Genomic DNA, 85,501 nt, shown 5'->3' on the forward strand with positions numbered 1-85,501 from the left:
ACGCCTGCCCAACACCACCAACCCGACCCCGATCAAGACCCCACCACCACCGCCCGACCCATCGGTGGATTCGGGTTTATCGACATCGTCGCGTGCCGCATCACGCGGCTCGAATCGAACGGGCGGTCGGCGAGTTGGGCGACGCCCGGCCGGGTAGGCGCGATCGCCGCCTTCGGCGATGGACGAGTCGCTGTCGCCCTCGAGTCCAGTTTCCGCATCTTCGACCCGGCGGTCGGCGAGTTCGGGCCGGCGACACACGTCGACCTCGGCGAGGGATCGGTCATCTGCGAAGGCAAGGTCGACCGTCAAGGGCGCTTCGTTGTCATGACGTCCGATTCCGCCTTCACCGATCCGATCGGTGAGATCCTCCGGTGGGAGCCCGATGGCTCGATCGCGCGTCTCGCGACAGGGTATGTGTTGGGCAATTCGCTGTGTTGGAGCGTCGATGGCACCACGATGTACGCCGCGGACAGCATCGCGCGAGTGATCCACTCCTACGCGTACGACCCTCAGCCGAGTTCCGGGCTCGGCAGGTGCAACGAGTTTGCCGCGTTCGCGGGAAGCGACCCCTTCCCCGACGGCGCCGTCATCGACAGCGAAGGGCACATGCTCGTCGTCATGCATCGTTCCCCGCACATCGCCCGGATCAATCCGGAGGGTGTCATCGTCGACCGGATAACGATGCCGACGCCGAACATCACAAGCCTGACGTTCGGCGGACCGGATCTGGACGTGCTCTACGTGACCTCGCTCGACCCCACCGAAGTTCCGGTTCCTCCGGATGCGGCGGCGCTCGCAGCCGAGAGAGGGCTGTTGTATCGGGTCACGGGAACCGGACTGCGAGGAGTTCCCGACTCGCCGGTTCGCGTCGAGCCCGCTTAGGCCGCTATGCGGTCGTGCTGCGCGGAATTCCCGACCAACTTTCGAGGGGATCCAACGGTTCACCGAGCTCATACCCACCACCGAAGAGATCGCAGCCGGATTCTGTCAGGCGAGGCACGGCCCCGACCCAGCCCCCGTCATGGGCGGGGATGTCGAGGGTCGCGATGGCGAGTTGTTCTTCTCCCGTGCCGACTGTCAACACGGTCCGTCCATCGAGCTCTCGGAGGGCGGGGGCAACGATCGCTACCCGAAGCATCCCCCCGTGCGCCCGAAACGCGACGCCTCCTGCGAACCGCGGCAACGCTTCCGGGCCACTCTCCGCGAACGGGAACGCGAAGTACCTGTCAGCGACGAGATCCGCTCCACCCGTGAGGCTGTAGCGTCCGCCGGCGTTCCCGACGACGTAGCGGACGAACGAGTCCTTGATTCGCCAGCGCAGACCGAGGCCGTTAGGTTCCCCCGCCTCACCGCCCCGTTCGGGCTCGACGGTCACGCCGCTGTCCACCTCGTTTGCAGGGCACGCCGGATGGGCAGCATCGCGAGCGGCAGGAAGGAATGCTCCTGCTCCTCGACGACCCGCAGAGAGGGAATTCTCGAGAAGAGCACCCGCAGCCCGGTGGCTCCCTGGACTCGGGCGAGGGGCGCGCCCAGACAGGTGTGGCGTCCCTTGGTGAACGAGTAGTTGGTCTTGTCTTCTCGGTGGATGTCGAAGGCCATTCCGTCGGTCACCGCACCGGGGTCCGTGTTCGCGCTCGCAAGAGCCACCCACACCGTGTCGCCCTTCGGGATGACCACGCCGCCGATCTCGTTGTCGTCCGCCGCGAGCCGCGCCGCGAACGGTGCCGACGGACGGCGCCGGATGGTCTCCTCGAACACATCTCCCCACAGGGACGGATCCGCGATCGCCTCGTTCAGCTGATCTTCGTGCGCACTGAGGAACATGACGGCGTTGGCCATCGCCTGAGCGGTTGTGTCGGTACCCGCCGCGGCGAGCTCATTGAGGTGCAGCGCGATCTGTGCGGGCGTGAGCAGATACTCACCCTTCGCATCCTTCGCGGTGGCCATGACAGTCACGACATCAATTCCCTGGGCTCGCCGCCGGCGTTCCTCCACGATCTCCCGTAGCCGCAGGTTCGACTCCGCGTATCGCCCCCAGACCTCGCTCCGCCGCGGCTCTTCCATCGGCTCGACGCCACTCGCCAGGACGACGAACTGGTCGTCGCGAATGGTCTGCATGAACTCCGTCATGTCGTCAGGGAAATCGAGCAACGCCATCAGAGTCTGCGTCGTCAGAGCCAGGCAGAACTCGTTCATCAGTTCCACCTCTCCGAGGTCCGCGAACTTGTCGACGAGAGCATTGGCTCGAGCTTCGATTTCGGGCTGCAAGGCATCCATGGCGGGCTTCAGGAAGGCCGCCTGCGCGGCGCGACGGTGAAGCGAGTGCTTCGGCGGGTTCATCGTCACCATCAGCTCGCTTATGAGGGAATCATCGATGACGGCGCGAGCGACTTCAGGCACCTCGATCCGCAGATGCTCGCTCTCATCGAGCGGTCCGCTCGGCCACTTCTGCCAGTCGGTGAGCACCGCGTCGACGTCGTCGCGCCGGGTCACCACCCACACCCCGAGTCCTTCGTGCCAAAACACCGGCGCCTCGCGTCGCGCCGTTTCGTACATCGAGGCCGGGTCGGCAAAGCCGTGCGGGCTTACCGGATCGAACTCTGCGGGGGCCAGCGGGAAGTGGGTTTGGGGGGTCATCGTCGTCCCTTTCGTGTGTGCATTCAGATGGCGGCAGAAGCCGCGAGTGTCGAGAGCTTCTGGAATCGGAGGAGGTTCGCCGACTCTTCCATGACCCCCGCCGTCAAACAGACGAACGTGGTCTGGCTCGCGGGGTCCACCCAGTACAGAGTGGAGCCGGCACCGTAGTTGCCATGGGTGCGCGGAGAGGTAAACGGACTGAAGAATCCGGGGGCGAGGCCGGACCCCGACAGACTGAAGCCCAGGCCGAAGTTCGCCTTCGGTACATCCCAGCCCAGTGCACGAGCCATAGCCGCGTACAAATCGTTCTCGGAATCGCCGGTCTGCACCGTCGTGGCGACGTCGAGAACGGCTGCCGAGACGAGGCGCCTTCCGTCGTCGGTCACGCCACCGCGACGCAGGAACTCAGCGAAGCGGTGTACGTCGCCCGCGGTGGCCAACCCGCCCACCCACGGGAGTTCGGAGCCTTCCGAGATCACATCGTTCATGACCTCGACGTCGTGCCGGTTGAGCCAGCCGACGTCGGGGATGTAGGCACGAAGGGGCACGAGTCGGTCGGCCATAGCCTTCGGGGCCCCGATGAACGTGGACTTCATACCGATCGGCGCGAACAGGTATTCATCGACGACCGCTGAGTAGCTGGTGGCTCCGCGGACCCGACGAACCATCTCTCCCAGAAGTGCGTGATTCACCGTGGGCGAGTAGTTGACCACGGTGCCCGGCTCTGTGACCACATCGAGCTGCGAGATCGCGCTGATGACCTCATCGAGGTTGCCGAGGCGCTCGTAGGGAACGGGCGTGGGCGTTGCGGGCAGGCCTGCGCGGTGAGTGAGGAGATGGCCGACGTTGATTTTGTCTTTGCGCGCGGTGCGGAAGCGATCCGGCCCGAGGAACTCGGGAATCACATCGATCACCTTGGTCGACAGCGCCAGCGCCCCGTCGCTGATCGCCTGCAAGGTGAGCACGTTGGTGAACGTCTTCGTCAAGCTGAGGAGGCGATAGATGTCGTCCGCGGCGGCCGGCCGCTCGCTCGCGCGCTCCGCGTATCCGATGGCGGCGTCGAGGCCGATCCGCCCGTTGCGGGCGACGATGATGTGGGCGCCGTCGTATCGCTCCGCCTCGATATCGCGTTCGATCGTATCGACGATGCGTTCCAGGGCGTGAGCGTCGAGAGCGGGGTGTTCTGTGTCGAGAGTAACCATCTGCTGAGCTTTCGTCGTCGTGGGAAGAGGTTCGTCTGGTATCCGGTCAACACCCGTCACATGTACACACCTCCGGAGGGGGACAGGATCTGGCCGGTGTAGTACCCGCTGTCCTCGGTTGCGAGAAAGAGCATCGTGCGGGCGATCTCGTCCGGCGCGGCGGCTCGCTTGATCGGCTGCATCTCGACCAGTTCTTTGACGAGGTCGGGACCCGCCGAGTTGAACATGGGCGTGTCGACCGAACCCGGCGCAACCGTGTTCACGCGGATGTTCCACGGCGCCAGGGCGGTTGCGGCCGCACGGGTCATGCCGAGGATCCCCGACTTCGACGCGGGATAGGCAAGTGGCATGGCTGCGCTGATCAGCGCGGCGACACTCGCGATGTTGATGACCGAGCCGCCGCCCGCCTTCTTGAGGAGCGGGATGGCGGAGCGAAGGGTGTAGAACTGCGAACTCAGGTTGATCCTCAGCACACGGTCCCATTCATCGTCCGTTATCCACGTGATGAAGTCGGGGGCCTGGCCCTCGAATGCGGAGGGGGGCGGGCTTGCACCCACGATTCCCGCCGCGTTGAGAAGGACGTCGAGCTTCCCCTGCTCCGAATCGATCTGTGCGAACGCCCCGCGCACGGCATCGGGGTCTCCGACGTCGAGCGTGATCGGCGTGACGTTGTCGTTTCCTGCCCAGACGTCCGCAATCTTCGATGAGATATCGGACGCATAGACATGCGCGCCCTCGGCCGCAAAAAGGCGCGTGGTCGCAGCCCCGATTCCTGATGCCGCTCCGCTGGTGAAGACAACCTTGCCTGTGAGGCGCCCGGTAGTGGCCACTGTTGGTTCCTTATCTTTAGTGAGATGACGACGGTCTTGATGGCTAGAGCCGGAGGACAAGCCGGTCCCCCTGCGCGCGAGAACAGCAGACGAACATGACCTGGTTGGCCTTCTGCTCCGCCTCGGAAAGGATGGAGTCGCGGTGGTCCACCAATCCGTCGATGACTTCGGTTTCGCAGCTCCCGCAGGTGCCCTCGGCACACGAAGACAGCACAGGTACGCCCGCCTCCGTCACCACGTCGAGAATCGTGCGGCCGGCGGGAACGACGAGGGTCATTCCGCTTTCGGCGAGTTCGACCTCGAACGGGTGATCGCCACCGGCGTCGGCGGCGGCGGCCTTCGGGACGAACCGTTCGACTCGGACATCGATCCCGGACGCGGTCCCCTGGGACTCGGCTTCCCTCATCATTTCCTCCGGACCGCAACAGTAGACAGCCACCCGCGAGTCGAGTTGGGAGATCAGATCTCCGACGGATGGCCGGCCGGACGCTTCGACGAACCACCGTCGCACGTGATCGGGATGGCGCGCTTCGATCTCGGCACTGTACGGCAGTCGCTTCTCGTTTCGGCCAATGTGGACGAGCTGCCACGGCTTACCCGTCGCGGCGACCGACTCGATCATCGGGACGATGGGAGTGATACCGATGCCACCGGCGATGAAGAGGTACTCGGGCGCGTCCTCCAGAAGGAAGTGGTTACGAAGTCCCGCTACGCGGATCTGATCGCCAGGCTTCAGATCGTGAATCCAGCGCGACCCCCCGCGACCGCCCGACTCGAGGAGCACGGCGACCCGCCAGACGCCACGGTCGGTGTGCGATCCACTCAGGGAGTATTGGCGCACCATGTCGCCGGCGAGAACGTCGATATGACTTCCCGGCAGCCACTCGGGAAGATCGGCGCCCGACGGGTCGCGAAGCTCTAGTTCTACGACGTCGTCCGCCACCTGGTTGGTTGCAGCGACCGTCAGCGTGAGAAACGTCTCGGGTTCTCGTATCGACATTGACAATTCCGTCCGGCTGCGTCGCAAGTTGGTGGGACGAACGTAACTCGTATCGGTGAAAAAAGCAAACGAAATAGTTCGTTTGATAGCTTGCGAGCCTATGCTGGCCTTATGAGATCCACCGGAGAAGAGGTGCGCGAGCGAATCATCTCCGCGGCGCGAACCGAGTTCGCCGCGCACGGGATCGCAGGTGCAAGGATTGACCGGATCGCGACGAACGCACACGCGAGCAAGGAGCGCCTCTACGCCCATTTCGGGGACAAGCTGGCACTCTTCAGATTCGTTCTGGATACCGATTCGGAGTCCTTCTTCGCCCCGATCACCGCTACCCCAGAGGACTTGCCGGGCTTCGTGGGAACGATGTTCGACCGCAGCCAAGATCACGTCGAGCACCTCCGAATGTTCGGTTGGGCACGCATGGCCGGCGAACCTTTTCGCACGGCGCACGCGATCGAGACAGTGGACCGCTTGCGGAATGTCGCGGAGGAAGCCCAACGGATCGGAGCCGTGGACACGCAGTGGGATCCCGAGGAAGTCGTCTCGCTCATGTTCACACTTGCCTTCGCATGGTTGCAGACGCCTGAGCTCAGGACCGGCGTCTACGGACGCAGACACTCCTCACACGAGCGCATGATCGCGGTGGAGGCAGCGCGACGGTTACTAGAACCGCGGGGCCGATCAGGCACCTGATCGAGGCCAACCGAGAACCGAGCGGGCCGTGCCCCCCAGGAGCGCCGCCTTCTCGCTCGTCGTGAACTCGTCGTCGTCGAGGATCGTCCCGAGCGTCTCGTACCAAGACACGCGCGAGGCGTCGACCGTCCAGTCAGATGCCCACATGACCCGATTGACGCCGAACGTCTCGACGACGCGATGGAGCACGTTCTGCACGTCCGGGAACGGGTAGAGAGCCTCAGAGAGGAGGGGGCCGTGGGCCCACTTCAGGCTGATGTTGGAGAACGAGGCCAGCTCGAGCAACTGGGGCAGCTGCTCGAAGCGGTCCGGCCGAGGCGACTCCCACGAAACAGGAAGCTCCATGCCCGTGTGATCGATGATGAGGATCAACTCGGGGTACCGAGCCGCGATCGCATGCGCGACCGAGAAGTCACCGGGTACGCAGTAGCCATTGATCTGGAGGAAAACCGGAACGCGATGCTGTTCTGCCAAGGAGAAGTATCGCTCGTAGCGCGGGCTCTTCACATCTTCCGCGAACCGCGCGCCCGCAGCTCTGGTCACGCCGAGAAGGTCGGGGTGATTCGGCAGCTCGAACGGATGGATGGGCACGAACGGGATGAGCCGCACCCCCACCAGCCCCGGTCGCGCGGCGAGCTCGGCGAAGAGAACGTCCAGTTCCGGATCATCGGGGTCGGCTCGCGTGATGTAGGCGAAGCGCTCCGGATGTTCGGCAACGGCGGCTTCGGAATAGGGCGCCGTCGACCGCAACGCTCCTCCGGGCAGTTCGCGCCCCGGGAGAACGCGTTCTCGGTGATCGAAGCCCGTGAACTCGTCGATGACGACCGCGCCGATTCCCATCGCGTCCATCGTCGCGATGGCCGTCTCGATCGGGAAGGCGTTCATGTGCACTTGGGTGTCGAGGATTTCGAAGGGATGCGTAGTCATCTGCTGCCTTTCGGATCGTGCGACGCTCAGGCCGCGGTGAGGTACTGGTCGAGAATCTTCGTGGGGTCGCTCCGGAACTCCTCCGCGTCGCCGCGCAGCGTGATGCGTCCGCGGGAGAGAACCGACGCGGAGTCGACGCTCTGGAGGGCGATGGGGACGTGTTGCTCCACCAGGAGGACCGCCGCCCCCTGGTCCGCGGCCGCGCGCAGCGCGACCATCAGGCGGCGGACGATGAGGGGCGCAAGCCCCAGGGACAACTCGTCCGCGAGGATGATGCTCGGCTCGGATGCCAAGATGCGCGCCAGAGAGAGCATCTGCTGCTGCCCACCCGACAGCTGTCCGGCCGGTCTGTCGACGTGGTCGGTCAGCTCGGGGAAGTACTCGAGAGCAGCTCCCACGGATCCCCGACCGAGCTTGAGATTCTCTCGCACCGTTAGGGGCGGGAAAATGCCGCGGTCGTCGGTCAGAAGTGCCAGGCGTTGGCGGCGCGCGGACAGGTACAGGGACCCCGGGTGGCTCTTGCCGGCCAGAAGAATCTTCCCCGACTGAACGCGGACGACCCCTGCCACCGTCAGCAAGGTCGTGGTCTTACCCGAGCCGTTGGCGCCGAACAGGGCGTGCATGCTTCCGCTGTCCACGTGCAGATCGATGTCGTGAATGACCGGCTGCCCATGATAGCCCGCGGAAACGGATTCCAGAGAAATCAAGGGATCACTCATTGACGTACTCCTTCGTCTTGCGGCAACGCTCTCGTCGCGTCATCGCCCGTCTCTATCGGGTCGCCCGCGTGGTCGTCCGTCCCGAGGTAAGCGGCGATGACCGCGGGCGATCGACGCACCTCTTCTGGCGTGCCTCGCGCGATCACCGTGCCGAAATCGAGGGCAACGACCTCGTCGGAGACTTCCATGACCAGTTCCACATCGTGCTCGATGAGGAACACGGCAATTCCCCAGTCGTCTGCGATGCGTCGGATGATCGCGCTCAGCTCGCGCCTCTCGTGCGCGCCAAGCCCGGCTGCCGGCTCATCGAGCAGCAGCACCCGCGGGCGCGTCGCAACGGCGCGTGCGATGGCCAGGAGCCGTCGTTCGCCGTAGGACAGATCGTTGGGGCGGTCCTGCAGCCTGCCGGCCAGGCCGAACTGAACGACGGCGGCGGCAGCGGCGCCTCCCAAACCGACACGGGTCGGAACGACCCCTGCGAGAAGGGTCCGCCACCACACCGCGCGGTCGGAGGCGACGAGCAGGTTGTCGTAGACCGTGAGGTCCTCGAACAGTTCGAGCGATTGGAATGAGCGCACGACACCGTGTTGCGCTCGAGCGGCCGCGCTCCGGGAACTGATATCCACGCCATCCAGGAGGATTCGCCCGTCACGCGGTCGGTTGAAGCCCGTGATCGATTCCAACAACGTCGTCTTGCCCGCGCCGTTCGGACCGATGACACCGAGCACCTGACCGCCTGAGACGTTCAGATCGACCGAGCGGAGGATCACATTCCCCCCGAAGGCCACGGTCAGATTCTCGACGCTGAGCGATACGGGCGCCGCTCTGTGCGTGGCGATCGCCTGCTCGTCGATTCGCGGGGCGGATGCGCGGCGGCGGGCTTCCCGACGTGCGGCGCCCGGTAGGCGACGGAGGAGGGCATTGAACTGTGCCGCCTGGATCGCCGCGATCCCGGCGGGGGCGGTGATGATCGTGAGCAGCATCAGAAGCCCCGCGATCAGGTTGAGCCACGCGCCCTGAGACAGGAACTGGAGGAGTTGGTTAAGGACCGACCCCGGTTCCATCGCTGAACCCGCGACGGCACCACCTACCCAGCCGATACCACCGACCGTGATCTGCGCGATGGCATTTATCGAGTAGGAGGGATCGAACCGCCCACCCGGGTTGCCCAGAACGATGTTGTAGTTCATGAAGGCAATCAGCACGCCTCCGACACCGGCGATCACCGATGACACCACGAACGCGTACAGCTTGGTGCTCGGCACCGAGACGCCCAGCGATGACGCCGCAGATTCGTTTCCACGGACGGCGACCATGCGTCTTCCCGCTCCGGAGCGACGCAGGTTCAGCACCAGTATCGAGACCACGGTCAACACGATGAGCGCGAAGATCGCGTAACGCCGGGGGAAGAAGATCGCACTGATGTCGAGCCCGAGGAGAGTCGGATTGCCGACGGCGAGGCCGGTCAGACCGTTGGAGATGGCCGAGTTGTTGAGCACCATCGATTGAAAAGCCACCGCCAACCCCAGCGTGATGACCCCGAGAGCGGTTCCCCGGGTGCGAATCGCGGGGAGGCCGACGACGATACCGACCGGAATAGTTGCAAGGATCCCGACGATGGCGGCGGGCACGAAGGACCACCCAAGGTGGAAGACGAGGAGCCCGGACACGAGGGCGGCGACGCCCGCGAGCGCGAACGAGGCGAGGTTCAACTGCCCCGCATAGCCCGTCACCACAACGAGCGATACCAGGACGGTCGCGGTGACAACGCAGACCGTGACCGCTGTCACCCAGGAGTTGGGCAGCACCCAGGCGACCAAACAGATGCTTGCCGCGAGGAACACGCCGATGATCACCCAGGGCACCCGTCCGCTGGCGATTCGTGGCAGGGGTTCCGCGATCTCGCCTCGCGCAGGCATTGAACTTCCGCGCAACGTCAGCACCAGGGCGATGATGAGGAAGGGCACGGCGTCCTGCGCTCCGGGCAGATCGACGGTGATGCTCATGATGCCCTGAAGGACACCGATCACGATGCCACCCAACAGGGTCAGGCCGTACGACTGCATGCGACCGAGGAGCGCAACGGAGAGGACAGGCACGACCAGGACGATGGCAAGAGTGGGCGACAGGGAAGTCACCGGGGCGAGCAGAAGGCCGCCCAAGGCTGCCAGTCCGCCCGCGATGAGCCAGTTCACGAGAGCCACGGTGCCCGGCGATTGCGTACCCAGAGCGGCGAGGGAGCGGGGACTCACGGAGAGCGCGGTGGATGCGAGACCGATACGAGTCCTCTTGTAGAAGAGGTAGACCCCGGCGGTGACGACGACCGCGATCACAATGGTCAGGATGCGGTCCCAACCGATGTTGAGTCCGGCGATTTGCACTGTCGACGTCGGCAGCCATGCCGGAACGATGACCGGGTTGAAGCCGTACCGGATGTTCAATGCCGACTGCAGCACCAAGAGAACACCGATCGTGGCGATCGCCTTCGTCAGCGTGCTGGCCGCGTGGAGGGGCCGCATGATCAGCAGATCGACCAGGCCACCCAGCACGATCCCCGTGACGATCGCCAGCACGAGTGCCAGTGGCTGAGGGAGAAAAGCAAGATAGTCGTGGTACGCGTAAGCCGCGGTTACTCCGATGGCGGCCTGCGAGAAATTGACCACACGCGACGCGCGATTGACGACCGTGATCCCCAGCGCGAGCACGGCGAGGACCGAACCGGCGGCGGCACCGAGGAATACGAAACGGAGCAGGTCGAGCACGACCCACCGCCTTCCTGTTGTAAAGGGACGAGCGGGGTTGCGCGGGCCGATGCCGGTCCGCGCAACCCCGACGTGTTAGAACCCGAGCTTTCCGTTCACGTCGATCGGTTCGCCGTCCTGGACGAACTTTCCGTCTTCCGCCTTGTAGACCACGTAAACACTCCCGGCCACGCGTGGCAGAGCGGGGAAGAACCCGAGATCCTCGGCGAAGTTCACCGGCGGAGCCAGGCCCGTTTCGATGGTTGTCGAGGGATCGTTGAGGACTTCGATGATGCTTTCGCCCGTGACGTCGCCCGTGACGTCGGATGCCGCTTGCGCGAACGCGATCACACTCGCGTACGCGTTAAGGGCGGTGTCATCGATCGTCACGTTCGGATCGATCTCCTTCATCTCGGAGGCAGCGAGGACAGAATCCTCTTGTCCCGTCGAGGGGGCGAAGAAGGTCGAGGGCACTCTGATCCCGTCGGCGAGGGAACCGAGCTGAGCCAGCGTGGACTCCGGGAAGGCGATCGTCGACAGCGGCATGCCCACATAATCGGGATCGATCTGCTTGATCGCGGTGATGAGCGCAACGGTGTCGGGCGGTCCGCCGGCGTAAATCACGCAGTCACCCGCGTCGACGATCTGCTGAGCCACCGCACTGAAGTTCGTCTCGTTCGCGGGGTAGAGGAGCAGCTCCCCCGGAATATCCAGGTTGTCGGCAATCGGCTTGGTGTAGGCATCCCACCCGGCCTGCGCCTGCGGGTTCTCGGGCGCCGTGAACACCACGGACTCACAGCCCTGTTCCTTGAGCAGATAGATGGCAGCGCCAGAGGGCGTGCCGGCGCTCATGAGGGAGAACGAGACGTCACTCGTGCCTTCAAGATTGCTGATGGCGGTATTGAAGAGGTAAGGAATCTGAGCCGCCTCCAGCTGAGGGACGATCAGGTCACCGAAAAGGGTGAAGCTGCCAACGACCGCAGCCACCGAGTTTTCGACTGCTTGCTGCCCGCAGGCTGTTGCTCCGTTCGGGCTCATCTTGTCATCGCACGTGATGAGTTCGAGCTGCGTGCCGTTGACACCCCCCTCTGCGTTCACGTGGTCGACAGCCGCTTGGGCAGCTGTACCGATCTGGGAGAGTGCATACGGCGGCTGGCTCAGAGTCCCGAACGCCATGATCTTGATCGAGTCGCCGCCAGCGCTTGTGCCCCCGCTGCCCCCACCGCTCTCGCCGGCACAACCGGCGAGCAACACGGCGCCTGCCGCCGCGGTGACGACCGCGATAGCGATACGCCTGGCCATAGTCGTCTTCACAAAGCCTCCTTGCTTTGATTCATCGGATGATCGGGAATCCGGCGATCCGTACGAACTGATCCGTTCGTCCCTGAAGCGTAGGACGTTCCTGCCGCCGGCAGAGCTGGCGTCCCGCTCACCGGGACACCGCTTTCGTCGCGCGGAACGCGGCTCGTTCCTCCTGTGGCTTCACAGAACGAGCCGACAGCGGACGGCTCTCGAGTCCGTGAGCTAGTGGAGCGTACCGTCCCGCCTGGTGGGACGTCATGTCCGCGCGGGCGAGGAATTGTGGAGAAGATGCGTCGAGACGAATTGTTGAAAGGCGTAGCTATGCAGACCACGAGCACCGAGCCGGCGATGGTGGTGATCGCCGCACCGGACGTGCAAGATGTGCTGGTACGCGCGCTCATCCGTGGCGGCGCCACGCCCGCCGAGAGCCGAATCCAGGCCGAGGTGCTGCTCGAGGGCGAGCTTCGAGGCCACGCTTCGCACGGGATTCGTCGTCTACCGGTGCTCCTGGGGCGCCTCAAGAGCGGGGCCGCAACGTCCGGACTGGAGCCGGGGTTCCGGTGGCACAGCGACTCAGCGCTGCGCGTCGATGGACGGCGTGGACTCGGTCCCGTCGTCGCAGCGAAAGCCTTAGACGCGCTGCTCGCCCGAGCGCCTCACACAGGCGTTGCCTTTGCGAGCATCCACAATGCCGGTCATGTGGGAATGCTGGCACCCTACCTGGAACGGATAGCCGGGAACGGGTGCGCGGGAATCGCGCTTACCGTAAGTGAGGCCTTGGTACATCCGTGGGGCGGGGCGACAGCGATGGTGGGCACCAACCCGATCGGGATCGGCGTGCCGACATTGGGGCCTCCCCTCATCGTCGACATGTCGACCGCTCAAGTCTCCGCCGGAAAGATCCTCGACTTCGCGGCTCGCGGCGAGGACATCCCGCTCGGCTGGGCAGTAGACGAGACAGGCGGCTCCACCACGGATCCGGTCGCCGCCGCGCGCGGGGCCCTGTCCCCGTTCGGTGGCCCCAAAGGCTATGCCCTCGGGCTGGGGATGGAGGCTTTCGTGGGATTGCTCGCCGGGAGCGCATTCGGACAGGATGTGCGGGGAACGCTGGATACGGAGCATGCGCCCACGAAGGGTGACATCTTCATCGTCCTATCCGTCGAAGCGCTCGATGCGCAAGGCGGATTGGCTCCTCTCACCGAGTATCTCGACGGCGTACGGGCGAGTGCGTCGGCCGGACACATACATGTGCCCGGCGACCGTGCCCGTGCGGAACGAGCACGTCGAAGCGCGGAAGGGATTCCGCTGGATGCCACGGTTTGGCGACAAGCGGTCGCCCTGAGTGAGGGGATCGCCGAATGATTGGTGTGCTGAGAGCACCCGCCGCGGTCTACTACGGCCAGGGCGCGCGCGCATCCATCGGCACTGCTGCCGCCTCGCTGGGTCGACGCGCCCTCGTCGTCGTCGACCCGTTCTTGGCCAAGACTCCTGAGTTCCGTGAGGCACTCAGCGGCCTCGATGGCGCGGGCGTTGCCGTCCAGATCTTCTCGGGCGTCGTTCCTGAGTTGCCGACGGACAGCGTCACCGCCGCCGCGGAATCGGCTCGTGGCTTCGCGCCCGATGTCGTCGTCGCCTACGGCGGCGGATCTGCCCTGGATCTGGGCAAGTTGATCGCTCTGCTGCTTTCGTGCGACGGTCCCCTATCGGACTACTACGGTGAGAACCGGGTCCCGCATCCGGTTCTTCCGATCGTCGCCGTCCCGACGACAGCCGGCACCGGATCGGAAGCGACACCGGTTGCCGTGGTTTCCGACCCCGACCGGGAACTGAAGGTCGGCGTCTCTGACCCCGCGCTGATCCCGCGGGTCGCGATCGTCGACCCAGACCTCACGATCGGGGCACCCCCGAGCGTGACCGCGTACTCCGGTATCGACGCCATCGTTCACTGCGCGGAGTCGTACACGGCCGGAAAACGCCGACCCGACTGGGAGACGAGACTCCCCGTCTTCGTCGGACGCAATCGCATGAGTTCTCTGCTCGCTTTGGAGGGACTCGCCGCCATGGGCGACGCACTCCCCCTCGCTGTCGCGGATGGCTCGAACGTCGAGGCGAGAGGGCGGATGGCCTGGGGAAGCTTGCTGGGAGGTATGGCGTTCGGATCGGGGGGCACCCACCTCTCGCACGCGCTGCAGTATCCGATCGGCGCGCTAACACACACCCCCCACGGGATGGGAACCGGCATGATGCTGCCCTACGTCCTGCAGGCCTGCATCGAAACCACGACGGATCGCCTCGCTCAGATTGCGGGGGCGCTAGGAGTCGCTACAGATCGATCCGAGCGAGACGACGCACAGGCGGCCATCGACCGATTGGATGAGATCGGTATCGCCATCGGACTACCCCGGACCCTCGCTGAGATCGGCCTCACCCGCCAGCAGATCCCTCGTGTGGCCGAACTGGCGGCGGGCGTCACCCGTCTGGTCGCCTTGGCAGACCACGAGGTCACCCCGGCGTTCCTGGAGCGCATCCTCGATGCGGCCTTCGTGGGGGATCGCTCTCGGCTTACTGACACCTCAACGAACGGATGACCGTGACGTACCTGAACAAACTGTTCATCGATGGCGAGTGGCGCGATGGCAACGACGGCCGAACGTTTCCTGTGTTTAACCCGGCGGATGGGTCGACCGTGGCGGAGTTCGCCGTGGCGAGCGAGGCGGATTGCACCGAAGCCGTCGAAGCTGCCGACCGGGCCTTCGCAGCGTGGGCGGCAACTTCACCGCGCGAGCGAAGCGACATTCTCCGACGTACGTTCGACATCCTCTCGAACGAGAAGGAGAAATTCGCCGAGATCATGGTCCGTGAGAACGGCAAGTCATGGCCTGACGCGATCGCCGAAGCGAACTATGCGACGGAGTTCTTCCGGTGGTTCTCCGAAGAAGCGGTTCGCATCCCTGGCGACTTCCGCCTTTCACCCGGCGGAGACAAGCGGATCGTCGTGACGCGTCAACCCATGGGGGTGTCGCTCCTGATCACGCCGTGGAACTTCCCGGCGGCCATGGCAACGCGAAAGCTCGCTCCCGCACTGGCGGCTGGTTGCACCACCGTCCTCAAACCCGCGCGCGAGACGCCGCTCACTGCCGCGTACATCGTCGACGCGTTGAGCCGCGCCGGAGTGCCCCGGGGCGTTGTCAACCTCGTGACGCCCGTTCCGACGGGCCCCGCGGTCGCAAAGATGATGCAGCATCCCGCCGTGCGGAAGATGTCCTTCACCGGATCGACCGAAGTCGGACGGGTCCTGCTCCACGAAGCCGCAGACACCGTCGTATCGACCTCGATGGAGCTCGGCGGAAATGCGCCGTTCCTGGTTCTTCCCGGGGCGAACATCGACGAGGCCGTTGCGGGCGCCATGGTCGCCAAGATGCGCAACGGCGGTTCGGCCTGCACCGCGGCCAACCGGTTCTATGTGCACTCGAGCGTGCACGACGAGTTCGTGGCGAAGCTCGCAGCAGAGCTGGGACGCGTGCAATGGGGCTCGGGCCTTAACCGCGCGAATACGCTCGGATCCCTCGTTTCCCTCGAGGAGCGGGACAAAGTCGCGGCCCTCGTCACGACAGCGGTCGACGAGGGGGCGACCGTGATCCTCGGCGGTAAAGCGACCACCGCGGGCGCGTTCTACCCCCCGACCATGGTCACGGGTGTGCAGCACGGCGACACGATCAACCAAACCGAGATCTTCGGCCCGGTGACGGCGGTTGTCAAGGTGGACAGCATTGATGAGATGGTCGATATGGCGAACGACACGATCTACGGGCTGATCGGCTACGTGTTCGGCGAGGAAGCGCTCGCCCTGCGGGTGGCGATGCGGATCGACGCCGGCATGGTCGGCGTTAACCGCGGCGTGCTTTCGGACCCCGCGGCACCGTTCGGAGGCACGAAACAATCGGGACTCGGGCGCGAAGGCTCGAGCGAGGGCATCTTGGAGTACCTGGAGGAGAAGTACATCGGGCTCGCCCCGTAAACGAGGAAGCCCGGGCAACGGGGACGCGGCGTCGCGAAAGGGTCGGCGCGTCCCTTAGCGCCGGGATCGTGAGCGAGGTCGAAGTGCTCCCGAAACCGCCATGGCCGTTGTCTGGACCGCCGGCGCGAAGCGCTGCGCCTCATCGAGCGCTGTCGCTCCGGTGACGGAGATTGCGCCGATCGCGGTGTTGGCAGCGTTCAGGATCGGGGCCGCGACGCAGAACAGCCCCAATTGAGACTCTTCGACGTCGTACGCGACACGACGCTCCCGGACGCGCGTCAGTTCCGACCGGAGGACAGCAGGATCGGTCAGCGTCTTCTGCGTCAGGGCATGCAGATCCCGGTTCAGCACGGAATCGGCGACATCGGGTGGAGAGAAGGCGAGGATCGCCTTTCCCAGGGCGGTGGCATGCGCGGCAAGGCGGCCTCCCAGGCGAGAGTGGGGAACTCGCAGCGACCGCGATGTGATCTTCTCCAGGTAGAGAATTTCGCTGCCATCACGCACGGCGACATTCACCGTCAGGCGCGTCACCTCGTGCAAGTGATGTGCATATGGGATCGCCGCCTCGCGCAGTGTCACTGATGTCGGGGCGCGCATACCCAGCTCGAACAACTTGACCCCCAGGCGGAATCCGCCCGATGGTGTGCGCTCGAGGGCTCCCCACTCAACCAGATCACCCGTCAGCCGATGAGCCGTGGACCGCGCTATTCCCGTACGTCTTGACAGCTCACGGATGCTCAATTCGGGCGTGTTGGCCTTGAACGCGTCCAACAGCTCGAGCGCCTTGCGCACGGCGGACGCCGCGGGCTCGACTGCCGCTGCTTGCGTGTCCTCGCCTGCCCGCGCGTGTCCGACGAGTTCGCTCATGAGAATCTTCGGTCCCGCCTTCACCGTGGCAGCAGCTCCCGAGGCTGACAGCAGTGACGGTCGTTCGTTGTCGGCTAGAAGGGTGGTTCAAGTATAGTTTTCGGCCAGCGTTTCGATCAGAGCGGCGGCCGTCTGACGGCCGGTGAAGAGGCAACCGCCGAGGAAGGTGCCCTCGAGGGCGCTGTAGCCGTGCACACCACCACCGCCGAATCCGGCAGCTTCCCCGACCGCGTACAGCCCGTCGATTTCCGAGCCTCCGACGGTCAGCACGCGCCCACGCAGATCCGTCTCCAGCCCGCCAAGACTCTTGCGCGTTATCGTGCGGAGCCGGATCGCGATCAGCGGACCCGCTGATGGATCGAGGAACGCGTGTGCCGCCGCGACACGTATGAAGGATCCTTGAGCGTCACCGCCGCCCTCCCGCCCTGTGATCGCTGTGATGCCGGCTTCCACCTCGCGGTCGTGCTCAAGGATCGCGTTCCGGACACGGTCGGGTTCGACGTCGGCCGAGAGTTCGGCCATGCTCGTGACGAGATCATCCAGGTTGTCTGCCACGACGAAGTCCTCGCCGTGGTCCATGAAGGCCTGGATAGCAGCGGGGATACCCACCCGCTCGGGTACCGCGGCGGTCTTCGCGCGCAGGTGGGGGTTCTGGTCCTGCCCCGCAAGCGTCAGTTCGGTCTCCGCGATGATCCGCGAGACGACGAACCAGCTCGTGTCCTGGCCGTTGGCTCGGGTGGCGATGAGTCCCCCGAGCGCATCACTTCCCGGCTTGATGGATTCGGGCAGCCGGTCCCCTCGTCCATCCAGCCACACGGCAGATGGACCGGGAAGGATTCGGACACCCTGCGAGTCCCACTGCGGCGTGTGATGGCGAAGCCCCTCGGCGTACGTCCACATCCGGTCGAGATTTATGAGGTGCGCCCCGGCGCCTTCGGCAATCTCGACCATCCGGCCGTCCACGTGTTCGGGCACGCCGCGCAGGAGGGTGGCCGGGGCCGGCCCGACGCGATCCGTGGGCCAGCGACGCCGCACCATCTCGAGGTTTCCGCCTACCCCGCCGGCCGCGATCACGACGACCGGTGCGTGCTCGCTGAACGTGCCGATGACCTCCCGACTCGTACGAGCACCGCGGGGAGCATCGTCATCCGACAGGATGCTTCCGGCGACGCCGACGACCGCGCCGCTCTCGTCTCGGAGGAGTTCGTCGACACGGTGCCGGAACCGAAGATCGACAAGTCCGGCCTCCTGCCCCTCGATCACCTTCCGTTGAAAGGGTTCGAGAAGTCCCGGGCCCATCCCCCAGACGATGTGGCAACGCGGAACCGAGTTACCCATGTCGATGCCCTCACGCCGCGCTTCGGGCCAACCGATGATCGGCGCGAGTTCGATGCCGTAATCCGCAAGCCAATCGCGCATCTCGACGGCGGCAAATTTCACGTAGGAGTTCGCCCACTGCTCACCGTACTCGTCCTCTGCTCGGTCGAAGCGAGCCGTGGACATCCAGTCGTTGCGAGCGAGTTCGAGGCTGTCATGGATTCCCAGCGCACGTTGTTCGGGAGTGTCGACGATGAACAGGCCGCCGAGCGACCAGAACGCCTGCCCGCCGAAAGTCGCCGCCGGCTCCTGATCGACGATGAGGACGCGCTTGCCCGCCCGAACAAGCTCCGCGGCGGTCACCAAGCCGGATAACCCCGAACCGATGACGATGACATCTCGCTTACTCATCGCCGTGCCTCCGCTACCGGGCGACGGGCCCCATACTCGTTTCGACGACGCGGTAGCGGGTGTTTGGTCGTTACGAATCTCATCTGAGGCCTTTCAGGACGACGTCGTCGGGCAATGAGTCGCGCGATATTGCGCGGTGGCCACCGTATATCGACCGCGGCGACCTCGAGCGCGCACGTCCCGCTGTGTGGGACGCGATTCCGGAACTACCTCGGGCTGTGGTCATCGCAAAACGCCGCTCGGGCAAGGTCCACGACGGCTTCGGTCGCGGGGCCGGGACTCGATTGAGCGGACCACAGGAGCACGACCGGATGTGTCTGCGGGTTGCCCGCGAGCGGCACGACTGCCAATGGACGGTTCTCGTAGCTGTGATCTCCCCAGGGACGAACGGCTTGCAAGCTGTACCCCAGACCCTGCGCAACCATGCTTCGGACGAGCTCGAAGTTCGGCGTCCGGTACCGAATGATGGGCCGGATACCGGCCGCGAGCAACATGCTCAGGGAGTTCTCCAGGGCGGGGCTGCTGTCCAGGAGCACGAGAGGCTCGTCCGCCAGTTCCTGGATGTCCACCCGTTCACGCCCGGACAATCGGTGCTCGGCCGGCAACAGCACGTGAATCTCTTGATCGAACAACTCGACCGACCGGAAATCTGTCGGTACCCGCGACCCAGAGAAGGCCAGGTCCAGTTCACCCGCCCGCACCATTCGGAACAGTGCCTCCGCACCCTCTTGCCGGATATCGATCGATATGCCCGGGTGGTCCTGTTCGACCGCCTGCAGCAGCTGCGCGATGACCCGCGGGGCCAGAGCGGCCGAGGCGCCCACCCTGACCACTCCGTGAAGCCGAGACGGAGAATGGAGGACGCGCGGCAATTCCTCGATCTGTCGAAGCAGCGGAGCCAGGACAGGAACGAGAGCGCGGCCTGCCGCTGACAGGGACGTTCCTCTTGCCTGCTGACGAACGAGCAGCTTCGTGCCGAGGGCTCGTTCCAGCGCGGTCAAAGAGGAAGACAGGGTCGAGTCCGACACGTGCAGCGCAATAGCTGCTGCAGAGACCGTGCCATGTTCCGCGGTGGACATGAAGTATTGCAACTGACGCAGGGTGTAGCGAACCTCAGCCATTTTCGTCTCTTCCGAAGAATAATAATGAATATGTGTGATTGAACAAAATTAACCCCTGTGCCTACCGTGGGGGAAAGTCAATCCAAGAAGAGGTGATCATGGGCGTCGATGTCGCTGCCCCGAGGTGGTCGGAGACGAAGCAGCGCGCCGGTTCAGCATCCTGAGATGGAATGGTGACGAGCTCACGTGCGTGGAGTCCATCAATTCACGCGGGTACCATCTGGCGGCGCGACGCCTCCTCGCCGCAGGTCATTCACCCCGTCCCAGCGACGTGAGAGCCGAGGGTTTCGATCTTCGGCGGATCGCGTCGGAAATCCCTCGGCCGCCCGCTTCGGGCGCGCCCATTCACTGATCAATGAATCGAGAATGAACATGGAGATCACTTACACCCGCCCCGCGCTGCCGCAGACGGTCGTGCAATCCCTCATCGAAGCTCTGGGCGCCGATGCCGTGTTGACCCAGTCCGAAGAGGTCGACACGTACCGCGATCCCTATTGGCTGCCGGGCGACGACACGTACATCGCCTCCGCAGTCGTGGAGCCGACGTCCACCGAGCAGGTCCAGGCCGTCATGCGTATTGCGAACAGCGCACGGGTGCCCGTGTGGCCGGTTTCGCAGGGACGAAACAATGGCTACGGCGGACCCTCACCTCGGGTCGCGGGCTCGATCCAGGTAAGCCTCCGCAAAATGAACAAGGTGCTCGAGATCAACGAAGACCTCGCCTACGCCGTCGTAGAGCCCGGCGTGCGGTGGATCGATCTGCACGCCGCGCTCGAAGCCGGCAACCACAACCTTGCCGTTTCGGTGCCCGACATCGGATGGGGAAGCGTCATCGGCAACGCGCTGGACAACGGCATCACGTACATGCCGAACGGGACGGACTTTGCGACGCTGACGGGATTCGAGATCGTTCTTGCGGACGGCGAGATCCTGCGGACCGGTATGGGCGCGCAGCCGGGCAACAAGGCATGGCACGTGTACAAGCGCAGTCTCGGTCCGGCTCTCGACGCGCTTTTCACGCAGTCGAACTTCGGCATCGTCGTCCGGGCGGGCGTGATGCTGCAGCGCAAGCCCGAGGCATTCCGCACGATGATCCTCGCGCTCGACAAGGACTCGGATCTCGAGGCCGGAATGGTCGCATTGCGCGAACTCATGCTCGACGGCACCCTCCGAGGCGTCCCCTGCATGTACCCCGCTCCGCGCAGCGGCGCGATGCTGGACGACGCCGAGGTTCCGCAACCGCGGCCGTGGACGGAAGAAGAGATCGAGCAATACGGTCGCGAAACGGGTCTGGGACGATGGGGGGTCCGCGTGGGCCTCTGGGAGGACGCGGAGATCATGGAGTACAAGACCCGGAAGATCGCCGAGCGGTGGACGCAGATCCCGGGCGCCCGCATCGTTCGTGCGGGTCGGGTCTACACCCCCGAAGAATACGGCGAGATCACGCTGACGGCCGAGAAGAACTTCGCGGGGATCCCGTCCATGTTCCTGGTCGAGAAGACACCACCGGGCATCGGCCACATCGGGTTCTCCCCCGTCGTCGCCAACGATCCCGACGAACTGCGCAAGGTGATCGACGCCGTACGCCACCACCTCGGAGAAGCCGGAATCCTCCACTCTGGAGGCGTCTATTTCACCAGCGCACGATCGTGTGTCGTCGTCACGGGCATCCAATTCGACACCCGAAACGAGGAAGCCGTGCGAAATGCATTCGATGTCACCAAGCGGCTCATCGTGGAAGTCGGCAAACTAGGCTACGGCGAGTACCGAGCGCACCTCGACATCATGGAACTCGCGAGCGACCAGTACTCGTTCAATGACCACATCTACCGTCGCTTCGCCGAGAAGATCAAGGACGCCGTAGACCCCAACGGCATCATCGCTCCCGGTCGACACGGCGTCTGGCCTGGCGGCCAACGTCCCCTAGAGCGGAACGGCGTCGCGTGATAAGCGACATCACGGGCCGTATCGCCGTCGTGACCGGCGGGGCGAGCGGCATCGGTCTCGCCCTCGCCGAGTCATTCATCGCCCAGGGAATGTCGGTCGTCCTCGCGGACATCGAACGGGCGCGCCTCGAGTCCGAGGTCACGCGCCTGTCGGACGACGGCGCCGACGTACGTGGCCTAGTGACGGATGTCAGCGACGCGGCGAGCGTGCAGCGCTTGGCCGACTTCGCCGTGGCGGAATTCGGTGCCGTTCACCTTCTCTGCAACAACGCCGGCGTCGAGAGCGGAGCCGCGTTCTTGGACATCCCGCTCGAAACGTGGCGGTGGGTCATGGACGTGAATTTCTTCGGGGTGCTCCACGGAATGCGGTCGTTCTTGCCGATCCTGGAAGATCAAGAGCAGGCACACATCGTCAACACGGCTTCGCTGTCCGCGCTCGCCGCGGGAGCGCCCACCTTCGGTCCCTATGTTTCTTCCAAGTTCGCCATTCTGGGAGTGTCGGAGAACCTGCATGCCGAGCTTGCTGCTCGCCAGTCACCTGTGGGCGTCTCCGTCCTGGCGCCGGGTCCCGTGAAGACCCAGATGTCGCTGTCCGAGCGAAACAAGCCCTCGGATGTCCCGTCGAGCGCGGGTAACGCGCAGCGCGCAGAGCTGATGGCGAAACTCAACGCGATGGTCGACGAGGTGGGCCTCGAGCCGTCTGCTGTCGCCGACATGGTGCTTGACGCGGTCCGCACTGATCGGTTCTTCATCCTGCCGCATCCCGACAAGGCCTTCGAAGCCGTGCGTAAGCGGCTGAGATGGATGGAAACAAATGAATCACCGGGCGTCCGCCACGCCGGCGACTGAGGAGTGAGGAACAACCGATGAAATTCGTTCGCACCAAGACTGAAGACGGACCGCGCTGGGCAATCGTCGAGGCGGACCGACTCGAAATCTTGAGCGGTGACCCCCTGCACGGCGACTGGTCTCGAGCGGGCGGGAGCGTGCCGTACGACGAGTCGGACCTGCTGCTCCCCCTGACCGGAACGACGAAGATCGCTGCGATCGGCAAGAATTATGCCGACCACGTTCGCGAAATGGCCACGGAGGTCCCGCCCGACATGCAGATCTTCCTCAAGCCGACCACCTGCCTCATCGGTCCCGGTGAAGCGATCATTCGACCCGCGATCAGCGAACGTGTCGACTTCGAAGGTGAGATAGCAGTCGTCATCGGGCGTCGAGCAAAAGACGTCCCGGCCGCGAAGGCGGCGGACTACATCTTCGGCTATACCGTCGCGAACGATGTGACCGCGCGGGACATCCAGATCGCTGACGTGCAGTGGACGCGGGGAAAGAGTTACGACACTTTCTGCCCGATCGGGCCGGTCATCGAAACCGAGTTCGACCCTGAGCACAGCCGCATCGAAACCCGTGTCAATGGCGAGCTTCGCCAGAGTTCTCCGACGTCGGCGTTGCTCAACAAGATTCCCTCGATCATCGAGTTCGTCTCGAGCGCGTTCACGCTCCTCCCAGGAGACGTCGTACTCACGGGCACACCCGCCGGCGTCGGTCCGTTGTCGGCGAGCGATCAGGTGAGCGTCGAGGTCGAGGGTATCGGCGTCCTCCGCAATCCCGTGAGATGAGCTCGACGATGCGCCGGGTGCAGTTCGATCGCTTCGGCGGACCGGAAGTGCTGCACCTCGGCTCCGTCCCTGAACCCCATGCGCGTCCCAACCAGCTGCGCATCCGGGTCCAGTTCGCCGGGTTGAATCCGGTGGACGCGAAGGTCTTCATGAATGCGCCGACGGCTCGCCCCTACGCCATCGAGTTCCCATCGGGCAACGGCATCGATTTCGCCGGGTATGTGGACGAGGTGGGGGCCGACGTCGAGGAATTCAGCGTCGGCGAGGTGGTGTTTGGCGCTCGACAGTTCGCAGCCCAAGCCGACGAGATCCTCGTCGAACCCGGCGATATCGTCCGGTGCCCGGCCGATCTCGACGTCAGGGTGGCGGGAGCCCTGAGCATCGCAGGAAGAACAGCGTGGGCAAGCGTGCACCGTGTCCGCCCGACCCCCGCGGACACGGTGCTGGTCAGCGCGGCGGCGGGCGGAGTCGGAGTACTCGCGGCCCAGCTCGCGCGGCGAACGGGGGCGCGCGTCATCGGAACGGCCAGTCGTGCCAACCATGCCTTTCTTCGCAGCCTCGACATCGAACCCGTCGACTATCACGGAGATCTCGTCGCACGCGTCCGCGACCTCGCGCCGCAGGGAATCACCGCCGCGCTGGACAATTCGGGACGCGCGACAGTAGATGCCGCTCTGGCGCTGGGTGCCCCACCGTCGCGAATCAACTCCATAGCCGACTACGCGGCTGCGAGCGACTACGGGACTTCCAGGGCCGGCGGCGCAGACGCCCCTGCTCACGCACTCGCGGAAGTCGCTGATCTGCTCGCGTCAGGCCGCGTCGTGCTGCCAGTCGACAGTGTTCTTCCGCTGGAGAGGGTTCGGGAGGCCTACGACCACCTCTTGACGGGGCACGTGCGCGGGAAGGTCGTGCTCGACCTGCGCTGACCGGCACGCGGCCGACCCCACGCTGGTGTGGGTCGTTCGTATCCGGTCATTCGTGTTCGCGCGACGATGGCTCGCCCGAGTGACCGGAGACAGCGCCCGCAAGCATTGAATCCGATCACTCGAACCGGCGCAAATCACGACTTGGGCTGGTCCGCCGGGAAGATGTGCGCGCCACCCCTGTCGAGGGTCACCGTCACCGTCTCGCCACGCGAGAGCAAGCGTCCGCTGTCTCTGGCACGCAGCTTGTGCCCAGCCACGTCGAGGACGTAGTCGACGTGCGATCCGAGAAAGAGCGTCGTCTCGATCGTGGCATCCCACGTATTGGCGCCGCTTGCTGGATCCGTGCTCAACCTCAGCTGCTCCGGCCGCCACAGCACCACCACCTCATCACCGACGACAGGCGTCCAACTCGTCGCGCGGGCGATCACCGTTCCCAGGGGTGTGCTGATCGACGTCGTTCCGTCACCGTGAACCGTTGCCACCTTGCCCTCGAGTTCGTCCGAGGTTCCGACGAAGTGCGCCACATAGCGCGATGCCGGGTTGCGGTAGACCTCCTGCGGACTTGCCAGCTGCTCGATGCGTCCCTCGCGAAGCACCGCGATGCGATCGCCGAGCCCCATCGCCTCGCCTTGATCGTGGGTCACGTAGACGGCACTGAATCCCAGGCGCGTTTGCATGGACAACAGCTCCAGCCGCAGCTGTTCCCGAACCTTGGCATCGACGTTGGACAGTGGCTCGTCGAAGAGCACAAGGTCGCTTTCGCGCACGAGTGCCCGCGCGAGCGCCACGCGCTGCTGCTGCCCGCCGCTGATCTGTCCCGGATACTGCTTGGCGAGGTGGCCGATGTCGGTCAGTTTCAGAATCCGATCGACTTTCGCGCTGATCTCCGTCTTGCTAGGGCGCGGCTTCGAGCCGTATCGCAGAGGGTATGCAATGTTGTCGGCGACGGTCAGGTGCGGCCAGAGCGCGTACGACTGGAAGATCATCGACAGTGCCCGTTGCTCGGGAGCGCGATTCAAGCCTTTGGATGAGTCGTATACATCTTTGCCGTGAATCTGAATGCGCCCCGAGTCGGGTTGCTCGAGTCCCGCGAGACTGCGAAGCATGGTGGTCTTACCGCACCCGCTGGGTCCCAGCAGGATCAGAAATTCGCCCGGCTGAACGTCGACGGTGACACCGTCGAGCGCCTTCGTGATTCCGCCGTCGGCCCGTCTGAAGTGCTTCTTCAGATTCGCCATTCGGGCGACGGGACGGGGCGAGGTGCTGTCGATCGCCGGGTCTGCGGCCAGTGTGAGTGCATCATTCATGGAGAGCCCCTAATTCGTTGTGGTGATGACGGTCGACGTCGAGGATGACCACCGGCTGGTGCGCTTCTGAACCAGCATGGCGATGATCACGAGGACCGTGGTGACGATCGTTAGAGCGGTTGCCAGGGCGGCAAGTTGCGCGAACGAACCGTTCTGATAGATCTCCAGAATCTGGCGACCAACCACCGGATTGCCCGGGCCCGCCAAGATCGCGGAAGCCGTCAGATCTCCCACGATTCGCACGAACAGCAGGGTCCACCCTGCGATGAGTCCCGGAAGCATCAGCGGAAGGTAGATCTTGCGGAAGGTGGTGCTTTCACTAGCCCCGCTCACAGCGGAAGCCTCGGGTAGATCCTTGCCGATCTGGACAACCGCGCCGTCGGCGGCAACCGAACCCTGCGGGAAATACAGGGCAATGTAGGCCAGCAGCAGGATGACAACCGTACCGCTGAGGCGGAACGGTGGCCCGGCGAACAACAGCACGAAGCCGACCGCGAGCACGATGTGGGACATCGTCGGAGGGAGCTTCAGCGCTCCATCGATGACCCGCCCGAGCCGTACGGGAAGACGAGCGACGAACAAGGCGATTACCGCCGCCGCGGTGATGCCGATCGTCGCGCCTACGAGTCCCAGGCCAAGGCTGTTCTGAAGAGATTCGGCCGCGCGAGACGAACCGAGCACCGTGTCGAAGAATGGATCGAGACTGAAGTCCGCCCACTTCAGGTTCGGCGTCCAGTAGCCGTTGAGCGTAACAAGGACTAATGCCAGAACGGGCAGTCCGGTCGTAACGACGGCGTAGCCAATCATGCAGACTCGGGCGACCCCGCGCCATCGCCCCAATCTAAGCGGGGTCGCTGCACGCGCCTTGCCGCTGATCGAAGCAAACCGGCCACGTCGCAGCGCCACACTCTGGATGAACCACACCACGCCGATCAAGGCAACCATGATGAGGCTGAGGCCGACGGCGGCGCCCGTGCGGCTCGGCGTGTACGTCGTGAGCTGCTCAACGATCAGCACCGTGAGCACCTTGATATTGGCGCCGGTGCCGATAACCGCGGGAACAGAGTAAAGGGCAAGACCCGACCAAGTCACGAGGAGGGCGGCTCCCGCGATGCTGGGCGTGAGCGCCGGAAGTGTGACACGAAAGAATGTGCCGCCCAGGCCGACGCCCGACACTCGTGACTGCTCTTCGAGAGTGCTGTCCATATTGCGCAGCCCTGCGCTGATCAGCAGGAACGCATAGGGCACCTGGTAGATCGTCATCACCAGGATGAGGCCGAACCAGGAGTAGATATTGAAAGGTCCGTCGCTCATCTCGACACCGAAGATGCCGACAAAGTCCCGCAACCAGGCGTTGATGAATCCCGCGCCGGGTGACAGCAGCATCGTCCACGCGACCGCACCCGCGATGGGCGGGAGGAGATAGGGCACCATAGGCATGGCATCAGAAAACAGGCCCATCCCCGCATCCGTGCGCACCGACAACCAGGCGAGCGCGCCGCCTATGAGAAGGGAAGCCGCGCCAGCGGCGATCACGAGCACGAGCGTATTGAGGAGGACCTGCGGCAGTTCCTGGATAGAGGTCACGTCAGTAACGATGTTTCCCTCGTCACCGCCACCCGCCAGTGCCCGCCACGCGACTGCTATCAGAGGGCCCAATGTGATGAAAGCCATCGCCAGCACAACGACGCCGCTAATGCCTCCGAAAGGCGTGAAGATGCGACGCCGGACAGCACTGTTCGGCGAGACGACTGTCGGGTCAGGCTCGACTTCGCGCAATGTTGAGGTCACGATGACCCTTTCGTGTGGAGGAATGCGGGGGAGGATCTTCCCTCCCCCGCATTCCGGTCAGAGTCCGAGAGCGTCGCGGATCTCGGGATAGGCAGCTTCCGCCTTGGCCGCGAGGTCCGGGTTGCCGCGTACGGAGTTGTCCGGAGCATCAGCGGGGCTGATAACGCCTTCTACCGAGTTGTACGCCGCCTGCCCCTCCTCGGAGTAGAGGAAGTGGGCAAAGAGCCGCGCTGCGTTCGGGTGGGGCGCCTTCGTGGTGAGAGCAACCACCTGGTCCGATCCGTACGGAACGTCATCGGGGGTGATGTAGGCGAGCGGCGCCCCCTGGGCAGCGCTGTTGAGGACCAAAGTCGGAACGCCCGGGATAACGACGGACCCCTCACCGGCCGCCAGCGCCTCCGTCGCGGGCACGACACTCGCGTACCAACGACCGATCTGACCTTTGAGCTTCTCCAGGTATTCGATGCCGTATTCTTCGCTCACGAGGTAGAACCACTGACGCCAGATCGAGGAAACGGGCTCCGCTGCCAGGATCTTGCCCTCGAATTCCGGCTCGAGCAGCACCTCCCACGTCGTTGGCGCCTCGCCCTCCGACAGCTCGTCGGTGTTGTACTCGAATCCGAAAAGCGATGTGGAAAATGCTGCTGAACCCTCGAAGACGGCATTCTCAACGATGCCTTCCGGGTAGCCGGGGATTTCCTCATCGCTCAGGGGCGTAAACGCTCCGACGTCGAGCTGGTCATAAAACCAGGTGTCGTTGAACGGCAGGACGACATCTGCCACGACGGCGTCGGCGTCCAATTCGGATTGGAACCGCTGCACGAGTTCGTCCTGGGCAAGCCGCGTATAGGTCGCCTCGACTCCATACTTCTCGCTGAACGCCTCCGCCGCAGCTTCGGCGATCGTCGCGTCAGCGGTCGTGTAGAACGAGACCGTTCCTTCCTCTTGCGCCGCGACGATCAGCGCGTCCAGCTCGGGGTCGCCCGAGTCGGCGGAGGGGGCTGCGCCTCCGCCGGAACTGCAGCCCATGAGGGTGAGGCCGATGGTGAGAACGGCGGCGCCCGTGAGAACCCGACGTCGTTGAGGTTTGGTGATCATCTTTGACCCTTCTGTACTACTTCAGTGACCCACGTCCGTGTGGCCGCAGGCAGGGAAATCAGCTCCTGGTGCGCGGCCGCCGTCCAGCAACGGCCTCGGTCACAGTAAGTGATGGGAATTTCCATCCGCGCGAACCTGTCCCGCACAGCAGGACGCCGGTGATCTTCATCTCCTCTGCCACCGGGCCGGCCGCTTCTCGAGAAAAGACTGCACTCCTTCATGAAAGTCGGCACTTCCGTAGGCCCGCCGAAGCAGATCTTCGTCGTTCGGCATCTCATGCTCGCGAAGTCTTCGATACGCGGTCTTGGTGACCTCGAGAGTGATCGGCGCGTGAGCCGCTATCGTCGCGGTCATCTCTGCGAGCGTCGACCTCAGCTGCTCTTCTTCGACGACGCGCGTGACCAAACCGACGCGGGCGGCCTCTTCGGCGCCGATCAATTCGGCAAGATAGATCAGTTCGAGGGCGTGGGCGACACCGATCAGCTCGGCAAGACGCGCATACGCGGCCATCGACACTGCGTTGCCGAGCGTGCGCGCAATCGGCAGCCCAAACTTGGCACGCGGCGTGCAGACTCGAAGATCACATGCCATCGCGAGGCCGAGCCCGCCGCCGACCGCATACCCCTCCACGACCGCGATGGTTGGCACGCGCAGCGTCTCGACGTGAGCGAAGTACGAGGCGATACGTCTCTCATACTCCAGCCCATCCTGACCCGCAGAGTCGAAGTCCAGGAACTGGCGTATGTCGCTTCCTGACGCGAACGCGCGTCCACCGGCTCCGCGAAGGACTGCTACTCGGACATTCTCGTCGGCTTCTGCCCGCTCGCACGCTTCGACCAATTCTGCGTACATGACCTCCGTCATGGCGTTGTGCGCCCACGGGCGGTCGATGGTTATCGTGGCCACCCGGTCCTCGACGGCATAGCGGACGGCCCCGAGGCTTTCGGGCTGTTCATCGCTCATCGGGATACCCCCGTTCGATCCTGTAGAACCGCGCCGCGTTTCCCCCGAGGAGTGCACGCCGCTCGGGCTCCGGTCGATCCCGGATGGAGTGCTTGTAGGTCAGAAACAAGCGATCCCAACTGGCGCGGAGCCCGTCAACGGGGTAGTTGGACGCGAACATGCACCGCTCGTACCCAAAGATCGAGATCACGTCGGCGATCAACGAAAGGTTGTCCTCAGCGAGCCAGGGGTGGCCGGGTCGGAGCAGGAACGAGATCTTGCAGTGCACAGACGGGTGCTCGGCGAGAGCCTCCAGACCGTGCCGCCACTGCCGCAGTGAGTGAGGGTCGCGATCCCACGGGCATCCCGCGTGCTCGAGCGCGATCGGCAGCGTCGGGTGTCGACGAGGGATCTCGACGGCTTCCCGCAGATGCCACCAGGGGACACGCAAGTCATACGTCAGGCCGTGCTTCGTCAACAGTCCCAGCCCGTCCAGCCACCGGTCATCGTGCAGGGTTCGCCGTCGGTCGGACAGGACCTCGCCCGGTGCCGAGCTGGTGACGGGTTTCGAGCGGATTCCTCGAACGAGCGGGAAGGCGGATTGGGCGCTCAGCTGTTCGTCCGCATCGTCGGTGTCGACCCAGGCGTGGGCGACGACGGCGTCGGGCATGGCGTGCTGTGCGGCAATCTCGTGGAGCCATCGGGTCTCCGCCAAGCTTCCGCCTGCGTGGTCGGTGTCCGCCTCAACGTGGACGGTTGCGACCACGTTGTGGAGCGCGCTGTCGCGGCGATATTCCTCGGGCAGGTAGTCCCGGCGGATCGCCGTATGTTCTGCCATCCCCATCGAGCGACCGTCTTCGAGCCAGGGGTAGCGAATCTCCGCGCCGAGCTTCCACAGGTGTCGACGATCCCGTGCGACGTGGACCAGCCCCGACTCGCCGAGCACCTTCACTACCCGCTGTACGGTGCGTACGTTCAAACAGGTGCGACGTGCGATCCTCGCATACGACGGGTAGGCGTACCCCTCGGCCGCGCTCTCCAATTCCGCCAGGCACAACAGCACCAGCTTCTCGGCAGGGGTCAGCGGCAACCACGGCACATCCTCCGAGCCAGCAGGCGGGTCGGTCGCGATTCTCGGGCGGTTGTCCGTCTCCCACGCCCAGTTGCGTGCGCTTAAGCTCATGCTCGTCCCCTGCCTTCGTCCAGGTCACGGTCACACCGCCTCGGACGTGCGATCGCAGGTCGACGCCTCGATCCACTCCTCAAGTTCGTCGAGTGCATACACGATCGTGCGGCCGAGCTTGCGATAGCGAGGGCCTTTGCCTTCGTACCTCCACATCGCGAGCTTGCCCTTGGTGACCCCCGGCAGCATCGCGGCCACTTCATCCGGGCTCAGGAACGTGTGAGCCAGTCCCGTTCGCATCGTGTTCGTCGTGTTTGCCATGATCCAACTCCTTTGCGTATACCCGACAAGGTTTGACGTGAGTGAATCAGATGTGACAGACTGCGTCAAGGTTATACATGCATATTCGTGACGCGGAGAGGCAAACTAGGGAGGTGATAGTCGACGTGCGAACACTCGAAGGCGACCCCGTCACGTGGCGCGACGCCACACTCGCGATCGGGTCCGCGTTACGCATCGTCCCCGCCTTCCGGGCGACCATCGAAGAAGGCGACGTCCCGTACGACTCAACCGTGCAAGCCCGCTACGACCGCGAGCTCGGCCGCTACCGGGTGACGTCCGTCAACGTCGTAATCGCCGAACCCGGCGGCGAGATTAATGGGGCCGCGCTCCGCCGCGTGCGCGTGCAAGAGATCGTGCAGGCAGCGACACCGTCATGCATCGCGATCTCCCTCGACGACGGCAACGACCCCACAACGGTCAGCGAGCTAACAACCGCAGAGGGTCGTCTCGTCCCCGAATGGATGGCCGAACAGGCACGGCAACGCGCTAACAAAGAAGCGCGGATGGATCTTGTCGAACTGATCTACAGCGCTGCCGCACTCTCGGGCCAGCCCCCCACCAAAGCCGTCCAAGCCGAACTCAATGTGCCCTACCGCACCGCCGCGGATTGGATTTCCAAAGCCCGCGCCGCAGGACGCCTCGAAGGCATGAGCTACATCGCCGGCCGACAGGCGGATGGGTAGCGTCAACAGCTACGTGACTGCAAGCGGCAAGCGCTATCGAGTCAGGTTCCGTCGACCGGATGGAACACAGACCGACCGACGCGGATTCAAGACGAAGCGCGACGCCGAACTCTTCCTGTCGACGGTCGAGATATCAAAGGCGAAAGGCGAGTTCATCGACGTCGCCGCTGCGACAGTGCGAGTATCCGAGCTCGGAAGCGCGTGGATCCGCGATAGACAGCAGGTGATGAAGCCCTCAACTTTTCGCTCGCTCGAGTCAGCTTGGCGTATCCACGTCGAGCCGAGGTGGGGACGTCGCCAGGTCAGCGACCTGCGCCACTCTGATATCCAGGCATGGGTGTCGAAAATGGCGATCTCGCAGAGCGCTACGAACGTCCTCCGCTCGCATGGTGTGCTTGCAGGGATCCTCGATGCTGCAGTACGCGATCGACGCATCAGCGCTAACCCGGCGCGAGGCGTCTTGCTTCCGCGCAAGGGCACCAAGCCGAAGGCCTATCTGAGCCACCCGCAGGTTGAGGTGCTTGCGCAGGTCGCTCGCGAATCGACGATGGTGCGTTTCCTCGCTTACACGGGACTTCGTTGGGGCGAAGCTGCAGGGCTACGGGTGAGGAACTGCGACTTGGCTCGGCGGCGCGTACTTGTGGTCGACAATGCAGTCATGGTCGGGACGACTGTGGTGGTGGGCACTCCGAAGTCCCACAAGTCGCGATCGGTGCCCATCCCCGCGTTCCTCAACAGCGAGCTCGAGCGTCTCACTCGAGGGAAGCCCGATACCGCATACCTCTTCGGCACCGGGGAGGCCCCCGTGCGACTCCCCAACTCGAACGATGGCTGGTTCGCCAGCGCGGTTCGACGTGCTCAGAAGATCGATGCGACCTTCCCCCGCGTCACACCTCACGACCTTCGCCACTCCGCCGCGTCCCTTGCCGTAAGTGCCGGCGCCAACGTCAAAGCGGTGCAGCGGATGCTCGGTCACGCGAGCGCCGCGATGACGCTTGACGTGTACAGCGATCTCTTCGATGACGATCTTGATGCCGTTGCAGACCGGTTGGATCGGGCTCGTTCCGATTCAAATGTGGGCAAAATGTGGGCAGAGGGCCCCTCTGGCGAATGACAGAAGCCCCGCGATCCCAGTGTTTCCAGGGGTTCGCGGGGCTTCGAAAGTGGCGGTGACGGTGGGATTTGAACTCACGAACCGGAAGTCGCGCTTGCTCAGGAAGCCCGGATTCTTGCGGTTTCGATCAGGTCATGAGGTCTCTCAGATCAGCCATCTGGTCTTCGATTTCGCTCATCCGTTGCCACACCGTTGCCACAGGACTTCTACCGAGGCGAGTACCCAGCGCGTGTTCACCGCAGCGACGTTGTTGCCCTCATACCCGTTCAGACCCGGCCCCCGACGGTACGGATCGCAAGTGCGCGAGACTGGTCCCGTTGTTAGTGGTTGAGTCAGGAACGGACGAGGCGGGCGATGGCGTCGCTGGCTTCCTTGATCTTCGAGTCGGCTTCGTCGCCTCCCGCGCGGGCGGCGTCGACGACACAGTGCTTGAGGTGATCGTCGAGGAGACCGATCGCGACGGCTTGCAGGGCATTGGTGAGCGCGCTGATCTGAGTGAGGATGTCGATGCAGTACTTCTCCTCATCGACCATCTTCGAGATTCCGCGCGCTTGTCCCTCGATGCGCTTGAGTCGGCTGAGGTACCGGTCCTTGTCGGTGATGTAGCCGTGGTGGTGGGCTGGCGCGTCAGGAGTGGCGGTCATCAGGGGTTCCGTTCTAGCGGTCCAGGATCATCCGGGTGCTGGTTTCAGGGGTGAGGTTCAGGCGTCGCAGGAGTTGGGCGTTGAGGGCGACGACGACCGTGGACAGTGACATCAGGATCGCACCGACTGACATCGGGAGGACGAATCCGATGGGTGCGAGCACGCCGGCGGCGAGGGGGACGGAGATCAGGTTGTAGCCGGCGGCCCACCACAGGTTCTGCTTCATCTTGCGATAGCTCGCCCGGGACAATTCGATCACAGAGAGCACCGACCGCGGGTCAGAGCTGGCGAGAATCACCCCGGCGGAGGCGATTGCGACGTCGGTGCCCGCACCGATCGCAATGCCGACGTCGGCTTGGGCGAGGGCGGGAGCGTCGTTGACGCCATCGCCGATCATCGCGACCTTCTTGCCCTCGGCCTGCAACTCGGCGATCTTCGCGGACTTGTCCTCCGGGCGGACGCCCGCGAAAACACGGTCGATGCCCAGTTCCTCGCCCACGGCATTGGCGACGGCTTCCGCGTCACCGGTAATCATCACGACCTCGATACCGAGCTTGTGCAACGCTCCGACGGCTTCACGGGACTCGGGGCGGATCTCATCGGCGAGCTTGAGCCCCCCGATCACCGTGCCGTCCTGGACGACATGGAGGATGATCGCCCCCTCGGCGCGCCATGCCTCTGCGGGGTCCACCTCAGCGGCACCGACCTCTTCGAGCAGGCGGGGACCGCCGACACGGACCTCGGTGCCGTCAACGGTCGCCGTGACACCAACGGCAGGCGAGGACATAAACCCGCTCGCTGCAGCCATCGTGAGGTTGCGCTCCTGTGCGGCACGGACGATCGCTCGGGCGAGAGGGTGCTCGCTATCCGCTTCGGCGGCTGCCGCAACTACGAGGACAGTGTCGGCATCGTGGCCAGCTGCGGGGGCGATATCGGTGACGGTCGGTTCGCCCTTGGTAAGGGTGCCGGTCTTATCGAACAAGACCGCATCGATCGTGCGCATGCTCTCCAACGCCAACCGGTCCTTGATCAGCACGCCACCGCGCGCGGCACGCTCGGTCGAGATCGACACGACAAGCGGGATCGCCAGACCGAGCGCATGGGGGCAGGCGATCACGAGAACGGTGACGGTGCGGATGACGGCGGCGTCGGGGTTTCCGATCAGGGTCCAGACGATCGCGGTGATGGCCGCCGCGCCGAGCGCGAACCAGAACAGCCAGCCCGCAGCCCGGTCAGCGATTCGCTGCGCACGCGAGCTGGAATTCTGCGCCTCGGTGACCAGCTTCTGAATCCCGGCGAGAGCGGTGTCATCGCCGGTCGCGGTGACTTCCACGCGCAGCCCGGAATCGGTGGCCACTGTCCCCGCCGTGACAGAATCCCCGGTTCCACGGGCGACGGGACGGGATTCGCCCGTGACCATGGACTCATCCATGTCCGCTTGTCCGTCGACGATTCTGCCGTCGGCAGGAACGCTGCCACCGGGGCGGACCACAACGACATCCCCCACCTTCAGGTCGGCGGGCGCCACCTTCACAATCCGGTCTCCCTCGACCCGCTCGGCCTCATCGGGCAGCAGCGCGGCGAGGGAATCCAACGCGGACGTGGTCTGGGCGAGGGAGCGCATCTCCACCCAGTGCCCAAGGAGCATGATCACGATCAGCAGCGCCAGCTCCCACCAGAACTCCAGTTGATGATCCAGCAGGCCCAGACTTGCCCCCCAGGAGGCGACGAACGCGACCGTTATCGCCAGACCGATCAGCAGCATCATCCCCGGGGTGCGGGAACGCAGCTCCCTGATCGCGCCGGTCAAGAACGGCCAGCCACCCCAGAAATACATCACCGTCCCGACTACCGGGGCGATCAGATTCACGCCAGGGAACTCCGGCAACGAGTAGCCCAGGAGCATCGCGAACATGCTCGAGAACCCCACCACCGGGATCGCCAGCAGCAGGTTGATCCAGAACAGCCGGCGGAACTGCCCGACGTGATCCCCATGCCCCGCATGACCACCGCGCCCGGCACCACCACCATGACCTTCGTGGCCCGCGTGGCCCGCGTGGCCACCGGCCTGAGGTGCATGCTCGTGTGCTTTGCCCTCCTGGTCGGGGCTAGTCGCCAGGGAATGGGCAGTGCCCTGGGTGTCCGCTTCGGTGTGCCGGTGAACGTGCGAGTCAGTCATGGAATCCTCCGAGATCCGAAAGTAGTGCGATTTGGCGGCGACCTGCGCGATGAATCAGGCCGGTGCGGCCTGGTACCCGGCGCGAGCAACAGCGGCAACGACCGCGGAAGTGTCCAGCGGTGCAGAACTGGAGACGGTGAGCGCACCGGTCGTGGCGCTCACCTCCACCGCGTCGACCTCAGGCATCTGCGCGACCTGTTCGCGGACCGAGCTCTCGCAATGCCCACACGACATCCCCACCACCTGGAAAACTTCTGTCGCCATCACTCTCTCCTTCCCTCCGCCTATACCCCAAGGGGGTACCAACTACCCGGTGCAACGGTGCAGGGGTGGCGGAGTATTCCGTTGCGACCGATCAACTTCACCAGGTGGCTCGTTGGGCGTTTACTCTGTCGGGCATTGCCGCTCGGCGCTGACGTCGTATTCGGGGACGGGTCGCTCTGCCGCTTCGGCGGCGGTCGCGGCGACGCCATTCTCCTCGATGTCTTGGACCAGCCACTCCATCTCGAAGATCTCGCGCCGCTGGGCTTCGCTGATCTCAACGGCGAGCTCGCACACCCGGACGTCAGCGATTTGAGCGCGTTCCGAGCGTGTGATGGCGAGGGAGTGGTGCGGGATCATCCCGTTCATGAAGCCGGTGTCATCGACGATGATCTGGCTGCGATCCAGCGCGATCCCGCCGCCGATCAGCAGCAGACTCACCACGATCACGACGATGTTGGCTTTGGTGTTCTTGTACATGTTCAGCATCCACGCGAGCATCACCAAACCCATCGTGCCGCCCATCGTGACAGCCATGAACACCCGGCTCTCGCTGAAGCGGATATGGCCCCATTCCCACGAACCGGCGAACATCACCCAGTACATGACGACCATCGCCGTCAGCAGCATCGCCCCGAACCGGGCGTACATAATGAACATCTTCCGCCGGTCGCTCCGGTCTTTCTCTTTGATTTCCGTGTGAGCGGTCATCACCGTCGTCTCCTCGACTCGCGGGTTCGCGCCCCAGATCCGGTGTGAACGGGGCGAGTTCAAGTGAAGAAGCTAGTGAAGCGACTACCGGCACGGGAAGCGCATTGATACCTCTACGGGGTTATGGTAGTGGCCGCAGTCTCGACGGTCGGGTCATGGTCGCACCGGGCGTAAGGTCAGCACCCCCGTTACCTTCTTCGTAGCCGCTTGGTGAGCATGCCGGGCGGTGGCAGCCTGCCGGGCTCGGCACGATTGGTCCCCCCTGTCGTACGCATGATCCGGGGGGCGTTGTGACCGAGCCTGGTAAGCGGTGGGTGATCGCTGATAGGGGTCAGGCCCGAGCACTCTCGAGGTCGTTCGCAACGTGGATGCCGAGACGCATCGTCGCAGCTGCCAGCCCGAGCGAGCGGAGGAGCTGTGGTCACCCAGATCAACAGCGCCGTTCTTCTGGAGGTCTATGAGCACCGCGCGGAGCTTGCGCTCGTCCTTCGGGAGCGCCCGGTCGTATAGCTTCTTCCCGGCCCGGTCGAGAGCGACCGGGTGGTGCTCGCCTTTGCCGACGTCGAGGCCGACGAACACGTCGACCTGGTCGTAATTCTCGCGACGTATAGACCGCAGCGCCGACAGATGAAGGCCCCCGAGTCCCCCAGTGCGTGAAGTTCGAACGCTGATAGCTTCGGCCGTAGCATGAGCACCCTGGTGCGACCGCTGGCTTCGGGCCGGTATCGGCCTTCTGCACAAGCCAGATGCTACCGGCGAGCATCCTTTGCGACCTGTATGGCTGCTCTCTCCGGGAAGACGCCAGCTGAGGCGGCGCCAGGTCGATGGCCTCAAGGCGGAGAGCGTCGCATGGCGCAGGCAGTTACTGCGGGATCAAGTTGCAGACGCTGCCTGCGGAGCATTCCGCCGGGTCAAGCATCCGGCTTGCCGCAATCATGCTGACAAGTTCCGCTTCGAGTCGGGCAAGCTCTTCCTGCCGCGCACGGACCTCGGAGAGTTTCTCGGCCAGCAGGAATTCCACATGTGAGCAGGGAGCTTGTCCAGCCTCTCGCAGCTCGAGAACTCCTGCGATATCGGTCAGCTTCAGGCCGGCGGCCTGCGCGGCACGGATGAACCCGATTCGTGCGACCGTACGGTCTTCGTACGACCGGTATCCGTTGCTCTCTCGGTGGGGGGCCGGCAGCAGACCTTCGCGTTCGTAAAACCGGATGGTCTGTCTGCTGACGCCGGACATTTCGGCGAGGTTTCCGATGCGCATGTCTCCATCACACCACTTGACCTTGCATCTGACTACAACGTTTATGGTCGGTGCATGGAGATCACGGTGCAGTACTTCGACGGGTGTCCGAACTGGGAGACCGCCGCGGAACGCGTGGCAATGATCGCGGCGGAGCGTTCTGAGCTCACGGTGAAACGTCAGCGCGTAGCCACGCAGGCGGAAGCGGAAGCGCTGGACTTTCGTGGCTCCCCCACGCTTCTCCTCGCGGGGGCTGCATTGTTCGCGGCACCAGATGCGCCGCCGGGCTTGTCCTGCCGGGTCTACCTGACCCCGAACGGTCTTGCCGGATCCCCGACGCTGGAACAGTTGCGCGACGCGATCGCCCACGCCGAAGCAGCTGTGGAATGAGCGACACGTTCGACCTGGTCGTGATCGGCGCGGGCATGGCGGGAATCTCCGCGGCCAACAAGTGCGCCGCGCAGGGATGGCGGGTCGGGATCGTCGACGAACTCCCCTACGGCGGAACATGCGCGCTGCGCGGCTGCGATCCGAAAAAGATCCTGCGCCGCGGCGCAGAGGTCATCGACGCAGCTCAACTGATGAGCGGCACCGGTATCGACCAGAACGGGATGGCCCTGGATTGGCCAGCGCTGATGGAGCGGAAACGCAGCTTCACGGATCGTGTCCCGAAGCGGATGGAGAACGAACTCACCGGCAATGGCGTCACCACCTTCCACGGGCACGCCGCGTTCACCGGAACCAACGAGCTCACCATCGACGGCACCGCCCATCGATCGGACAGGTTCCTCATCGCCTCCGGTGCGACCCCGCGTCCCCTGGACTTCCCCGGTGCCGGGAATCTCATCGACAGCACCGGGTTCCTCGATCTCGATCAGCTACCGCAAAGGATCGTGTTCATCGGCGGCGGCTTCATCTCGTTCGAATTCGCCCACATCGCCACCCGTGCGGGCGCAGACTGCGTGATCATCGACCGCGGACCGCGCCCGCTGCGCGAGTTCGATCCCGACCTTGTCGAGTTGCTCATCAGCCGAACCGAGCAGGCCGGCATCCGTGTCCTTCGCAACACGACCATCACCGGAGTCGAAGCCACGCCGGCCGGCCACAGGGTCGGCATCGACACCACCGGCAGCGCGGGCAGCATCGACACAGGCCTCGTCGTCCACGGCGCCGGCAGGGTCCCCAACCTCGCCAGCCTGCATCCGGATGCCGCCGGCGTCGCCAGCGGCGTCCGCGGTGTCACGGTCGCCGCCCACCTACAGAGCACGACCAACCCGGGCGTGTATGCCGCCGGCGACGCCGCAGGCACGCCTGGCCGCCCTCTCACCCCCGTCGCCGTGTTCGAAGGCAAAGTAGCCGCATCCAACATGATCAGAGGCACCACTACCGCTCCCGACTACACCGGCGTGCCCACCACTGTGTTCACCATCCCCGAATTGAACCGTGTCGGACTCCTCGAGCACGAAGCGGTCGAAGCCGGGCAAGACATTGCGGTCCGATTCACCGACACCAGCCACTGGTACTCCACCTATCGAGTCGCCGAAACCACCGCGGCCGCGAAGATCATCATCGACGCCGCCTCCGACCGGATCCTCGGCGCACATCTCCTCGGCCTGGACTACTCCGAACTCATCAACACCTTCGGACTCGCCATCAAGCTGGGCCTCACCACCCAGCAACTCAAATCCGCCACCGCCACCTACCCCTCGCTCGGCTCCGACCTCGGATCGCTGCTCTAGGACACTTCGCTTGACTAACCACATAGGCCCCCTCGCACATACGCGGGACTGGCCATCGCAGCGTGATCGTGCGCCGGTCTCTTCAGACCCAGGGCTTCGTGGTAAGGACGGGCGTCTCATGATGATGAGTTCGTCCTGATGACAGTGCGCCAGGTGTTCCCGTCGTCGGTGGTAACGCGGACTCCGCCTTCGTCAGCGATGGCGACAGCTCCGTCGAAGCTGGCCGCGATCGCCGAGGCGACGCCAGTGGCGCGACCTGCGGTGTTCCAGACGGCCCCTTCCTTCGTGCTTCCAGTCCAAATCGTGCCGTCCGCATCGACCCCGATGATGCCCTCCTCCACCGTCGGGTCGGCGGTGATAACGAGGAGTGCGGGGGCGCTGGCGACGACGGTGAAGGTGCCGCCGGCGTCGCGGCTGACCATCAGACCATCCGGTGTTGTCGCGGTGACGACGTCGGCCTTCATCGTGTCGATGCTGATGTCCCGTGCAGTCAGCGGGCCAATGTCAGTCCACGTCTGTCCGGCATCGCGGCTTGCCGCCAGGACCGCCCGGTCCGATGGCAGCCCGAGGAGGAAGTCGGGGGCTGCGGGTGTGGCGGCGAGCAGGTGAAAGTCGGTGACCCCCGCGAGGGACACTTGTTCCCAGCCCGTCTCGGTATGCCGGACCAGGCCGATGTTCGGTGCGGTGAACGTGTCGTCCTGGTTGTCGGGGGCGGGGTGCCCGGAGGCGAGGATGGTGTCGGCCTGGACAGTGAGGCCCATCGCATCAAAGCTGGTCTCTCCGACGAGGGACACCTCGTCGGTGGTGAGGTCAACGCGATAGGCCCCCGTGTGTGCGCCGACCAGCAGCGCCCCGTCCGGGTCGAAAGCGACGTCGTGGACGTGCGGGATGAGATCGAGCGAAGTCTCACTCTCGGATGCAGCGGTGCACGCGGCGGTCGTCAGGGTGAGCGTCGTGGCGAGGCCGATGGCGGCGAGGGTGCGTGCGGATTTCTTCATAGTGGTGGTCTCCCTAGGTCGAGGTGGGCTGTGTCGGGTGCGGCCGGGCCTGACTGTCAGAGGGTCGCGAGAATGTCCTCCATCGTGGCGATCTCGGTGGTCTGCGAGGCGATGATGGCTTCGGCGAGGGCGACCACATCGGCGTTCTGGCCGTTGTCGACCTCGGTCTGCGCCATCTCGATCGCACCTTCATGGTGGACGATCATCTGCTCCAGGAAGAGGCGGGAGGCCTCGACCCCGGTGGCGTCCTGGAGGGCTTGCGTGTCGGTGTCCGACATCATCCCCCCGTGGTCCATCCCGCCCATATCCCCCATCGGGGTGCCCCAGTCATCGAACCAGGACTGCATCAGCTCGATCTCCGGGCCTTGGGCGGCCTTGATCTGCTCCGCCAGGGTGATGACGCGCTCGTCGACGCCGTCCCTGCCGAGGATCATGTCGGCCATCTCAACTGCCTGTTCGTGGTGCGGGATCATCATCATCGTGAACTGCATGTCGGCGTTGTTCACGTCGGCGGCCGAGGATGCGGATGAGCCCATTCCGGGCATGTTGTCCATCCGGCCGCTACCGGTAGTGCCGGCGCAACCGGCGAGGGCGAGCAGGGCGGTCAGGGTGATCGCGGCGGTCGCCGCGGCACGGTTCTTCATGTGGTTTCTCCTCAATCGTCTGTGCGGCGCGCACGATCGGTGTGATCGCGCGCGAAAGCTGCGCTGACCTCGAGAAAGGTCAGCGAGCTGTCATCACGTACGACTGATGCAGAGAACGAGCAGAGACGGTGGCCGGGATACCGCTACCCGGCCGGCGACCATGAGCGGTCCAGCCCGGCCGAAAACAACCCCCCAGCTGACGCCGGCACGGGGCACAAGGAACAGCAGCGACACGATCAGGAGGGCAACGACGCACGTCATCGCGAGCATGGCTTCATGTCCCCCGCAGTCCGGGCAGATCCCGTCGGCCGGTGGCGCATCATGGCCGTGGGCGGCGCCGGCTTCCTGCACAGACACGGCCGCGGCCGGCTCCGCGTTCGCAGTCGGGGCGCCGAGCGCGTGCATCGCGAGCAGCCCCACGATCAGAGCGGCGGTGAGGGCGATGAGCAGCAGCACAGAACGGCCCAGCCCGGACGGGCTGCGGCGCAACTGCTGCGCGAGAGCGATCATCGAGATCTCACCTCCTCTCCTTCAGAGTATTCCTCGCTGGTGGTCGGCGTGGAGCATCCGGCCACCAGCTCTCAGAGGGGCTGCGGTACCCGCGTCGCGGGTGCGATGGGCACCATCGTCGCCGGCGCTGGGCGGAACCGTCGCAGGCGGAGACTGTTTGTCACGACGAACACCGACGACATGGCCATGGCTGCGGCGGCAACCAGGGGGTTGAGCAGGCCGAGCATCGCGATCGGGATCGCGGCGATGTTGTACGCGAACGCCCAGAACAGGTTGCCCTTGATGGTGCCCAGGGTCCGGCGCGACAGCCGGATCGCATCCGCGACAATCAGGAGGTCGCCTGAGGCGATGGTCACGTCGCTGGCGGCGATGGCCGCGTCCGTCCCGCCCCCCATCGCGATACCGAGGTCGGCCGCGGCGAGGGCGGCGGCATCGTTGACACCGTCGCCGACCATCGCCACCACACGCCCTGAGGATTGCAGCTGCCGGATGGCGTCGAGCTTCCCGGCGGGGGTGACGCCAGCGCGAACATCGTCGATCCCGACCAGACCCGCGATGTGATCGGCGGCGCCGGCGTTGTCGCCGGTGAGCAGCACAGGGCGCAGGCCCAAGGCGCGGAAGCGAGCGATCGCGTCCGCGCTGGTGGGCTTGACGGTGTCGGAGACCGCGACGATGCCGAGGAATTCCCCGTCGCGGGCGACCGCGATCACCGTGCACCCGGCGGCCTCCAGCACCTCAGCCTCACCGCGAAAACGGATCGGCAGATGAACGGACCACTGGTCCTGCACCCACTCCGAGCGTCCAGCCACGACCAGCGAACCTTCGATAGCAGCCTGAACACCGAAACCGGCGTGAGAGGCGAACGACTCCGCCACCGGCGCCCCACCATCATGAGCGCTCACGATCGCCCGCGCCACGGGGTGTTCGGATCCCCACTCTGCGCCGGCGGCGATCCGCAGCAGCTCGTCATCGGTGACGCCGGAGACCGCCAAGACGGTGGTCACGGTCATCGCGCCCTGCGTGATGGTTCCGGTCTTGTCCAGCACGACGGTGTCGACCTGACGGGTCTGCTCGAGAACCTGCGGCCCACGAATGAGGATGCCCAGCTGTGACCCGCGTCCGGTGCCGACCAGCAGCGCGGTCGGAGTGGCCAGACCCAGCGCGCACGGGCACGCGATGATCAACGTCGCCACCGCGGCGGTGAACGCGACCTCGAGGGATCCGCCGACCAGCATCCATCCGACGAACGCGACGATCGCCAGGAGTATCACGATCGGAACGAACACGGCGGAGACCCGGTCGGCGAGGCGCTGCACGCGTGCCTTGCCGGTCTGCGCTTCATCCATCAGTCGCTGCATCCGAGCAAGCTCCGTGTCCGCCCCGACCCTCGTAATCTCGACGATCAGGCGTCCACCGACGTTCACGGTGGCACCCACCACACGGGACCCGACGGTGACCTCGACCGGAACGGACTCGCCGGTCAGCATGCTCGCATCGATCGCAGAGGTCCCGTCGACGACGAGTCCGTCCGAGGGGACCTTCTCGCCGGGACGCACCAGCACACGATCCCCCACGGCAAGCTGCGCAACCGGAACCCGCTGCTCCACCCCGCCCACAAGACGCGTGGCCTCCTTGGCGCCCAGCTCGAGCAGGGCACGCAACGCCTCAGATGAGGACTTCTTCGCCCGTGCCTCTGCGTACCGGCCAGCGAGAATGAACACGGTGACGAGAGCGGCGACTTCCAGGTAGATCTCCCCGATTCCGGCTTCCGGGCTGCCGAACAGGGTGAAAGTCATGTGCATACCCGGCATCCCCGCCATGCCGAAGAACAGTGCGTACAGCGACCACCCGAATGCAGCGATCACCCCCACACTGATCAGGGTGTCCATGGTCGCGGCGCCGTGGCGGGCGTTCACGAACGCTGCCCGATGGAACGGCCACGCACCCCACACCGCGATCGGCGCAGTCAGGGTCAGCGCGAGCCACTGCCAGTTCGTGAACTGCAGCACCGGGATCATCGACATCAGCGCAACCGGCACCGCCAGGGCCGTGCTGATCAGCAACCGGCGGCGGAGGGCCACCAACTCGACGTCATCGGCGCGTGCCGCGTCCGACATGGACTCATCAATCACCGGCACGGGAACCGCCGCAGAATAGCCGGCGGACTCGACCGCCGCGATCAACTGCGCCGTCTCCACACCGTCGGCGTGCACGCGCGCCTTCTCGGTCGCGTAATTGACCGCCGCCTCCACGCCCGGGATCTTGTTGAGCTTGCGTTCGATCCGGGTCGCGCAGGATGCGCAGGTCATCCCCGAGATGTCGAGGTCCACGTCGACGGTGCTCATGCGGGTGTGTCGGCGATGGTGTACCCCGCCTCCTCCACCGCAGCCCGGACCCGTGCGGCATCGATCGGGGCGGAACCGTGGATGGTGACCCGCGAGGTTCCACCGGCGTTCAGATCGACCGACACGCTATCGACACCGTCGATCGCGGTGATCTCCTCGGTCACGCTCATCACGCAGTGCGAGCACGTCATACCATCGACCAGCACTTCTTCGGCGAAGGTGGATGCGGCGGGCTGCGTGTCCGGAACCGACGCTGTGGCGCAGCAGCTGCATCCGGCGACGGAGTCGGTCAGGCCCAGGTCAGGGCGCTCGTTCGTGGTCATGATCTTCGGGTCCTTTCGATCAGGTTTGGGGGTCATGAGCGGACAGGCGAGCGATCGCCTCGTTCGCTTCACGGATCTTCTCTTCGGCTACCGGGCCGCCTTCAGCCGCAGCCTCCGCGACGCAATGGGACAGATGATCCGCCAGCAGCGACAACGCGACCGTCTCCAGCGCGCTCGTCGCCGCCGACACCTGGGGGAGGATGTCGATGCAGTACTCGTCGATCTCAACAATCCGCGCAATGCCACGCACCTGCCCCTCCGCGCGGCTCAGCCGCCTGAGCAGATCATCCTTGTTCCCCGCATAACCATTCACAACTCGATACTATACCCCCCTACCGTATATAGAGGCAGCTGACGCGACATCAGCCGAGGCGGGAGTGGGTCACGAGCAACACGGGTGGAGCAGCCGAGTCGCGCAACGCCTCGTTGCGAGATCCGCTCAGTTGTCGCGATCCAGGAGAGGACCACGCCAATGCGCCACTTACAGTCCGGGGCCGCCGCCCGAGGTTGGCCGCGCGGTTCTATATGCGTCCGATCGGACAGTTGCCTTGCAAGCGATGTGCGATCTCGCCCGATCACGTCGTCGACGACAACCGGAGGGTGGCACGCGTCAAGCCGCGCTGGCTTAGCCGGAAAGCGCCTGATTGCATGACATCTAGTGTCATTACGCTGCGATCCCGACAGCAACCGACGCGCGAGACATTCCGACTCAATTCATACAGCTTTCCGTTTATTCATCATTTTATGTATCCTCGGTTCTATGTCCACTGCTACCGCTACCGTCACGCATACCGCTGCACTCGCGCGGCTTGGCCATGCGCTCTCTGACGCCACTCGCGCGGGCGCACTCCTAGCGTTGCGGGAGGCGCCTGCACACCCCTCGGATCTGGCCGAGGCTCTCGGCGTTACTCGACAGGTCATGTCCAATCAACTTGCCTGCCTTCGTGGTTGCGGTCTCGTTGAGGCGGTGCCGGATGGCCGACGCACGTGGTATCGCCTCGCGGACTCGCACCTCACCCCCGCCCTCGACGAGCTGCTGCGCGTCGTTCTCTACGTCGAGCCCGGCTGCTGCACCGGAGAGAGCTGCACCTGCGCATGACCACCACCGCGCCCCGCCTGGCCGGCGACCGCCGCCACACCCTTGAACGCCGCATCCGCTGGATTGTCACCGCGACGATCGCCTACAACCTGATCGAAGCCGTGGCCGCAATTGCCGCGGGAACCGCTGCATCCTCCGCCGCGCTGATCGGTTTCGGCCTCGACTCGACGATCGAAGTTCTCTCCGCGGCCGCCGTCGCATGGCAGTTCACACGACGCGATCCCGAGCGGTGGGAGAAAGGCACGCTACGGGTCATCGCAGTCGCGTTCTTCGCCCTCGCCGCGTACGTGACCGCCTCCTCCGTGCTCGCTCTTGTCGGCCAGGTCGACGTGGAGCACTCCACGCTGGGCATCGTCATCACCGCACTCAGTGTCGTCATCATGCCGTTCCTGTCCTTCGCGGAACGCCGTACCGGTCGCGAGCTGGGATCAGCCACCGCCGTTGCCGACTCGAAGCAGACCCTGATCTGCACCTACCTGTCTGCCGCGGTACTCATCGGCCTCGTGGTGAACAGCTTGTTCGGCTGGTGGTGGGCCGATGCGATCGCCGGCCTCGTCATCGCCGCGTTTGCGATCCGAGAGGGCATCGAGGCCTGGCGTGGCGATGCGTGCGCGACATCAGTCGGAATGCTTCTCGAAGATGAGCACGACGACAACGACCACCACGACGCGCACCACCACTGAGCCGCGAATACATTCGAAACGAAGCCCCCGCCCAGCAGGGCCGGTTTGAGGGCATGTACCACCCGCTGTTCGAGATACAGGGGTAGTGGGGCGAGGCACAAGACTCCCACCCCGTGCTGTTCCGCGACTACGCCGTCGACCTCAGGCTGGACATGGCAACCTACGATGCGGCCGTCTCCAACCCGGCAACGAGGAGCGCGCGCGATCCGACTTCGAGGAAGGCTGCGCCTTGGCAGTCAGCAGCACCCCGACGTTCTGCGTCGATGGTGACCCCTCATCATCGAGCGTTGGGAAGACCTAGACACGGCGATCCAGGCCGCCCTCCATTACTGATCGAGCCACCCGGGGCCGGAGTTGGTCATTCGGCTGCCGCTGCAGGAGCGCTGGGCCGAGCGGTGCGGGGCACGAGGCGCACGAGCACGACGATGGCGACGAGTTCCACCAGCGTCTGGGTTTCGACAGCGAGCGGCGCGACGCTCAGCGAGGCGGGTAGGGCGAGCGGGACGGCAGCACGAGAAGGGAGTCTTGCGTGGCCGTCGACAACATCACGACGCGAGTGGAGGGCACGTCGAGCGGCGCGAATCGAGCAGCGAGTAGGCCAGTCGCGACAATGAACACAGCACCCGTGCACGGGCGGCCGTGCTCAGATGCGATCAACCGTTGGTATCATGGGCACGTCATGAAGCCCGCGGCGCCATCTCGACCGTCGAAAACGTTGTACGAGCGGTTGCTGATAACGAAGATCATTACAGGTCTGGGCCTGGCCTTCGTGCTCATATCGGGGATTTGGTCTGCGACCCACTCCGAATTTGGTGGGGTTTCTACGATCCTTGCACCTGCAGTTACGGCGAGTGTCGATACTGCTGCTGGCATGGGGTCGGTGGAACCGGCTGCAGTGGCGCCAGAAGCCACAGCGGCAAGCGCCCCAGACCGAGGCGAGGTCGGAGCGAACAATTCGAGCGGCGCGATGGTAGGAGCCGCAGGCTGCCTTCTCGGAATCTTCTGCTCTCTAATCCTCCTGGTCCTGAAACGCGTCTACGCGGCACGAGTCAGTCCACGCGTCGTCACTGTGGGCTCCCGCGTGAGCACTCCAATGAGGGCGATCGACCGCCGCTTCACCCCTACTCTCACTCTCGCTCAGCTCTCGCTCTCCCGCGTCTGAAGCGGGCACGCCCCTTGTGACGGTTGCGACTCTCGCGGCCGGCCGTGGTCCTTGACGTGCTCGTTGATGTGTCTGGAGTGTCCGTTTGAAAACCCCAATCAAGGTGACGATCGTCACCACCGCGGTGGTAGCCGCTCTGCTGCTGACCGCCTTGATCTACGTCCTCATCAGTCAGGCGCCCACTACTCCTCCCCCAGAGGGTGGCGAGGAGCCGCAAGTTGTACGGCCCAATTCGCACGTTCTCGACGATGGAGGGGACGGAGCGGTGACGGTGGTGGAGTTCCTGGACTTCGAGTGCGAGGCGTGCGGGGCGTTCTACCCCGTCGTTGAAGACCTGCGCAATCAATTCGCGGGGGAGATCACCTATATCGTCCGCTACTTCCCGTTGCCCGGTCACACCAACTCCACCAACGCCGCGCTGGCGGCGCAAGCCGCCGCGGAGCAGGGGCAGTTCGAGGAGATGTATCACCGGTTGTTCGAGACGCAAGCCGAGTGGGGTGAGGCGCAGGAATCCCGTGCTGAAGTGTTCCGCGGATTTGCGGAGGAGCTGGGCCTGGACATGGCCGCATACGACGCGGCGGTCGCGGATCCGGCGACGCTGGCCCGGGTGGAAGCAGATTTCACCGAGGGACAAGCACTGGGGGTGGGTAGCACACCCACATTCTTCGTCGACGGAGAACTGCTGGAGCTGCAGAAGTGGAACGACCTCGAGGACGCAATCCGACAAGCGGTGAAGGGCGACTCGTGATGCCGACGGGTCTGACTCGCCGGCGTATGGCTAACGCCACTGCCAACCGACAGATCGTCGACCGCCCGTAAAAGGAGCGAACCATGGGAGCAGGACACAGCCACGTTGCGGGGGGTGGGACGCCCCGCAACAGGCTGCTCATCGCATTCTCGATTACCTCGTCGGTCTTCGTGGCCGAGGTGGTCGGATCGATCATCACCGGCAGCCTCGCCCTGCTCGTCGACGCCGCACACATGCTGACAGACATGGTTGGCCTCGCGATGGCGCTCACCGCCGCGCACCTGATGAACCGTGCGGCGTCCGACCGACACACGTGGGGACTACGACGCGTGGAGGTACTCAGTGCGCTCGCGCAGGCCGCCCTGCTGCTGGGCGTCGGGATCTTCGCGCTCGTCGAGGGCGTCCGACGACTGTTCGCGCCGCCGGAGATCGCGTCGGGGAGCCTGCTGCTCTTCGGCATCATCGGCCTGGTCGCGAACATTGCGTCGCTGATGGTGCTACTGAATGGCCGCAAGCGAAACCTGAACATGCGGGCCGCGTTCCTTGAGGTCCTCAACGACGCGCTCGGTTCGGTCGGCGTGATCGCCAGCGCTATCCTCATCGCCACGCTCGGGTGGTACCGGTCGGACGCGGTAGCCGGCATCCTGATCGCCCTGCTCATCATCCCCCGCACATTCATCCTGCTGCGCGCCTCCGGGAGGGTACTCCTGGAGGCGACGCCGCCAGGCTTGGACCTCGGTGAAGTGCGGCGGCACATCCTCGAGCTGCCGGAAGTGGTCGCGGTGCACGACCTGCACGCCTCCCAGGTCTCCACCGACCTACCCACCCTGACCGCGCACGTCGTCGTGGACGACACCCTCTCCCCGCAACAGTCCGCACAGCTGCTGCAGGAGTTGCAGGAGTGTGTCGCCGATCATTTCCCGGTCAGCATCGAGCACTCCACGTTCCAGATCGAACCGCAATCCCACCCCGGAGAACACACCACCCATGCGTAGACCTCGCCGCACTCTCGCCACCGTTCTCGCTGCCGCCCTGCTGGGAGGAGGGATCGCTCTCGCTACCGCGGCCCCCGCCTCGGCGCACGAAGAACTGGTTTCTTCCTACCCGCAAGCGAACACCACGATCAACGGATCGCCGGACGAGATCACCCTGTCCTTTAGCGGCGAGCTCCTCATAGACATGGAGTCCGCAATCATCGAGGTGATCGCTCCGGAAGGTCAGGACATCGCCACAGACGTTCCCATCGTCGCTGACACGTGGGTCACCCAGCATCTGGCGCCCGAACCGTCGGAGGGGGTCTACACCGTATCGTGGCGCGTGGTCACGAGCGACGGGCACCCGATCACCGGCGAGTACACGTACACGGTCGAACCCCTTCCGATCGACACCACCACCCCCGCCCCCGAAGTGAGCGTCGCCGAGCAGGCACCCACGCCATCTCCGACATCCACCGACACACCCGGTAGCGCGGGTGCCGGCGAACTCCCCGGGGCTGAAGCGCTCCTCCCGATCCTCGCCGTCCTCAGCGGCGTCCTTCTCTTCGGTGCGGCGTTCGTGTTGGTCGCTTCGCGTGGGCGCCGCCGACGGGACCGGGCAGATGCCGACAGAGCAGCTCGAGACGATGCGGCGAGGAACAGTGGGGGCTCCCCTGATGGGTCGTGACCAGGCTCGCAGATTCGCCGTAGCATGCGTTGCGGCAGCAGGGGTAGTGCTGATCGACCAGACCAGCAAGGCGGCGGCACTGGCAGGGCTGAGCGAGCGGGAGCGGATTCCATTGCTGGGTGACCTGCTCGGGTTGCAGCTGGCCTTCAACCCGGGCGCGATCCTTTCCTTCGGTTCAGGCGCGACCTGGTTGCTCACCCTGCTGGGAACGGTCGCCACGGTCCTCCTCCTAGCCGCCGCGACGCGCGCCCGGACATCATGGTGGGCGGTCGGGATCGGGCTGATTCTCGGAGGCGCAATCGGAAACCTCATCGACCGGATATTCTCCCCACCCGGATTCGCCCGCGGCCAGGTGACTGATTTCCTCGCCTACGGCAACCTGTTCATCGGCAACCTCGCCGACGTCGCGCTCGGCGCCGGCGTCGTTGTGCTCACGAGGATCCTCTGGGCCCGTCGACCCCGCGCGAGCACGCCACCCACCTCCCAGGAAGCCATCCCGGGATTGAGCACGGAGGAGGCGACGTGAGCGGGAAGGAACGTGTCGCCTTGCCGTATCAACGCAACGCATTCGCGCCCGGGCTGATCGCGGCGGCGGCGTTGTTTCTCGCCCCGGCGCTGGTGGGAGGCGAGTGGTTCCTGATGGTGTTGTACTTGGCCGCCATCCTCGGAGTGATCGTGGCGTGGTTCGCGGTACAGGCGCGCCAGTGGTGGTGGGTACCGGTATTCGCCGCGATCGTGGTGATCTGGAACCCGGTATTGCCGTTCGCGTTCACGGGCCCGGTGTGGACGGCTGCGCAGCCGGTCGCGGCGGTCGTGTTCCTCGTCGCTGGCGGGCTGATCAAGGTGCAGCGCACATGACCGCCCACAAGCGAAGTGTCGGCTGGGTGGCTGCGATGTTGGTGCTGGGCAGCCTTCTCACCGGCTGTGCTGTCAACGATTCACTCGCACAGCAGTACCGCGATGGAAGCGAGAAAGGCTACATCTCCGCCGATTTCCAAGTGGTCGAGATACCGGCCGCGGAACGAGGAGACCCCGTTGCATTCGAGGGCGTCACCGAGACCGGCGAGACCGTGACCGGTGACGACTACCGGGGCGGTGTGCTGGTGGTGAACTTCTGGTACGCCGCATGTGGGCCGTGCATCGCCGAGGCGCCCCTGCTCGAAGAAGTGTGGCAGGAGTACCAGAATGACGGTGTCGCGTTCCTCGGTGTCAACACCTACGACCAGCCCGCTACCGCGCTGTCGTTCGCGGAGGACAACAACGTCACCTATCCCAGCGTGATCGATGTCGATGACGGCAAGGTCAAGCTCGCATTCGCGCAGGTCACCCCGATCCAGGCCACCCCGACCACCCTCGTGATTGACAGGGACGGTAGGGTCGCCGCCCGAGTCATCGGGCAGCTCGCCAGCGCCTCGATCCTGTCCACCCTCGTCGCCGACACCCTCGCCGAGGATGCCCGATGAACCCCGGGGTGGCGGTCATCGACAGCGCGCTCTGGATCGCGATCCCGATCGCGCTGCTCGCTGGACTGGTGTCCTTCGTATCCCCGTGCGTGCTGCCGCTCGTGCCCGGCTACCTCGGCTACCTCGGCGGCACCACCGCCGCCGCAGCCCCCAGCGCCGGCGCGCCGGAGAGGACAGTCACTGCCGATCGCGCCCGGCTGCTGCTGGGCGTGAGCCTGTTCATTGGTGGATTCACGGTGGTGTTCGTCGCCGCCACGATCCTCGGCGGTACGTTCGGGTTCCTACTGTTGCAGTACGCGAACATCCTCACCCGCGTTTTCGGTGTGGTCATCATCGCTCTCGGGCTGGTTTTCCTCGGGCTCTTCGGCATTGCCCAACGCACCCTCCGTCCGCGCACCCGGGGCCGGGCCGGGTTGATTGGGGCGCCACTTCTCGGATTCGCGCTAGGCGTCGGCTGGACACCCTGCATCGGCCCTACTCTCGCGGCGATTATCTCCATGTCCTGGAACCTCGGCGATCCTGCGCGCGCCGGCCTGCTCGGGCTCGCCTACTCGCTCGGCTTGGGCATTCCATTTCTCATCCTCGCAGCCGGGTGGGGTTGGGCATCTCGCTCCGTGGCGTTCCTGCGTCGCCACACCCGCACCTTGAACATCATCGGTGGTGCGATGCTCATTCTCCTTGGGCTGCTGATGGTGACCGGGCTATGGACGATGCTGATGTCGGCGCTGCAGCAGGTGGTGATCAATGTCCCGCTCCCGCTCTGAATCCGAGACCACAGACGAGGCGTTCGATCCGCTCCGGCCCAGCGATCACAACGACAGCGCGGCTGAGATCACCCAACCGGCGCTAGGGGCGGCGGGGTGGCTGCGGTGGGCGTGGCGGCAACTGACCAGTATGCGCACAGCACTGCTGCTACTGCTGTCCCTCGCGATTGCGGCGGTACCGGGATCGCTTTTCCCTCAGCGCAGTGCCGACCCCAACGGCGTCATCCAGTGGGAGCGCGACAACCCCGACCTGTTCCCGCTCGCCGACATGGTCGGCCTGTTCGACGTATACCAGTCCCCCTGGTTCGCCGCAATCTACCTGCTGCTGTTCGCCTCCCTCATCGGCTGCGTCATCCCCCGCACCCGCCACCACTACAAGGCACTGCGCTCCCAGCCACCGCGCACCCCTGCCCGCCTGTCCCGATTGCCCGCCCACCATGAAACAACTCTGCCCGCACACAACGCGCAGCAGGATCCAGCTAAGGTCGCGGTCGACATCGCAGAGCGGCAACTGCGCCGCATCGGTTACCGAGTGCAACGGTACGACGGAACGGGATGGGCGTCATTATCAGCCGAGCGCGGCTACCTGCGCGAGACTGGCAACCTGATCTTCCACGTCGCCCTGGTCGGGGTGCTCGTCTCGGTGGGGTTTGGCAGTGCGTTCGCGTACACGGGGCAGCGGGTCGTGGTGGAGGGCACGACGTTCGTCAACGCGCTCAGCGACTACTCCTCGTTCAACCCAGGTCGGTTCGTCGACGGCGCCGGCCTCGCCCCGTACTCACTCACCCTCGATGACTTCCAAGTCTCCTATCGCCTGCCCGGCACCGCGGGGGCAGGGCAGGCAGGGGATTTCTCGGCCGATGTCACGATCCGCGCACCCGGGGCAGAGGACCGCGCTGAGAGCGTGATCGTGAACCGCCCGATCACCGTCGCCGGCGACCGCGTCTACCTGCTCGGCAATGGATACGCACCCACACTGACGATTCGCGACTCCGAGGGTGCAGTCGTGTACAGCGAGTCGCAGCCGTTCCTACCGCAGGACTCCAACATGACCTCCCTGGGGATCATCAAGATCCCCGACGGGCTGCCCGAGCAACTCGGTTTGGTCGGGTTCTTCTACCCCACTCAAGGCGTGCTCCCGTCCGGGGCATTCACATCGATCTACCCGGACGCGGCCAACCCCGTACTCACGCTCAATGTCTTCAGCGGCGATCTGGGTATCGACGATGGCACTCCCCGGTCGGTGTACACCCTTGAGGTGGAGGGCCTCACCCAGCACACCGGCGGCGATTCGGGAGCTGACTCCCTCGAGCTCATCCCCGGACAGACCGCCGAGCTCCCGAACGGGTGGGGGAGCGTCACGTGGGAGGACGCCTTGGACGTTGCCGGGGAGCCAGTGAAACGGTTCGCGTCACTGCAGATCCAGAACGACCCCAGCGGCACCTGGGTGCTCGTCTTCGCGACCCTGGCCACGCTTGGCCTGTTCGCTGGGCTATTCGTCCCCCGTCGGCGTCTCTGGGTCAAAGCCGTCCCCGCCGCCGGAGGCATCCACATCGAGTACGCGGGTCTGGCCCGTGGCGAAGACCCCACCCTTGCCCGAGCCGTCACCGACCTCGCCGCAAAGCACACGACCGCCTACACCGCCGAGGCGCAGGACCGATGATCGCCTGGATCCCCGACACCCCGCCGACCCTGCTTGGCTTCCTCACCCCCGTGGCGTTGCCGTTGCCGCTGTTGCCGCTAGTCGCGGCGGTCCTCGCCGTCGCCTACCTGCTAGGTGCGGTCCGCCTATGGGCGGGAGGACGGCGGTGGCCGGCGTGGCGCACGGTGAGCTTCCTCCTCGGGTGCCTCACGCTCGCCGCGATCACAGGGCTCGGTGTTGAAAGCTACGGGTATGCGCTGCTCTCGGTATTCATGTTTCAGCAACTCACGCTCATGATCGCCATCCCCCCGCTGTTGGTCCTCGGCTCCCCGGGCACCCTCCTGCTGCGTGCCACACCCCACCGCGGTTTCGGCCGGGCCGTCCTCCGCGCCGCCCACGGAGGGCTGCGCAGCAGGTGCGCCCGATGGGCACTCAGCCCGTGGGTCGCTTTGCCGCTCTACCTGTTCGCGTTCTATGGTCTCTATCTCGCCGAGTTCGCTGACGGCATCCTCGCTGCGCCAGCCGGTCACGTCGTCCTCGAGGTGGGGTTCCTGGTCGCGGGGATCCTGTTCACCGTCCCGGTGCTCTCCGCGGACCCACTCCCGATCCGGCTCAACCACGCCGGCCGTGCACTCGATGTGTTCGCCGAGGCTGCGCTGCACGCCTTTTTCGGCGTGTTCCTCATGATGTCCACCACGTTGCTCGTGGACCACTTCGTCGCCTCCACCCTGGCGCTCGGCGTCAATCCCCTCGATGATCAAAGACTCGCCGGCGGCCTGGCCTGGTCGTACGGGGAGGCACCGACCCTGCTGATGCTGTTGTTCGTCATGCACCGCTGGTTCCGCGACGACAGCGCCCGGGACGCCGCTGCCGCCAGGTTCGCTGACATCCACGGCGACCCCGATCTCGATGCCTACAACGACTATCTCAACCAGCTCGACCAGAAGGATAGGTGACCGTGTATCCCCCCACTATCTCGGTCGAAGCGACCACGGCGGCGGCGACAGGCAGCGTCTCACGTGTCGTGCGGAAGGCCGGGGACGGGCTGCCGTTGTGGGCTGCGGTGCCTATGGCTGCGGTGGCAGGGTATGCGATGGATCTCGGCTCACCGTCTGTCGGATGGTGGCCACTTACTTTGGTGAGTGTCACGATGGCGCTGATCTCTTTGATCGGCCGCAGCGTCGGGGGAGCGCTGCTGGTCGGCACCGTCTTCGGCGCCCTGTTCTTCTTCGCCCATCTGGTCTGGGTCGGTGAGTTCCTCGGCCCCGTGCCGTGGGTGGCTCTCGCCGGGCTCGAAGCACTGCTGTTCGGCGCTGGTGCGATCCCGATCGCCTTGGCCTACAGGTGGGCGGCGCGACATTGGCCGCCCGGTGGCGTGCAGCTGGTCGTCGTACCGCTGATCGTGGCGGCGTTGTGGTCGACTCGCGAGGTCCTGATGGGGGCGTGGCCGTATTCGGGATTCCCGTGGACGCGTCTCGGGATGACCCAGGTGGAGGGCCCGTTCCGCGAAGTCGCGTCCTGGACGGGCGTGACCGGTCTGTCCTTCCTCATCGTGGCGCTGTGCGCCGCGATCGTGCAGGTGGTTCGCGCCGGTAGCCCGCGGTTCGTGCGCCGCCTCCTCCCCGTGGGGATCGTCGCACTCGTGCTTGTCGCGACACCGCAGTTTTCTACCACCGCCGCCGGCACGCTCAGGGTCGGGTGGGTGCAGGGAAATGGTCCTGCCGGCTACTTCGACCAGAAGGCGCCCGGTGACGTGCTCGCCGCGCAGACCGAGGCCACGGCACCGCTACTGGGTGAGCCGATGGACCTACTGGTCTGGCCGGAAGGCGGGGTGGACTCCGACCCCCTCAACAACGTCCGCACTGCCGCGGAGCTCGACCGGTTGGTTCGTGCCGCGGGGGCACCGCTGTTGATGAATGCCGCCACCGCTCGAGGCAAGGATGTCTTCAACACGTCCCTCCTGTGGACTGCCGATCCCGCTGATCGGCAGTGGCACGACAAGGTCAACCCGGTCCCATTCGGGGAGTACGTGCCGGACCGGTGGTTCTTCGAGCGGATCGTCCCGGGCCTGGTGGACCTGATCCAACGCGACTACACCCCGGGCACCAATCCGCCCCTGGTGAGGATCGGGCAGGTCGGGGTGGGGCTGGGGATCTGCTTCGACGTGATCTACGACGAGGTGATTCGGGACGGCGCCCAGGCCGGCGCGCAGCTGTACGTGTTCCAGACCAACAACGCCGACTTCCGCGGCAGCGACGAGAACCTTCAACAACTCGCCTTCGCCCGGATGCGCGCAATCGAGACTGGCCGCGCTGTCGTCAACGTCTCTACCGTGGGTACCAGCCAAGTGATCGCCCCGGACGGCGCAACGATCGACACCATCGACGTCGACACCGCCGCCGGCAAGATCACTACTGTCTCCCTGCGCACCGGCCTCACCCCCGCCACCATCCTCGGCCCCTGGGTTGCTCTGCTGCTCACGTTCGGCGCCGGCACGGGGCTGACCATGCTCGGAATCGCTCACGCCCGTTCCCGTCCCCGTCCATCACCCTAAGAAAGGGGCCCACGATGCCCGATTCCGAGGCTTTCTCGCTCGACGGAATTTCGCTGCTGCTGGTGTGGACAGCGATCGCCATCTATGTGCTGGCCTTCGCCGTCTACACGATCGACCTCGCCCAGCGTGCCACTCGCTCCGGATCGACGCAGCACGCGGAGCGCGTACCCGCCCTCGTCACCGCGACCGCCAACGCTCGCCCGTGGGAAGAGACCGCCCCTGAACAAAGCACGCCTCTCGAACTGCACACGCCGCCGCGGCTGCGCCGCCCACTGCTGTGGGCGCGGATCGGCACGGCGCTCACCGTGCTGGGATTCCTGTTTCATCTCGGTGGAACCGTCGGCCGCGGTATCGCCGCCGACCGTGTCCCGTGGGCGAACATGTACGAGTTCGCGCTCACCGGGACGCTCCTAATCGTGGCTGTCTTCCTGCTGGTGCTCCGGTGGTACGACCTGCGCTTCCTTGGCGGGTTCCTCATCGGGATGGTCGTCTTACTGCTGGGCGGGGCCACGGTTGCGTTCTACGTCGAGGTCGTCCCGCTGATGGATCCGCTCAAGAGCGTGTGGCTGGTCATCCACGTCTTCGTCGCCTCCCTCGCCACCGCCCTGTTCGCGATCGCGTGCGGCATCTCGGTCACCCAGCTGCTGCAGGCTCGCCGAGAACGTCGAGCCGCAGCGACGGCGAATGTCGTCCGCCCCATCGGTTCCGGACTCTTACGTACGCTCCCCAGCTCCGACGCACTCGAATCGCTCGCCTACCGATTCGCGATCGTCGGCTTCATGTTCTGGACATTCACTCTCATCGCCGGCGCCATCTGGGCGAACGACTCCTGGGGACGCTACTGGGGCTTCGATACCAAGGAGGTATGGACGTTCGTCATCTGGGTCCTGTACGCCGGCTATATCCACGCTCGCGCAACCCGGGGCTGGCGCGGCACCCGCTCCGCATGGCTATCCATCATCGGGTTCGCCACTGTGTTGTTCAACTTCACGGTCGTCAACATCTTCTTCCAGGGCCTCCACTCCTACTCAGGCCTCAGCTGAACTCTGGCGCCGGTCCGGCGCCGCGGTCCACGACGAGCCCCTGTCGAGCTGCTCAGAGTGAGCCGCTGGGGGTTTCAATTGGTCCAGTGAGTGGTCTGCGAGCCGCGTGACGACTGAAGCGGGACAAGCTTTACGTTTCCCGGCGGCGTGTCGGCGCGAAGTTCCGCAGGTGGAGACTGTTCCACACGACGAAGACTGACGACAGCGACATCGCGGCCGCCGCGATCAGCGGGTTCAGCAGGCCAGCAGACGCGAGGGGGATCGCGGCGATGTTGTAGCCGAATGCCCAAACGAGGTTCCCGCGGATGGCGCCTAGTGTTCGCCGAGAGAGGCCGATCGCGTCAGGCACGACGCTGAGGTCGTCACGGACGAGGATGATGTCGGCAGATTTGAGCGCGACGTCAGTACCGCTTACGACGGCCATCCCTAGGTCGGCGCTAGCCAGGGCTGCAGCGTCGTTGATGCCATCTCCGACCATCGCGACGCGGTGACCGGCTGCGCGAAGGTCTGAGATTGCCTGCGCCTTCTCGACCGGCGTGGCTTGTGAGCGCACGTCGTCGATACCGACGGTTGCAGCCACCCGTCGCGCTGACGCATCATCGTCGCCAGTGAGGAGAACGGTGTGCATGCCGAGATCCGTCAAGGCCGCTACGGCCGCAACGGCACTCGGGCGCACGCGGTCCTCGACGGCGAACACTGTGACGGCCCTTCGGTCCCGCACAAGCACGAGGGGTGAAGCTCCCGCCGTGCGCGCCCGGTCGATCGCTTCCTTCAGCGCCGGTGGAATGTCTGCATCAAGGTGGGCGGCGAGCCGTGGCCCACCGATGGCGGTGTTCGCGCCCTCGACGGCGCCCTCCACACCGAGTCCAGCCACCACACGGAAGTCCGCCACGTCCGACAGGTCGTGCACCTTCGTTCGCGCGTGATCGAGGATCGCCGCAGCGATGGGGTGCGTCGAGCTGGCCTCGAGACCACCTGCGATACGCAGCGCGTCGTGTGCCGAGATGCTGGAATCAACCGTCTGCTCTACGACATGCATGACGCCTTCGGTGAGCGTACCGGTCTTGTCGAGCACGACGGTGTCGATGCGACCGGATGCTTCCAGCGCTCCCTGCCCTTTGATGAGGATGCCCAGCTGCGCGCCCCGGCCGACGCCGACCATGAGCGCCGTGGGTGTGGCAAGGCCCAGTGCGCACGGGCAGGCGATGATCAAGACCGCCACGCCGATCGAGATAGCGCGTGGAAGCTGCGTGTCCGCGAGCAACCACCCCGTGGTCGTGGCGACGGCGAGTACGACGATCGCCGGCACGAACCACTGCACGGTCCGGTCGACGAGAGATTGGACGCGTGCTTTGGTTTCTTGAGCACGTTCGGCCAGCGAGGCTAGCTGGGCCAGTTGTGTTCGAGTCCCGGTGGCCGCGACGAGGATGACGAGGCGCCCGTTCGTATTGACGGTGCCGGCCATCACGGTCTTCCCTGGGCCGGTCTCACGCGGCACCGGCTCACCCGTCATCGCGCTGGTGTCCACGGCCGCCCAGCCCTCCGTGACTCCGCCGTCGACGGGGAGGGTCTCGCCGGGGAGAACCACGACGGTGTCTCCCACGCGAACTTCTCCGATGGGAATGACGACGTCGACTCCGTCACGGCGAACCCGGGCGGACGCGGGCGCGAGTGCGGCTAGCGCATCCAGGACATCGCCCGCCTTGCGGCGGGAGCGTGCTTCGAAGTACCTGCCAGCGAGTTGAAACGTGGTCATGCCCGCAGCGACATCCAAGTAGATGGCGTTGGCACCAGGTGGTGTTGGGCCATAGCCGATCCAATAGCCGGATGAGTCGGATCCGCTGAGCACGGCGACCAGCGCCCAGCCAAACGAGGCCGCGATTCCGAGGGACACAAGAGTGTCCATGCTCACTGCGCCGTGGCGGAGATTGCGAATTGTGGCGCGGTGGAACGGCCAGGCCGCCCACGTGACGATCGGCAGGGCGAGCGCGATGCACAGCAACTCCCAGTTGGGAAACCGCAAACCCGGAACGAGAGCGAGGATCAGCGTCAGATCCATCAGCGGTACCGTGAGGAGCGCGGCGAGGATCAGGCGTCGGCGCAGATCCGTTATCCGGGTCTCGTTGCTACGCCGGGTCCACTCGTCGGCGGAATCCACACGCACCTCGGCGCCGTACCCGGCGCGGGCGACCGCCTCGACAGCCTCTGACTCACGCGACGGCTCGAGGCCGCTCACGACGGCCCGTTCGGTGGCGTAGTTCACCACCGCATCGACGCCGTCGATGCGGTTCAACGCCCGCTCGACCCGGCCGGCGCAGGCGGCACAGCTCATCCCTGAGACGTTGAGTTCGATCGAGGGTGCCGCGACTGAGCGAGGCTCCGTTGTGCTCATAGAGTGTCCTTCGAAGGTGCCGAGGTGGGAACCGGTCTGTTGGCGCGGGTCGATCGGTCGGCCACCTCGGTCAGCATGCGGTTGTAGGCATCGAATTCGTCGTCGGCGCCAGAGTCGAGGTGGCGATCTTTGCGTTTCGCCTCGCGCTGGTCTTGGCGCGACCACTGAATGCCGAGGGCGGTCACGACGATCAGGAGCGGCAGCTCGCCGCCTGCCCAGGCCACCCCACCGCCGAACTGCTGCTGCACCATCAGATCGCCCATCCACGGGAAGTCGAGGGTGCGGTAGAAGTTGTCCGCGATCGGGACCGTGGCGGTCATCAGGACGATGCCGAAGAACGCATGGAACGGCATCGCCGCAAGGACATACCCGAGTTTGCCGATGGGAGGCAGCGGCCGTGGTGGTCGATCCACTCCGATGACGAGGCTGTAGAAGAGGTACCCGACCACGAGGAAGTGCAGGTTCATCGTTTGGTGTGCCCAGTGGTATCGCATGGCGTTCTCGAATAGCGGCGTCAGGTAGAGGGCGTAGTAAGAGCCGATGTAGACGATGAAAACGAGAATCGGGCTGTAGACGATCCGTGTACCCGGCCAATGCAACACGGCGGTGATCCACTCGTGTGGCCCTGCGGCTTCCGCGCGTGAGTGCGGCGTCGTCGCACGTAGCAGCAGGGTAACGAACCCACCGAGGACGAGCAGAACGGGCGCGAGCATATTGAGGCTCATGTGCACGATCATGTGCGTACCGAACTGGGCACCGGAGTACTGGCCAAGGGCGGAGCTCGTGGACACGAAGACCACAACCCACCCGAGCAGCCACGCGATCGTTCGCCCCGCCGGCCACGCATCCCCCCTGCGGCGGAGACGGATGACAGCCGCCAAATAGACACTCACGCCGAGCACCGACAGAATCACGAAGAGAATGTTGGGGCGCCACTGCGTAAGCATCGTCGCCCACGATGGCGGGACATTTGCGATGTCGTAGCCGAAGAAGATCTGAGAGATGTTCGTGTTAACGAAGTACTGCGGCGGCGGCACCCGGAGCATCGCCACTGTGAGTCCGAGGTACGCGCTCGCCAGGATCGTGAGCGAACTGACGAGACGGATAAGGCGTCGGTCAGTCCATCGTCGACGCAGCATCCAGAACGCGATGACCAGCACACCGGCAAGGAGAATGACGGCGGCACGCCCGGCAATGAGAAAGACGGTCACATTGCCGTCGAAGGGCCCGGCGAGCTTGAACATCGCCAGCACGACGTCGGCCGCTGCGACGACCACCCAGGACACCGCCATGAGCCACCCGGCGCGGGTCACCGCCTGCGGGCCTAGCAGCCTCCCAGTTGCGGCGCGTCCCGCTAGCATGATGGCGGTACCGAACAGGACCGCGACTGCGAGCGTCTGGAACATGGCCGCATCTGACCCGAAGTCGTGGTCAGCGCCTACCTGAACCTGGTGGACCAGCACGGGGGCCAGGATCGCTAGTGCGGACAGCAGCGCAACCGGCAGGAATGTCGCCCATCGCTGTGCGAACAGAGCGATGAGCGATGCCATGCCCGCGGCGAAGAAGACGACGACCCATGCTTTGGGTAAATAGGCAGCCTCGACCAGATAGCCGAGCGCGCCGGGCTCGGCGAGACGAGCGATGCTCAGACCGTTCGCGTCGGCAGCGTCGACCGGAACCAGCGCCGCGGCAGCCAGCATCCATCCCAGCAGCGCATAGCGCAGGACTCGCAGTTCGAGGGCGGCGACGACTTCGAGTGCTCTTCGCCTGGGCGCGGCGAGGACGCCCATCATCACGACGAGCGAACCGATCGTGAGCCACGATGCTGCGTCGACGATCGTGCGCAAGGTCGTGGAGAACAGCGCCGTCACCGAACCGGGGTAGCTGCGTGACAGCATCGAGTACCCCGTGTCCCCCAAGGAGGCGGTGAAGGCGATCGGAGCACCGAGGGCCAGGGCGACCGCAACGCCGGAGATGAAGATGATTCCAATGGGAGCGCGTCGACTGCGGCGGTCAGGGTACGACGCAAACTCAGCAGTGGAAGTGTCGGTCATACGCAAACGGCGTAGCCAGCTTCGGTCACGGCGCCGGCGACCCAGTCCACGTCGAGCCAACCGTCGCGCTGGACCACGGCAAGACCCTCGGAGGCGGTGTCCTGGACGTCACCGACACCATCCCGGGGCGCGAGCGCTTCGTGGATGGTGTGCTCGCACTGCTCGAACGTCGTCCTGTCAATGAGGGACCGGCTCTGCACCATCCGCAGCCCCTCCAGTCTGATCGCCGATCGACAACACGAACAACTCTACATCCTGTGCACTACGGGAGCGGATTGCGCAGGGCCCTGAGGTCGTCAATGGGTAACATGACGACAGGAGGTCATCGATGAGCGGAAGGCGAAGACGAGGGCATGGCGAGCTGGAAAGCGAAGTCCTCGCGATCCTCCGCCGTCACACGGCACCCATCGGAGCGGCCGATATCAAGGCGGCCTTTACGGACCCTACGCCGGCCTACACGACGATCCTGACCGCCCTCGATCGATTGATCCACAAGGGCGAGGTCACTCGACACGCCGAGTCTCCCAGAAAGGTGCGTTTCGCCGCTCGTCTCTCCGCGGCCGAAACCGCGAGTGATTCAATGCACTCTGCACTCGAAGGCCTAGATGACCGCCGTGCGGCGTTGCTGCAGTTCGCCGGGGATCTCGACGCTGACGATGTGAAGATGCTCCGTGCCGCACTGACGAAGAAGCGCCCCACGTCGTGATGGCGATCGCGGTCGGCGTCTGCATTCTTGTGACGGTCGTGGCGTGGTGGGGCGGATCTCGGCTACTGACCGTCGGCCGCTGGCAGGTTCGATTCCCGCGGGTAGCGCTGGCCGCTTGGCACGCCGCTCTCGGCATCGGCGTACTTGCGGTTGCCGCCTCCATCGCAGCCGCCGTGACCGCAACCCTCTCGGCTCAGCACACACCGAACGCCGCCGTGGGAATCGCACACACCGTCGCGGGTTGGTGCGCTCTGGGCGCCTTGGGTGCCGCCTTGGTCATCATCGGGGTCCGTTCCGATGAGATCGTCGGAGCGGGAAGCCGGACTTTCGGAAATGTTCTGGCACTGCCGCACACAAGCGAGCGGCTCGATCGGCGCACCATTCTCCTCACTTGCCGCAGCGACGAACCATTCGCCTGCGCGATCCCGGGACGAGACGCCGCGGTAGTCGTTTCGACGGGACTGCGAGCAATCCTCACCCCCGCGCAACTGCGGGCCGTCGTGGCCCACGAGCGAGCTCATCTGCGCGGACGGCACTACCTCGCCCTCCAGCTAGCGGAGCTGGACCGCGCTTGTCTTCCGAGTTCATTAGCGGGTAAACAGTTGTTGCGTGCAACGACGCTGCTGGTCGAACTCATTGCCGACGACGATGCAGCGCGCCGTGCAGGCGCAGTGCATCTCGCGAACGCGCTCGTGCACGTCGCCCGCCACACGCAAGACGTGACCCTGGAGCTGCGAGCGGAAAGACTCACCGATCGTGAGTGGTCTCCCGCGCGGAAGCTCACAAGGGCTGACGCGATCTTTCAGGCTTGAGACCGTGGACCGAAGCAAGAACTCCGACTCGCATGTCTTTTTCGGGAAGCGGGAGACGGTTCTATCTCTACACATTGTAGTAGTCTGGGGCAGTGCTGCCATCACCTTGGGGTCTCATTCTCACGCTTCTTTTTGCCACGATCGGCTTGTGGTGCGCGGTGGATCTGGTAGCGCACCGCTCGCGATCCCACGCCGAGGACGGCGTCTCCAGCCGATACGCCCTCATCAACATCAACCACCTTGTGATGAGCGTCTCGATGATCCTCATGATCTGGATTACAGCCATCGAGTTCGTGACGTGGGCGCAGGTCGCCGTCTTCGCGGTATTCGCGGTCACCCTCCTACCGGGCGCCTTCACCGGTGGCAGCACATCACAGCGAGTGTCTGTTGTAGGACACTTCGCGCTGAACGCAGCGATGATCTGGATGCTGCTGGCGATGCCGCTGCTGATGGTAGGGACGACGACGGGCGAGGCAGAGTCGTCCGAGCAACACCACGGTGTTGACGCGGCCGCGATGCCGGCCGGCGCGGCTGACTGGGCGGACGCCGTGAGTATGTTTGTTATCGCTGCGAGCGCCGCAACAGCGCTCTGGTGGATCGTTCTCGTGTTTCGTCGCCGCGCCCAACGCCTTCACGACGTCGTCTATGCAGCGATGGCGGCCGGAATGGCCGCCATGCTGATGGCCATGAACGCGTAGCTCACGCATCAACTCGAGGAACGCCATGCTCGCAAACTGAACCGCCTCAGGTTCTCTGCCGCTTGTTATGCGGCGTCCGGCTCTCAGGTGAGGTCAAGCTGTCGATGGACGCCGGATTGCGCGCGTTCGTGCTCGCCCGGCTCGGTGAGCGGAGTCCGCAGCAGATCGCTCGAGCATTCAAGGCTCTTCACGAACGAGGGTGTATTGCGGGTTTGAATCCTCCGGCTTCGAGCAGTGATCGGGCGATGTAGTTGGTGAGGTTCCGGAAGCCGAGGGCTGACCCGCGGAGGTGCTCGAGCCGTCCGTTGATGGCCTCGGTCGGGCCGTTGCTGGTGCCGGGTCTGTCGAAGAACGCGAGCACGTCGGTCGCGCGCTGCTTCAGTGTCCGGCCCAGCCGTCGGATTTCGACCAGCGCGGCGGGGACTCCGCAGGTCATGGCGTCGATGACCGCCTGCATCATGGCCTTGGCTTTCTGCTTGTCGGGTTCGCGGTAGGCGGCGACGATGCGTTGATAGATGCCCCAGGTCGCCTCGACCTCGACGTGCTCGTCGACGGCGAACAGGGCGGTCAGGCGTGCGCGTTGCTTGTCGGTGAGGAGCCCGTCGCCGGTGTGCAGGGTGCGGCGAGAGACGTAGAGCGGGTCGCCGGAGCGGCCCCGGTGCCCGGTGGTGTCTTGCTGGACGCGTTGCCGGCACCGGTCCAACGCGTCGCCGGCGAGACGGACGACGTGGAAGGGATCCATCACCGGGACCGCGTCAGGGAGTTCCTCGGCAGCGGCGGTCTTGAACCCGGAGAACCCGTCCATCGCGACGACCTCGACCCCGTCGCGCCACGCCTGCGGTCGCGCGGCGAGCCACTGCTTGAACACCTGCTTCGACCGGCCCGGGACCATGTCCAACAGCCGCGCCGGGCCCGTCTTCTCCCGCGCGGGCGTGAGATCGATGATCACGGTGACGTACTTGTCACCGAACCTGGTGTGACGCCAGACATGCTCATCCACGCCGATCGTGGTCACGTTGTCGAACCGGTCCAGGTCATCGACCAAGCGGCGTCTGCCTTCGGCGAGCACGGCATCGTTCGCCGCGCTCCACGACACTCCCAGGCCCGCGGCGACGCGGGACACGGTGAGATGGTCGACCACGATCCCCCGCAATGCCCACTCCAGTCCGCCACGAGAGATCTTCGCCCGCGGCTGCGCCGCCACGCTCGTGTCCTGCCGCCACGTCCGACGACAGTGAGCACACCGATACCGCCGCACGCGGACCAGCAGCGTCGTCGGTCGATGCCCGAACGGCTCGTGCGCGAGCTTGCGCGTGACGCTATCGCGGACGATGCCCTCGCTGCCGCACGAGCGGCACCACGGGTCCGGTTCCGCGAGGCGACACTCGATCGTCGCCTGGTCCGGTTCGATCCGCTGCCCCACAGCGACGAGGCCGAGCTCGTCGAGGCGGCAGAACGTGGTCAGGTCAGGGGTCGCAAACGTAGGGTTGAGCACGTCGAGGTCTTTCGGGATGGGAAGCGTGAAGAACTTCCATCCTCCGGGAGACCTCGACGCCTATCCCGCCACCCACGCGCTCAACCGACTACACCCTCGTTCGTGAAGAGCCGCATTCAAGCTCGCTTACCCGACTGGTCCGGGTGCGCGGGTGGCGACGGAGACGATCTATCAGGAGATCTACCGGCCAGGCTCAGGGATCATCCGCAAGCCGGAGCCCTCGCCGCTGCAAACTGGGCGTGATCATCGCCGCGGACACAGCCGCCAGGTCCGCACCCGGCGGCGCTTCGCGCAGCCGTTGCTCTCAGGTCCATGACCGCGGCTTCGACCCGCTCAGCGATCAGGTTTGGATTGTTGCGGAATCACGCCCGAATCCTCAGCCATCGTGGGGTGGCGGCCCTATACCTGCGATACGCCGGGTCGAACTGTCGATGCAGGTGATTCTCCTCTATGGGCACCCAGACCCGATACGCAGCCAGGAGGGCCCCTGTCAGGACAGTGCCCTTGACTGACCGGCAAAGAGCGGACGTCGCGAACAACGCCACGACGGCCCCGAGGTACTGCGGATTCCGGCTATAGCGATAGATGCCGCCGGTCACCAGGTCACCGACATCGGTTCCGCTGAGCTGAGCAGGGCTGGCAAAGCGACGCATACCGGCGAGGCACATCGACATACCCATGACGGTCAGGGCTTGAAGCGTCCCCCGTACCGGTCTTGCGAGAGGTGGAGCCGTGGTTGCTGTGGCGAATGCATCGAGAAGGAGCGCCGAATGGATGCCGTAGGTGACCCACATCCATGCGGCTGTTGGTCCCGAAAGCGTGCCCTGCGATCCGATTTCCTGCTTCATCCGGCGAAGAAGCATCGGCGCACCGACCGATAACGTGATTGTTTGTATCAGTTTCATCCACCGGGGCATTACTCCTCCATCATCTCGACGACGACTGCTCAGGATTCCGGCTATCCGAGGTATGCGGAAATGAGGGCGAACAGTGCAAACCCTGCGGTGAGAAAGATTGGTTCAAGACGGCTGGTCTTTGTCTCGTGAGCCTCGGTAATCATCTCCTCGACCACGACGCTGGTCAGGACTCCACCGGTCAGCGCAAGAACCGACAAGGTGATGACCTCCGGAGCATTGCGAAGCGCGAAGTAGCCGAGAGTGGCGCCGAGCAGAATCGGAAGAGCAAAGCTGAGCGACATAAGTATCCGCGTCCGGCGTGCCACGCCGGCGCTGCGCAGTGTCGCGACCGCGGCGAATCCTTCCGGGAAATCAGCAGGAACCTGGCCCACCGCGAGGAGCAGACCCAGGGCGGGGTTGAGGACGGAACCGGTGCCGATCATGATGCCGTCGCTGAACAGGTCCAGGGCGACCCCGGCGTAAATTGCCGACGGTCCCGTGTTCGTGCCGTGGTTGCCGGATCGCGCTCGCACATATCTGATACCTTGCGCGATGCCGAGAAAGGCGAGGCCGCCAGCTGCGAACGCCACAATGGGGATCCAGGGCTGACCGGCCTGCAACGCCTCGGGCATGAGTTCGAGCCCGACGACTGCGAGGACGATACCTGCGGCCAGGTGCAGCGCGAGGCTGAGGGTACGGTCAGAGGCTCGGAACACCTCCGCGGTGACGCCGCCGAGAAGGTTGCCGACAGCGGGTAGCGCCGCGAACGCGAGTACGAGCAGGAACTCCGTCATAAGCGATCGGCCGCCCTTCTGTCGAGCATAGCTTCATGGTCCTCAACCACTGGCTTGTCGACTCGTCACCCGCAAGTCTGCCAGCGCCCTCACCCTTGCAGCGCCCCGCAACGTACGGCGGTTTCATCGTCCGCTGGCCTCGCGTCGAATCCTCCCCTGGACGGTGACCGCGCAAGTTCGGTCCTCACCGTTGGTTACGAGACGACTCGCACCGGCAAGCGTGGTCGGACCACGCGGCGCGAGCAAACCGGTTTTACTCGTTCTTTGCGCACTCACGGCTCCCGGGAATGAGAGAAGCCCAGCGATCCCCGTTTCTCCAAGGGCTCGCGGGCGACCTCGGGCTGGACATGGCCGCTATCACGCGGCCGTTTCCGACCCGGCAACCGAGGAGAAGGCTGATCGAGCCGTCCTGGCCGGGATGGATCATTCGGCTGCCGCTGCAGGAGCGCTGTGCCGAGCGATGCGAGGCACGAGGCGCACGAGCACGAGCATGGCGACGAGTTCCACCAGCGTCTGGGTGACGACCGCGAGCGGCGCGATGCTCAACGAGGCGGGCAGGGCGAGCGCGAGCGGCAACACGACAAGCGAGTTTCGTGTGGCCGCCGAGAACATCACAGCACGAGTGGAGGGCACGTCGAGTCGCGCGGCTCGACCGGCCAGCAGTCCGGTCGCGATCGCGAGTGCCACGAATGCGATGTAGAGCGGCACAACTCGTAGCAGCGTGAGTGCTTGGGAGCCGACGGCGGCAATCTGCGATCCGACGACTACTGCGAGGGTCACCATCATCAGCGGGACCATCGCACCCGCCATGGCCCGTTCTGTGGAGCGCCCGATGCGGTGCCGTAGCGTCACCGCCTGAACGGTCGCTGCGCCCGCGAGGGGGAGGACGATCAGCAGTAGAAACGCCTCGACGAACGGTCCGACGTCGATCACCGCGATCAAATCGCCTCCAGCGAACAAGAACAGGAACACCGGCAGCAGAAGTATCTGGACAAGCATCAGCAGTGGCGCAGCCGCCAGTAGACGCGCGCGAGCTCCGCCCGCCAAGCCAGTGAACACGATTACGTAGTCGATGCACGGCGACAGCAGAACGAACAACACCCCCAGCAGCAGCCCCCGGTCGTCCGCGACGAACCGAGACAGCCCCCACGCCAGTACAGGCAAGACAACGAAGTTGGCGACCAGGACGGTGCCGAGAAATCGGACATCCCGGAAGGCCCGCCCGACCTCGATGAGAGGCACACCGAGGAAGGTCGCGAACAGCAGCAACATCAACACCGGCTCGATCGAATGCCCCAACACGGGCGCCAACTGTGGCGCCGCCAGTCCCATGATCGCCCCGCCCCCGATGGCAACGACGTAGAGCGCGATCTGCCGGCGATCCCACCACTCGACAAGCGGGCCGAGCCTCATTGGTTCCCTCGACCTATGAGCGGATTCGCGACACATGGCGCCTCCGTTCGCGCGAGCACACATTCCGTTCGGCAGCGATCACCGCTGTCGGGACAAGCCGCGACATGATCGGTCGCCTCCACAAGCCGCTCTCGAAGCTTCATCAGAACCGCCAAGCGCTCGTCGACGTCGCGCAGACGCGCATCCAGCTTCGGTCGCAATGTTTCGCGTACTTGCGTGCAGCTTTCCGCCTCCACCACGTTCAGCAACTCAACGATCTCGGGCAGGGACAGATCGAGCTGCTTCGCCCCGTGGATGAAGGTCAGCCGGTCGACGGCGCTGTCGTCATAGTCGCGGTATCCATTCGTCCCGCGGGCGGCCACGATGAGGCCCACCGACTCGTAGAACCGAAGGGCAGTCGCAGGCACGCCGGACCGACGCGACAACTCAGAGATACGCACGTGCCTGACACTAAACCTTCGAGTTGAGTGGAAGGTCAAGGTGCATCACTCGGGCATTCAGGAGGGCGAGTTCTCCTAGCGTGATCATGGGGGCGCTACAGCTCCCCGATCGCCATCCCAAGCTTCGTGTACATGTCGCTGACCGCGGAGTCGTTGACGCGATAACGCACGCGCTGCCCCTGCCGAACCTCTTCCATCGGCGGATCTGAGAGCAGAAGCCCGGACTCCATCAGCGCCGCCAGAGACTTCGCCACGGTCGGGATTGGGATCTCGAGTTCGCGGGAAATCTCCACGCGGGAGGCCGGGCCGTTGGTCCGGAGGAAGCCGATGATGCCCGCTCGCACCATGTTGCCTAGTGCTTTGATGGGGTCCTCCGCATGCTCGCTGTAGCGAGGGCGGGCGTACTTTGGCACACCCCCATTGTGACGTACCGGATCGACCCACACTCACTAACTGGCTAAATTAATGGTTCACAAGTTGAGTGTATCGGTATAGTATCCACACATGTCAACGGCCGGAATGGCGGACCACAACAGGCGACGCTGGGCTGGCGGCTGTACCCCGCAGTGCAGCCGCGCTCTCGAGGCGAGGTCTTCGGTCATGCCCACCACTCGCCTCATCGCGGCAAGACCGCGCCGTCGGCACAGGGCTTCAGCCGCAGTTATCCACAGCCACTCATTTCGTTGCCCGCCGGCGCGCATAACATGCAGGAAAGGCAACTTGAGCTGGCTACACCGTTCCGTCTCCTGCTGCTATCCACCAGCGAGGGGGCTGGCGATATGAGCACGACAACCATGCGTCGACGCGCGGGCTTCATCTGGGCGATTGTCGGAGGCATCGCGCTGATTGCGGGCGTCGGTGCGCTCGCGGCGATGGCGATCATCAACGGCATCACGGCGGATGCTGAGCCCGATCCCGTGCCGACGAGCACTAACGCAAGCGCGAGCCCATCGTCCGACTCGTCAACGGAACCGCCCGGTTCTGTGGTCGACGCCGCCGTCACGGAGCTCGGGTGGGTTGCCGAGCCGATCACGCGAGATGAGGACGTCTACATCCGCGCCGCGCTGGCGGCCGCCGCGACGTTCGACACCACTCGGGCCACGCGCGACGAATGGTTGAGTTATCTCGATACGTGGTTCACGCCGGATACGCGATACAACTCGGAAGCCGACCGTGACGCGCAGCTCGAGCAGGCGCGCCTCGAACTGCGACAGTCCGTGGTACTTCCTGAGAACCTCTGGAACGCCCTCGAATCCGAGAACGGGCGGGTGGAAAGTGACGTTTCGCAAACGGTCACGTACTCCGCCGTTCCCGAGAACCCCCCGGGAGACATGTTCATCGGCGAGGCAGACGTTGTCCTCACCTTCACGTCGACGACCGAGGGCAACCAACAGGCGAGCTACGAGCAGACGGTCCACGTGCGCGTCCAGGTCCTCTGCGGTGGCGAGTCGGCACCCACACCAGGCTCCACGCAGCAGCCGGGCGATTGCAAGGTCGTGCGCTTCTTCGGATCCGACGGGAGTTGATATGCCCGCGCCCGTCGCTGTCGCTGTCGCTGTCGCGTCGCATCATAAGGCGTTGCGGCGTCTTGCGATGCTCTCCGCCGCGGCCTTCTTGCTCTTCGGCGTCGCGATCGCGGCTCCGCTCGTCGGGATAACTGCCGCTCTCGCCGGGAACGGCACGTCTGCCGCGCAGACGGACTCAGTCGACAGCCGCATACCTGCGGTCGTCGGCGAATGGGGTTATCCCTACGCCGGCGGATACACAAAGGGCCGCGGCTACGGCTACCACCCCGTCCGGGGCTGCGCGTACTGCCCGGCTGATCACAAAGGCTATGACCTGTCCCAGGGATGCGGGGCGTCAATCTTCGCTGCAGGCCCCGGCGTGGTGACGACGGCCGGCAGCATGGGCCAGTTCGGCAACAGCGTCGTGGTCGACCACGGCGACGGCGTCGAGACGATCTACGCCCATCTGCAATGGGGATCCCTCGCTGTCACGAAAAACGAGCAGGTCAGCGCCGGCACGCGGCTCGGCGCCGAAGGCACGACCGGCCTCTCCTACGGCTGCCACCTGCACTTCGAGCTACGCATCGGTGGCGCACGCCTCGACCCCGCACCGTTCATGGCTGCTCGCGGGCTTCCGCTCGCTTGACCGACGAAAAACAAGGAGCACGGATGCCACTCAACGACTTGCTCGTCCCGCTCGATGTGGACGTGCCCGATATCCAGCCTGACTTCTCTGCGCCGTTCTTCCAGGGCTTTCAGGTCATCGCGTCCTACATCCTCGCGGGCGCGATGATCATCGTATTCATCATGCTCGTCATCGCCGGCGCAGCCCTCGCCTTCCGAGGTCTCTCGCCCGAACGGGTGCGGTCGTGGGCGGGCGAGAACATCGCCTGGATTTTCATCGCCGCCGCGATCCTCGGCGCTGCGAACGGGCTGTTCGCCTGGTTCGTCAACTTCGACTTCGGCTTCTGATTCCGATGCGTCGGCTGCGCCTGGTGATCCTCGGCACGCTGCTCGCCGGCGTCGCGGCGGTCAGCGTCTCCGCGCCCGCGCAGGCGGCGTCCACAGCATCCGCAGCCACCATCCAAGTGCAGATCGCGTCCCCGGTAACGGGTCAGTCGTGGTCCGCACCGACGTTCCCGGTGACGTGTGCAATGGAGGGCGATCAGGTCAGCTGCACTCCCGACAGCGCTGTCGATATCAAGGACCAGCGCTGCTTCATCGGCGTGCTGGTCGCGGGCTCCAACGCGACCGTCTGCACCACCTACGAGGGGCATCAACAGCAGCTGAAGGATGCCGGGGGCAAGGAACTCACCGTCGACTACGGCTGCAGCATGGGAGACCTGGTCTGCGTGACGTTCGAGAACGCCGGCCGGGGCATGGCTCTGGCCACGACGGGTGCGCTGTTTCTTATGGAGACGAACATCCGCTTCGACACCTCGAGCACGCTGTGGAACGCGGCGGTCTCGGAGTGGTCGTTCTGGAATTGGGCGGTGCTCGCCGTCGTGTTCACCGCGATGGTGTGGGCGGTCGCGGCCGCCGCCATCTCCCGCGACCGCGACGAACTCGTCGGCGCGATCATACGCTCCTTCATCGCGATCCCCGCGGTGCCGCTCACGCTGTGGATGACGGGCCACGTCGTGAACGCGGTCGACGAGTTGGTGATGTATTCCCTCAACCGCGACGGGCGCTTCGCCGTCGTTACAACACTTCAGAGCGTGATGTGGGCGGGTGGCCAGGCCAACTACTTCTTCGCGTTCCTGATCCACGGCTTGCTGCTGCTTGCGATCGCCCTCCTCACCCTCGTGTTCGCGTTTCGAAATCTTGCCCTCGCGGTGCTGATCATGGTGGGGCCGGTAGCGTGGATGCTGTTCCCGGTTCGCGGTCTCGGACCCCAATGGGTCGTCCGCTATGTCTCAGCCGTCGTCGTGCTGCTGCTCACCGGACCTTTGACTATCGGCTTTCTGGCGCTCATCATCAACGGGCTCGCATCCGTGCGCACAATCTGGGATCCGCAGTCCTGGCCGCTGCTGGTCGGCCTCGTGCTCATCGCGTTCGCACCTTTCGCGATCTTCGGTCTGTTCACCTTCACCGGCGCCGTCGCCGCCGACTCGCTCGGCTCTCGCCTCGGCGGGCAGGCCGGGCACATAGGGTCGAACGCCGTGCGCGGTGCGGCGCGATTGCCCAGCCGTCTCGGGGGCGCGCCCGCTGGTGTCACCCCGGGCTCCGCACGAGGCAGTGGGGTTGCGCCGAGCAGTGGCGCCGCGGGCGGGGGCTCACCCAGTAGGGGCTCCGCGCGCGCGAACTCGCCGAGCAGTGGCACCGCGGGCGCGGGCTCGCCGGGCGGGAGCTCCGCGGGCGGAGTCTCCGCGGCCGCGGGTCGCTCGAGCGGAACTGCTCACCCCTCCAATCCGACCGCCCCGTTAGGCGCCAAGCTCGGCGAGCCGTCACCGCAGTCGAGCTCCTCCCGCCCGACCGCGAGTGCCACACCCCCGACGCCCGGTGCGTCCCGACCCTCGAGGAGCAATCCATGACCTCCACAACCGGTGACTACGCCCGCCCGGTGCGTCTCCCCCGCCGCTCTCGGCAGGGGGTCGTACTCGGCCTCGATCCGTGGCAGGTCGGGTTCGTCGCTGCGGCCGCGCTCAGCATCCTCATCAGCGTCAACGGCTTCGGCCCCGCCGGCATCCTCTATTCGGCTCCCATCTACCTGCCGCTCGGGCTGGTTGCGCTGACCACCGTGCACGGCATCTCGGCGCCGAGGATGCTGGGACTTTGGCTGTTGAAGCAGGTCCGCTATTCCGCGGGTGCGACCACGCAGGCCTTCCGCCCCGAGCACGCACAGCTCGAGGGAACCCTGAACTTACCTGGTGCGCGGGCTTCGGTGCAGGTGTGGGACGTCGACGGTCTCGCATGCGTCTACAACCCTCACGACCGGTCGGTGTCGGTGACGGCCGAGCTCGAGGTGCAGGGTTTCCTGATGAAGGACTCGCCCGAGCGGTACGACCTCGCCCAGCAGTGGGCTCAGGTGCTAGCAACATTCACCCAACGCGTCGGGATCAAGCGTGTCACGCTGCAGGAGCGGACGACCCCGACCACGGTACGGGCGGCGCGCGACCACTTCGACGACAGCGCTCACCGCTCCGGCATCGACGACAGCGCTGCGGTGACCGTGAATTATCGGCAGGTGATGGACGCGTCGGAGCGGTTCGCGGTCGCCCATCGCAACTACCTCACCCTCACGTTCGATCTCGTCGCGCTCGGCCCGCAGGTGCGAGCGCTTGGCGGAGGGCAGCCCGCGATCGTGGCACTCGCGCATGTCGAGGCCGGCAATGTTGCAGACGCCTTGCGCGCGGCGCGCATCACCGTACGCCGCTGGCTCACGTCCCGCGATATCGCAAGCCTCGCCCGCACCGCGTTCGACCCCGAGTTCCTGTCGACCGTGCAGAACCGCGACGCCGAGCAGATCGGCGTCGCCCTCAACGCGATCGGTCCGATGTATCTCGAGGAGCCCCGCGGGCGAAATGGCGTCGTGATCACGGACTCCGGCATCCATACGACGCTGTGGGTACACGAGTGGCCGCGCTCCGACGCCCCGGTCGGATTCATCTCTCCCCTGGTCTTCGCCCGCCATCCCGTCTCCGGTGACGCGGTTACCCACATCTTCTCGATCGTGCTCACACCGGTACCGGTGAACAAGGCGCTCAAGCGCATTCGCGAGGAGAAGAAGGTGTGGCGCGGCAACGAGAAGCTGCGCGCCAAGCGCGGCGCCGACGGGTCCGCCGCAGATGAAGCCGACTGGCTCGCCCTCGAGAAGCAGGAAGACGAACTCGTCGCGGGACACGGAGAGTTTCGGTACGGCGCCTATCTGACGATCACCGCCGCAGACGACGAATCCCTTGAGCAGTCGCTGGCCGGCGCTCGTAACTCCCTCTCACGTGCGGGGATGGAGGCGCAGATTCTGTACTGCCAGCAGGCGGAAGCGCTGCTCGTGAATGCGCTGCCGCTCGGGGTGGGGATGAAGTGATGACGCGTCGCACCTTCGTCGTCTCCCCCGCGAATCAGACCCGCACCGAGCGCCGCGCCATGCAGCGCGAGGTCGCTGCGCGCATGCGCGACGGGCAGCCGGCGCGTAGCTCGAAGAAGGATCGCGCACTTCCCGAGCCGGCTGTGCCCGGACCTTTCGGACCGGGCTTGACCGAGGGCGGCTACTGGAATCTCTCCCGTCCCGCGCTCCCTCCGCACCAAGCGACCTCGCAGCACCTCGCCGGCATCTACCCGTTCGTCGCAGATGCCGGGCTCGGGCACCGCGGGCCCATCGTCGGCGTCGATCTGAACGCGGACGCGCTCTGGCACTTCTCCCCCTGGGACGCCTATGCCGACCCCACCGACCGCGGATCCTTCTCGACCAACGTTCTCGTCCTCGGCTCCTACCGGTCCGGCAAGAGCTCGACGATCAAAACGCTTGTCACCCGCAGCATCCCCTTCGGCCATAATGCGGTGGTTCCCTCCGACCCCAAGGGCGAGTGGGTTGTCGTCGCGGAATCGGTCGGTGGGACCGTGATCCGGCTGGGCGGGCCGACGGGTGCACGGCTGAATCCCCTCGATCGAGGCCCGCGCCGCACCGGCGCCAGTGATGAGCAGCACGAGCAAATGGTGCGCCAGCGCCGCATTGCCACGCTCATCTCGCTCGTCGAGATGGCGGTCGGCGGCGTCAAGCTCACCGCGGTCGAGCACGCCTGCATCCACCTCGCGCTCGAACGCGCCATCGGCGAGACCAGCGACGAGCCCACCCTGCGGGAGGTCTACCGCCAACTGGCCCGCATCAGCACCGGCGAGCTCGCCGACGAGCCCGAGGTCTCCGCGGCGGCATCGCAACCGCGCTTCGTGCTGCGCCGATTCGTCGAGGGCGATCTATCGGGTCTCTTCGAGGACGCATCGACCGTGCAGTTCGACGACAACTCCCCGCTGGTCGTCGTCGACACCTCAGAACTGTTCTCGCGCGGCGACCTCGTCGCCCAACTCACCCAGGTGTGCACGACCTCGTGGGTGCAAGCCGTCATCTCGGACCGCAACGCCAAACGCACCCGGTATGTCGTGCGTGAGGAGGGCTGGCGCGACATGACCTCCCTCGCCGCGCTCCAGATGTACCAGCAGTGGCTCAAGCTGTCGCGTCACTACGGCATCAGCAACATCGTGATCCTGCACAAGATGGGCGACCTCGATGCTGTCGGCGACGCCGACTCGCAGGAGCGCAACCTCGCCTACTCAATCGTCGGAGACATCGAGAACAAGCTCATCTTCCGCGTCAACCACCAGGAACACGCCAGCCTGCGCGACCGACTGCACATGCCGACCGCACACGTCGACATGGCGCGACAACTCCGCAAGGGCGAGTTCCTCGCGTACGTCGGCCAGTACTCCTACCTCGTCGACTGCTTCGCAACCTCGACGCAATGGGAGTACGACCTGTTCATGACCGACGACGCGATGCAGCCCGCGCCCGAGGTTGTGGCATCCCTCGAACCGACCCCGCTCGTGGTCGACGATGTATGGCCGAACGACGTGTGGCCGAGCGAGCACGACACCGACCTGGCCGGCTGGCTGACCAGTGAGAAGGAGACACGATGAGCACCACCACCAGACCCCTCGTCTACGCCGCCGTAACCGGCGACACCGCGTCTTTCGTCAGCACCCACGGTCGCGCCGAACGCCTCGAGCCCCTCGAAGGGTGTGACATCCGTAGCGCCATAGTGCAGCGCGCCATCGCCGAGGCTCAGTCTGCGCGTATCGATCTCGAACTCATCACCTCGGGCGACCACGGCGAACATCGCCTCCTGGTGAGCCAGGACGGCATCGTCACCGGCATCACCGCCAACGAAGCGCTCCACAACCCGATCGAAGAGACACAGGATGTTGCCGCCACCCACGGTCCGCCAGCCTCCGAGCTGCCCGCCCCTCGTCGCGCCGCACGCTCCGAACGTCGCTCCTTCATCGTCGAACCGAGCGAGGGCGAGCCGGACCATCTCACCGCATGGCATGCACTGCTCAGGCGTTTCGGCATCACAGTGCGGCGATCGGCCGAGGCTCTGCGACGCGCTGGTGACGAGAGCGCCGTCGCACAACACTGGGCCGGCTGCCGCACGATCGCCGTCGTTAACGGCAAGGGCGGCGTCGGCAAGACGATGACCACGGCGATGCTCTCCGCGGTCTTCGCCCGCTACGGCGGTGGACCGGTGCTCGCGTGGGACAACAACGACACCCGCGGCACCCTCGGCTGGCGCACCGAAAGCGGCCACTACGACTCCACGGTGCAAGACCTACTACCCGCCGCCGAATGGCTGCTCTCTCCGGATGCGCCGATCGCCGATATCGCCAACTACGTGCACCACCAGACGCATGACCGATACGACGTGCTGCGTTCCAACCCCGAGCTGCTCGCCGCACGGCAGCGCATCGCCACCACGGAGTTCGATCTGCTCATGCGCGTCGCCGCCCGCTATTTCCGCCTCGTCGTGTTCGACTCCGGCAACGACGAATCCGCCGAACGCTGGCTGCGTATGGTCGATTCCTCCTACCAGCTCGTCATCCCCACCATCGCCGCACGCGAGTCCGCGGAATCCGCAGCCCTGCTGCTCGAGGCGCTCACCGGCCGCGACCGGCGCTCCGCCGACCTGGCCCGCAACGCCACAGTCGTCATGACGCTGTCGGAGCGCGTCAACCCGGCCGAGGTTCGCCCGATCGTCGAGGGCTTCACCGACCTCGTACGTGCCGTACACATCATCCCCTTCGACCCTGCGCTCAAGTCCGGTCCGTTGCGCTTCGATGCCCTGCAGCTGGCGACGCGGCGCGCGTGGGTGCGCACCGCCGCATCAGTCGCCGAACAGCTGTAGCCGACGGGAGCCCCGACATGGCCAAGGACGGGTTCTGGCCCAAGCTCGCAGCGATCCTCATCGCCGCCGTCATCCTGCTCAACCTCGGGTTCGCCTTCATCGCCGGACTCTGCACCCAACTCGCATGCGGCACCCGCCCGACCGCCGGCAGCTTCCTCGCCGGGCTCTGGTTGGCCCTCTCGGGAGACCCCAGCACCTTCAGCGTCCCCGACGGATGCGTGCTGCCCGTCACCGCGGTCCGCGCAGCCGACCTCGCGCTCGTCCTCATCCTCACCGGCCTCGCCATATGGGCCGGGATCGCATACTCCCAGTACCACCAGTCGGACCGCCACTTCATCAATGAGCTGCGCGGGCGCCCGGGTTTCGCGCGGGCCTCTGAGATCTCGAAGCACCTCTCGGCGAAGGCTGTCCTCCGCCGCGCGGCGCAGTTGCGGCCGGGGCTCGCCAAGCCCGCCCCGACGGACGTCGGCTGGCGCGTGGGCACCTCCCGCGGCACCGACGTCTATGTTTCGATCGAGGACTCCGTCGCTCTCGAGGGACCGCCCCGGTCGGGCAAGGGCTACCGCGTCCTGATCTCCGCGATCCTCGACTGGTCGGGCCCCCTCATCACCACCTCGACGACCAACGACAACCTCACCGCCACGATGAAGATGCGCCAGCGGCGCGGAACAGTCGGTATCTTCGACCCCCAGGGGCTCTCCGGCATCCGAGACACCCTGCGTATCAGCCCGTTCGAGCGCTGCGAAGATCCACTCGTTGCCATGCAGCGGGCCTCGGCGATCATCACCGGCACCGCCATCGGCACCTCGACGAACAACCTCGAATGGGCGCAAGCATCCTCCGTCGTTCTATCGCGACTGCTGCACGCCGGCGCCGTGGGAAGCCGCTCGATCGCGCAGCTCTACGACTGGGGCACCAGCCCCTCCCTCGCCAGCGCGGCCGTCAAGGTGCTGCGCACCGACGGAGCCCCCGGATGGGGCGACAGCCTCGAAGCGCTCCTCGCGGGCGACGAACGCCTGGTTTCATCGACCTGGTTCGGCGTGCAGAACGCCGTCTCACCGCTGGCCGTACCCCAGATCCGCGACGCCCTCTCCCCCCGCCCGGGTGACCCGCGCTTCGATGCCGAGGCCTTTCTCACCGCCGAGAACACGCTGTACCTGATCGGCTCGTCCTCGGGGTCGGCCGCGATGGGCGGATTCCTCGGCGCGCTGCTCGACGATGTCGTCGAAGTCGCCCGCCGCAAGGCGCTCGCCTCGCCGCACGCGCGCTTGGGCCTGCCGCTCGGGCTGATCCTCGACGAGATCGCGAACATGTTCCGCTGGGGCAACCTGCCCCGCACCATGGCCGACGGCGGCGGCCGAGGCATCTGCACCTTTGTTGTGCTCCAAGCGCTTTCTCAAGCCGAGACCGCCTGGTCCCGCGCCGAAGCCGACACGATCTGGGCCGCCGCGACCGCGAAGATCCTCCTCGGCGGAGCCTCACAGGTCGACCACCTGCGCGACGTCGAAGCGCTGCTCGGCAACCGGGAGCGCCGCCGCACGCAGCGCTCGTGGAGCAGCACCCAGTCGGGCGTGAACACCAGCGAGCAGCACGACCGGCTGCCGCTGATGACGGTCGACGAGATCCGCCGCATGCCCCAGAGCGTGGGGCTGCTCGCCTACCGCAACCGCCGGGGCGTGCTCCTCGACCTCAGCGGCTGGGACGAACGCTCCGACGCCCGCGCCGTCACCGCCGGCAAACGCGAGACCGAACGCGAACAGCAGACCACCTTCGCCGACGACTTCGCGCGCGCCGCGACGCGGGACACGACCGCGGGCGCCCGAGATCGAGACCAACCATGAGCAACACGCGCAAGCCCCTCCGCGGCAACGCCTACCGAGAGGGCTACCTGCGCTCCCCTGCGTGGTTCGCTCGCCGCGACCGCTGGTTCCGCGACGAGCTGCTCCGCACCGGTCGCCTGGAATGTGTCGCATGCAGCGCCGAAGCGACGATGCGGATGCTGGAGCTCCACCATGTGGATTACTCCGGCGTCAACCGCGCCGACGCCGTCTGGCGAGCGCGCGAGCTGCACACCGATCTCATGGCGCTGCACCCCTACTGCCACGAACTCCTGCACCGCCTGATTGACCGCGATCGCGTTCTGGCTCGCCATCGTGACCGGCGGGCAGCATCCATGTCGGCTCTTCTGCGACTGCGTGGCAAGCTGCGGGGTCACCGGGAGGCGTCATGAGCGCCGAGGACGAAGACGAGGTGCTGGATGCGATGCTCGCCGCCGAACTCGCCGACTGGGACGTCAACAACCGCGGTGGCGCGTCTGTCCCACTCGGTGCCGTCGCAATCGATTGGAAAGACCTCGCCGACGATCGAGCCTCCGAGGTGTGGCGAGCGCTACGCGACTGGGTCGAGTGGTTCACGGCGCGCTACGACGTGCCGGTCAGCAGCATCCCGAACTGTTGGTGGCAGCATCCCGCGCTTGTCGAAGAGCTCTCGGCACTGCACACCGCGCATCGCGCATCGTTCGATGCCAGTGACAGTGGCTTCGGCCCGATCGGTTGGCATGAACGCCTCGCCATGGCGCGCCCCCGCTGGCGGCAGGCCTACGCCGGCAGCTGCACCGACGGACACCAGCCCGAAAAGCCTCGCTCATGGTCGGGAACGACCGACGAGCGGGAATGGGAGGCGTGGACGCGCCAGTCGCAAGCCCCATGACGCACCACCCGGTGCACAACAGGAAAGAAGGAAGGAACATGTCCACACGAATCCCGGTCACCATCGAGGGCAACCTCACCGGCGACCCCGAACACGGCACTGCCGACAACGGCACCGAGTATGCCCGCTTCAGCGTCGCCGTCAACGACCGACGCCGCAACGAACAGACCGGCGCCTGGGAAGATGCCGGCTCGGTCTTTCACCGCGTCGTCGTCTTCAACAGCCAGGCCCGACACGTCGCCGACTCGCTGCAGAAGGGTGACTCGGTGCTCGTCGCCGGCGACCTGCGGTTCTCGACTCACACCGATCGCGAAAGCGGCGCGACGCGGGAGGTTCGCGATATCGTCGCCGACAACGTCGGAGCATCGCTGAAGTTCGCCGGCGTCGATATCGAGCGCGGTCCAAAAGCTAACGGCCCCGCAGCTCACGCTCCGGGGCCGGAAGCCACACCGGTTTCGCACACCGGCGCAGGAATCGCTCGCTGACCATCCGTAGAGACAGGGCGGGCGGGAGTTCACGATACTCCCGCCCGCTTCTCTGTGTCACCGGCCGAGACTCTTCGCACAGTCCGATGCGCCGTACTATCTAGAACATAGTTTCGAGTCGGAGGTCGCGTGGGCACAAACCGCCGCTACGCCGACTCGATCGACAAGCGCATGACCCAAAAGGTGCTCGAGCAACTCGCGGCGAAGCATCCCATGCAGTCGCTGACCGAACGCGAGCTGCTGCTCGATGTCTACCCCATCACGACCGACCCGCAGCCGCGCCCCGTCAAGGCGTGGGTTCGCTTCGGCCCCATCGCTTCACAGGTCGACGGTCACTACTGGTAGCGCCGATTGTTGCTGAGTCGCGTATTCACGAGCGATCGGCAACTGTGCCGCTTGATGGTGGAGCGTTGATTGATCAGCCGGTGCTGTATAGTTCAGTGCATGCTGACTATTGCTTCGCGACTCGACGTCATGAACCGGCTCGGCCGGGCCATGGCCGACCCGACGCGCTCTCGGATCCTGGTGACTTTGCTCGGTGGACCGAGCTACCCGGCCGTGCTCTCGCGCGAGTTGGAGCTGACGCGTTCGAACGTGTCGAACCATCTGACGTGTCTGCGCGACTGCGGGATCGTCGTCGCCGAGCCCGAGGGGCGGCAGACCCGCTACGAGATCGCGGACCCGCACCTCGCTGCGGCGCTCGTCGCGCTGGTGGACGTGACGCTGGCTGTCGACGAGCACGCGCCGTGCGTGGACTCGGCATGCACGGTCCCGGGCTGCTGCGGAGCGGGGGCGGACGCGTGAGCGCGGCGTGCGGCTGCGAGCACGAGCCTGCCACTGCGGCGGACGATGAGGCCGAAGAGGTGGAACGGCCCTGGTGGAGGGACCGCGGGATCATGGTGCCGGTCTTCTCCGGCGTCGCGTTCCTCACCGGTCTGATCCTTGAATGGTCCGGCCTTGAGATCCCGGCGCTCGTGCTGTTCTGGGCCGGCCTACTGCTGGGCGCGTCGACGTTCACGCCCGGCGCGATCCGGAAGCTGTTCAAGGGCAAGCTCGGCATCGGGCTGCTGATGACGATCAGCGCGATCGGCGCGGTCATCCTCGGATATGTCGAAGAGGCCGCGGCGTTGGCCTTCCTGTACTCAATCGCCGAGGCGCTCGAGGACAAGGCGATGGACCGCGCCCGTGGCGGACTGCGGGCGCTACTGAAGCTCGTGCCGGAGACCGCGACAGTGCTGCGCGACGGGGTGTCCGTGCAGGTTCAGGCGAAGGAACTGACGGTCGGCCAGGTCATGGTGGTCCGTCCCGGCGAGCGGATCGCGACCGACGGGATAGTCCGTGCGGGACGCTCCAGCCTGGACACCTCGGCGATCACCGGGGAGTCGATCCCGGTTGAGGTCGAGCCCGGGGATGCGGTGTCGGCCGGCGCGATCAACAGCGCCGGCGCGCTGGAGGTCGAGACGACCGCGGCGGGTACCGACAACTCGCTCACCACGATCGTCGAGCTGGTCGAACAGGCGCAGACCGAGAAGGGCGAGCGGGCCCGGCTCGCGGACAGGATCGCACGCCCACTCGTACCGGGCGTGCTGATCCTCGCCGCGCTCGTCGCGATCATCGGGTCGCTGTTCGGCGACCCGGAGGTATGGATCACCCGCGCCCTCGTCGTGCTGGTCGCCGCCTCCCCGTGCGCGCTGGCGATCTCCGTGCCGCTGACCGTGGTTGCGGCGATCGGCGCGGCGAGCAAGTTCGGCGTGATCATCAAATCCGGTGCTGTCTTCGAGCGCTTCGGCACGGTCCGGCACGTCGCGGTCGACAAGACCGGAACCCTCACCCGCAACGAGCCCGCGGTCACCGCAGTCCTCACTGCGGACGGCGTTGCTGAGGTGCAGGCGCTGGCGTGGGCGGCCGCGCTGGAGCAGCACAGCACGCACCCCCTCGCCGCCGCGATCACCGCCGCCGCACCGGGCGTTTCCGCGGCCGCGGACGTGACCGAGCAGGCCGGACACGGCATCGAAGGCACCGTCGACGGCGTGACGATCACCGTCGGCAGCCCCCGCTGGCTCGACGCCGCCGAGCTCGGCGACCGGGTCGCGCTTCTTGAGGAACAGGGCATGACCGTCGTGATCGTCCACCGCGGTGGAGTGCCGGTCGCCGCGATCGGCGTCCGTGACGAGCTGCGCCCTGAAGTCCCCGAAGTCGTCCGTACGCTCACGGATCAGGGCATCGGCGTGACGATGCTCACCGGGGACAACGCCCGCACTGCTCGTGCGCTGGCTGCGCAGGCGGGGATCGGTGACGTGCGTGCGGAGTTGCGCCCGGAGGACAAAGCGACCGCGATCAGCGAGCTGACGAAGGCGGGACCGGTCGCGATGATCGGCGACGGCATCAACGACGCCCCTGCCCTGGCGTCCGCGGACATCGGCATCGCGATGGGGGCGACCGGCTCCGATGCAGCGATCGAGTCCGCGGACGTGGCCTTCACTGGCCATGACCTGCGTCTCATCCCGCGGGCGTTCGACCACGCGCGGCGGGGCCGGCGGATCATCAACCAGAACATCATCCTGTCGCTGCTGATCATCACCGCACTGCTCCCGCTGGCGCTGTTCGGTGTGCTGGGACTCGCGGCTGTCGTCCTGGTCCACGAGGTCGCGGAGGTCATCGTGATCCTCAACGGCCTGCGCGCCGCCCGCACCCGCACGCCACAGTTGGCGAGCTGATGCTCGCGACCATCGGCTCAGCGATCGGCCTGTTCGCGGCGACCAACATCGACGACATCGTCGTGCTCACGGTGCTGTTCCTTGCCTCCAGTCGGGGCAAGCCACGGCCGTGGCAGATCGTTGCTGGGCAGTATCTCGGGTTCATCACCCTCGTCGTGATCAGCGTGATCGCCGCGCTCGGTCTCACGATCGTCCCGGACGAATGGGTGGGCTTCCTCGGTCTCATCCCGCTCGGCATCGGCATCTGGACCCTCGTGCGCGGCCTGCGCCGCAACGGCGACGATGATGACGACGACGACAAGATCAGCGCAGTAGGCCTGTGGGGCGTCGCGGGGATCACGATCGCCAACGGGGCGGACAACATCTCCCTCTACACGCCGATCTTCCGCACCAGCACTCCCGGCGACGTCGTGACCATGATCGTCGTGTTCCTGATCCTCGTCGCCGTCTGGTGTGCTGCCGGACGCCTGATCGGCACGCACAAGGCGGTCACCGAGACGCTCGAGCGCGTCGAGCACTGGCTCGTCCCGATCGTGTTCATCGGCCTGGGCCTGTTCATCCTGATCGAGTCCGGCGTCATCGTCCGTCTCTTCGAGGTCCTCGCATGACCCCGGACACGAACGCCGACGTTGAGTCGGCGTCGGAACAGCGGCCGCAGAGGGGGCGCTGGCAGCTCACTGCCTGGGCACTCCTGATCGCCGTGGTCGTCGTCTTCATCGATCAGGGGACGAAGGCATGGGCCGAGGCCACCCTGTCTGAGCACGAGCGCATCCCGTTGATCGGCGACCTGCTGGGCCTGCAGCTCGCGTACAACCCCGGAGCGGCATTCTCCTTCGGCGAGGACTCCACCTGGGTATTCGCTCTCATCGCCGTCGCGGCCACGGTCACCGCGATCGTGTACGCGTTCCGAGTCCGACGCCCCGGATGGGCGATCGTGATCGGTGCGCTCGGCGGGGCCGCAGCCTCGCACGCCGGCGACCGGCTTTTCCGCCAACCAGGATTTGCGCAGGGGCACGTCGTGGACTTCCTCGCCTACGGCAACTGGTTCATCGGGAACATCGCCGACATCGTCATCGTCACCGCCGCGATCGCCGGAGCGCTCCTGATGGTCCGCCGCAACGAGAACTGAGAGGACCATCATGGAGATCACCCTGCAATACTTCGACGGCTGTCCCAACTGGGAGGTGCTCGACAATCGGCTCGCTGAGGCGGTCGATGGCCAATCGGATGTCCGGGTCACGCGCCAACTCGTCGAGACCGCCGAGGACGCTGAGCGCCTTGGGTTCCACGGGTCCCCGACCGTGCTCATCGACGGAGTCGACCCCTTCTCGGACGAGCATGCCACCGTCGGGCTCGCCTGCAGGGTATTCCGCACCCCAGCGGGGTTCGCCGGGTCGCCAACCGTCACGCAGCTGCGTGTAGCGATTTCGGCCCAGGGTTCCGAGGTGTGATGATCGGTCAGGCATGGGTGGAACGGAGTGCCGGATAGTCGGACCACTCACCGCCAGCGAGACGCGACCACGCGGCGGCGGAGGCGGTCGTGATGCCGAGAAGATCCGAAACGATCCGGGGATGCATTTGCCGGGTGAGCTCGATGAGTGCTGTTGTGCGGGCGCTTCCGGTGAGCAGGCCTTCGGCGCGAAGACGGCGGCTCAGCGGGCCCGGGGTGAGGTGTTTGCCCGGGTTCCGCCCGGGGAAGAGCCATCCCTCGGGATGCCTCATGGATGCGGCGACGAGGTTGACGATCGCATTCCCGAGGATTTCGGGGAGTTCGATCGGCTCGGCCCCGACGGTGAGCGTTACGGGCTGCGAGCTCGTATCGACTTGCGCCCGTGTGATCGTGACGATGCGGGTCAATTGGATCCCATAGAGCAGCACGAGGAGTCCGGCAGCCCGGGTCTTCGGGTCCATCTCGGCATCCGATAGGAACCTGCGAGCCATCTGCCATCGGTGGTCGGAGGCGTAGCTTCGCCCTTCGAGACGATGGGCTCGGAACTCGACTCTGAGGGTGCTCAGCCGGTGCCGCTGTAGCCAACGCGTGAACGGTGCCAGCGCGTCGCGCTGGCTCGGTGAACCGGTCAGATATGCGTCGAGTCGGCGCTGCGGGAACGTCGCCAGCGTCTCCTGCTGAGACCGTATCTCCTCAAGGAGCGCGGCGCAGTACTTCAGCGCAGCCCGTTGCCTTTGGAAACCGGAGGCAGGACTGGATGCACTGCGCAGTGTCCGAGCGGAACGGAGGGGTGACGTCCCTCTGAGTGGTGGAGTTTCTCGACACCTGCGAGGTCAGTTGCTTTGATTATGCCGCGGCGAGTTCGGGGATGGCCATGTCGCGCGTCAGAATGTGTGGCAGGGGTAGCTAGTTGCTGATGCAACTCCCCAGCTGAGAGGTCTGAATGTCATGA

Annotated in this window: 86 protein-coding genes and 1 pseudogene; 47 read left to right on the forward strand and 40 right to left on the reverse strand. The window is 65.5% G+C overall.

Annotated features, from left to right (window positions below):
- Positions 1-882: SMP-30/gluconolactonase/LRE family protein (locus M4I32_RS12080; RefSeq protein WP_319034727.1), on the forward strand; the 882-nt coding region annotated here is incomplete at its 5' end.
- A gap of 4 nt (positions 883-886) precedes the next feature.
- On the opposite strand, the gene M4I32_RS12085 is transcribed toward M4I32_RS12080, so the two are convergent.
- Genes M4I32_RS12085 through M4I32_RS12105 form a run of 5 tightly spaced genes read right to left on the reverse strand, consistent with a single transcriptional unit; the run spans position 887 to position 5,612 of the window.
- Positions 887-1,375, reverse strand: coding sequence for an HtaA domain-containing protein (locus M4I32_RS12085; RefSeq protein WP_319034728.1), 489 nt, complete (start codon positions 1,373-1,375; stop codon positions 887-889).
- Positions 1,372-2,637, reverse strand: coding sequence for a cytochrome P450 (locus M4I32_RS12090; protein ID WP_319034729.1), 1,266 nt, complete (start codon positions 2,635-2,637; stop codon positions 1,372-1,374). Before M4I32_RS12090 ends, M4I32_RS12085 begins: the two co-directional genes overlap by 4 nt.
- Before the next feature lie 23 nt (positions 2,638-2,660).
- On the reverse strand, positions 2,661-3,839 hold the full coding sequence (locus M4I32_RS12095) for a serine hydrolase domain-containing protein (RefSeq protein WP_319034730.1): 1,179 nt from the start codon (positions 3,837-3,839) through the stop codon (positions 2,661-2,663).
- 56 nt (positions 3,840-3,895) lie between these two features.
- Positions 3,896-4,729, reverse strand: a complete 834-nt coding sequence (locus M4I32_RS12100; protein ID WP_319034731.1) for an SDR family NAD(P)-dependent oxidoreductase — start codon at positions 4,727-4,729, stop codon at positions 3,896-3,898.
- Positions 4,713-5,612, reverse strand: a complete 900-nt coding sequence (locus tag M4I32_RS12105) for a PDR/VanB family oxidoreductase (RefSeq protein ID WP_319034732.1) — start codon at positions 5,610-5,612, stop codon at positions 4,713-4,715. The genes M4I32_RS12100 and M4I32_RS12105 overlap by 17 nt, the downstream gene beginning before the upstream one ends.
- Before the next feature lie 168 nt (positions 5,613-5,780).
- On the opposite strand from M4I32_RS12105, the gene M4I32_RS12110 reads away from it, so the two are divergent.
- On the forward strand, positions 5,781-6,359 hold the full coding sequence (locus tag M4I32_RS12110) for a TetR family transcriptional regulator (protein WP_319034733.1): 579 nt from the start codon (positions 5,781-5,783) through the stop codon (positions 6,357-6,359).
- Here M4I32_RS12110 and M4I32_RS12115 read toward each other — a convergent pair.
- From M4I32_RS12115 to M4I32_RS12130, 4 genes are all read right to left on the reverse strand, one after another.
- Positions 6,348-7,286 carry an amidohydrolase family protein gene (locus M4I32_RS12115; protein WP_319034734.1) on the reverse strand — a complete coding sequence of 313 codons (939 nt, stop codon included), beginning with the start codon at positions 7,284-7,286 and terminating at the stop codon, positions 6,348-6,350. The genes M4I32_RS12110 and M4I32_RS12115 overlap by 12 nt on opposite strands.
- 26 nt (positions 7,287-7,312) lie before the next feature.
- On the reverse strand, positions 7,313-8,005 hold the full coding sequence (locus tag M4I32_RS12120) for an ABC transporter ATP-binding protein (RefSeq protein ID WP_319034735.1): 693 nt from the start codon (positions 8,003-8,005) through the stop codon (positions 7,313-7,315).
- Complete coding sequence (locus M4I32_RS12125) at positions 8,002-10,767, reverse strand: ABC transporter permease subunit (protein WP_319034736.1); 2,766 nt, start codon at positions 10,765-10,767, stop codon at positions 8,002-8,004. Before M4I32_RS12125 ends, M4I32_RS12120 begins: the two co-directional genes overlap by 4 nt.
- Positions 10,768-10,842: 75 nt before the next feature.
- On the reverse strand, positions 10,843-12,060 hold the full coding sequence (locus M4I32_RS12130; protein ID WP_319034737.1) for an ABC transporter substrate-binding protein: 1,218 nt from the start codon (positions 12,058-12,060) through the stop codon (positions 10,843-10,845).
- A gap of 309 nt (positions 12,061-12,369) precedes the next feature.
- Between M4I32_RS12130 and M4I32_RS12135 the strand changes: the two genes are divergently transcribed.
- From M4I32_RS12135 to M4I32_RS12145, 3 genes are read left to right on the forward strand one after another with little or no spacing between them, the layout of a single operon-like run.
- The gene (locus tag M4I32_RS12135) at positions 12,370-13,410 is read left to right on the forward strand and encodes an Ldh family oxidoreductase (protein WP_319034738.1); all 1,041 of its coding nucleotides are present in this window, start codon (positions 12,370-12,372) and stop codon (positions 13,408-13,410) included.
- Between the two features lie 5 nt (positions 13,411-13,415).
- A complete protein-coding gene (locus M4I32_RS12140) occupies positions 13,416-14,636 on the forward strand; it encodes an iron-containing alcohol dehydrogenase (RefSeq protein ID WP_319034739.1) in 1,221 nt (406 codons plus the stop codon).
- Positions 14,633-16,066: an NAD-dependent succinate-semialdehyde dehydrogenase gene (locus tag M4I32_RS12145; protein ID WP_413466823.1), complete on the forward strand. Its 1,434-nt coding sequence runs from the start codon at positions 14,633-14,635 to the stop codon at positions 16,064-16,066. The genes M4I32_RS12140 and M4I32_RS12145 overlap by 4 nt, the downstream gene beginning before the upstream one ends.
- A gap of 54 nt (positions 16,067-16,120) precedes the next feature.
- On the opposite strand, the gene M4I32_RS12150 is transcribed toward M4I32_RS12145, so the two are convergent.
- The 3 genes from M4I32_RS12150 to M4I32_RS12160 all read right to left on the reverse strand — a co-directional run bounded on the left by M4I32_RS12150 (position 16,121) and on the right by M4I32_RS12160 (position 19,782).
- Entirely contained in the window at positions 16,121-16,933 is an 813-nt protein-coding gene (locus tag M4I32_RS12150; protein ID WP_319034741.1) for an IclR family transcriptional regulator, read from the reverse strand.
- Positions 16,934-17,020: 87 nt separating this feature from the next.
- A complete protein-coding gene (locus tag M4I32_RS12155) occupies positions 17,021-18,661 on the reverse strand; it encodes an FAD-binding dehydrogenase (RefSeq protein WP_319034742.1) in 1,641 nt (546 codons plus the stop codon).
- A 206-nt stretch (positions 18,662-18,867) separates the two neighbouring features.
- On the reverse strand, positions 18,868-19,782 hold the full coding sequence (locus M4I32_RS12160; protein ID WP_319034743.1) for a LysR family transcriptional regulator: 915 nt from the start codon (positions 19,780-19,782) through the stop codon (positions 18,868-18,870).
- Between the two features lie 124 nt (positions 19,783-19,906).
- Here M4I32_RS12160 and M4I32_RS15235 point away from each other — a divergent pair, with 124 nt between their 5' ends.
- Genes M4I32_RS15235 through M4I32_RS12180 form a run of 5 tightly spaced genes read left to right on the forward strand, consistent with a single transcriptional unit; the run spans position 19,907 to position 24,279 of the window.
- Complete coding sequence (locus tag M4I32_RS15235; protein WP_413466824.1) at positions 19,907-20,134, forward strand: oxidoreductase C-terminal domain-containing protein; 228 nt, start codon at positions 19,907-19,909, stop codon at positions 20,132-20,134.
- Positions 20,135-20,154: 20 nt separating this feature from the next.
- Positions 20,155-21,729, forward strand: coding sequence for an FAD-binding oxidoreductase (locus M4I32_RS12165; RefSeq protein WP_319034744.1), 1,575 nt, complete (start codon positions 20,155-20,157; stop codon positions 21,727-21,729).
- Complete coding sequence (locus M4I32_RS12170) at positions 21,726-22,577, forward strand: SDR family NAD(P)-dependent oxidoreductase (protein ID WP_319034745.1); 852 nt, start codon at positions 21,726-21,728, stop codon at positions 22,575-22,577. The genes M4I32_RS12165 and M4I32_RS12170 overlap by 4 nt, the downstream gene beginning before the upstream one ends.
- 17 nt (positions 22,578-22,594) lie before the next feature.
- Positions 22,595-23,353, forward strand: a complete 759-nt coding sequence (locus tag M4I32_RS12175; protein WP_319034746.1) for a fumarylacetoacetate hydrolase family protein — start codon at positions 22,595-22,597, stop codon at positions 23,351-23,353.
- 8 nt (positions 23,354-23,361) lie between these two features.
- The gene (locus tag M4I32_RS12180) at positions 23,362-24,279 is read left to right on the forward strand and encodes an NADP-dependent oxidoreductase (RefSeq protein WP_413466825.1); all 918 of its coding nucleotides are present in this window, start codon (positions 23,362-23,364) and stop codon (positions 24,277-24,279) included.
- Positions 24,280-24,413: 134 nt separating this feature from the next.
- On the opposite strand, the gene M4I32_RS12185 is transcribed toward M4I32_RS12180, so the two are convergent.
- From M4I32_RS12185 to M4I32_RS12210, 6 genes are all read right to left on the reverse strand, one after another.
- The gene (locus tag M4I32_RS12185; protein WP_319034748.1) at positions 24,414-25,517 is read right to left on the reverse strand and encodes an ABC transporter ATP-binding protein; all 1,104 of its coding nucleotides are present in this window, start codon (positions 25,515-25,517) and stop codon (positions 24,414-24,416) included.
- Between the two features lie 78 nt (positions 25,518-25,595).
- Positions 25,596-27,377 carry an iron ABC transporter permease gene (locus M4I32_RS12190; protein ID WP_319034749.1) on the reverse strand — a complete coding sequence of 594 codons (1,782 nt, stop codon included), beginning with the start codon at positions 27,375-27,377 and terminating at the stop codon, positions 25,596-25,598.
- A 57-nt stretch (positions 27,378-27,434) separates the two neighbouring features.
- Positions 27,435-28,475, reverse strand: coding sequence for an ABC transporter substrate-binding protein (locus M4I32_RS12195; RefSeq protein ID WP_319034750.1), 1,041 nt, complete (start codon positions 28,473-28,475; stop codon positions 27,435-27,437).
- A 165-nt stretch (positions 28,476-28,640) separates the two neighbouring features.
- Positions 28,641-29,438 carry an enoyl-CoA hydratase gene (locus tag M4I32_RS12200; RefSeq protein WP_319034751.1) on the reverse strand — a complete coding sequence of 266 codons (798 nt, stop codon included), beginning with the start codon at positions 29,436-29,438 and terminating at the stop codon, positions 28,641-28,643.
- Complete coding sequence (locus M4I32_RS12205) at positions 29,428-30,600, reverse strand: amidohydrolase family protein (RefSeq protein ID WP_319034752.1); 1,173 nt, start codon at positions 30,598-30,600, stop codon at positions 29,428-29,430. The genes M4I32_RS12200 and M4I32_RS12205 overlap by 11 nt, the downstream gene beginning before the upstream one ends.
- 30 nt (positions 30,601-30,630) lie before the next feature.
- Complete coding sequence (locus M4I32_RS12210; protein WP_232711389.1) at positions 30,631-30,861, reverse strand: helix-turn-helix transcriptional regulator; 231 nt, start codon at positions 30,859-30,861, stop codon at positions 30,631-30,633.
- Positions 30,862-30,974: 113 nt separating this feature from the next.
- Between M4I32_RS12210 and M4I32_RS12215 the strand changes: the two genes are divergently transcribed.
- Together M4I32_RS12215 and M4I32_RS12220 are read left to right on the forward strand one after the other, a co-directional pair.
- Complete coding sequence (locus M4I32_RS12215) at positions 30,975-31,565, forward strand: hypothetical protein (protein WP_319034753.1); 591 nt, start codon at positions 30,975-30,977, stop codon at positions 31,563-31,565.
- Between the two features lie 13 nt (positions 31,566-31,578).
- The gene (locus M4I32_RS12220) at positions 31,579-32,679 is read left to right on the forward strand and encodes a tyrosine-type recombinase/integrase (protein WP_319034754.1); all 1,101 of its coding nucleotides are present in this window, start codon (positions 31,579-31,581) and stop codon (positions 32,677-32,679) included.
- Positions 32,680-33,011: 332 nt separating this feature from the next.
- Here M4I32_RS12220 and M4I32_RS12225 read toward each other — a convergent pair whose 3' ends face one another.
- From M4I32_RS12225 to M4I32_RS12250, 6 genes and pseudogenes are all read right to left on the reverse strand, one after another.
- Positions 33,012-33,323 carry a metal-sensitive transcriptional regulator gene (locus tag M4I32_RS12225; protein WP_319034755.1) on the reverse strand — a complete coding sequence of 104 codons (312 nt, stop codon included), beginning with the start codon at positions 33,321-33,323 and terminating at the stop codon, positions 33,012-33,014.
- A 13-nt stretch (positions 33,324-33,336) separates the two neighbouring features.
- Positions 33,337-35,502, reverse strand: a complete 2,166-nt coding sequence (locus tag M4I32_RS12230; protein WP_319034756.1) for a heavy metal translocating P-type ATPase — start codon at positions 35,500-35,502, stop codon at positions 33,337-33,339.
- A 54-nt stretch (positions 35,503-35,556) separates the two neighbouring features.
- Positions 35,557-35,766, reverse strand: coding sequence for a heavy-metal-associated domain-containing protein (locus M4I32_RS12235; RefSeq protein ID WP_319034757.1), 210 nt, complete (start codon positions 35,764-35,766; stop codon positions 35,557-35,559).
- Between the two features lie 120 nt (positions 35,767-35,886).
- Entirely contained in the window at positions 35,887-36,474 is a 588-nt protein-coding gene (locus tag M4I32_RS12240; protein WP_319034758.1) for a DUF305 domain-containing protein, read from the reverse strand.
- Positions 36,475-36,912: 438 nt separating this feature from the next.
- Positions 36,913-37,083: pseudogene (locus M4I32_RS12245) on the reverse strand (IS110 family transposase); the annotation flags it as partial.
- Positions 37,084-37,336: 253 nt separating this feature from the next.
- Positions 37,337-37,732 (reverse strand): heavy metal-responsive transcriptional regulator, encoded by a 396-nt coding sequence (locus M4I32_RS12250; protein ID WP_319034759.1) that lies wholly within the window; start codon positions 37,730-37,732, stop codon positions 37,337-37,339.
- A gap of 54 nt (positions 37,733-37,786) precedes the next feature.
- Here M4I32_RS12250 and M4I32_RS12255 point away from each other — a divergent pair, with 54 nt between their 5' ends.
- Both M4I32_RS12255 and M4I32_RS12260 read left to right on the forward strand, forming a co-directional pair.
- On the forward strand, positions 37,787-38,101 hold the full coding sequence (locus tag M4I32_RS12255; RefSeq protein WP_319034760.1) for a thioredoxin family protein: 315 nt from the start codon (positions 37,787-37,789) through the stop codon (positions 38,099-38,101).
- A 20-nt stretch (positions 38,102-38,121) separates the two neighbouring features.
- Positions 38,122-39,450, forward strand: a complete 1,329-nt coding sequence (locus tag M4I32_RS12260) for an NAD(P)/FAD-dependent oxidoreductase (RefSeq protein WP_319034761.1) — start codon at positions 38,122-38,124, stop codon at positions 39,448-39,450.
- Between the two features lie 116 nt (positions 39,451-39,566).
- On the opposite strand, the gene M4I32_RS12265 is transcribed toward M4I32_RS12260, so the two are convergent.
- The 6 genes from M4I32_RS12265 to M4I32_RS12290 form a co-directional block, all read right to left on the reverse strand.
- Positions 39,567-40,448 (reverse strand): hypothetical protein, encoded by an 882-nt coding sequence (locus tag M4I32_RS12265; RefSeq protein WP_319034762.1) that lies wholly within the window; start codon positions 40,446-40,448, stop codon positions 39,567-39,569.
- A gap of 56 nt (positions 40,449-40,504) precedes the next feature.
- Positions 40,505-41,092 (reverse strand): DUF305 domain-containing protein, encoded by a 588-nt coding sequence (locus M4I32_RS12270; protein WP_319034763.1) that lies wholly within the window; start codon positions 41,090-41,092, stop codon positions 40,505-40,507.
- A 93-nt stretch (positions 41,093-41,185) separates the two neighbouring features.
- Positions 41,186-41,602 carry a DUF6153 family protein gene (locus tag M4I32_RS12275; RefSeq protein ID WP_319034764.1) on the reverse strand — a complete coding sequence of 139 codons (417 nt, stop codon included), beginning with the start codon at positions 41,600-41,602 and terminating at the stop codon, positions 41,186-41,188.
- A gap of 71 nt (positions 41,603-41,673) precedes the next feature.
- Positions 41,674-43,947 carry a heavy metal translocating P-type ATPase gene (locus tag M4I32_RS12280; RefSeq protein WP_319034765.1) on the reverse strand — a complete coding sequence of 758 codons (2,274 nt, stop codon included), beginning with the start codon at positions 43,945-43,947 and terminating at the stop codon, positions 41,674-41,676.
- A complete protein-coding gene (locus M4I32_RS12285) occupies positions 43,944-44,270 on the reverse strand; it encodes a heavy-metal-associated domain-containing protein (RefSeq protein WP_319034766.1) in 327 nt (108 codons plus the stop codon). The genes M4I32_RS12280 and M4I32_RS12285 overlap by 4 nt, the downstream gene beginning before the upstream one ends.
- A 19-nt stretch (positions 44,271-44,289) precedes the next feature.
- The gene (locus M4I32_RS12290) at positions 44,290-44,583 is read right to left on the reverse strand and encodes a metal-sensitive transcriptional regulator (protein WP_319034767.1); all 294 of its coding nucleotides are present in this window, start codon (positions 44,581-44,583) and stop codon (positions 44,290-44,292) included.
- A 447-nt stretch (positions 44,584-45,030) separates the two neighbouring features.
- Between M4I32_RS12290 and M4I32_RS12295 the strand changes: the two genes are divergently transcribed.
- The 13 genes from M4I32_RS12295 to ccsB all read left to right on the forward strand — a co-directional run bounded on the left by M4I32_RS12295 (position 45,031) and on the right by ccsB (position 57,090).
- The gene (locus tag M4I32_RS12295; RefSeq protein ID WP_319034768.1) at positions 45,031-45,369 is read left to right on the forward strand and encodes a metalloregulator ArsR/SmtB family transcription factor; all 339 of its coding nucleotides are present in this window, start codon (positions 45,031-45,033) and stop codon (positions 45,367-45,369) included.
- Positions 45,366-46,052, forward strand: a complete 687-nt coding sequence (locus tag M4I32_RS12300; RefSeq protein WP_319034769.1) for a cation transporter — start codon at positions 45,366-45,368, stop codon at positions 46,050-46,052. The genes M4I32_RS12295 and M4I32_RS12300 overlap by 4 nt, the downstream gene beginning before the upstream one ends.
- A gap of 1,247 nt (positions 46,053-47,299) precedes the next feature.
- Positions 47,300-47,962, forward strand: a complete 663-nt coding sequence (locus M4I32_RS12305) for a DsbA family protein (protein WP_319034770.1) — start codon at positions 47,300-47,302, stop codon at positions 47,960-47,962.
- Between the two features lie 83 nt (positions 47,963-48,045).
- Positions 48,046-48,957, forward strand: coding sequence for a cation diffusion facilitator family transporter (locus M4I32_RS12310; RefSeq protein ID WP_319034771.1), 912 nt, complete (start codon positions 48,046-48,048; stop codon positions 48,955-48,957).
- Positions 48,950-49,624: a copper resistance protein CopC gene (locus M4I32_RS12315; protein ID WP_319034772.1), complete on the forward strand. Its 675-nt coding sequence runs from the start codon at positions 48,950-48,952 to the stop codon at positions 49,622-49,624. The genes M4I32_RS12310 and M4I32_RS12315 overlap by 8 nt, the downstream gene beginning before the upstream one ends.
- A 46-nt stretch (positions 49,625-49,670) precedes the next feature.
- Positions 49,671-50,150 carry a signal peptidase II gene (locus M4I32_RS12320; RefSeq protein ID WP_319034773.1) on the forward strand — a complete coding sequence of 160 codons (480 nt, stop codon included), beginning with the start codon at positions 49,671-49,673 and terminating at the stop codon, positions 50,148-50,150.
- A complete protein-coding gene (locus M4I32_RS12325) occupies positions 50,147-50,482 on the forward strand; it encodes a DUF6804 family protein (protein ID WP_319034774.1) in 336 nt (111 codons plus the stop codon). Before M4I32_RS12320 ends, M4I32_RS12325 begins: the two co-directional genes overlap by 4 nt.
- On the forward strand, positions 50,479-51,087 hold the full coding sequence (locus M4I32_RS12330; protein ID WP_319034775.1) for a TlpA disulfide reductase family protein: 609 nt from the start codon (positions 50,479-50,481) through the stop codon (positions 51,085-51,087). Before M4I32_RS12325 ends, M4I32_RS12330 begins: the two co-directional genes overlap by 4 nt.
- Positions 51,084-51,851: a cytochrome c biogenesis CcdA family protein gene (locus tag M4I32_RS12335; RefSeq protein ID WP_319034776.1), complete on the forward strand. Its 768-nt coding sequence runs from the start codon at positions 51,084-51,086 to the stop codon at positions 51,849-51,851. The genes M4I32_RS12330 and M4I32_RS12335 overlap by 4 nt, the downstream gene beginning before the upstream one ends.
- Positions 51,832-53,514, forward strand: coding sequence for a cytochrome c biogenesis protein ResB (locus tag M4I32_RS12340; protein WP_319034777.1), 1,683 nt, complete (start codon positions 51,832-51,834; stop codon positions 53,512-53,514). Before M4I32_RS12335 ends, M4I32_RS12340 begins: the two co-directional genes overlap by 20 nt.
- A complete protein-coding gene (locus M4I32_RS12345; protein ID WP_319034778.1) occupies positions 53,511-54,449 on the forward strand; it encodes a cytochrome c oxidase assembly protein in 939 nt (312 codons plus the stop codon). Before M4I32_RS12340 ends, M4I32_RS12345 begins: the two co-directional genes overlap by 4 nt.
- Positions 54,450-54,586: 137 nt before the next feature.
- On the forward strand, positions 54,587-56,047 hold the full coding sequence (gene lnt, locus M4I32_RS12350; protein WP_319034808.1) for an apolipoprotein N-acyltransferase: 1,461 nt from the start codon (positions 54,587-54,589) through the stop codon (positions 56,045-56,047).
- A 14-nt stretch (positions 56,048-56,061) separates the two neighbouring features.
- Positions 56,062-57,090: a c-type cytochrome biogenesis protein CcsB gene (gene ccsB / locus M4I32_RS12355; protein ID WP_319034779.1), complete on the forward strand. Its 1,029-nt coding sequence runs from the start codon at positions 56,062-56,064 to the stop codon at positions 57,088-57,090.
- 130 nt (positions 57,091-57,220) lie between these two features.
- On the opposite strand, the gene M4I32_RS12360 is transcribed toward ccsB, so the two are convergent.
- The 3 genes from M4I32_RS12360 to M4I32_RS12370 are packed head-to-tail and all read right to left on the reverse strand — an operon-like array spanning position 57,221 to position 61,739.
- The gene (locus M4I32_RS12360; RefSeq protein WP_319034809.1) at positions 57,221-59,482 is read right to left on the reverse strand and encodes a heavy metal translocating P-type ATPase; all 2,262 of its coding nucleotides are present in this window, start codon (positions 59,480-59,482) and stop codon (positions 57,221-57,223) included.
- Positions 59,479-61,536, reverse strand: coding sequence for a cytochrome c oxidase assembly protein (locus M4I32_RS12365; protein ID WP_319034780.1), 2,058 nt, complete (start codon positions 61,534-61,536; stop codon positions 59,479-59,481). Before M4I32_RS12365 ends, M4I32_RS12360 begins: the two co-directional genes overlap by 4 nt.
- Positions 61,533-61,739 (reverse strand): heavy metal transporter, encoded by a 207-nt coding sequence (locus M4I32_RS12370; protein ID WP_319034781.1) that lies wholly within the window; start codon positions 61,737-61,739, stop codon positions 61,533-61,535. The genes M4I32_RS12365 and M4I32_RS12370 overlap by 4 nt, the downstream gene beginning before the upstream one ends.
- A 125-nt stretch (positions 61,740-61,864) precedes the next feature.
- On the opposite strand from M4I32_RS12370, the gene M4I32_RS12375 reads away from it, so the two are divergent.
- From M4I32_RS12375 to M4I32_RS12385, 3 genes are all read left to right on the forward strand, one after another.
- Positions 61,865-62,242: a BlaI/MecI/CopY family transcriptional regulator gene (locus tag M4I32_RS12375; protein WP_319034782.1), complete on the forward strand. Its 378-nt coding sequence runs from the start codon at positions 61,865-61,867 to the stop codon at positions 62,240-62,242.
- Positions 62,242-63,054 (forward strand): M56 family metallopeptidase, encoded by an 813-nt coding sequence (locus M4I32_RS12380; RefSeq protein ID WP_319034783.1) that lies wholly within the window; start codon positions 62,242-62,244, stop codon positions 63,052-63,054. The genes M4I32_RS12375 and M4I32_RS12380 overlap by 1 nt, the downstream gene beginning before the upstream one ends.
- A gap of 92 nt (positions 63,055-63,146) precedes the next feature.
- Positions 63,147-63,752 carry a DUF5134 domain-containing protein gene (locus tag M4I32_RS12385; protein WP_319034784.1) on the forward strand — a complete coding sequence of 202 codons (606 nt, stop codon included), beginning with the start codon at positions 63,147-63,149 and terminating at the stop codon, positions 63,750-63,752.
- Between the two features lie 187 nt (positions 63,753-63,939).
- Here the strand turns inward: M4I32_RS12385 and M4I32_RS12390 are convergent, their stop codons facing one another.
- The 6 genes from M4I32_RS12390 to M4I32_RS12415 form a co-directional block, all read right to left on the reverse strand.
- A complete protein-coding gene (locus M4I32_RS12390) occupies positions 63,940-65,247 on the reverse strand; it encodes an ISL3 family transposase (RefSeq protein WP_319034785.1) in 1,308 nt (435 codons plus the stop codon).
- Between the two features lie 362 nt (positions 65,248-65,609).
- Positions 65,610-66,152 carry an isoprenylcysteine carboxylmethyltransferase family protein gene (locus M4I32_RS12395; RefSeq protein ID WP_319034786.1) on the reverse strand — a complete coding sequence of 181 codons (543 nt, stop codon included), beginning with the start codon at positions 66,150-66,152 and terminating at the stop codon, positions 65,610-65,612.
- A gap of 53 nt (positions 66,153-66,205) precedes the next feature.
- On the reverse strand, positions 66,206-66,937 hold the full coding sequence (locus M4I32_RS12400) for a ZIP family metal transporter (protein WP_319034787.1): 732 nt from the start codon (positions 66,935-66,937) through the stop codon (positions 66,206-66,208).
- Positions 66,938-67,360: 423 nt separating this feature from the next.
- Entirely contained in the window at positions 67,361-68,350 is a 990-nt protein-coding gene (locus M4I32_RS12405) for an arsenic resistance protein (protein ID WP_319034788.1), read from the reverse strand.
- Positions 68,347-68,790 (reverse strand): MerR family transcriptional regulator, encoded by a 444-nt coding sequence (locus tag M4I32_RS12410; RefSeq protein WP_319034789.1) that lies wholly within the window; start codon positions 68,788-68,790, stop codon positions 68,347-68,349. Before M4I32_RS12410 ends, M4I32_RS12405 begins: the two co-directional genes overlap by 4 nt.
- Before the next feature lie 95 nt (positions 68,791-68,885).
- Complete coding sequence (locus M4I32_RS12415; protein WP_319034790.1) at positions 68,886-69,203, reverse strand: winged helix-turn-helix domain-containing protein; 318 nt, start codon at positions 69,201-69,203, stop codon at positions 68,886-68,888.
- A 270-nt stretch (positions 69,204-69,473) separates the two neighbouring features.
- On the opposite strand from M4I32_RS12415, the gene M4I32_RS12420 reads away from it, so the two are divergent.
- The 17 genes from M4I32_RS12420 to M4I32_RS12500 all read left to right on the forward strand — a co-directional run bounded on the left by M4I32_RS12420 (position 69,474) and on the right by M4I32_RS12500 (position 84,550).
- Complete coding sequence (locus tag M4I32_RS12420) at positions 69,474-70,316, forward strand: hypothetical protein (protein ID WP_319034791.1); 843 nt, start codon at positions 69,474-69,476, stop codon at positions 70,314-70,316.
- A gap of 1 nt (position 70,317) precedes the next feature.
- On the forward strand, positions 70,318-70,941 hold the full coding sequence (locus tag M4I32_RS12425; RefSeq protein ID WP_319034792.1) for a M23 family metallopeptidase: 624 nt from the start codon (positions 70,318-70,320) through the stop codon (positions 70,939-70,941).
- A gap of 23 nt (positions 70,942-70,964) precedes the next feature.
- Positions 70,965-71,267 carry a hypothetical protein gene (locus tag M4I32_RS12430; protein ID WP_319034793.1) on the forward strand — a complete coding sequence of 101 codons (303 nt, stop codon included), beginning with the start codon at positions 70,965-70,967 and terminating at the stop codon, positions 71,265-71,267.
- Between the two features lie 5 nt (positions 71,268-71,272).
- Positions 71,273-72,829 carry a hypothetical protein gene (locus tag M4I32_RS12435; RefSeq protein WP_319034794.1) on the forward strand — a complete coding sequence of 519 codons (1,557 nt, stop codon included), beginning with the start codon at positions 71,273-71,275 and terminating at the stop codon, positions 72,827-72,829.
- Positions 72,826-74,322 carry an SCO6880 family protein gene (locus tag M4I32_RS12440; protein ID WP_319034795.1) on the forward strand — a complete coding sequence of 499 codons (1,497 nt, stop codon included), beginning with the start codon at positions 72,826-72,828 and terminating at the stop codon, positions 74,320-74,322. The genes M4I32_RS12435 and M4I32_RS12440 overlap by 4 nt, the downstream gene beginning before the upstream one ends.
- On the forward strand, positions 74,322-75,926 hold the full coding sequence (locus M4I32_RS12445) for a hypothetical protein (RefSeq protein ID WP_319034796.1): 1,605 nt from the start codon (positions 74,322-74,324) through the stop codon (positions 75,924-75,926). Before M4I32_RS12440 ends, M4I32_RS12445 begins: the two co-directional genes overlap by 1 nt.
- A complete protein-coding gene (locus M4I32_RS12450) occupies positions 75,923-77,188 on the forward strand; it encodes a ParA family protein (protein WP_319034797.1) in 1,266 nt (421 codons plus the stop codon). The genes M4I32_RS12445 and M4I32_RS12450 overlap by 4 nt, the downstream gene beginning before the upstream one ends.
- Before the next feature lie 17 nt (positions 77,189-77,205).
- The gene (locus M4I32_RS12455) at positions 77,206-79,029 is read left to right on the forward strand and encodes a type IV secretory system conjugative DNA transfer family protein (RefSeq protein ID WP_319034798.1); all 1,824 of its coding nucleotides are present in this window, start codon (positions 77,206-77,208) and stop codon (positions 79,027-79,029) included.
- The gene (locus M4I32_RS12460; protein ID WP_319034799.1) at positions 79,026-79,418 is read left to right on the forward strand and encodes a hypothetical protein; all 393 of its coding nucleotides are present in this window, start codon (positions 79,026-79,028) and stop codon (positions 79,416-79,418) included. The genes M4I32_RS12455 and M4I32_RS12460 overlap by 4 nt, the downstream gene beginning before the upstream one ends.
- Positions 79,415-79,897, forward strand: a complete 483-nt coding sequence (locus M4I32_RS12465) for a hypothetical protein (RefSeq protein ID WP_319034800.1) — start codon at positions 79,415-79,417, stop codon at positions 79,895-79,897. Before M4I32_RS12460 ends, M4I32_RS12465 begins: the two co-directional genes overlap by 4 nt.
- A gap of 38 nt (positions 79,898-79,935) precedes the next feature.
- Positions 79,936-80,382, forward strand: a complete 447-nt coding sequence (locus M4I32_RS12470; RefSeq protein WP_319034801.1) for a single-stranded DNA-binding protein — start codon at positions 79,936-79,938, stop codon at positions 80,380-80,382.
- A 129-nt stretch (positions 80,383-80,511) separates the two neighbouring features.
- Positions 80,512-80,727, forward strand: coding sequence for a hypothetical protein (locus M4I32_RS12475; RefSeq protein ID WP_319034802.1), 216 nt, complete (start codon positions 80,512-80,514; stop codon positions 80,725-80,727).
- A gap of 99 nt (positions 80,728-80,826) precedes the next feature.
- The gene (cmtR, locus tag M4I32_RS12480; protein WP_319034803.1) at positions 80,827-81,186 is read left to right on the forward strand and encodes a Cd(II)/Pb(II)-sensing metalloregulatory transcriptional regulator CmtR; all 360 of its coding nucleotides are present in this window, start codon (positions 80,827-80,829) and stop codon (positions 81,184-81,186) included.
- Positions 81,144-83,099 carry a cation-translocating P-type ATPase gene (locus M4I32_RS12485; protein WP_319034810.1) on the forward strand — a complete coding sequence of 652 codons (1,956 nt, stop codon included), beginning with the start codon at positions 81,144-81,146 and terminating at the stop codon, positions 83,097-83,099. The genes cmtR and M4I32_RS12485 overlap by 43 nt, the downstream gene beginning before the upstream one ends.
- A complete protein-coding gene (locus M4I32_RS12490; protein ID WP_319034804.1) occupies positions 83,099-83,707 on the forward strand; it encodes a cadmium resistance transporter in 609 nt (202 codons plus the stop codon). Before M4I32_RS12485 ends, M4I32_RS12490 begins: the two co-directional genes overlap by 1 nt.
- Entirely contained in the window at positions 83,704-84,228 is a 525-nt protein-coding gene (locus M4I32_RS12495; protein ID WP_319034805.1) for a signal peptidase II, read from the forward strand. Before M4I32_RS12490 ends, M4I32_RS12495 begins: the two co-directional genes overlap by 4 nt.
- Positions 84,229-84,238: 10 nt before the next feature.
- Positions 84,239-84,550 (forward strand): thioredoxin family protein, encoded by a 312-nt coding sequence (locus M4I32_RS12500; RefSeq protein ID WP_319034806.1) that lies wholly within the window; start codon positions 84,239-84,241, stop codon positions 84,548-84,550.
- Between the two features lie 7 nt (positions 84,551-84,557).
- Here M4I32_RS12500 and M4I32_RS12505 read toward each other — a convergent pair whose 3' ends face one another.
- On the reverse strand, positions 84,558-85,010 hold the full coding sequence (locus tag M4I32_RS12505) for a hypothetical protein (RefSeq protein ID WP_319034807.1): 453 nt from the start codon (positions 85,008-85,010) through the stop codon (positions 84,558-84,560).
- Between the last annotated feature and the right edge of the window lie 491 nt (positions 85,011-85,501).

The organism is Microbacterium sp. LRZ72 (assembly GCF_033792225.1).
Classification (GTDB): Bacteria; Actinomycetota; Actinomycetes; order Actinomycetales; family Microbacteriaceae; genus Microbacterium.

Excerpts from the sequence above, each read along its gene's own strand:
- M4I32_RS12090 (WP_319034729.1), bottom strand. The coding sequence starts at position 2,637 with ATGACCCCCCAAACCCACTTCCCGCTGGCCCCCGCAGAGTTCGATCCG.
- M4I32_RS12095 (WP_319034730.1), bottom strand. The coding sequence starts at position 3,839 with ATGGTTACTCTCGACACAGAACACCCCGCTCTCGACGCTCACGCCCTG.
- M4I32_RS12110 (WP_319034733.1), top strand. The coding sequence starts at position 5,781 with ATGAGATCCACCGGAGAAGAGGTGCGCGAGCGAATCATCTCCGCGGCG.
- M4I32_RS12115 (WP_319034734.1), bottom strand. The coding sequence starts at position 7,286 with ATGACTACGCATCCCTTCGAAATCCTCGACACCCAAGTGCACATGAAC.
- M4I32_RS12120 (WP_319034735.1), bottom strand. The coding sequence starts at position 8,005 with ATGAGTGATCCCTTGATTTCTCTGGAATCCGTTTCCGCGGGCTATCAT.
- M4I32_RS12135 (WP_319034738.1), top strand. The coding sequence starts at position 12,370 with ATGCAGACCACGAGCACCGAGCCGGCGATGGTGGTGATCGCCGCACCG.
- M4I32_RS12145 (WP_413466823.1), top strand. The coding sequence starts at position 14,633 with ATGACCGTGACGTACCTGAACAAACTGTTCATCGATGGCGAGTGGCGC.
- M4I32_RS12150 (WP_319034741.1), bottom strand. The coding sequence starts at position 16,933 with ATGAGCGAACTCGTCGGACACGCGCGGGCAGGCGAGGACACGCAAGCA.
- M4I32_RS12155 (WP_319034742.1), bottom strand. The coding sequence starts at position 18,661 with ATGAGTAAGCGAGATGTCATCGTCATCGGTTCGGGGTTATCCGGCTTG.
- M4I32_RS12160 (WP_319034743.1), bottom strand. The coding sequence starts at position 19,782 with ATGGCTGAGGTTCGCTACACCCTGCGTCAGTTGCAATACTTCATGTCC.
- M4I32_RS12165 (WP_319034744.1), top strand. The coding sequence starts at position 20,155 with ATGGAGATCACTTACACCCGCCCCGCGCTGCCGCAGACGGTCGTGCAA.
- M4I32_RS12175 (WP_319034746.1), top strand. The coding sequence starts at position 22,595 with ATGAAATTCGTTCGCACCAAGACTGAAGACGGACCGCGCTGGGCAATC.
- M4I32_RS12180 (WP_413466825.1), top strand. The coding sequence starts at position 23,362 with ATGCGCCGGGTGCAGTTCGATCGCTTCGGCGGACCGGAAGTGCTGCAC.
- M4I32_RS12185 (WP_319034748.1), bottom strand. The coding sequence starts at position 25,517 with ATGGCGAATCTGAAGAAGCACTTCAGACGGGCCGACGGCGGAATCACG.
- M4I32_RS12195 (WP_319034750.1), bottom strand. The coding sequence starts at position 28,475 with ATGATCACCAAACCTCAACGACGTCGGGTTCTCACGGGCGCCGCCGTT.
- M4I32_RS12200 (WP_319034751.1), bottom strand. The coding sequence starts at position 29,438 with ATGAGCGATGAACAGCCCGAAAGCCTCGGGGCCGTCCGCTATGCCGTC.
- M4I32_RS12205 (WP_319034752.1), bottom strand. The coding sequence starts at position 30,600 with ATGAGCTTAAGCGCACGCAACTGGGCGTGGGAGACGGACAACCGCCCG.
- M4I32_RS12210 (WP_232711389.1), bottom strand. The coding sequence starts at position 30,861 with ATGGCAAACACGACGAACACGATGCGAACGGGACTGGCTCACACGTTC.
- M4I32_RS12225 (WP_319034755.1), bottom strand. The coding sequence starts at position 33,323 with ATGACCGCCACTCCTGACGCGCCAGCCCACCACCACGGCTACATCACC.
- M4I32_RS12230 (WP_319034756.1), bottom strand. The coding sequence starts at position 35,502 with ATGACTGACTCGCACGTTCACCGGCACACCGAAGCGGACACCCAGGGC.
- M4I32_RS12235 (WP_319034757.1), bottom strand. The coding sequence starts at position 35,766 with ATGGCGACAGAAGTTTTCCAGGTGGTGGGGATGTCGTGTGGGCATTGC.
- M4I32_RS12240 (WP_319034758.1), bottom strand. The coding sequence starts at position 36,474 with ATGACCGCTCACACGGAAATCAAAGAGAAAGACCGGAGCGACCGGCGG.
- M4I32_RS12250 (WP_319034759.1), bottom strand. The coding sequence starts at position 37,732 with ATGCGCATCGGAAACCTCGCCGAAATGTCCGGCGTCAGCAGACAGACC.
- M4I32_RS12255 (WP_319034760.1), top strand. The coding sequence starts at position 37,787 with ATGGAGATCACGGTGCAGTACTTCGACGGGTGTCCGAACTGGGAGACC.
- M4I32_RS12265 (WP_319034762.1), bottom strand. The coding sequence starts at position 40,448 with ATGAAGAAATCCGCACGCACCCTCGCCGCCATCGGCCTCGCCACGACG.
- M4I32_RS12270 (WP_319034763.1), bottom strand. The coding sequence starts at position 41,092 with ATGAAGAACCGTGCCGCGGCGACCGCCGCGATCACCCTGACCGCCCTG.
- M4I32_RS12275 (WP_319034764.1), bottom strand. The coding sequence starts at position 41,602 with ATGATCGCTCTCGCGCAGCAGTTGCGCCGCAGCCCGTCCGGGCTGGGC.
- M4I32_RS12280 (WP_319034765.1), bottom strand. The coding sequence starts at position 43,947 with ATGAGCACCGTCGACGTGGACCTCGACATCTCGGGGATGACCTGCGCA.
- M4I32_RS12285 (WP_319034766.1), bottom strand. The coding sequence starts at position 44,270 with ATGACCACGAACGAGCGCCCTGACCTGGGCCTGACCGACTCCGTCGCC.
- M4I32_RS12295 (WP_319034768.1), top strand. The coding sequence starts at position 45,031 with ATGTCCACTGCTACCGCTACCGTCACGCATACCGCTGCACTCGCGCGG.
- M4I32_RS12300 (WP_319034769.1), top strand. The coding sequence starts at position 45,366 with ATGACCACCACCGCGCCCCGCCTGGCCGGCGACCGCCGCCACACCCTT.
- M4I32_RS12310 (WP_319034771.1), top strand. The coding sequence starts at position 48,046 with ATGGGAGCAGGACACAGCCACGTTGCGGGGGGTGGGACGCCCCGCAAC.
- M4I32_RS12315 (WP_319034772.1), top strand. The coding sequence starts at position 48,950 with ATGCGTAGACCTCGCCGCACTCTCGCCACCGTTCTCGCTGCCGCCCTG.
- M4I32_RS12330 (WP_319034775.1), top strand. The coding sequence starts at position 50,479 with ATGACCGCCCACAAGCGAAGTGTCGGCTGGGTGGCTGCGATGTTGGTG.
- M4I32_RS12335 (WP_319034776.1), top strand. The coding sequence starts at position 51,084 with ATGAACCCCGGGGTGGCGGTCATCGACAGCGCGCTCTGGATCGCGATC.
- M4I32_RS12340 (WP_319034777.1), top strand. The coding sequence starts at position 51,832 with ATGTCCCGCTCCCGCTCTGAATCCGAGACCACAGACGAGGCGTTCGAT.
- M4I32_RS12345 (WP_319034778.1), top strand. The coding sequence starts at position 53,511 with ATGATCGCCTGGATCCCCGACACCCCGCCGACCCTGCTTGGCTTCCTC.
- lnt (WP_319034808.1), top strand. The coding sequence starts at position 54,587 with ATGGATCTCGGCTCACCGTCTGTCGGATGGTGGCCACTTACTTTGGTG.
- ccsB (WP_319034779.1), top strand. The coding sequence starts at position 56,062 with ATGCCCGATTCCGAGGCTTTCTCGCTCGACGGAATTTCGCTGCTGCTG.
- M4I32_RS12360 (WP_319034809.1), bottom strand. The coding sequence starts at position 59,482 with ATGAGCACAACGGAGCCTCGCTCAGTCGCGGCACCCTCGATCGAACTC.
- M4I32_RS12365 (WP_319034780.1), bottom strand. The coding sequence starts at position 61,536 with ATGACCGACACTTCCACTGCTGAGTTTGCGTCGTACCCTGACCGCCGC.
- M4I32_RS12370 (WP_319034781.1), bottom strand. The coding sequence starts at position 61,739 with ATGGTGCAGAGCCGGTCCCTCATTGACAGGACGACGTTCGAGCAGTGC.
- M4I32_RS12375 (WP_319034782.1), top strand. The coding sequence starts at position 61,865 with ATGAGCGGAAGGCGAAGACGAGGGCATGGCGAGCTGGAAAGCGAAGTC.
- M4I32_RS12380 (WP_319034783.1), top strand. The coding sequence starts at position 62,242 with ATGGCGATCGCGGTCGGCGTCTGCATTCTTGTGACGGTCGTGGCGTGG.
- M4I32_RS12395 (WP_319034786.1), bottom strand. The coding sequence starts at position 66,152 with ATGAAACTGATACAAACAATCACGTTATCGGTCGGTGCGCCGATGCTT.
- M4I32_RS12400 (WP_319034787.1), bottom strand. The coding sequence starts at position 66,937 with ATGACGGAGTTCCTGCTCGTACTCGCGTTCGCGGCGCTACCCGCTGTC.
- M4I32_RS12405 (WP_319034788.1), bottom strand. The coding sequence starts at position 68,350 with ATGAGGCTCGGCCCGCTTGTCGAGTGGTGGGATCGCCGGCAGATCGCG.
- M4I32_RS12425 (WP_319034792.1), top strand. The coding sequence starts at position 70,318 with ATGCCCGCGCCCGTCGCTGTCGCTGTCGCTGTCGCGTCGCATCATAAG.
- M4I32_RS12430 (WP_319034793.1), top strand. The coding sequence starts at position 70,965 with ATGCCACTCAACGACTTGCTCGTCCCGCTCGATGTGGACGTGCCCGAT.
- M4I32_RS12435 (WP_319034794.1), top strand. The coding sequence starts at position 71,273 with ATGCGTCGGCTGCGCCTGGTGATCCTCGGCACGCTGCTCGCCGGCGTC.
- M4I32_RS12440 (WP_319034795.1), top strand. The coding sequence starts at position 72,826 with ATGACCTCCACAACCGGTGACTACGCCCGCCCGGTGCGTCTCCCCCGC.
- M4I32_RS12445 (WP_319034796.1), top strand. The coding sequence starts at position 74,322 with ATGACGCGTCGCACCTTCGTCGTCTCCCCCGCGAATCAGACCCGCACC.
- M4I32_RS12450 (WP_319034797.1), top strand. The coding sequence starts at position 75,923 with ATGAGCACCACCACCAGACCCCTCGTCTACGCCGCCGTAACCGGCGAC.
- M4I32_RS12455 (WP_319034798.1), top strand. The coding sequence starts at position 77,206 with ATGGCCAAGGACGGGTTCTGGCCCAAGCTCGCAGCGATCCTCATCGCC.
- M4I32_RS12460 (WP_319034799.1), top strand. The coding sequence starts at position 79,026 with ATGAGCAACACGCGCAAGCCCCTCCGCGGCAACGCCTACCGAGAGGGC.
- M4I32_RS12465 (WP_319034800.1), top strand. The coding sequence starts at position 79,415 with ATGAGCGCCGAGGACGAAGACGAGGTGCTGGATGCGATGCTCGCCGCC.
- M4I32_RS12470 (WP_319034801.1), top strand. The coding sequence starts at position 79,936 with ATGTCCACACGAATCCCGGTCACCATCGAGGGCAACCTCACCGGCGAC.
- cmtR (WP_319034803.1), top strand. The coding sequence starts at position 80,827 with ATGCTGACTATTGCTTCGCGACTCGACGTCATGAACCGGCTCGGCCGG.
- M4I32_RS12485 (WP_319034810.1), top strand. The coding sequence starts at position 81,144 with ATGCACGGTCCCGGGCTGCTGCGGAGCGGGGGCGGACGCGTGAGCGCG.
- M4I32_RS12490 (WP_319034804.1), top strand. The coding sequence starts at position 83,099 with ATGCTCGCGACCATCGGCTCAGCGATCGGCCTGTTCGCGGCGACCAAC.
- M4I32_RS12495 (WP_319034805.1), top strand. The coding sequence starts at position 83,704 with ATGACCCCGGACACGAACGCCGACGTTGAGTCGGCGTCGGAACAGCGG.
- M4I32_RS12500 (WP_319034806.1), top strand. The coding sequence starts at position 84,239 with ATGGAGATCACCCTGCAATACTTCGACGGCTGTCCCAACTGGGAGGTG.
- M4I32_RS12505 (WP_319034807.1), bottom strand. The coding sequence starts at position 85,010 with ATGGACCCGAAGACCCGGGCTGCCGGACTCCTCGTGCTGCTCTATGGG.